Source organism: Rhodococcus baikonurensis (assembly GCF_040489275.1).
In the GTDB taxonomy this organism is placed as follows: domain Bacteria; phylum Actinomycetota; class Actinomycetes; order Mycobacteriales; family Mycobacteriaceae; genus Rhodococcus_F; species Rhodococcus_F baikonurensis.
On record NZ_JBEUOQ010000005.1, the window covers coordinates 227,585 to 342,272 of the forward strand.

The 114,688-nt window shown below is 62.6% G+C and carries 113 protein-coding genes, 1 pseudogene and 2 riboswitches (2 of these 116 cut by a window edge); of the genes and pseudogenes, 57 read left to right on the top strand and 57 right to left on the bottom strand.

All coding sequences use genetic code 11. The features are described 5' to 3' along the window. Nucleotides 1-29: the 3' end of a gamma-glutamylcyclotransferase family protein gene (locus ABWI03_RS14410; protein ID WP_003940753.1), read on the top strand. Its footprint begins 442 nt before the window's first position; only the last 29 of its 471 coding nucleotides appear in the window; its start codon lies off the left edge, out of view; its stop codon occupies nt 27-29. A gap of 13 nt (nt 30-42) precedes the next feature. Here ABWI03_RS14410 and ABWI03_RS14415 read toward each other — a convergent pair whose 3' ends face one another. Genes ABWI03_RS14415 through ABWI03_RS14430 form a run of 4 tightly spaced genes read right to left on the bottom strand, consistent with a single transcriptional unit; the run spans nt 43 to nt 4,191 of the window. Next, nucleotides 43-1,119 (bottom strand): hypothetical protein, encoded by a 1,077-nt coding sequence (locus ABWI03_RS14415; RefSeq protein WP_200315601.1) that lies wholly within the window; start codon nt 1,117-1,119, stop codon nt 43-45. Nucleotides 1,120-1,174: 55 nt separating this feature from the next. After that, nucleotides 1,175-2,323 carry a M20 family metallopeptidase gene (locus ABWI03_RS14420; protein ID WP_298778327.1) on the bottom strand — a complete coding sequence of 383 codons (1,149 nt, stop codon included), beginning with the start codon at nt 2,321-2,323 and terminating at the stop codon, nt 1,175-1,177. Continuing rightward, entirely contained in the window at nt 2,320-3,480 is a 1,161-nt protein-coding gene (locus tag ABWI03_RS14425; protein ID WP_124566457.1) for a M20 family metallopeptidase, read from the bottom strand. Before ABWI03_RS14425 ends, ABWI03_RS14420 begins: the two co-directional genes overlap by 4 nt. 12 nt (nt 3,481-3,492) lie before the next feature. Then, nucleotides 3,493-4,191, bottom strand: a complete 699-nt coding sequence (locus ABWI03_RS14430; protein WP_095969025.1) for an enoyl-CoA hydratase-related protein — start codon at nt 4,189-4,191, stop codon at nt 3,493-3,495. Nucleotides 4,192-4,258: 67 nt separating this feature from the next. Here ABWI03_RS14430 and ABWI03_RS14435 point away from each other — a divergent pair, with 67 nt between their 5' ends. Continuing rightward, the gene (locus ABWI03_RS14435) at nt 4,259-5,056 is read left to right on the top strand and encodes a purine-nucleoside phosphorylase (protein WP_200315605.1); all 798 of its coding nucleotides are present in this window, start codon (nt 4,259-4,261) and stop codon (nt 5,054-5,056) included. Further along, nucleotides 5,053-6,645 carry a phospho-sugar mutase gene (locus ABWI03_RS14440; RefSeq protein ID WP_166811045.1) on the top strand — a complete coding sequence of 531 codons (1,593 nt, stop codon included), beginning with the start codon at nt 5,053-5,055 and terminating at the stop codon, nt 6,643-6,645. The genes ABWI03_RS14435 and ABWI03_RS14440 overlap by 4 nt, the downstream gene beginning before the upstream one ends. Here the strand turns inward: ABWI03_RS14440 and upp are convergent. Beyond that, a complete protein-coding gene (upp, locus tag ABWI03_RS14445; protein WP_007727319.1) occupies nt 6,642-7,265 on the bottom strand; it encodes a uracil phosphoribosyltransferase in 624 nt (207 codons plus the stop codon). The genes ABWI03_RS14440 and upp overlap by 4 nt on opposite strands. Before the next feature lie 81 nt (nt 7,266-7,346). On the opposite strand from upp, the gene ABWI03_RS14450 reads away from it, so the two are divergent. The 5 genes from ABWI03_RS14450 to ABWI03_RS14470 are packed head-to-tail and all read left to right on the top strand — an operon-like array spanning nt 7,347 to nt 10,582. Continuing rightward, nucleotides 7,347-7,661, top strand: coding sequence for a type VII secretion target (locus ABWI03_RS14450; RefSeq protein ID WP_095969022.1), 315 nt, complete (start codon nt 7,347-7,349; stop codon nt 7,659-7,661). Then, the gene (locus ABWI03_RS14455) at nt 7,658-8,650 is read left to right on the top strand and encodes a C40 family peptidase (RefSeq protein WP_298778334.1); all 993 of its coding nucleotides are present in this window, start codon (nt 7,658-7,660) and stop codon (nt 8,648-8,650) included. Before ABWI03_RS14450 ends, ABWI03_RS14455 begins: the two co-directional genes overlap by 4 nt. After that, entirely contained in the window at nt 8,647-9,000 is a 354-nt protein-coding gene (locus tag ABWI03_RS14460) for a hypothetical protein (RefSeq protein WP_387412440.1), read from the top strand. The genes ABWI03_RS14455 and ABWI03_RS14460 overlap by 4 nt, the downstream gene beginning before the upstream one ends. 5 nt (nt 9,001-9,005) lie before the next feature. After that, nucleotides 9,006-9,296, top strand: a complete 291-nt coding sequence (locus ABWI03_RS14465) for a YbaB/EbfC family nucleoid-associated protein (RefSeq protein ID WP_353798749.1) — start codon at nt 9,006-9,008, stop codon at nt 9,294-9,296. 47 nt (nt 9,297-9,343) lie between these two features. Continuing rightward, entirely contained in the window at nt 9,344-10,582 is a 1,239-nt protein-coding gene (locus ABWI03_RS14470) for a SatS C-terminal domain-containing protein (protein ID WP_200315613.1), read from the top strand. A 15-nt stretch (nt 10,583-10,597) separates the two neighbouring features. Here the strand turns inward: ABWI03_RS14470 and ABWI03_RS14475 are convergent, their stop codons facing one another. Genes ABWI03_RS14475 through ABWI03_RS14485 form a run of 3 tightly spaced genes read right to left on the bottom strand, consistent with a single transcriptional unit; the run spans nt 10,598 to nt 13,385 of the window. Beyond that, nucleotides 10,598-11,683: an adenosine deaminase gene (locus ABWI03_RS14475; protein WP_095969018.1), complete on the bottom strand. Its 1,086-nt coding sequence runs from the start codon at nt 11,681-11,683 to the stop codon at nt 10,598-10,600. 9 nt (nt 11,684-11,692) lie between these two features. Beyond that, a complete protein-coding gene (locus tag ABWI03_RS14480) occupies nt 11,693-12,988 on the bottom strand; it encodes a thymidine phosphorylase (RefSeq protein ID WP_298778347.1) in 1,296 nt (431 codons plus the stop codon). Beyond that, on the bottom strand, nt 12,981-13,385 hold the full coding sequence (locus tag ABWI03_RS14485; protein WP_095969016.1) for a cytidine deaminase: 405 nt from the start codon (nt 13,383-13,385) through the stop codon (nt 12,981-12,983). The genes ABWI03_RS14480 and ABWI03_RS14485 overlap by 8 nt, the downstream gene beginning before the upstream one ends. Nucleotides 13,386-13,638: 253 nt before the next feature. Here ABWI03_RS14485 and sdhC point away from each other — a divergent pair, with 253 nt between their 5' ends. From sdhC to ABWI03_RS14505, 4 genes are read left to right on the top strand one after another with little or no spacing between them, the layout of a single operon-like run. Further along, nucleotides 13,639-14,043: a succinate dehydrogenase, cytochrome b556 subunit gene (gene sdhC / locus ABWI03_RS14490; protein ID WP_185564407.1), complete on the top strand. Its 405-nt coding sequence runs from the start codon at nt 13,639-13,641 to the stop codon at nt 14,041-14,043. Between the two features lies 1 nt (nt 14,044). Then, nucleotides 14,045-14,500, top strand: coding sequence for a succinate dehydrogenase hydrophobic membrane anchor subunit (locus tag ABWI03_RS14495; RefSeq protein ID WP_003940699.1), 456 nt, complete (start codon nt 14,045-14,047; stop codon nt 14,498-14,500). A 15-nt stretch (nt 14,501-14,515) separates the two neighbouring features. Further along, complete coding sequence (sdhA, locus tag ABWI03_RS14500) at nt 14,516-16,267, top strand: succinate dehydrogenase flavoprotein subunit (protein ID WP_003941011.1); 1,752 nt, start codon at nt 14,516-14,518, stop codon at nt 16,265-16,267. Further along, entirely contained in the window at nt 16,267-17,034 is a 768-nt protein-coding gene (locus ABWI03_RS14505) for a succinate dehydrogenase iron-sulfur subunit (protein ID WP_003940925.1), read from the top strand. Before sdhA ends, ABWI03_RS14505 begins: the two co-directional genes overlap by 1 nt. 58 nt (nt 17,035-17,092) lie before the next feature. On the opposite strand, the gene ABWI03_RS14510 is transcribed toward ABWI03_RS14505, so the two are convergent. Beyond that, a complete protein-coding gene (locus ABWI03_RS14510; protein ID WP_124566465.1) occupies nt 17,093-18,115 on the bottom strand; it encodes a LacI family DNA-binding transcriptional regulator in 1,023 nt (340 codons plus the stop codon). 75 nt (nt 18,116-18,190) lie between these two features. Here ABWI03_RS14510 and ABWI03_RS14515 point away from each other — a divergent pair, with 75 nt between their 5' ends. The 4 genes from ABWI03_RS14515 to ABWI03_RS14530 are packed head-to-tail and all read left to right on the top strand — an operon-like array spanning nt 18,191 to nt 21,883. After that, nucleotides 18,191-18,982 carry an SDR family oxidoreductase gene (locus ABWI03_RS14515; RefSeq protein WP_298778354.1) on the top strand — a complete coding sequence of 264 codons (792 nt, stop codon included), beginning with the start codon at nt 18,191-18,193 and terminating at the stop codon, nt 18,980-18,982. Continuing rightward, entirely contained in the window at nt 18,982-20,022 is a 1,041-nt protein-coding gene (locus ABWI03_RS14520; protein ID WP_298778356.1) for a Gfo/Idh/MocA family protein, read from the top strand. Before ABWI03_RS14515 ends, ABWI03_RS14520 begins: the two co-directional genes overlap by 1 nt. Continuing rightward, nucleotides 20,019-20,885: a TIM barrel protein gene (locus ABWI03_RS14525; protein WP_298778359.1), complete on the top strand. Its 867-nt coding sequence runs from the start codon at nt 20,019-20,021 to the stop codon at nt 20,883-20,885. Before ABWI03_RS14520 ends, ABWI03_RS14525 begins: the two co-directional genes overlap by 4 nt. Then, a complete protein-coding gene (locus ABWI03_RS14530; protein ID WP_298778362.1) occupies nt 20,882-21,883 on the top strand; it encodes a Gfo/Idh/MocA family protein in 1,002 nt (333 codons plus the stop codon). The genes ABWI03_RS14525 and ABWI03_RS14530 overlap by 4 nt, the downstream gene beginning before the upstream one ends. 58 nt (nt 21,884-21,941) lie before the next feature. Here ABWI03_RS14530 and ABWI03_RS14535 read toward each other — a convergent pair whose 3' ends face one another. The 4 genes from ABWI03_RS14535 to ABWI03_RS14550 form a co-directional block, all read right to left on the bottom strand. Continuing rightward, entirely contained in the window at nt 21,942-22,754 is an 813-nt protein-coding gene (locus tag ABWI03_RS14535) for an ATP-binding cassette domain-containing protein (protein ID WP_007727336.1), read from the bottom strand. 3 nt (nt 22,755-22,757) lie between these two features. Further along, complete coding sequence (locus ABWI03_RS14540) at nt 22,758-23,816, bottom strand: ABC transporter permease (RefSeq protein ID WP_298778366.1); 1,059 nt, start codon at nt 23,814-23,816, stop codon at nt 22,758-22,760. 64 nt (nt 23,817-23,880) lie between these two features. Next, nucleotides 23,881-24,882, bottom strand: coding sequence for a substrate-binding domain-containing protein (locus tag ABWI03_RS14545; RefSeq protein WP_007727338.1), 1,002 nt, complete (start codon nt 24,880-24,882; stop codon nt 23,881-23,883). 160 nt (nt 24,883-25,042) lie between these two features. Beyond that, nucleotides 25,043-26,044, bottom strand: coding sequence for a LacI family DNA-binding transcriptional regulator (locus tag ABWI03_RS14550; protein ID WP_298778370.1), 1,002 nt, complete (start codon nt 26,042-26,044; stop codon nt 25,043-25,045). A 115-nt stretch (nt 26,045-26,159) separates the two neighbouring features. On the opposite strand from ABWI03_RS14550, the gene ABWI03_RS14555 reads away from it, so the two are divergent. The 4 genes from ABWI03_RS14555 (at nt 26,160) to ABWI03_RS14570 (ending at nt 29,694) form a co-directional block, all read left to right on the top strand. Beyond that, nucleotides 26,160-27,185, top strand: a complete 1,026-nt coding sequence (locus tag ABWI03_RS14555) for a Gfo/Idh/MocA family oxidoreductase (RefSeq protein ID WP_298778372.1) — start codon at nt 26,160-26,162, stop codon at nt 27,183-27,185. Continuing rightward, on the top strand, nt 27,182-27,958 hold the full coding sequence (locus ABWI03_RS14560) for a TIM barrel protein (RefSeq protein WP_283376962.1): 777 nt from the start codon (nt 27,182-27,184) through the stop codon (nt 27,956-27,958). Before ABWI03_RS14555 ends, ABWI03_RS14560 begins: the two co-directional genes overlap by 4 nt. Before the next feature lie 172 nt (nt 27,959-28,130). Further along, nucleotides 28,131-29,315: a phytanoyl-CoA dioxygenase family protein gene (locus ABWI03_RS14565; RefSeq protein ID WP_298778376.1), complete on the top strand. Its 1,185-nt coding sequence runs from the start codon at nt 28,131-28,133 to the stop codon at nt 29,313-29,315. Between the two features lie 61 nt (nt 29,316-29,376). Continuing rightward, complete coding sequence (locus ABWI03_RS14570) at nt 29,377-29,694, top strand: hypothetical protein (protein WP_298778379.1); 318 nt, start codon at nt 29,377-29,379, stop codon at nt 29,692-29,694. A 39-nt stretch (nt 29,695-29,733) separates the two neighbouring features. Here ABWI03_RS14570 and ABWI03_RS14575 read toward each other — a convergent pair whose 3' ends face one another. From ABWI03_RS14575 to ABWI03_RS14595, 5 genes are all read right to left on the bottom strand, one after another. Next, nucleotides 29,734-30,159, bottom strand: coding sequence for a hypothetical protein (locus ABWI03_RS14575; RefSeq protein WP_298778382.1), 426 nt, complete (start codon nt 30,157-30,159; stop codon nt 29,734-29,736). Nucleotides 30,160-30,164: 5 nt separating this feature from the next. Continuing rightward, nucleotides 30,165-31,655: a rifampin monooxygenase Iri gene (gene iri / locus ABWI03_RS14580; RefSeq protein WP_298778385.1), complete on the bottom strand. Its 1,491-nt coding sequence runs from the start codon at nt 31,653-31,655 to the stop codon at nt 30,165-30,167. A gap of 120 nt (nt 31,656-31,775) precedes the next feature. After that, nucleotides 31,776-33,161 (bottom strand): MFS transporter, encoded by a 1,386-nt coding sequence (locus tag ABWI03_RS14585; RefSeq protein WP_298778388.1) that lies wholly within the window; start codon nt 33,159-33,161, stop codon nt 31,776-31,778. Between the two features lie 30 nt (nt 33,162-33,191). Then, nucleotides 33,192-34,340, bottom strand: coding sequence for a Gfo/Idh/MocA family protein (locus ABWI03_RS14590; RefSeq protein WP_298778391.1), 1,149 nt, complete (start codon nt 34,338-34,340; stop codon nt 33,192-33,194). Nucleotides 34,341-34,446: 106 nt separating this feature from the next. Then, complete coding sequence (locus ABWI03_RS14595) at nt 34,447-35,184, bottom strand: GntR family transcriptional regulator (RefSeq protein WP_003941006.1); 738 nt, start codon at nt 35,182-35,184, stop codon at nt 34,447-34,449. 199 nt (nt 35,185-35,383) lie between these two features. Between ABWI03_RS14595 and iolC the strand changes: the two genes are divergently transcribed. The 8 genes from iolC to ABWI03_RS14635 are packed head-to-tail and all read left to right on the top strand — an operon-like array spanning nt 35,384 to nt 44,571. Then, nucleotides 35,384-36,388 (top strand): 5-dehydro-2-deoxygluconokinase, encoded by a 1,005-nt coding sequence (gene iolC / locus ABWI03_RS14600; RefSeq protein WP_172436487.1) that lies wholly within the window; start codon nt 35,384-35,386, stop codon nt 36,386-36,388. Continuing rightward, entirely contained in the window at nt 36,381-37,280 is a 900-nt protein-coding gene (locus tag ABWI03_RS14605; protein WP_020969139.1) for a Cgl0159 family (beta/alpha)8-fold protein, read from the top strand. Before iolC ends, ABWI03_RS14605 begins: the two co-directional genes overlap by 8 nt. 21 nt (nt 37,281-37,301) lie before the next feature. Beyond that, nucleotides 37,302-38,174 (top strand): 5-deoxy-glucuronate isomerase, encoded by an 873-nt coding sequence (gene iolB, locus ABWI03_RS14610; RefSeq protein WP_298778399.1) that lies wholly within the window; start codon nt 37,302-37,304, stop codon nt 38,172-38,174. A gap of 14 nt (nt 38,175-38,188) precedes the next feature. Continuing rightward, nucleotides 38,189-40,144: a 3D-(3,5/4)-trihydroxycyclohexane-1,2-dione acylhydrolase (decyclizing) gene (iolD, locus tag ABWI03_RS14615; protein WP_298778402.1), complete on the top strand. Its 1,956-nt coding sequence runs from the start codon at nt 38,189-38,191 to the stop codon at nt 40,142-40,144. Between the two features lie 37 nt (nt 40,145-40,181). Next, on the top strand, nt 40,182-41,087 hold the full coding sequence (locus ABWI03_RS14620) for a sugar phosphate isomerase/epimerase family protein (protein ID WP_298778406.1): 906 nt from the start codon (nt 40,182-40,184) through the stop codon (nt 41,085-41,087). A 26-nt stretch (nt 41,088-41,113) separates the two neighbouring features. Next, nucleotides 41,114-42,160, top strand: coding sequence for a Gfo/Idh/MocA family protein (locus ABWI03_RS14625; protein ID WP_298778409.1), 1,047 nt, complete (start codon nt 41,114-41,116; stop codon nt 42,158-42,160). Next, the gene (locus ABWI03_RS14630; protein ID WP_095968998.1) at nt 42,157-43,041 is read left to right on the top strand and encodes a sugar phosphate isomerase/epimerase family protein; all 885 of its coding nucleotides are present in this window, start codon (nt 42,157-42,159) and stop codon (nt 43,039-43,041) included. The genes ABWI03_RS14625 and ABWI03_RS14630 overlap by 4 nt, the downstream gene beginning before the upstream one ends. A gap of 24 nt (nt 43,042-43,065) precedes the next feature. Continuing rightward, a complete protein-coding gene (locus ABWI03_RS14635) occupies nt 43,066-44,571 on the top strand; it encodes a CoA-acylating methylmalonate-semialdehyde dehydrogenase (protein WP_298778416.1) in 1,506 nt (501 codons plus the stop codon). A 62-nt stretch (nt 44,572-44,633) separates the two neighbouring features. Here ABWI03_RS14635 and ABWI03_RS14640 read toward each other — a convergent pair whose 3' ends face one another. After that, nucleotides 44,634-45,206, bottom strand: coding sequence for a dihydrofolate reductase family protein (locus ABWI03_RS14640; RefSeq protein WP_095968996.1), 573 nt, complete (start codon nt 45,204-45,206; stop codon nt 44,634-44,636). Between the two features lie 119 nt (nt 45,207-45,325). Continuing rightward, the gene (locus ABWI03_RS14645; RefSeq protein ID WP_298778420.1) at nt 45,326-45,724 is read right to left on the bottom strand and encodes an Rv0361 family membrane protein; all 399 of its coding nucleotides are present in this window, start codon (nt 45,722-45,724) and stop codon (nt 45,326-45,328) included. A 103-nt stretch (nt 45,725-45,827) separates the two neighbouring features. Here ABWI03_RS14645 and ABWI03_RS14650 point away from each other — a divergent pair, with 103 nt between their 5' ends. Further along, complete coding sequence (locus ABWI03_RS14650; RefSeq protein WP_298778423.1) at nt 45,828-47,138, top strand: D-alanyl-D-alanine carboxypeptidase family protein; 1,311 nt, start codon at nt 45,828-45,830, stop codon at nt 47,136-47,138. Here the strand turns inward: ABWI03_RS14650 and yhjD are convergent. The 7 genes from yhjD to ABWI03_RS14685 form a co-directional block, all read right to left on the bottom strand. Next, nucleotides 47,135-48,169 (bottom strand): inner membrane protein YhjD, encoded by a 1,035-nt coding sequence (gene yhjD / locus ABWI03_RS14655; protein WP_166810992.1) that lies wholly within the window; start codon nt 48,167-48,169, stop codon nt 47,135-47,137. The two genes, ABWI03_RS14650 and yhjD, sit on opposite strands and share 4 nt — an antisense overlap. A gap of 51 nt (nt 48,170-48,220) precedes the next feature. Next, nucleotides 48,221-49,255, bottom strand: coding sequence for a tryptophan--tRNA ligase (gene trpS, locus ABWI03_RS14660; protein WP_003941025.1), 1,035 nt, complete (start codon nt 49,253-49,255; stop codon nt 48,221-48,223). A gap of 26 nt (nt 49,256-49,281) precedes the next feature. After that, nucleotides 49,282-49,776 (bottom strand): barstar family protein, encoded by a 495-nt coding sequence (locus ABWI03_RS14665; protein WP_124566483.1) that lies wholly within the window; start codon nt 49,774-49,776, stop codon nt 49,282-49,284. Next, nucleotides 49,776-50,324 carry a guanyl-specific ribonuclease gene (locus ABWI03_RS14670; RefSeq protein WP_353798743.1) on the bottom strand — a complete coding sequence of 183 codons (549 nt, stop codon included), beginning with the start codon at nt 50,322-50,324 and terminating at the stop codon, nt 49,776-49,778. Before ABWI03_RS14670 ends, ABWI03_RS14665 begins: the two co-directional genes overlap by 1 nt. 26 nt (nt 50,325-50,350) lie before the next feature. Beyond that, the gene (locus ABWI03_RS14675; protein ID WP_124566589.1) at nt 50,351-51,196 is read right to left on the bottom strand and encodes an exodeoxyribonuclease III; all 846 of its coding nucleotides are present in this window, start codon (nt 51,194-51,196) and stop codon (nt 50,351-50,353) included. Nucleotides 51,197-51,232: 36 nt separating this feature from the next. Continuing rightward, nucleotides 51,233-52,441: an MFS transporter gene (locus ABWI03_RS14680; RefSeq protein ID WP_387412481.1), complete on the bottom strand. Its 1,209-nt coding sequence runs from the start codon at nt 52,439-52,441 to the stop codon at nt 51,233-51,235. 130 nt (nt 52,442-52,571) lie between these two features. After that, nucleotides 52,572-53,795 carry an NADP-dependent isocitrate dehydrogenase gene (locus ABWI03_RS14685; protein ID WP_003940772.1) on the bottom strand — a complete coding sequence of 408 codons (1,224 nt, stop codon included), beginning with the start codon at nt 53,793-53,795 and terminating at the stop codon, nt 52,572-52,574. 305 nt (nt 53,796-54,100) lie between these two features. After that, nucleotides 54,101-54,241, top strand: a riboswitch (SAM riboswitch). A gap of 143 nt (nt 54,242-54,384) precedes the next feature. Between ABWI03_RS14685 and ABWI03_RS14690 the strand changes: the two genes are divergently transcribed. From ABWI03_RS14690 to ABWI03_RS14705, 4 genes are all read left to right on the top strand, one after another. Next, the gene (locus ABWI03_RS14690; RefSeq protein ID WP_124566484.1) at nt 54,385-55,710 is read left to right on the top strand and encodes a bifunctional o-acetylhomoserine/o-acetylserine sulfhydrylase; all 1,326 of its coding nucleotides are present in this window, start codon (nt 54,385-54,387) and stop codon (nt 55,708-55,710) included. After that, nucleotides 55,707-56,843, top strand: coding sequence for a homoserine O-acetyltransferase MetX (gene metX / locus ABWI03_RS14695; protein ID WP_124566485.1), 1,137 nt, complete (start codon nt 55,707-55,709; stop codon nt 56,841-56,843). The genes ABWI03_RS14690 and metX overlap by 4 nt, the downstream gene beginning before the upstream one ends. Nucleotides 56,844-56,961: 118 nt before the next feature. Next, complete coding sequence (locus ABWI03_RS14700; protein WP_298778436.1) at nt 56,962-58,791, top strand: DEAD/DEAH box helicase; 1,830 nt, start codon at nt 56,962-56,964, stop codon at nt 58,789-58,791. Further along, entirely contained in the window at nt 58,791-59,366 is a 576-nt protein-coding gene (locus ABWI03_RS14705) for a hypothetical protein (RefSeq protein ID WP_298778437.1), read from the top strand. The genes ABWI03_RS14700 and ABWI03_RS14705 overlap by 1 nt, the downstream gene beginning before the upstream one ends. Nucleotides 59,367-59,371: 5 nt before the next feature. Here ABWI03_RS14705 and ABWI03_RS14710 read toward each other — a convergent pair whose 3' ends face one another. Next, complete coding sequence (locus ABWI03_RS14710; RefSeq protein WP_003940740.1) at nt 59,372-59,656, bottom strand: DUF3017 domain-containing protein; 285 nt, start codon at nt 59,654-59,656, stop codon at nt 59,372-59,374. Between the two features lie 5 nt (nt 59,657-59,661). Continuing rightward, nucleotides 59,662-60,519, bottom strand: coding sequence for a bifunctional methylenetetrahydrofolate dehydrogenase/methenyltetrahydrofolate cyclohydrolase (locus tag ABWI03_RS14715; protein WP_298778440.1), 858 nt, complete (start codon nt 60,517-60,519; stop codon nt 59,662-59,664). 31 nt (nt 60,520-60,550) lie between these two features. On the opposite strand from ABWI03_RS14715, the gene ABWI03_RS14720 reads away from it, so the two are divergent. Both ABWI03_RS14720 and ABWI03_RS14725 read left to right on the top strand, forming a co-directional pair. Then, a complete protein-coding gene (locus ABWI03_RS14720) occupies nt 60,551-61,063 on the top strand; it encodes a GNAT family N-acetyltransferase (RefSeq protein WP_234036789.1) in 513 nt (170 codons plus the stop codon). A 32-nt stretch (nt 61,064-61,095) separates the two neighbouring features. Then, nucleotides 61,096-61,371, top strand: a complete 276-nt coding sequence (locus ABWI03_RS14725) for a DUF1905 domain-containing protein (RefSeq protein ID WP_298778445.1) — start codon at nt 61,096-61,098, stop codon at nt 61,369-61,371. Nucleotides 61,372-61,377: 6 nt separating this feature from the next. Here ABWI03_RS14725 and ABWI03_RS14730 read toward each other — a convergent pair whose 3' ends face one another. After that, complete coding sequence (locus ABWI03_RS14730) at nt 61,378-61,998, bottom strand: pentapeptide repeat-containing protein (protein ID WP_095968982.1); 621 nt, start codon at nt 61,996-61,998, stop codon at nt 61,378-61,380. 223 nt (nt 61,999-62,221) lie between these two features. On the opposite strand from ABWI03_RS14730, the gene ABWI03_RS14735 reads away from it, so the two are divergent. Then, nucleotides 62,222-62,623 (top strand): hypothetical protein, encoded by a 402-nt coding sequence (locus ABWI03_RS14735; protein ID WP_298778787.1) that lies wholly within the window; start codon nt 62,222-62,224, stop codon nt 62,621-62,623. A gap of 17 nt (nt 62,624-62,640) precedes the next feature. Here ABWI03_RS14735 and ABWI03_RS14740 read toward each other — a convergent pair. Further along, nucleotides 62,641-62,736, bottom strand: a pseudogene (locus ABWI03_RS14740) (DUF2510 domain-containing protein); the annotation flags it as partial. Nucleotides 62,737-62,871: 135 nt separating this feature from the next. Here ABWI03_RS14740 and ABWI03_RS14745 point away from each other — a divergent pair. Then, a complete protein-coding gene (locus tag ABWI03_RS14745; protein WP_095968980.1) occupies nt 62,872-63,336 on the top strand; it encodes a tRNA (cytidine(34)-2'-O)-methyltransferase in 465 nt (154 codons plus the stop codon). Nucleotides 63,337-63,342: 6 nt separating this feature from the next. On the opposite strand, the gene ABWI03_RS14750 is transcribed toward ABWI03_RS14745, so the two are convergent. The 3 genes from ABWI03_RS14750 to ABWI03_RS14760 form a co-directional block, all read right to left on the bottom strand. Further along, nucleotides 63,343-67,527 (bottom strand): bifunctional nitrate reductase/sulfite reductase flavoprotein subunit alpha, encoded by a 4,185-nt coding sequence (locus ABWI03_RS14750; RefSeq protein ID WP_298778450.1) that lies wholly within the window; start codon nt 67,525-67,527, stop codon nt 63,343-63,345. Nucleotides 67,528-67,707: 180 nt separating this feature from the next. Further along, nucleotides 67,708-68,541, bottom strand: coding sequence for a DUF3626 domain-containing protein (locus tag ABWI03_RS14755; protein ID WP_298778455.1), 834 nt, complete (start codon nt 68,539-68,541; stop codon nt 67,708-67,710). Nucleotides 68,542-68,548: 7 nt separating this feature from the next. After that, a complete protein-coding gene (locus ABWI03_RS14760; RefSeq protein WP_298778458.1) occupies nt 68,549-69,712 on the bottom strand; it encodes an FAD-dependent oxidoreductase in 1,164 nt (387 codons plus the stop codon). Nucleotides 69,713-69,783: 71 nt separating this feature from the next. On the opposite strand from ABWI03_RS14760, the gene ABWI03_RS14765 reads away from it, so the two are divergent. Next, nucleotides 69,784-70,464 (top strand): TetR/AcrR family transcriptional regulator, encoded by a 681-nt coding sequence (locus ABWI03_RS14765; RefSeq protein ID WP_298778461.1) that lies wholly within the window; start codon nt 69,784-69,786, stop codon nt 70,462-70,464. A 25-nt stretch (nt 70,465-70,489) separates the two neighbouring features. Here the strand turns inward: ABWI03_RS14765 and ABWI03_RS14770 are convergent, their stop codons facing one another. Next, on the bottom strand, nt 70,490-71,401 hold the full coding sequence (locus ABWI03_RS14770) for a LysR family transcriptional regulator (protein ID WP_019747644.1): 912 nt from the start codon (nt 71,399-71,401) through the stop codon (nt 70,490-70,492). A 90-nt stretch (nt 71,402-71,491) separates the two neighbouring features. Between ABWI03_RS14770 and ABWI03_RS14775 the strand changes: the two genes are divergently transcribed. Next, nucleotides 71,492-72,577 (top strand): TDT family transporter, encoded by a 1,086-nt coding sequence (locus ABWI03_RS14775; protein WP_206029478.1) that lies wholly within the window; start codon nt 71,492-71,494, stop codon nt 72,575-72,577. 74 nt (nt 72,578-72,651) lie between these two features. Next, a complete protein-coding gene (locus ABWI03_RS14780; RefSeq protein ID WP_166810974.1) occupies nt 72,652-73,293 on the top strand; it encodes a dihydrofolate reductase family protein in 642 nt (213 codons plus the stop codon). A 46-nt stretch (nt 73,294-73,339) separates the two neighbouring features. On the opposite strand, the gene ABWI03_RS14785 is transcribed toward ABWI03_RS14780, so the two are convergent. Further along, nucleotides 73,340-73,648 (bottom strand): rhodanese-like domain-containing protein, encoded by a 309-nt coding sequence (locus tag ABWI03_RS14785; RefSeq protein ID WP_095968974.1) that lies wholly within the window; start codon nt 73,646-73,648, stop codon nt 73,340-73,342. Between the two features lie 84 nt (nt 73,649-73,732). On the opposite strand from ABWI03_RS14785, the gene ABWI03_RS14790 reads away from it, so the two are divergent. Both ABWI03_RS14790 and ABWI03_RS14795 read left to right on the top strand, forming a co-directional pair. Continuing rightward, a complete protein-coding gene (locus tag ABWI03_RS14790; protein ID WP_124566494.1) occupies nt 73,733-74,572 on the top strand; it encodes a CPBP family intramembrane glutamic endopeptidase in 840 nt (279 codons plus the stop codon). A 31-nt stretch (nt 74,573-74,603) separates the two neighbouring features. After that, on the top strand, nt 74,604-75,494 hold the full coding sequence (locus tag ABWI03_RS14795; RefSeq protein ID WP_298778470.1) for a dienelactone hydrolase family protein: 891 nt from the start codon (nt 74,604-74,606) through the stop codon (nt 75,492-75,494). Here ABWI03_RS14795 and ABWI03_RS14800 read toward each other — a convergent pair. From ABWI03_RS14800 to ABWI03_RS14815, 4 genes are all read right to left on the bottom strand, one after another. Next, on the bottom strand, nt 75,481-76,488 hold the full coding sequence (locus ABWI03_RS14800) for a zinc-dependent alcohol dehydrogenase family protein (protein WP_095968971.1): 1,008 nt from the start codon (nt 76,486-76,488) through the stop codon (nt 75,481-75,483). The two genes, ABWI03_RS14795 and ABWI03_RS14800, sit on opposite strands and share 14 nt — an antisense overlap. A gap of 57 nt (nt 76,489-76,545) precedes the next feature. Beyond that, the gene (locus ABWI03_RS14805; RefSeq protein WP_298778478.1) at nt 76,546-77,316 is read right to left on the bottom strand and encodes a glucose 1-dehydrogenase; all 771 of its coding nucleotides are present in this window, start codon (nt 77,314-77,316) and stop codon (nt 76,546-76,548) included. Nucleotides 77,317-77,330: 14 nt separating this feature from the next. Continuing rightward, complete coding sequence (locus ABWI03_RS14810; RefSeq protein WP_095969264.1) at nt 77,331-77,678, bottom strand: hypothetical protein; 348 nt, start codon at nt 77,676-77,678, stop codon at nt 77,331-77,333. A 236-nt stretch (nt 77,679-77,914) separates the two neighbouring features. Further along, entirely contained in the window at nt 77,915-81,202 is a 3,288-nt protein-coding gene (locus tag ABWI03_RS14815; protein ID WP_298778481.1) for an error-prone DNA polymerase, read from the bottom strand. 268 nt (nt 81,203-81,470) lie between these two features. On the opposite strand from ABWI03_RS14815, the gene phoA reads away from it, so the two are divergent. Continuing rightward, nucleotides 81,471-83,003: an alkaline phosphatase gene (gene phoA / locus ABWI03_RS14820; protein WP_124566500.1), complete on the top strand. Its 1,533-nt coding sequence runs from the start codon at nt 81,471-81,473 to the stop codon at nt 83,001-83,003. A 31-nt stretch (nt 83,004-83,034) separates the two neighbouring features. Here the strand turns inward: phoA and ABWI03_RS14825 are convergent, their stop codons facing one another. Genes ABWI03_RS14825 through ABWI03_RS14840 form a run of 4 tightly spaced genes read right to left on the bottom strand, consistent with a single transcriptional unit; the run spans nt 83,035 to nt 86,682 of the window. Then, a complete protein-coding gene (locus tag ABWI03_RS14825; protein WP_298778487.1) occupies nt 83,035-83,805 on the bottom strand; it encodes a (2Fe-2S)-binding protein in 771 nt (256 codons plus the stop codon). Further along, nucleotides 83,802-84,635, bottom strand: coding sequence for an ABC transporter ATP-binding protein (locus ABWI03_RS14830; protein WP_298778777.1), 834 nt, complete (start codon nt 84,633-84,635; stop codon nt 83,802-83,804). Before ABWI03_RS14830 ends, ABWI03_RS14825 begins: the two co-directional genes overlap by 4 nt. Nucleotides 84,636-84,649: 14 nt before the next feature. Beyond that, the gene (locus ABWI03_RS14835) at nt 84,650-85,690 is read right to left on the bottom strand and encodes a FecCD family ABC transporter permease (RefSeq protein ID WP_298778490.1); all 1,041 of its coding nucleotides are present in this window, start codon (nt 85,688-85,690) and stop codon (nt 84,650-84,652) included. After that, nucleotides 85,687-86,682 (bottom strand): ABC transporter substrate-binding protein, encoded by a 996-nt coding sequence (locus ABWI03_RS14840; RefSeq protein ID WP_298778780.1) that lies wholly within the window; start codon nt 86,680-86,682, stop codon nt 85,687-85,689. Before ABWI03_RS14840 ends, ABWI03_RS14835 begins: the two co-directional genes overlap by 4 nt. Nucleotides 86,683-86,798: 116 nt before the next feature. Further along, a riboswitch (cobalamin riboswitch) is annotated at nt 86,799-86,946 on the bottom strand. A 69-nt stretch (nt 86,947-87,015) separates the two neighbouring features. Between ABWI03_RS14840 and ABWI03_RS14845 the strand changes: the two genes are divergently transcribed. The 4 genes from ABWI03_RS14845 (at nt 87,016) to ABWI03_RS14860 (ending at nt 92,119) form a co-directional block, all read left to right on the top strand. Beyond that, on the top strand, nt 87,016-89,136 hold the full coding sequence (locus tag ABWI03_RS14845; protein ID WP_298778494.1) for an MMPL family transporter: 2,121 nt from the start codon (nt 87,016-87,018) through the stop codon (nt 89,134-89,136). A 190-nt stretch (nt 89,137-89,326) separates the two neighbouring features. Then, on the top strand, nt 89,327-89,671 hold the full coding sequence (locus ABWI03_RS14850) for a hypothetical protein (protein WP_298778497.1): 345 nt from the start codon (nt 89,327-89,329) through the stop codon (nt 89,669-89,671). 280 nt (nt 89,672-89,951) lie between these two features. Next, on the top strand, nt 89,952-90,074 hold the full coding sequence (locus ABWI03_RS14855) for a hypothetical protein (protein ID WP_019747629.1): 123 nt from the start codon (nt 89,952-89,954) through the stop codon (nt 90,072-90,074). Nucleotides 90,075-90,124: 50 nt separating this feature from the next. Then, a complete protein-coding gene (locus ABWI03_RS14860; protein WP_298778506.1) occupies nt 90,125-92,119 on the top strand; it encodes an SDR family oxidoreductase in 1,995 nt (664 codons plus the stop codon). A 96-nt stretch (nt 92,120-92,215) separates the two neighbouring features. Here ABWI03_RS14860 and ABWI03_RS14865 read toward each other — a convergent pair whose 3' ends face one another. Continuing rightward, a complete protein-coding gene (locus ABWI03_RS14865; protein WP_206029477.1) occupies nt 92,216-92,899 on the bottom strand; it encodes a response regulator transcription factor in 684 nt (227 codons plus the stop codon). A gap of 41 nt (nt 92,900-92,940) precedes the next feature. Continuing rightward, nucleotides 92,941-94,113, bottom strand: a complete 1,173-nt coding sequence (locus ABWI03_RS14870; protein WP_244993285.1) for a sensor histidine kinase — start codon at nt 94,111-94,113, stop codon at nt 92,941-92,943. 298 nt (nt 94,114-94,411) lie between these two features. Here ABWI03_RS14870 and ABWI03_RS14875 point away from each other — a divergent pair, with 298 nt between their 5' ends. From ABWI03_RS14875 to ABWI03_RS14890, 4 genes are all read left to right on the top strand, one after another. Further along, nucleotides 94,412-95,497: a serine hydrolase domain-containing protein gene (locus ABWI03_RS14875; RefSeq protein WP_298778527.1), complete on the top strand. Its 1,086-nt coding sequence runs from the start codon at nt 94,412-94,414 to the stop codon at nt 95,495-95,497. A gap of 228 nt (nt 95,498-95,725) precedes the next feature. Beyond that, nucleotides 95,726-96,910: a serine hydrolase domain-containing protein gene (locus tag ABWI03_RS14880; protein WP_298778529.1), complete on the top strand. Its 1,185-nt coding sequence runs from the start codon at nt 95,726-95,728 to the stop codon at nt 96,908-96,910. Between the two features lie 100 nt (nt 96,911-97,010). Beyond that, the gene (locus ABWI03_RS14885) at nt 97,011-98,207 is read left to right on the top strand and encodes a serine hydrolase domain-containing protein (protein ID WP_298778531.1); all 1,197 of its coding nucleotides are present in this window, start codon (nt 97,011-97,013) and stop codon (nt 98,205-98,207) included. A 286-nt stretch (nt 98,208-98,493) separates the two neighbouring features. Further along, on the top strand, nt 98,494-99,645 hold the full coding sequence (locus tag ABWI03_RS14890) for an MFS transporter (RefSeq protein WP_223304655.1): 1,152 nt from the start codon (nt 98,494-98,496) through the stop codon (nt 99,643-99,645). Nucleotides 99,646-99,738: 93 nt separating this feature from the next. Here the strand turns inward: ABWI03_RS14890 and ABWI03_RS14895 are convergent, their stop codons facing one another. After that, entirely contained in the window at nt 99,739-101,364 is a 1,626-nt protein-coding gene (locus ABWI03_RS14895; RefSeq protein ID WP_298778536.1) for an N-acyl-D-amino-acid deacylase family protein, read from the bottom strand. A gap of 154 nt (nt 101,365-101,518) precedes the next feature. After that, nucleotides 101,519-102,508 (bottom strand): threonine ammonia-lyase, encoded by a 990-nt coding sequence (locus ABWI03_RS14900; RefSeq protein WP_298778538.1) that lies wholly within the window; start codon nt 102,506-102,508, stop codon nt 101,519-101,521. An 81-nt stretch (nt 102,509-102,589) separates the two neighbouring features. On the opposite strand from ABWI03_RS14900, the gene ABWI03_RS14905 reads away from it, so the two are divergent. Continuing rightward, nucleotides 102,590-103,504, top strand: a complete 915-nt coding sequence (locus tag ABWI03_RS14905; protein WP_298778541.1) for a LysR family transcriptional regulator — start codon at nt 102,590-102,592, stop codon at nt 103,502-103,504. 24 nt (nt 103,505-103,528) lie between these two features. On the opposite strand, the gene ABWI03_RS14910 is transcribed toward ABWI03_RS14905, so the two are convergent. Then, on the bottom strand, nt 103,529-104,113 hold the full coding sequence (locus ABWI03_RS14910) for a TetR/AcrR family transcriptional regulator (RefSeq protein WP_296552816.1): 585 nt from the start codon (nt 104,111-104,113) through the stop codon (nt 103,529-103,531). Nucleotides 104,114-104,190: 77 nt separating this feature from the next. Between ABWI03_RS14910 and ABWI03_RS14915 the strand changes: the two genes are divergently transcribed. Next, nucleotides 104,191-104,805, top strand: coding sequence for an NAD(P)H-dependent oxidoreductase (locus ABWI03_RS14915; RefSeq protein WP_298778545.1), 615 nt, complete (start codon nt 104,191-104,193; stop codon nt 104,803-104,805). 14 nt (nt 104,806-104,819) lie between these two features. Here ABWI03_RS14915 and ABWI03_RS14920 read toward each other — a convergent pair whose 3' ends face one another. Further along, nucleotides 104,820-105,332, bottom strand: coding sequence for a GNAT family N-acetyltransferase (locus ABWI03_RS14920; protein WP_298778548.1), 513 nt, complete (start codon nt 105,330-105,332; stop codon nt 104,820-104,822). Nucleotides 105,333-105,467: 135 nt separating this feature from the next. On the opposite strand from ABWI03_RS14920, the gene ABWI03_RS14925 reads away from it, so the two are divergent. Together ABWI03_RS14925 and ABWI03_RS14930 are read left to right on the top strand one after the other, a co-directional pair. After that, nucleotides 105,468-106,451 (top strand): hypothetical protein, encoded by a 984-nt coding sequence (locus tag ABWI03_RS14925; protein WP_298778551.1) that lies wholly within the window; start codon nt 105,468-105,470, stop codon nt 106,449-106,451. Between the two features lie 175 nt (nt 106,452-106,626). After that, nucleotides 106,627-107,160 (top strand): GNAT family N-acetyltransferase, encoded by a 534-nt coding sequence (locus ABWI03_RS14930; RefSeq protein WP_298778554.1) that lies wholly within the window; start codon nt 106,627-106,629, stop codon nt 107,158-107,160. A 14-nt stretch (nt 107,161-107,174) separates the two neighbouring features. Here the strand turns inward: ABWI03_RS14930 and ABWI03_RS14935 are convergent, their stop codons facing one another. From ABWI03_RS14935 to ABWI03_RS14945, 3 genes are read right to left on the bottom strand one after another with little or no spacing between them, the layout of a single operon-like run. Next, nucleotides 107,175-108,077 carry a ferredoxin family protein gene (locus tag ABWI03_RS14935; RefSeq protein WP_435054135.1) on the bottom strand — a complete coding sequence of 301 codons (903 nt, stop codon included), beginning with the start codon at nt 108,075-108,077 and terminating at the stop codon, nt 107,175-107,177. A 30-nt stretch (nt 108,078-108,107) separates the two neighbouring features. Then, the gene (locus tag ABWI03_RS14940; protein WP_095968953.1) at nt 108,108-108,680 is read right to left on the bottom strand and encodes a YdeI/OmpD-associated family protein; all 573 of its coding nucleotides are present in this window, start codon (nt 108,678-108,680) and stop codon (nt 108,108-108,110) included. A 9-nt stretch (nt 108,681-108,689) separates the two neighbouring features. After that, on the bottom strand, nt 108,690-109,193 hold the full coding sequence (locus ABWI03_RS14945; protein WP_298778557.1) for a hypothetical protein: 504 nt from the start codon (nt 109,191-109,193) through the stop codon (nt 108,690-108,692). A 128-nt stretch (nt 109,194-109,321) separates the two neighbouring features. Between ABWI03_RS14945 and ABWI03_RS14950 the strand changes: the two genes are divergently transcribed. Then, nucleotides 109,322-110,155: an alpha/beta hydrolase gene (locus ABWI03_RS14950; RefSeq protein WP_095968952.1), complete on the top strand. Its 834-nt coding sequence runs from the start codon at nt 109,322-109,324 to the stop codon at nt 110,153-110,155. Here the strand turns inward: ABWI03_RS14950 and ABWI03_RS14955 are convergent. Next, the gene (locus ABWI03_RS14955) at nt 110,152-111,108 is read right to left on the bottom strand and encodes a GlxA family transcriptional regulator (RefSeq protein WP_124566514.1); all 957 of its coding nucleotides are present in this window, start codon (nt 111,106-111,108) and stop codon (nt 110,152-110,154) included. The genes ABWI03_RS14950 and ABWI03_RS14955 overlap by 4 nt on opposite strands. Before the next feature lie 125 nt (nt 111,109-111,233). Between ABWI03_RS14955 and ABWI03_RS14960 the strand changes: the two genes are divergently transcribed. Further along, the gene (locus ABWI03_RS14960) at nt 111,234-111,872 is read left to right on the top strand and encodes an HD domain-containing protein (RefSeq protein WP_298778560.1); all 639 of its coding nucleotides are present in this window, start codon (nt 111,234-111,236) and stop codon (nt 111,870-111,872) included. Between the two features lie 9 nt (nt 111,873-111,881). On the opposite strand, the gene ABWI03_RS14965 is transcribed toward ABWI03_RS14960, so the two are convergent. From ABWI03_RS14965 to ABWI03_RS14975, 3 genes are all read right to left on the bottom strand, one after another. Next, the gene (locus ABWI03_RS14965; protein ID WP_095968950.1) at nt 111,882-112,838 is read right to left on the bottom strand and encodes a R2-like ligand-binding oxidase; all 957 of its coding nucleotides are present in this window, start codon (nt 112,836-112,838) and stop codon (nt 111,882-111,884) included. Nucleotides 112,839-112,925: 87 nt separating this feature from the next. Next, on the bottom strand, nt 112,926-114,563 hold the full coding sequence (locus ABWI03_RS14970) for a sulfatase family protein (RefSeq protein WP_298778564.1): 1,638 nt from the start codon (nt 114,561-114,563) through the stop codon (nt 112,926-112,928). Nucleotides 114,564-114,608: 45 nt separating this feature from the next. Further along, nucleotides 114,609-114,688, bottom strand: partial view of a DUF6292 family protein gene (locus ABWI03_RS14975; protein WP_095968948.1) — the 3' end only. Its footprint extends 262 nt past the window's final position; only the last 80 of its 342 coding nucleotides appear in the window; the start codon falls outside the window, past its right edge; its stop codon occupies nt 114,609-114,611.

A 114,688-nucleotide genomic window follows, 5' to 3' on the forward strand; every position in this document is an offset into this window, starting at 1 on the left:
TCGGTCCGGGTAACGGAGTGACCGACTAGAGCGCTCGCCTGCTCACAGCAGCAGGAAATACGCGAGTACTGCCAGTGCTGCGAGTACGACCACAATCGTCAGGCCGACGAGAATACGCTTCGAACCGCGCGACTCCGATTCGCCTGAGACAACTGCAGTTTCCGGCTCGGCTGTTGCCACCCCGGCTACGGTTTCAGCCGCCACCTTCTCGCGTCCCAGGGTGTCGAACACCTCGGTGACGTCGTGTGAAGGCGGCAATCCGATCGGCACGATCGTGTGCGACGTCGAGGTGAATCCGGCAGCGAGGATCGCGGCCCCCAGCGCGGCGGACTGCTCGGGTCCTGGACCGAGTTCACATCGGACACCGAGCTTTTCGGCGATACCGGCAGCTATGGACATCATGGCTGCTTTGTCTGTCGCCGGCTCCCCGTCACCGGTGACGACGACGGCGTCCAGGTTCTCCGGCATCCAACCGAATGCACCCAGTGCCGTCGCGAGGCGTGAACTCGGCGAACTCCCGTCGCCCGCAAAGCCGAACGCGCGGCCGGCCGCGACACCAGAACGCACCAGCGTAACTGCTGCCCCGGTGTCGTCTACGTGATAAATGCCGATGAGCGTGCCGGCGAGCGCTGCGATTTCCGACTCGAACCACGCCGACACAGCCTCGGCATCCGAGACGAGTGTGACCCGTTCGAGGCCCGCGTAGACCAGGGAGTCCTTCATGAGGGCAGCAGTGGACGAGTCCCAGCGCGACGGGTACGTGGCGACGATGTCGGGGGCTCCCCCGCTCCGCCCACCACGATCGGGCAGCGGTTCGCATTCCTGCAACAGACAGCGAATCGAGGTCGCCACCAAATCCTCGGCGCGGTAACGAGTATCGGCCGTTCCAGCGACGCCGCTCGGGTCCCCGACGCGGCCGACAAAGCCTGACCAACTCTCGGCGAACTCACGGCCGGCGCCCAGTTGCTCGGTGCCGCCGAGCACCGTCGTTCCATCCTTGCGTTGATTGAGGATCGTGTCCCTGACCAATACCACCGGATCGGCCGACCCCGGATCGTTCGACGCAACGACAGCCGTCGACACCAATGTGCCGATTCGCACTCCCACACCTATGGACATGCCCGTACCTTCACTCGAACGACACGAAAAACGGTACCCCCGACGGGAACCGGAACTATCCCAGAACCAGGCTCGTCAAAACCTTCACACCGACGCCGAGTGCACGCTCGTCGAGATCGAAAGTCGGTTGGTGGATGTCGAGCTGATCGCCTTCACCAGACCACACACCGAGCCGCGCCATGGCACCCGGCACAGTCTCGAGATACCACGAAAAGTCTTCGCCACCACCGGATTGCGGGGTGTCGGCCAAAGCATCCTGTCCGACGGTCGCGATGGCGTCCTCGAACATCCGAGTGGACACCTCGTCGTTGACGACCGGTGGCACTCCGCGACGATAGTTGAGTTGGTAGCGAACTCCGGTGGGTGCGAGCAGTCCGTGGACGATTTCTTCCACGAGCGGTTCGAGCAACTCCCACGTGTCGTGATCGCCGGTACGGACCGTGCCCGTCATCATGCCGGTCTGCGGAATCGCGTTGGGCGCCTGACCTGCACTGACCGCGCCCCACACCATGACGGTGCCGGTGCGCGGATCGATACGGCGGCTGAGCATTCCCGGCAGCCCGGTCACGACTGTGCCGAGTGCGTAGATGAGATCCGTGGTCAGGTGCGGCCTCGACGTGTGCCCACCCGGAGAATCGAGGACGACCTCGATCGTGTCGGCAGCCGAGGTGATCGCGCCCAGACGCATACCTACCTGGCCTGCCTCCAGTCGCGGATCGCAGTGCAGAGCAAAGATTCTGGATACGCCGTCGAGCGCACCCGCGGCAATGACGTCGAGTGCGCCGCCCGGCATGACTTCCTCGGCGGGCTGAAAGATCAGCCGAACCCCGACGGGAAGTTCGGGCAACGTGGCCAGAGCCAATCCGGCGCCGAGCAGGATGGTGGTGTGGGCGTCGTGGCCGCAGGCATGGGACACACCGGGGACCGTGGACGAGTACGTCGCTCCGGTCGCCTCCTGCATAGGCAGTGCGTCCATGTCGGCGCGAAGTCCGATTCGTGGACCATCCGGTCCGATGTCGCACGTGAGACCGGTGCCACCGGGAAGGATCTTCGGTGACAGCCCAGCGGCAGTGAGGCGGGTGGCGACGAATTCGGTGGTCGCGTACTCGCGGCGAGCCAACTCCGGGTTGGCATGGATGTGTCGACGCCACGCGACGAGGTCGTCGGTGTGCGCGTGAATCCACGTATCGATTGCCGCGTTCACCGGCGATCTACCCCTTCCAACAGACGGGCGCGTTGTTCTGGATCGGACGCTACCCGGACAGCAGTGCGGGCCAACGCAATTGCACCGTCGACTACCGCTCGATCTGCGGAGGAGGTGATACACGCAGCCGCGAACTCCGGCTGATGTGTCACTGCCCCCGATGAATCCAAGCCTATGACCGGGTGAATTCCCGGAATCACATTGGTCACATTACCCATATCCGTACTACCCAGTGGACGGGAGCGCTCCCATTCCGCTGCCAGTGGCACCCGTCCGAGATCGACGATCTGTTCACGGTACGCCGCAGCCAGCCACGGGTCGGGGGTCAACTCGGTGTAAGTAGGCGATACCGTGCGGATTTCGTGGGTGCACCCGGTGCCGAGCGCTCCAGATGCGAAGCAGGCGTCGGCACGCTCGGACAGATTGGCCAACGACGCGGCCGTTTCGGCACGCAGGTAGTAGAGCAATTCGGACCGAGCCGGAACGATGTTGGGAGCCGTGCCGCCGTCACTGACGATTCCGTGAATCTGCTGACCTGGCTGCAGGTGCTGACGCAACAGACCGACCGCCACCTGCGCGAGCGTCGCCGCATCGGCGGCATTGCGACCGAATTCCGGCGCAGCAGACGCGTGCGCCTCGCGACCGTGATAGCTCACGGCGATGTCCGCCAAGGCCAGCGAGGTGGCACCGATGATGTCGATCGGTCCGGGGTGAACCATCATGGCCGCGCCGACGCCGTCGAATGCACCACGCTCGAGCATCAAGACCTTGCCGCCACCGGTTTCCTCCGCCGGAGTACCGATCACTCGGACGGTGATCCCCAGTTCATCGGCGACGGTAGCCAACGCGATGCCGGCCCCGACCGCGGCGGCGGCAATGATGTTGTGCCCACAGGCATGACCGATCTCGGGCAGCGCGTCGTACTCGGCGCAGATCGCGATGACCAGTTCTCCGCTGCCGTAGGTGGCATCGAAGGCCGTCGGCAGGTCGACGATCCCGTCGGTGACCGCGAAACCGTGCTGCGCCAGCAGGTCCGACACTTTGGCAGCGCTGCGGAACTCCTCGAAGGCGAGTTCCGGGTCGCTGTGAATCGAATGCGACAGCGCAATCAGATCGGCCTCTACGGACCTGACTGCGCTGTCGACATTCTGGTTCACGCGATCATTGTCTCACCCGAAGGAGAAGTTGCTCTTGTCAGTCACCTGAGCGAGGTCCGCAAGAGCATCGCGGTGGATGCCTGCCTTGATTCCCGCCAAGTTCTTGCCGTGAGTCGACGTCAGTGCGGACGCCTTGGCCACTGCTGCGGCGAGTACTCCCTCGCCGTCGACCGTTTCCTGCACGATGCCGGCAGCAAGCGCGTCGGCACCGCCGAAGCGACGCCCTGTCGTCATGGCGTCGACTGCCGTCTGCTTGGGCAGACGACTGTTCAACAGCGCGGACATCCCGACTGTGAACGGCATGTTCAGTCCGACCTCGGGGAGGCAGTAGAAGCCGCGGTCCGCGCGCATGATCTGGAAGTCGTGCGAGGAGGCGAGCATCGCACCGGCGCCGAATGCGTGCCCCTGCACGGCCGCGACCGTGGCCATCGGGAAGGTCAGCAAACGGCTGTAGATGGTGTGGACCTTGTCGAGGTAACCGGGCAGACCGTCGAGATTGCCGAAGATCCACGTCGTGTCCAGGCCGTTCGTGTAGAACTTGCCCGTCGCCGTCGTTACCAGGGCCGCCGGCCCCTCGTGCGCTTCGACCTCGTCCAACTTGCTGTGAACAGCGTCGATCCACTCGGGACCGAAGCGGTTCTCGTTGTCCGTTTCGCCCTCGTTGCCGAGGTACAGGATGAATACGTCGCCGTCGCGTTCGAGATAAGGCATGGATGGGAGAGTAACGCCCGCCAACTCACCCGGCGAACCGACCCGACTCCTCAGTAGGGTTGCTCACATGGGAACGATCGCCGAGGCCGCCGCCGCTGCTCTGTCCGCCATGACTGGCTCTTCGTCACCGTCAGTCGCCATCGTGCTCGGGTCGGGGTGGACCGATGCCGCAGACGTCTTCGGTGACGCCGGTGCGGACGTGACAGCTGAAGTCTCGATGGCGGATCTGCCTGGCTTCGCCCCACCGTCCGCCCTCGGCCATGCGGGCACCATTCGTTCGGTGCGCGTCGCAAACACAGAAGTCCTGCTGCTGCTCGGGCGCGCGCATGCGTACGAGGGTCACGATCTCGCCACCGTCGTCCACCCGGTGCGGACAGCCATTGCTGCCGGCGCCGACACGGTCATTCTCACCAATGCGGCCGGCGGTATCCGCGAGGACTACGCAGTGGGGCAACCGGTGCTGATCAGTGACCACCTGAATCTGACGGCCCGCTCCCCCCTCGTCGGCGCGGAGTTCGTCGACCTGGTCGACGCCTACTCGCCCGAGCTGCGCGCGCTGGCTCGCTCGATCGACCCGGGCCTTGCCGAGGGCGTCTACGCCGGCCTTCCCGGACCGCACTACGAGACTCCGGCCGAGATTCGAATGCTTCGTACGCTCGGCGCCGATCTGGTCGGCATGTCGACGGTTCACGAGACCATCGCGGCCCGCGCGCTCGGCGCCCGGGTGCTCGGCATCTCGATGGTCACCAATCTGGCCGCCGGAATCACGGGCGCCCCGCTCGATCACCAGGAAGTGCTGGCGGCAGGCAAAGCATCGGCGGCCCGGATGGGAGTGCTGCTGCGCCAACTGGTCGAACAGCTGTGACACCACAGAACGTCACCGAGTGGATCGACGCCGATCCGGACCCCGTCACTCGCGCAGAACTAGCAGCACTCTCGGAACATGAACTGGCCGAACGATTTTCCGCACCACTGGCGTTCGGCACTGCTGGCCTCCGCGGGCCAGTGCGCGGCGGCCCCAACGGCATGAACCTCGCGGTCGTCATCCGAACCACGGCCGGTCTGGCGGCCTGGCTGACAGCTCGCTGCCAGGGCGGGTCCCGCATCGTCGTCGGCCGCGACGCCCGGCGCGGTTCCGAGGAATTCGCTCTCGCTGCCGCCGAGGTCATGGCGGCGGCCGGGTTCGAGGTGACCCTGCTCCCCCGCCCACTGCCGACGCCCCTTGTGGCGTTCGCGGTGCGCAGGCTCGGGGCAGCGGCAGGTATCCAGATCACCGCCTCCCACAATCCTGCCGCCGACAACGGCTACAAGGTGTACCTGTCGGGTGGGGCGCAACTCGTCTCCCCCGCCGATCGTGAAATCGAGAGCGAGATCGCCCGCGTCGGTGGTGCTGCCGACGTCCCTCGAGTCTCGGTGATTCCAGCTGACGAATCGCTGGTCGAGGCATACATCGCCCGCGTCGCGACCCTTCCCCACGGTAGCTCCCGCTCGGCCCGAATTGCGCTCACGGCGATGCATGGCGTCGGCGGCGAAACTGCGATATCAGCTCTGCGAGCAGCAGGATTCGAGGACCTGCACGTCGTGGCGGAGCAGTTCGATCCCGACCCCACGTTCCCGACCGTCGACTTCCCCAACCCCGAAGAGCCCGGCGCGGCCGACCGCCTGCTCGCACTGGCCCGAAGAGTCGACGCTGATCTGGCGATCGCACTCGACCCGGATGCCGACCGCTGCGCCGTCGGAGTTCGCGACGGTGATCAGTGGCGCATGTTGCGCGGCGACGAGACCGGGGTGCTCCTGGCCGACCACGTGCTGAGCACGGCGCCCGAAGATTCGTTGGTGGCGACGACGATCGTCTCCTCGACTCTGCTCTCGAAGTTGGCGAAAGCTCGCGGAGCGAGGTTTGCGCAGACACTCACCGGGTTCAAGTGGCTCACGCGCGCCGGCGACGGACTGGTTTACGCCTACGAGGAAGCGATCGGGCACTGCGTCGATCCGGATGTGGTGCGAGACAAGGACGGAATCTCGGCTGCCGTACTGGTGGCCGACTTGGCTGCCACCCTCACGGACAGCAACCGAACCCTGTTGGACGTGCTGGACGACTATGCCGTCGAATTCGGACTGCATCGCGGGGACCAAGTGTCCCGCCGCGTCGAGGATTCGAGCGACATCGCGGACATGATGAAACGACTGCGCGCCGATCCGCCTGGCCGACTCGCGGGCGAGCCGGTCACGATCGAGGACTTGGCCGAAGTTCGCGGCGGTATGCGCACCGACGCAGTGATGTTCGACGGACCGTCGATCCGCGTGGTCGTTCGACCGTCCGGAACCGAGCCCAAGCTCAAGTGTTATCTCGAAGTTGTCGTCCCGGTCGCGAACCGCGGCGACCTCGCGACCGCCCACGAGGCGGCGAAGGCCCGGCTGGCCGAACTCCGAACCTTCGCCCTTTCGCTCTAGCGGGGTCCGAACTGCCGATCGCCGGCGTCACCGAGACCGGGGACGATGAAAGCGTTCTCGTCGAGTCCGTCGTCGATGCTCGCGATGACCAGACGAACCGGGTGGCCGGACGCTGCCAACGCATCGACACCGGCCGGAGCGGCCACAACGCACACTGCCGTGACATCGGTCGCGCCACGCGCAACCAGCAAGTCGATGGTGTGCACCATCGAACCACCGGTGGCGAGCATCGGATCGAGCACGAACACGGGGATACCGGACAGATCCGCCGGCAAGGATTCGAGGTACGGAACCGGCTGATGCGTCTCTTCGTCTCGTGCCATTCCGACGAAGCCGACGCCGGCCGACGGAATCAGCGCACTCGCCTGTTCGACCATCCCCAGACCGGCCCGCAGCACGGGGACGAGCAACGGCGGCTTCGCGAGCCGGATGCCCGTCGTCGCAGCTACCGGGGTGTCGACCGGGAACTCCTCGACCTCCGCGTCACGCATGGCCTCGTAGACCAGCATGTGCGTGAGCCTGCGAAGTGCGGAACGAAAAGTCGCGTTCTCACTGCGTGCGTCACGCATTGTGGTCAAGAGGGCCGCCGCGAGCGGATGGTCGACTACGTGCGTTTGCATGACCATCAGAATAGTTCCTCGGGAACCGGGGCACCCCGCGCGGCGTCCAAGAAGGAGTAAGCGCAACGGGGGGAAGACAAGTTGACAAATCTGGATCTGGACACCGAAAGCATCGCGGAGTTCGCTGCGCGGTTGGGCACTGTGGCCGACAACGTCGCCCAAGCGCGACAGGACGCGGCGGGCGGCGATCACCTGGCTCTGGCCGCTGTTCTGGGGCTGATCGGCAGCGACTTCATCGGTGTCGCGGGCCGGGCACAACAAGCGCACATCGACGACATCGATCGACTGTCCGCTGTGATTTCCAGTGTCCAGTCGGCCACCCGCGACGCCCACGCCACCTATCTCGACTCCGAGGAATCGGTACGAACGACTCTCGCTGAGGCTGGACGCTCATGATCGACGTCGACGCTCTCGCACGACCGATCATCGATTTGGTCGACACCGTCGGGACCGGTGTTCCCAGCGCCGGTGGACCCGACGCCGGTATCCGAATCGCTTCGGACGTCCTCGAGATCGCATACCGATTGGGAAGCGCTGCTCTGAGCGAACTCGCGTCCTCGCAGAGTTCGTCGACTGCACTCACTGCGGCGGTGACCACAACCGAGCAGACGCAGGCGTCGACGCGAAATCTCGCCGATCGTGGGAGCGACATCGCCGGTGTCGTGGACGAAGCGACAACATCGGTGTCCGCGGGAATGACCGAACTCGGTGAGATTCTTCAGTCCTTTCTTTCCCTCGCGATCAAGGCCGGACCGACGCTCATGACGCCGACAGGGCAATTGATGTTGCTGTCGGCCGCGTTGGAGCACCTCGGACGCGCGGTATCGGTAATCGAGCGGGTACGCGGTGAGCTGTCCGGGTCGACCGAGAAGATGTCCGCGCTGATCCCACCCGTCCCGATACCCGAACCCGCGCCTGGCGCATCCGGTTCTGCGAGTGGTTCCGGTGCCACAGGTGTTTCCGGTGCCACAGGTGGCTCCGGTTCCACAGGCGGAGTAGAGGTTGAACTTCCCGACGGATCGACAGCCACCGCACCGAACGCCGAGGCCGCTGCCGCCGTACGCAACGCACTCACTCAACAGGGTGTCCCCTACGCCTGGGGAGGGACGACACCCGGAGTCGGCCTGGACTGCAGCGGGTTGACGCAATGGGCGTACGGCCAGGCCGGAGTCGACATTCCGAGGTTGGCACAGGAACAGGGAATCGGGAACCAGATCGATCAGAACAATCTGATGCCGGGCGACCTCGCGGTCTGGGACGGCCACGTCGCGATGGTGATCGGCGGCGGCCAGATGATCGAGGCCGGCGATCCCGTCGAGGTAAGCGCCATCCGAACCACGAACAGCGGCATGGGCTTTCACGGCTTCTACCGTCCGACGGAATGACAGGAAACATGTCCGAGAACATGCGTGAATCACCGCCGATCATCACAGCCGTCGCCGTCAACCGATCTGGAACCATCGCAGTCCGCGCCACCGAGCACGCCGTTCCCGTGGACCTGCGGATCAGCCAGGACGAACTGCGGTACGGCGGGGAACGGTTGGCGCAACAGATACTCACGCTGTGCTCGAAAGCGGCCGTCGAAGCCGGCGCCCTCCATCGTGTGGAGCTCGAGGCGACCGGCGTTCCGGCGGCGATTCTCGATCGACTCGGTCTCGCGACCCGAGACGAACTGGCCGATGTCGACGCCGCCGAGGATCAGAGCCTTCCGTCGAGCTGGATGCGTTCGCTGTGAACGAGATGGATCGAATCATGGAGCTGGCGAAACACCGGACCGGACTCTTGCAGGACGCCGTCGACGGGGTCAACGCTCTGCGGGTAGTCGTCTCGAGCGAGGGTGGGATAGTCACGGCAACTGTCGACGGGCTGGGCGCTCTGGTCGACCTACGGGTAACCGACGCAATCACCGCGATGAATTCTCGCACGGTGGCCGCATTGACGGTGGCAACCATTCACCAGGCAGTTCAACAGTCAAACGACGAACGAGAGCGACTGGTCAGTGAGCTCCGAGTGGCACTGAAACAAACGTGACGAACCCCCGCTATGCCTTTCGCTCTGCGGTGGATAGGCTTCCGCCCATGGCTGGAGACATCGTCCCTATCGAAATCGGACTCACCGACGGAGACCTCGTCACTTTGTGGGCTCCCCGCTGGCGCGAGGGCGACGACGAGTGGGAAGCGTTTCTCGGCCATGAGGAAGACCTGTACGGGTTCTCCTCCGTCGCAGAACTCGCGGCCTTCATCCGAACGGATTCCGACAACGATCTGGTCGAGCATCCGGCGTGGGCCGTCGTTTCCGGACTGTCGGCAGCCGAGCTCGAACCGGAGGAGAACTTCACCTTCGACTTCGTCGGCGTGCCCGAACTGGCCGCAGGCGACCCTGAGGCACTGGTGGTCTCGGAACTCGAAGACACCCTGAACATGGCTCGCAACATCGGTGAGGTGTGCGAACTCGACGCAGTCATCCGCTTCTTCAGCGGCCATCCGGTACTCGGAGCACTTGCCACCGGAGCCGGCACCTTCGAAGGCCGCGAAGGCCTCGAGCTGTGGGATCAGGTCGGCGCTGCGATCGTCAAGGACTGGGACGCCGTGCTCGACGCCATCGACAAGGTGGTCACCTCCCCGAAGGTCGATGCAGCTGCCGTGGCGGTCGCCGAAGCCGAACTGCTCGCTGCCGCCGAGAACACCGTCGATGCAGACGATGTCGCCGAAGAGGGCGAGGACGAGGAATTCGACGAAGACGACCTCGACGAGGACGAAGACGACGTCGAGACTTTCTGGGGCGAGGTCGGCGTCGACCCGATCCGCATCATCACCTCGGCCGAGACGTTCTACACTCTGCGCTGCTACATGGGTGATCAGGCGATCTTCCTCGGCAAGGACGGACTGATCACCGTCTTCCGTAGCGAGCGCGCACTCGCTCGGTACCTCGCCGACAACCACGAACACGATCTCTCGCAGGTCAGCACGTACGGCGAAATTCAGAATGCTGCCGTCGACGGTTCTCTCGAAATCGAAGTCACGGACGAGAACGTCTACGTCCTGCCCGGCATCGCCGACGATCTCGCCCAGGGCCCCGACGTCGTCGACGCCGAGCAACTGGAACTCGCCGTCGAATTGTTCACCGATGCAGCTGATTTCGCCGACGACGACTCCACCGAGGAAATTCTGTCCGCATCGAACGAGCTGGGCTGGTACGTCTCGTACCTCCTCAACCCCGATCCGTCGCGGATGGCTCCGAGCGCACCGTTCACGAAGGAATCCGAGACCTGGCGCGAACTCGAGCGTGAGTTCGAGGCTCGGCTGCGGCCCGAGTAGACCGGTGACCGGCCTCTAGCCGATGAGCACGGCGTAGCCCGGCTTGATCACGTCGTCGATCAACGCTAGGCGCTCGTCGAACGGGATGAAGGCCGACTTCATCGCGTTGATGGTGAAACGTTCCAGATCGGTCCAGCCGTAACCGAAGGTCTCGACCAGCGCTGCCATTTCCCGACTCATGGTGGTATCGCTCATCAGTCTGTTGTCGGTGTTGACGGTCACGCGGAAGCGCAAGTCCGCCAACAGTCCGAACGGATGGTCGGCCAGCGCAGCCACGGCTCCGGTCTGCACGTTCGAACTCGGGCACAGTTCGAGGGGAATGCGCATGTCACGGACGTAGTTCGCGAGTCGACCCAACTCTGCCCCATCTCGGCCGTTCACGTCGATGTCGTCGACGATCCGCACGCCGTGCCCCAACCGGTCCGCTCCGCAGAAGGCGATGGCTTCGTGGATCGACGGCAATCCGAAGGCCTCGCCCGCGTGGATCGTGAAGTGAGCGTTTGCATCACGCATGTATTCGAATGCGTCGAGGTGCCGGCTCGGCGGGTTTCCGGCCTCGGCACCGGCGATGTCGAAACCGACCACCCCGCGGTCCCGGAATCGTACGGCGAGTTCGGCGATCTCTCGTGACCGGGCGGCATGCCTCATCGCCGTCAGGAGACACCCGATTCGGATCTCCCGTCCCGCGACCCTGGCCGCGGATTCGCCGGCTCGGAAACCTTCGAGCACGTGCTCGACGACCTCGTCCAAGGTCAGGCCCTGTTCCAGGTGCTGCTCGGGCGCAAATCGGATTTCGGCGTAGACGACGTTGTCGTCGGCCAGGTCCTCGGCACACTCACGCGCTACCCGTGCGAGCCCTTCCGGGGTCTGCATCACGGCGACGGTGTGCGCGAAAGTCTCGAGGTAGAGCTCGAGCGATCCACTGTCGGCGGCAGTCCGGAACCATTGCGCCAGTTCGGATGCCGAATTCGCCGGAAGTCCGTCGTATCCACACTGCTCGGCCAGTTCGAGAACGGTCTCGGGCCGGAGTCCTCCGTCAAGGTGGTCGTGGAGTAGAACTTTGGGCGCGCTGCGGATCGTGGTCAACTCCGGTGCGTTCATTCGCCAACGCTAACGCGAATCACCCACAATTCGCTCGATGAGCAGCGGGCGCGCAACGGTGTCGGATTCCGTCCCGATCGACCAGCCACCGCCGAGGCTTCGACGCGCAGCGTCGAATCTCTCAGGTGTGTCGGTATGCAGTGTCATCAGCTTCTGTCCGGCGCGGACCGCGTCGCCAGGCTTTGCGTGCAGCTCGACGCCGGCACCGGCCTGCACGGCTTCACCCTGCCGTTCGCGTCCGGCTCCCAGTTTCCAGGCTGCGACGCCCACCGCCATGGCGTCGAGTCGAGTCAGGATGCCGTCTCGGTCCGCGGTGACGACGTCGCTGTGCCTGGCCACCGGCAGTGCTGCGTGCGGGTCCCCACCTTGGGCGGCGATCATCGCGCGCCACCGGTCCATGGCCGTGCCGTCGGCCAGTTTGTCTGCTGGGTCGATCCCGTCGATCCCAGCCGCGGACAGCATCTCCCGAGCCAGGACCAGGGTCAGCTCGACGACGTCCGAGGGCCCGCCGCCGGCCAGCACCTCGACGGATTCACGTACCTCGAGAGCGTTGCCCGCTGTCAATCCCAGCGGGGTGTCCATCCCGGTGATGAGAGCACTGGTACGCACGCCGGCGTCGTTGCCCAGCTCGACCATCGTGCGTGCCAACTCTCGCGCGTCGCCGAGGTCTTTCATGAACGCTCCGGAACCGACTTTGACGTCGAGCACCAGGGCGCCGGTTCCCTCGGCAATCTTCTTGCTCATGATCGAACTTGCGATCAGCGGAATGGATTCCACCGTTCCCGTCACGTCGCGCAGCGCGTAGAGCTTCTTGTCGGCGGGGGCCAGGTTCGCTCCGGCAGCACAGATCACGGCGCCGATTTTCGGGTCCGCGAGAATGTCGACCATCTCCGTCGCCGTGAGGTCGGCTCGCCAACCCGGAATGGACTCGAGCTTGTCGAGAGTTCCACCGGTATGACCGAGTCCGCGTCCCGACAACTGCGGGACTGCAAGACCACACGCAGCGACGAGGGGCGCGAGCGGAAGGGTGATCTTGTCCCCCACGCCACCGGTCGAATGCTTGTCGACGGTGGGCAGCGGCAAGTCCGAAAAGTCCATCCTCCCGCCGGATTCGATCATCGCCTCGGTCCATCGACCGGTCTCCGCCCGCGACATTCCGCGGAAATAGATCGCCATCGCGAGCGCCGACATCTGTTCGTCGCCGACGACCCCCTGCGTGAACGCCTGAACTATCCAGTCGATCTCGGTTCCCGACAGCTCGCGACCGTCACGCTTGGCGCCGATGATGGAAACTGCGTCAAACATGGCGGAGCCCTTCTGCTTGTTCCGGCCCGAAAGCATCGGGCAACAGTTCGCTCAGCGGCCTGAAACCACTGCTCGTGTCGACCAGCATCTCACCCCCGCCGTGTTCGAGAAGAAGCTGTCTACACCGGCCGCAGGGCATCAGAATCGACCCCTTCGCGTCGCAGCACGTGAAGGCCACCAGCCGCCCACCCCCGGAGGCCGCCAAGTTACCGACGAGTCCACACTCGGCACACAGGCTCAAACCGTATGAGACATTTTCCACATTGCATCCTGAGACGATTCGGCCATCGTCTACCAGGGCAGCTGCACCCACCGCATATCCCGAGTACGGCGCGTATGCCCTCCGCATGACCACTTGCGCGTTGTGCCGCAACAACTTCCAGTCGATGTCACCCATGGTTCGATATCCAATCACGCTGACTGAATGGATGCAGAAACCACGCCGTAACCGTCTCGCAGAGATTGGAAAGGCAAACCTTACAAAGAGTTTGGTACGCGTACGAATCCCGCATCTGATTAGTTCCCGGTTTCACATAGGTTTAGAGTCTGAGTCAAGTCGGTTCAGGATCCCGTCGAGCCCGGGCTGAGGTACATCGAAGCTCTCTGCAGGCTCGACGCGTCCACCAATGACGTTGGAGGCACAGCACTCGATGAGTACTACGACTGAAGCCGCTCCTCAGAAGGAGCGCACGAGGTCGCTTTACCGGGGCGACCCCGGAATGTGGTCCTGGGTTCTACACCGGATCACAGGCGTCGCTACTTTCTTCTTCCTATTCGTACACGTTCTCGATACGGCACTCGTCCGGGTCAATCCCGATACGTACGACGCCGTCATCGACACGTACAAGAACCCCGTCGTCGGCCTCATGGAGATCGGCCTCGTCGGCGTAGTCCTCTACCACGCCCTCAACGGCGTGCGCGTGATGTTGGTGGACTTCTGGTCGAAGGGCCCGAAGTACCAGCGCGTCATGCTCTGGACCATTCTGACGATCTGGTTCCTGGTGATGATCCCGGGCGCCGGACGCATCCTCATCAACATGTTTGCGGAGCACTGACATGGCGACTACTCACGGACCCGAAGCCAAGAGCTTGGGCACCTCATACGACCGTCCCGCAAGCCTGGACAACCCGCGGTCCCCGCGCGCGAAGGCTCGGAACAACTTCGAGTTGTACGCATGGCTGTTCATGCGCTTCTCCGGCGTCGCCCTGATCGTTCTGGTCCTGGGCCACATGTTCATCATGCTGATGCTCGACGGTGGCGTTCACCGTTTGAACTTCGCATTCGTCGCAGGTCGCTGGTCCAGCCCGTTCTGGCAGTTCTGGGATCTGACGATGTTGTGGCTGGCACAGCTGCACGGCGGTAACGGTCTGCGCACGGTCATCGCGGACTACTCCCGCAAGGACTCCACGCGCTTCTGGCTGACCACGATCCTCGTTCTCTCGATGATCCTGATCATGGGCCTGGGCACGTACGTCATCTTCACCTTCGACCCCAATATCTCGGCGAGCTAGGGGAGCACAGACTTCATGCAGGAACATCGTTATGACGTGGTCATCGTCGGCGCCGGTGGCGCAGGCATGCGTGCGGCGATCGAAGCCGGCCCCCGTGCCCGCACGGCCGTACTGACCAAGCTCTACCCCACCCGCAGCCACACCGGCGCGGCCCAGGGCGGCATGTGTGCCGCACTGGCGAACGTGGAGGAAGACAACTGGGAGTGGCACACCTTCGACACCGTCAAGGGCGGCGACTACCTCGCCGACCAGGACGCCGTCGAGATCATGGCCAAAGAGGCCATCGATGCGGTGCTCGACCTCGAGAAGATGGGTCTGCCGTTCAACCGCACGCCCGAAGGCAAGATCGACCAGCGTCGATTCGGTGGCCACACCCGTGACCACGGCAAGGCACCCGTCCGCCGTGCGTGTTACGCAGCCGACCGCACCGGTCACATGATCCTGCAGACGCTCTACCAGAACTGCGTCAAGCACGACGTCGAGTTCTTCAACGAGTTCTACGCGCTCGACATCGCCATCACCGAGACCGAGGACGGCCCGGTTGCCACCGGCGTCATCTGCTACGAGCTCTCGACCGGCGAGCTGCACATCTTCCACGCCAAGTCGATCGTCTTCGCGACCGGCGGCTCGGGACGCATGTACAAGACGACGTCCAACGCGCACACTCTCACCGGTGACGGCATGGGCATCATCTTCCGCAAGGGCCTGCCCCTCGAGGACATGGAGTTCCACCAGTTCCACCCGACAGGACTCGCCGGCCTCGGCATCCTGATCTCGGAAGCCGTCCGTGGTGAAGGTGGCATTCTCCGTAATGCCGACGGTGAACGCTTCATGGAGCGTTACGCCCCCACCATCAAGGACCTCGCTCCCCGTGACATCGTGGCGCGCTCGATGGTCCTCGAGGTTCTCGAAGGCCGCGGCGCCGGCCCGAACAAGGACTACGTCTACATCGACGTGACCCACATCCCCGAGGAAGTTCTCGACGAGAAGCTCCCCGACATCATGGAGTTCTCGCGCACCTACCTCGGCGTGGACCCCGTCAAGGAGCCCGTGCCCGTCTACCCGACGTGCCACTACGTCATGGGCGGTATCCCCACCAAGATCAACGGTGAGGTGCTGCGCAACAACGACGAGATCGTCAAGGGCTTGTACGCCGCCGGCGAATGCGCCTGCGTCTCCGTACACGGTGCAAACCGTCTCGGTACCAACTCGCTCCTCGACATCAACGTGTTCGGTCGTCGCGCCGGCATCGCTGCCGCCGAGTACGCGAACTCCACCGAGTTCGTCGACATGCCGGAAACCCCGGCTGCAATGGTCGAAGACTGGGTCGGCGTCATCCTGTCCGATCACGGCCACGAGCGCGTTGCGGACATCCGGACCGAGCTGCAGCAGTCGATGGACAACAACGCTTCCGTCTTCCGCACCGAAGAGCGCCTCACCCAGGCACTCAAGGATGTGCGTGCTCTCAAGGAGCGCTACAACCACATCACGGTCCAGGACAAGGGCAAGCGCTACAACAGCGACCTGCTCGAGGCCATCGAGCTGGGCTTCCTCCTCGAAATGGCAGAGGTCACCGTCGTCGGCGCCCTCAACCGCAAGGAATCGCGCGGCGGCCACGCTCGCGAGGACTTCCCGGATCGCAACGACGCCGAGTACATGAAGCACACGATGGCGTACAAGGAGGGTGACGGCCTGCTCTCCGACATCCGTCTGGACTACAAGCCGGTGATCCAGACCCGCTACGAGCCGATGGAGCGTAAGTACTGATGTCTGCGCCTGCTGTAGATGCACCCAAACTCCCCGCTGTTCCCGAGGGGGCCGTCATGGTCACTCTCAAGATCGCGCGGATGAACCCTGAATCGGGCGAGGGCCAGCACTGGGACAGTTTCCAGGTCCCGGCACTGCCCACCGACCGTCTGCTCAACCTGCTGCTGTACGTGAAGGGCTACCTCGACGGCACCCTCACGTTCCGTCGCAGCTGCGCACACGGTGTCTGTGGATCGGACGCGATGCGGATCAACGGTGTGAACCGTCTGGCCTGCAAGCTGCTGATGAAGGACATGCTGCCCAAGGACGGCAAGCCGGTCACCATCACGGTCGAGCCCATCAAGGGCCTGCCCGTCGAGAAGGACCTGGTTGTCGACATGGAGCCCTTCTTCGACGCATTCCGCGCCGTGAAGCCGTTCCTCATCACCAGTGGCAACGAGCCCACTCGTGAGCGCATCCAGAGCCAGCACGACCGTGCTCGTTTCGACGACACGACGAAGTGCATCCTCTGCGCATGCTGCACCACATCGTGCCCCGTGTACTGGAGCGACGGCAGCTACTTCGGTCCCGCTGCCATCGTGAACGCACACCGGTTCATCTTCGACAGCCGTGACGAGGCCGCTTCCGAGCGTCTCGACATCCTGAACGACAAGGACGGCGTGTGGCGTTGCCGCACCACGTTCAACTGCACCGACGCGTGCCCCCGTGGCATCCAGGTGACGAAGGCAATTCAGGAAGTCAAGCGAGCGCTGCTCTTCGCTCGGTAGTCGGGCCTTCGGCCCTGTGCGCGGTTAGGGAGTCTCCGGACTCCTTAACCGCGCACAGCTATGTCGGGGGCATGTTGAGCGGTGTCACGACCTGAACCGGTGACGTCGTAAAGCCGAAGTGAGCGCCCATGGCGCCGTGTTCGTTCATGACCACCTGACAGGCAGTGCGAACATCCGCCCGCAGATCGTGGTGGAGCACCGCCGATATTCGCCTCTCCCCCAGCAGCTTTCGGTTGTCTCCGTCGAGATCGTGGGCGACGAAGACACTGCACTCCCGGTTCAGTTCTTCGAACGCGTCGACCGTGGCCACGTTGCCGCCACCGATCGAATAGACGGCCCGGATCTGTGGATCGGATTCGAGTGCCGCTCGCACCAGTTTCCTACTCGTCTGATCCAGTCCGTCGCTGTTCGGAATGTCGATCAGCCGTCGATGCGGAGCCGAGACGCGCATGGCGGAGCGGAATCCCATCTCCCGTTCTTCCTCCCCGCGAAAGAATCCGCTACTCATGCTCACCAGCACGTTGCCGTCCCGATCCCCCAGCCACTGATCTATCAAGTACGCGGCGGTGGCTCCGGCGGCCCGGTTGTCGATGCCGATGTAGGCGGCTCGCCTGCTGCCGGCAACGTCGGTCACCAACGTGACGACCGGAATCTTTGCCGCCACCAACCGGTCGATCGCCGCCACGACTTCCGGAGTGTCGGGAGCCTTGACGATGACTCCGTGGGAGCCGCGCCGGCGAATCTTGTCGAGCGTCGACGTCATCGCTTCTACCGAACCGGTTTCACGAAAGTGGAACCGAGACCGCACCACTGCGGGCGCAAGGGTCGGCAGTTCGGCCTCGAGCGCGTCACGGACGGCGTCGGAAAACCGTGCGGGAGTTTGCAACACGACGTCGACGATGAACGTGCGGCCGACCAATTTCAATTGCGAGCGTTGGCGTTCCAGGTCCGTGATCGCCTGGCGAACCTCCGATCGTGTGCCCTCACGAACTCCAGGACGGTCGTTGAGCACCCGGTCGACGGTGGCCTCACTCAGGCCAGACTGCTGGGCAATCTCCCGCACTTTGAATCGATGCGCCACAACTACCTCACAATGATGGATATTTGATGGTTTTTCGCTGTTGCTCGAGGTCTTCGTCACAGCCAGACTAAACCCATGACTTCACCGCCGGGCGTAACCAGGCCCGCACTCCTGACCGACACCGTCCTGCTGGTCAGTGGCGGCTCCCAAGGCGTCGGTGCCGGCGTCGTGCGCGCCGCAGTCCGTGAGGGCGCTCAGGTGGCTTTCACCGGCCGACGCCCGGACGTCGGAACAGCGCTCGAGGCAGAACTACCGGGAACCCACTTCATCGAAGCCGATGTGGCACAGACGGATTCCGCACTCGCCAGCGTGGCCGAGACGATCTCTCACTTCGGCCGTGTGGATGCTCTGGTCAATTCCGCCGGGCTCACCTCCCGCGGAACTCTGCTCGACACCACCGAGGAACTCTTCGACCAGCACATCGCGGTGAACCTTCGCGGTCCGTTCTTCACGATGCAGGCCGCCGTCAAGGACATGCGTGAGCGTGCGGTTGCGGGGTCCATCGTCAACATCATCTCCACGTCCGAACTCGGCGGCCAGCCGTATCTCGCGCCGTACGTGGCAGCGAAGGCCGGGCTGGCGGGACTGACGCGCAACGCCGCCCACGCGCATCGCTGGGATCGGATCCGGATCAACGGTCTCGACATCGGGTGGACACAGACCGAGGGAGAAGACCTCACACAGAGGGCTTTTCACGACGCGGGCGACGACTGGCAGGAACGCGCGGGCAGCACCCTTCCCATGGGCAAGCTCGGCCAGGTCGACGAAATCGCCGACTTCGTCTTGTTCCTGCTCTCCGATCGGAGCGGAGTCGTGACGGGTTCGATCATCGACTGGGACCAGAACGTCTTCGGAGGGCTGGACTGATGGGCGCTCGCATCGGAGTCGTCGGACTCGGAAGAATCGGCAGCTACCACGCCCGAAACTTGCTCGCGATGGACGGCGTCGACTCAATGGTTGTCACGGACGTCGACGCACGTCGAACCTCGGACGTGGCAACCGAACTCGATGTGGAGTCCGCTGCCGATCCCGACGCGCTTTTCGCCTCGGGAGTCGACGGCATACTGGTGGCCGCGTCGTCGAGTTCGCACGCCGAGCTGATCGAAGCCGCTGTTCGCCGTGGAATCCCGACGTTCTGCGAAAAGCCCGTCGCCGATTCCATCGAATCTTCTGTTCGTGTACTCGAAGCCGTCGAGCTGACGTCGGTACCGGTCCAGATCGGATTTCAGCGCCGGTTCGACCCGTCATTCGTGGCGGCGTACGACGCAGTTCGATCCGGCGAACTCGGTTGGATACACACTCTCCGATCGACGACCCTCGATCCCGCTCCCCCGCCGATCTCGTACATCGAACACTCCGGCGGCATCTTCCGCGACTGCTCGATCCACGATTTCGACATCGTCCGGTGGGTCAGCGGCCGCGAAGTCACCACGGTTTTTGCGACTGGTTCGAATCAGGGCGACCGGGCGATCGCCGAGACCGGTGACGTCGATACCGCCGCAACGGTTCTCACTTTCGAAGGCGGAACCATCGCGGTCGTGTCGAACACCCGCTACAACGGTCGCGGGCACGACTGCCGGCTCGAAGTCCTCGGCTCGAGAGACTCCGTCGCTGCGGGACTCGACGACCGTTTGCCACTCCGCTCGCTCGACCCCGGAATCTCGTTTCCCGCGAAGGCGCCGTACACGTTCTTCATGGACCGCTTCACCTCCGCCTACCGTGCGGAACTCGAAGCATTCCTCGACGTAATCGCCGGGCGTCGGGAATCACCCTGTACCCCCGCGGATGCAGTCGAGTCGGCCTGGATCTCCGAAGCTGCAACGCACTCTCTGCGCGAGGGTCGGCCCGTCACGATCACCGAAGTCAAAGATCTGTTCCTTCACGACAAGAATGAGGCACACACATGAACACTCCCCGCATCGCCGGCGCACCGATCTCCTGGGGTGTGTGCGAAGTCCCGGGCTGGGGCTACCAACTCGACCCAGCGCAGGTTCTCCGCGAAATGCGCGAAGTCGGTCTGGCGGCAACGGAAATCGGACCGGAGGGCTTTCTGCCGACAGCACCCGCCGAGATGGCCAGAGTTCTCGCGGATCACGATCTGAGCGCAGTCGGCGGGTTTGCACCGGTTCTACTGCATGATCACGAACATGATCCGGTGCCCGGCATCTCCCCCATCCTCGACGGTTTTGTCGCCTCAGGCGCCGAAGTTCTGGTCCTGGCTGCCGCGACGGGCTCCGACGGCTACGATTCACGTCCGGAACTAGGCGAGCAGAGTTGGAAAACCCTGCTGCACAATCTCGATCGCCTCGCTGACGCCGCGGCCGAGCGTGGCATTCGGGCGGTCGTCCACCCTCACGTCGGAACGATGATCGAGCAACGCGACGAGGTCCTTCGAGTACTCGACGGCTCGGCCATCCCACTGTGCCTCGACACCGGCCATCTGTTGATCGGCGGCACCGATCCCGTCGACCTGGCACGTCAGGCTCCCGAGCGCGTCACCCACGTACATCTCAAGGACGTCGACGATGCCCTCGCATCACGCGTTCGCAGCGGTGAGCTCACCTACACCGACGGAGTCAAGGCGGGAATGTACCGCCCGCTCGGTGGCGGCGACGTCGACATCGCCGGTGTCACAGCCATATTGCAGCGCCACGGTTTCGACGGGTGGTACGTGCTCGAGCAGGACACCATTTTGACCGAGGCCCCGTCCGACGAGGGACCGGTGCGCGATGTGCGAGCCAGCGTCGAGTATCTGCGGTCGGTTCTGTGACGGTCACTCCGCTGCGAATCGGCATTCTGGGAGCGTCACGCATCGCCGAGAACGCGATGATCAAACCTGCAACGGCCACTGGGCACCGCCTGGTGGCCGTTGCCGCACGCAGCCCCGAGCGGGCCGAAGCCTATGCGGAACAACATGGAATCGAACGGGTTGTCGGTTCGTACGCCGAGCTGATCTCGGATCCGGAGGTGGACATCGTCTACAACGCGCTGCCCAACAGCCTGCACGGGCCGTGGAATCTCGCCGCCGTTCAGGCCGGCAAGCACGTGCTGACGGAGAAACCGTTTTCGAGCAACGCGGTGGAAGCGCGTGCTGTAGCCGACGCAGCATGCGTGAGCGGAGTGACGCTGCTCGAGGGGTTCCACTACCTCTTTCATCCGGTGAACCGGCGCCTGTTGGATGTGGTTCGGAGCGGCACAGTCGGCGCGGTCACTCGGGTGGAAACCGTACTGCGGATGCCCAAACCATCCGAGAACGACCCGCGGTGGGAGCTCGCCTTGGCAGGCGGGTCACTGATGGACTTGGGCTGCTACGGATTACATGCATCCCGAACGCTGGGTGACGCATGCGGCGGTGCACCGAGTGTCACCGAGACGCGCCACGAGGAACATGCTCCGGGGGTCGATTCGTGGTTCGACATCGAACTCGAGTATCCCGGCGGCGCCACGGCATCCGTTGTGACAACGATGTTGGACGAGCAGTACCACTTCACCTTCCGGGTCTTCGGAACCAACGGAGACGTCCTGGTGCACAACTTCCTCCAACCGGACGTCGACGACCGTGTCTCTGTCACGGCGAGTGGGCGCACGAGCGTCGAGCATCTGGGTACGAAGTCGTCGTACACCTACCAACTCGAGGCGTTGGCCGATCATCTGTCCGGGGTCTCAACGCTACCCATCGGGCCGGCCGACGCCGTAGCCAATATGACGTTGATCGACGAGGCGTACGTGCATTCCGGCCTCGGGGCTCGGCCGACAACCATCATCTGACGAAACGACTGCGGCCTCGGTTCGAGTCGAACCGAGGCTGCAGTCGTAAGGTTTCGATCTAGCGGCGAAGCTCGTGGGTCAGTGTCTCGAGCTCGTCACCGCCCGCCATCTCCTTGGTGAGTTCTTCGAGCGAGATGTCGTCGTATTTGGCGTCGAGTTTCTGACGTCCTCGGTTGAGGAGTACGAAGTGATCTCCGACCATGTAGGCGTGGTGCGGATTGTGCGTGATGAAGATGACGCCGAATCCCTGTTCCTTGGCAGCGGTGATGTAGCGCAACACCATTCCTGACTGCTTGACGCCGAGCGCTGCGGTCGGCTCGTCGAGAATCAGCACACGCGCGCCGAAGAAGATGGCGCGGGCGATGGCAACGCACTGACGCTGTCCGCCCGAGAGGCTGCCGATCGGTGCGTCGACGTCGGGCAGTTCGATGCCCATCTTCGACAGTTCCGAGAGCGTCGTCGCGCGCATGGCGTTGGCGTCGAGTGACTTGATGAGGCCGCCCTTACGAAGTTCCTGGCCGAGGAAGAAGTTGCGCCACACCGGCATCAGCGCGACGACGGCGAGATCCTGATAGACCGTCGCAATGCCTTTGCCGAGGGCTTCTTTCGGAGAGTGGAACGTGGTCGGTTCGCCGTCGACGAGCAGTTCACCTTCGCTCTGCTGGTGCAGTCCGGCGATGATCTTGATCAGCGTGGACTTGCCGGCACCGTTGTCACCGAGCACGCCGGTCACTTCACCCGCGCCGACGCGCAGGTTGATGCCCTTGAGCGCGATGATGTTTCCGTATTGCTTACCGACGTCCTTGAGTTCGATCAGTGGCACGTTGCCGCCCGAGTTCGAGAGAGCGGGAACTTCAGCTGTGGTACTCATGTGTCACCTTTTCGCAGCGTAGTTGCGGAATGCGTTGTTGGCGATGACCGCGAACAGCAGCATGGCGCCGAGGAAGAACTTGAACCAGTCCGGGTTCCAGCCTGCGTAGACGATGCCCTGGTTGGTCATACCGAAGATGAATGCACCGATCGCAGCGCCGATCGCGGTTCCGTAACCACCGGTGAGCAAGCAACCGCCGATGACTGCGGCAATGATGTACAGGAACTCGTTACCGACGCCCTGTCCGGACTGAACGGTGTTGAACGAGAACAGCAGATGCATGCCGACGAACCAGGCGGCAAAACCGACGGTCATGAACAGACCGATCTTGACTGCGGTCACCGGGACACCGATCGCGCGTGCGCTGTCCTGATTGCCGCCGACCGCGAAGATCCAGTTGCCGATCTTGGTCTTGAACAAAACAAACGTGGCGATGGCGGTGAACAGCAGCCACCACACCACCGTGATCCTGACCGACACCCCGAAAACCGAGAACGACGATGCGAATACCTTTTTGGCGGAATCGAATCCGGCCATGTCGGAGACGCTGGGTGTTGCAACCTGACCACTCACGAGCTTGGTAACGGCCAGGTTGATACCGGTCAACATCAAGAACGAACTCAAGGTGATGAGGAAGCTGGGAATCTTCGTCTTCATGACGAGGTAGCCGTTGAAGAATCCGACCGCGAGCGAGACGACCAGCGCCAGAATCGCGCCCACCCACAGATTGAGGTGCAGGTTGTAGGCGATCATCGACGCGGCGAGTGAGGACGTGGTGACTGCGACGCCGGCGGAGAGGTCGAACTCGCCGCCGATCATGAGCAGGGCGACGGCACAAGCCATGATACCGATCGTAGAGCTGGAGTAGAGCACTGTCGCAAGCGCTTCCGGCGTACGGAACGGTGCCGCGACGATACAGAAGAAGATGAAGATGGCGATGGCGCCGACAAGTGAACCCATCTCCGGGCGGAGCAACAGACGCTGAATGCGCTTCTGCTCCTTCACCCGTTCATCGGTGACGACCTTGTGGGCGGCAAGGTCGAGATCTGCCTGAGTGGACATGATTTCCCTTCCGTGCTGGACAGGCGCACGGAGGGGTGGTGTCTCAGCCCTCCGTGCGCCCGGATCAGCGAGTTCCGTTCTTGGCGTACTCGGCGACCGAGTCGATGTTGGTGTTGTCGATGAACGCGGGTCCGGTCAGGGTCGGCAAGCCGCCACCGATCACGTTGCCGTTGTTGAGGTAAAGCCACAGCGAATCGATGGCGAGATAGCCCTGCAGGAAGGGTTGCTGGTCCACTGCCCACTGCACGTCACCCGATTTGATGGCGTCGACGAGCGCCGCGTTGGTGTCGAAGGTGACGACCTTCGCCTTGCTGCCCGCGTTGCCGACCGACGTCACGGACGTCAAGGCAAACGGCGCACCGAGCGCGAGAACTCGATCGATTGCCGGGTCCTGTTGAAGTTTCGCGGTGATCGTCGACTCCACCGACGGCATGTCCTTGCCGTTGACGTTGAGAATCTCCGTCGTTCCCTTGAACGACTTCTTCACACCGGCACAACGTGATTCGAGGCTCACGTTGCCTTGCTCCTGAATGACGCACAGCACCTTGGTGGCGCCTTCGGTGTTGAGTCGTTCGCCGGCAGCTTCACCGGCAATCGACTCGTCCTGACCGAAGTACTCCTTGACGCCCATGTCCTTCCAGGTTTCGAGGCCCGAATTGAGGGCGACCACCGGAATGCCTGCGGCAGTCGCACTTTGGACCGCAGCAACCATGGCGTCAGGCTTCGCGAGGGTGACGGCGATCCCGTCGACCTTGCTGTCGATCGCGCTCTGAACCAGGTTCGCCTGGTTCGGCGCCTCTGGATCGGCAGAGTACCGAAGTTCGATGTTGTCCTTCGCCGCTGCGGTTTCGGCGCCCTTGCGCACCAGATCCCAGAATGTGTCACCGGGAACTTCGTGGGTGATCATCGCGATGGTGGCGCGGGGCGTGTCCGCCGTACCCGCACCCATTCCGGATCCTGAGGAATCCGGCTTTCCACCGGTACTCGAACAGGCGGCCAGACCCAAGACCACGACTGAGGCTCCGGCCAGTACGGCAACGCTCTTGCGTCCCGTGAGAAACGACATGTGAACTCCCTCTCGACATCAACCAACGGCCCGCGAACGGATGGTGCTCGGTTGTATGTGAAAGATGTAATACCCGTCACAGTCGAATGTCAATAGTTTGTTCTGACATTAGGACTGCTTATCAAAGGCCGAACAAACTGGTTGGAGTCTAAACAGCTGGTCAACGCCTCGCAGGTCCAGTTGAACCTCGAACCACAAGTTGCGGCTGCACGACAATGTCCTTTCCCAATGGCCCACTTCCGCCGTCGAGACGTTCGGAGATCCGCTCGACCGCAGCGCCACCCAGAAACGCCGTGTCCTGCCCGACGCTGGTCAGATCGATGTGCGCCAAACCGGCCAATGCGCTGTTGTCGAATCCGATCACGGACACCTCGCCCGGCACCGAGATTCCGGCTCGCAGAAAGACGTCGAGAACTCCGAGTGCGCAGCGATCGTTGAAAGCGAAGACCGCCCCGGGTAGTCCCCCCTCGACCATCGACTGCGCGGCAGCTGCGCCGAACTCCTCCGTGAGACCGCCCGGAAGAATCCTCGACTCCAGACCTGCCGCCCGCATGGCCTTGCGATAGCCCTGACGCCTCTCCTGAGCGCCGGGACCGCGTCCACCGTCGACGTGGACGATCGAGCAGTGCCCGAGTTCGACGAGATGATTCACGGCCATCACGGCGCCCGCCTCGTCGTCCGTGCGGACAACGTCCACACGTGCTGAGGGCATCTTCCGGGCGAGCACGACGACGGGAACCTTGGCGGCCAGGTCGACGATCTCCGATTCCGGTGCCTGTGAACCCAACAGCAAGATCGCCTCGCATCGGTCGTCGAGAAGGGTGCGCACGGCGCGCGAGCCAGGCCTGCGATCCGAGACGGCACTGAGGACGACGTCGTAGCGCAATCTTTCCGCCGCGTCGTAGATCTCGTCGAGCAGCTCCGCGTGAAATGTCTGCGCTGCAACGTAGCTCACGCCGATCAAGCGACTGCGATGTTGACGCAACAGTCGCGCCGCGGTATCGGGTCGATAGCCGAGTTGATCAGCAGCCGCCTTGACCCGAACGCGCGTCGCATCGCTGGCACCCGGGACGTCACGAATGACGATGGACACCAGTGCGCGTGACACACCGGCCAGGTCTGCTACGTCTTGCAAGGTGGGACGTCGACTGTTCACCTCCACAGACTAGATCGTTCCAGCAAGAATGCGCCGAAACGTTGACGCGAGGACCAACCGGCGCTTTACTGACAGCACTAGAACGATCTAGTTCATCATTCTCACTCCGAACGGAGCCCCAATGTCTGCCTCTGTTGCAGTCGGTCTCATCGGCGCCGGATGGATCGGCCGTTTCCACGGCGAATCCGTCGCTCTGCGCATCCCTGGCACGCGTCTGGTCGCCGTCGCCGACCCGGTGCCCGGCGCTGCGGCGTCATTGATCGAGCGCGTCAGTCCCGACGCTCGCGCGCACACCGATGCCCTCGCGTTGATTGCCGATCCGAACGTCGAGGCGGTGCTCATCAGCACGCCCGCCCCGACACATACCGATCTCGTGGTCGCGGCTGCGGAGGCCGGCAAACATGTCTTCTGCGAGAAGCCGATGGCTTTGACACTCGCGGACGCCGATCGAGCAATCGACGCGTGCGCCACGAACAACGTCGCGCTGCAAGTCGGTTTCAATCGCCGTTTCGCCGCCGATTTCGCGGCGGCCCACGACGTGATCACCTCCGGCGGAATCGGAACCCCACAGCTACTGCGTTCCCTGACGCGTGATCCTGGCATCACTGCCGACGTCGCCGCCCGGGTCAAACCGTGGACCATCTTCAACGAGACACTGATTCACGACTTCGACGCTCTGCTCTGGCTCAACCCCGGCGCACGCGTCGTCGAGGTGTTCGCACAGGCCGATGCTCTCATCCACCCGCAGTACAAGGAACAGGGTTACCTCGATACGTCGATGGTTCAGTTGCGCTTCGACAACGGCGCCCTCGCGTCGGCCGAGGCCAACTTCCAGGCCACCTACGGTTACGACGTGCGCGGCGAGGTTTTCGGTTCCGGTGGAATGGTCAGCGCAGGCGAGGTCACGCGGACCGCGATGCGCCATTACAGCTCACCGGGCATTCTGGCCGACACACCTCGGGTGAACATCGAACTGTTCCATGACGCATATGTCGCCCAGCTGGCACATTTCGCCGACTGCATCCGCTCCGGTGCTGCGCCGTCAGTCGACGGTCTCGATGCCCGCAATGCGCTGGAAATCGCCCTGGCGGCAAAAGAATCCGTGGAGACCGGACTGCCCGTTTCGCTGCTGTCGGTGCGGCGATGAGCCCCTTCGACCTGGCGGTCTCCGCCGAGATGACGTTCACCGAACTCGCCTTCGTCGAGCGTGTCCAGCGGATCTCGGAGGCGGGATTTGCAGTCGAGATCTGGAGTTGGCAAGACAAGGACCTCGATGCTCTGGTCGCCACCGGGGCTCGGTTCTCCTCGATGACCGGCTACCTCCACGGCGATTTGTTCGACGAAGCGGGCAGCGCCGAACTGGTCCGCACGGCGCAGCTGTGCCTCGCTCCAGCAGCGAAACTCGGTGTTCCCCGGCTGAACTTCCATACCGGCGAGCTGGTCGACGGACAGGCTGCGCGCCCGCAATATCGAACTACGGGAGCGATGTGGCTGACGGCCCAACGCGCTCTGGAGAAGATCGCGCAACTGGGCGAAGACGCCGGAGTCGTCTTCTGTCTCGAAAACCTCAATACGATCGTCGATCACCCCGGAGTACCGATGGCCCGCGCCAAAGACACTCTGGCACTGGTGGAATCCGTCTCACATCCAAACCTCAGGATGATGCTCGACCTCTACCACGCTCAGATCGGCGAAGGAAATCTCATCGAACTCGTGCGGCGCTGTGGTGACAACATCGGCGAGATTCAAGTGGCAGACGTTCCGGGGCGCTGTGAACCCGGCACGGGCGAGATCAACTACCCCGCTATCGCACGCGTTCTCGCCGAGCAGGGATACACCGGCACAATCGGTTTGGAGGGGTGGGCATCGGGAGACAGTGACACCGCACTCGATGCTTTCCGGAAGGCCTTCACTCTCTAGCTCTCACCCGGGAACGTGATCCCGTCGCAGCGCGCGGATCTTCCGTCACCGGTCCAGTCCACGGGGCCGCTTGCTGAGGGCTTTTTGATGGATTTCAGGGGTAGTTTCGATGGCTTCACCTTGGCAGTCTTTGAGGACCAGCTCATCGTGAACACCGCAGGAAAGGTCCCGAATGACTCCCCCACTGACCGACCACACCGTGCCGTTCGCGGGTAGGTTGCACCGAAAAGACTGCAACATCGACGCCTTCGCGGCTCTGGTCACGCACGAGACAGACCTTGCCGATTACCCGTACGCCGATTCGGTGGCCGACGGCGTTCTTCTGTACCGCTCGGACTCACTGGTCGAGCAATCGGCGAATTCTGACATCCGTGCCGAGATCCAGGACGAGATCGCCCGGGCGTTACTCACAGGCCCCGGCATCACAGTCTTTCAAGGCGCGTTCGACGCGGAGATACTGGATCGCGCCAGCGCGGTTTTTCGTGAACTCATTGCGCGCCAACACGAATCCGGCGCAGCGTCCGGAGATCACTTCGCCAAGCCTGGCGCCAACGATCGGATCTGGGGTGCACAACTGAAGTTGGCGCTGGAAGATCCCCGGACCTACGTGGACTACTACGCGAACAGCATCGTCGATTTGGTTTCGGAAGCCTGGCTGGGCCCCATGTATCAGGTGACGTCGGACGTCAACGTCGTCAATCCCGGTGGCGCCGAGCAGAACCCACATCGCGACTACCACCTCGGTTTCATGTCGAGCGACGTAGCCGCGAAGTTTCGGGCGCATGTTCACCGCTTGACCCCTGCCCTCACCTTGCAAGGTGCCGTCGCCCATGTGGACATGCCGGCCGAGACGGGGCCGACGAAGTATCTGCCGTACTCTCAGCAATTCGAATCCGGATACCTCGCGTTCGAGCGTCCCGAGTTCAAGGAGTTCTTCGAAGCCAACTACGTCCAATTACCTTTGAAGAAGGGAGATGCCGCCTTCTTCAACCCTGCACTGTTCCACGCCGCCGGCCACAACAAATCCGCCGACGTCCTGCGTATGGCAAATCTTCTCCAGGTGTCGTCGGCCTTCGGTCGAGCCCTCGGAACCATCGACCGGGAAGCACTCGTCAACGCGATCTACCCGGCACTGCTCGCCCTCGGCGAGGCGGGGTCCGACGACGCAGTTCGGTGCGCCGTCGCAGCCTCTGCCGAGGGCTACGCCTTCCCGACCAATCTGGACCGAGACCAACCGATCGAGGGCCTCGCGCCTCAGACGCAGGCCGAACTCGTGACGGAGGCGGTTCGTGAGCGGATCTCACCTGATCGACTGGCCGATCTACTGAAGGCACAGTCCGAGAGACGAATGAGCTGAGGGACGGCAGCGCTGAACAGACTTGGACCGCTTAATGCCGGTCAGTCGGTACGCTCGGAGCATGGGGTGGGACTTGTTAGTGCTGTTCGCCATGGTCGGCCCGTTGGCGGTGTTCGGGTGGGCGGCTGTCCGGGCGAAGCGCCGCGGACTCGGGGGCTCGTTCGTGGGGCCGTTTCAGGAGATGTTCGATCCCGGTGCTGCGCGAGCACAGACGGTCGTCGAACAGATCGCGGAACTACCGGATCCTGCGGACTCCGGCGACCCGGACAACGACGACGATGTGCCGTACACAGTCGCCTACGAGGGTGTTCGGCTCCACATCAACCCAGGTAGGGCTCGACAGCGTGGGGGCGACGGGACCGCCAAGCGAGCCGAGTGACAGTTGGACCGGATACAACGCGAGGGAGAACTGGTTCGGTCAGGACCCGCGCAGTTGATAGGTGACACCGTTCTCCAACTCATCTGAGCTGAAGGACTCCGGAGAGAAGTGGCCCAAGCTCACCTCGTAGTTTCTCTGGTTTGCGGGGACGGCATCAAAGTGTGCGGTGTAGGAGCACGTGCTCGTTCCGTCGGGAAGCTGATCGATTGCCTCGACCTCGAGCGTCGACCTTGTGGATCCCGCGCCGCTGCCCCCGAAAATGTCGATTTGGTCGTTCGGAGCAACACGGATCATGTCGATCACGCACGCTCCGGAGCCCGTCTCGGCCTGCTCTGCCTGACCGGTCACCGTTATCGTGGCGGCAAAGGTTTTCGGCACATCGACATTGGTTGCGCAGCTTGTCAGCATCAGCGCTCCCACAGAGCCCGCCGCCGCAGCCGCAACCTGTGCTGACCTTCGCCTCATAGTCGTCAACGGTAGTGCGTCCGAGACGTCTCGGGGTCTCGGTTGTCGAAATCGAAGGGTCGCGCGCGGTCCCTCGCCGGCCGACCGAACCACGTGGACAGCTGAGTGTCCAACTCCGCCTGCGTATCCCCCAGCCACACCACATGACCGTCCGGTCGAAGCAGGACGGCCGGAGCGTCCAGTTCAGCGCTGGTGTCGATGACGTGATCGACGCGGTCATTCCAACCATCGACCGACAGTTTGCCGCCCTGGTCGAGCAGAAGTCCACGGCCGGAGCGCATCAGGTCGTACAGGTTGCCGCGCGTCAGGGCGATGTCCCTCAGCCTCCGACCGAGTAGGTCGTCGCCTGCGCCGAAGTCGTAGCGAATCGAGATCGCAGTGATCTTCTCGGTCAGATAGCGCTTGACGTCTTCGAATTCCATCAACTCGGAGACCAAGCGACGGACCGCTTGCGGACCGGCCGCGGTGGAGATCAACTCGGCCTGCGCACGCGTGTTGTCCAGTACGTCGGCAGCGACCGGACGCCGTTCCGATTCGTACGTGTCGAGCAGACCATCCGGTGCCCAGCCGTTGATCTCGGCCGCGAGCTTCCAGCCGAGGTTGAAGGCATCCTGGACACCGAGATTGAGGCCTTGACCGCCCATCGGCGGGTGGATGTGGGCGGCATCGCCGGCGAGAAAGATCCGGTCACGCCGGTAGTGCTCAGCCAGACGGGTGGCGTCACCGAAGCGCGAGAGCCACCGCGGCGAGTGCACACCGAAGTCGGTGCCCGCGATGGCCAGTAGCTGTTGCTTGATGTCGTCGAGGGTGGTGGGAACCGCGCGACCGTCGGCAACTTCGGCCGCGGGTACCACGACGCGAAAAGCGCCGTTGCCGGCGGGACCGACTCCGAAGCGTTTGTGCGTTTCGCGAATTTCGGCGACAACTGCTGCCAGTTCGTCAGCCGGCATGGTCACGTCCATTTCGCCGATCAGGGTGTCGGCGCTCGACGGCTCGCCGGGAAACCCGACGTCGATCAGCTTCCGAACAGTGCTGCGGCCGCCGTCGCAGCCCACGAGGTAACGCGCGTGAAGTGTTGTGCCGTCCGACAATTCCGCTGTGGCCTTGTCGGCGTCTTGACGGATTGCGACGAGACGCTTCCCTCGCTGAATGTCCGCGCCGACGTCGGTGGCGTGTTCGGCAAGAATCCTGTCGATCTCTGGCTGAGGTATCCCCAGTACGTATCCGTGAGCAGTATCGAGGTGAGCGGGTGCTGGTTTGCTGATCCCCGCGAAGAATCCACCGAGCGGGTACTTGCGGCCGTGCGCGAGGAACGTGTCCAGCAACCCGCGCTGCTCCATGATTTCGATGCTGCGCACATGGATACCGAGGGCACGGACGAACTGAGTCGGCTCCTCGTCCTTGTCCACGACGACGACATCGACGCCCTGTAGCCGGAGCTCACCTGCCAACATCAATCCAGTTGGTCCAGCACCGACAATGATGACGTCACTCATGCGATCCCCTCCTTCGGGCAAGGCATTTGCTTGCTCGCAGCAGACGAGTGTGCACCATCACCCGGGCCTTGCCGCAAGCCCCGGGTCCCGCGTTATGATGAAGGTGGCAGGAAGCACTTCTCATCGGCACGCCAACACCACAGCACCTGTATCGCGTGGGAGCCGCCAACTTTCGACCACCGTCGGCACCAGCAAGATTCCGAGGACACCCAGAGTCAGCGAAAACGGCGCTCCGTCGCCGACATCGCCCGACTCCGACAACGGTGTGCAGAGCGTGATCACCAACGCGGACAGCGCAATACCCAGACCGGACGCCAACTCTTGCAGAGTTGCATGCAGGGTGTTGGCATCGGTCAGTTCCCCCGAGTCGACTTCGGCGAACGCCGCGCTGTTGTACGCGGTGAACCCGATGGATCGCAGCGCGCCACTGACAAACAGTGCGACGGCTATGACGACGTCCGGTGTCGTCGAAGAAATCAGAGCCAGCGCACCGAAGCACACCACCGACAGAACTCCGTTTCCCACCAGAACTCGTCTGATCCCGAACCTGCGCATGAGCGGCGTGGTGAGCGGTTTGATCGCGATATTGCCCGCAAACAGGGCCATCACCAACAGACCGGCCTTGAACGCCGACATTCCGAATCCCACTTGGAACAACAGTGGCAGCACAAACGGCACACCCGTGATCACGAGCCGGTACAGCGAGCCGCTCGACGCGACGATCCGAAACGATCGGAGCCGGAGGACCCCGAGCGCAATGAGCGGGTGATCCGACCGGAGGAGGTGAATGACGGCCAAGGTCAACAAGATCAGAGACACAACGATCCCGAGGCCCACTCGAATCCAATCGGTCCCGGAACTGTGCACGCTGTCGAGTGCCACAACGAGCACGGCGACGCCTGCTCCGATCACCACCAGGCCCAGCCAGTCGAGGCTTCGTTTCTGCACTTTCCGAAGATCGGGCACCATGCGCAATGCAAGGAGAAACCCGACGATCCCGATCGGGACGTTGATCAGGAAGATCCAACGCCACGACGCGATCGACACGACGGCTCCGCCCACAGCGGGCGCGAGGACCGGCGCTGTGAGCGCCGGCCACGTCAGGTATGCGATAGCCCGTACGAGTTCCGCCTTCGATGTCACTCGCAATACCGCGAGCCGCCCTACCGGCACCATCATGGCGCCGCCTACCCCTTGAAGTGCGCGCATTCCCACCAGCATCGGCAGGGACGTGCTCAGTGCACATCCCACCGACGCCACCGTGAAAACGGCTATGGCAGAGATGAAGACACGTCGCGTTCCGAATCTGTCGGCCATCCATCCGCTCGCCGGGATCAGGACGGCCAACACCAGGAGGTACGAAGAAACGGCGACATTGACGTCGACGGCGTCAACTCCGAAAGATTGGGCGATCGACGGCAGTGCCGTTGCGAGAATCGTCGCGTCCAGCATCTCCATGAACAGCGCTGCTGCCACGAGCAGCGCCAGTCCGCGGGGAAATGTCACTGCACCAGAGCCTTTCGGAGGAGCTGTCGATCAGCCGAGAGAAATCCAGCTGCCGGAGGTCACCGAGGTGACCATCGCGTCCAGAGCCTGTGCGGACGCGACTGCATCAGCGATGGTCGCGCCCTGCGGCGCTCCGTCCACGATCGAGGCGATGAAATTGCGAGCCTCGATCACTTTCAGGTCGTCGTAGCCCATCGCGTTGGCCGCGCCAGGCTGGAAGCGGCCGAACTCACCCGACTCGGGGCCGACCAGAACCGTCGTGACGGATTGGTCCTGGTACTTCGAGCCGAGGCTGGTGCCCAGTTCACCCATCCGGCGGTAGTCCCAGTACACGGCACCTTTCGTGCCGTGAATCTCGAATCCGTAATTGTTCTGCTCTCCCACGGCGACGCGGCACGCTTCGAGGGTGCAGCGGCCACCCGAACCGAGGCGCAGCAGTGCGCTGACGAAGTCCTCGTTCTCGACAGCCCCCATCTCTCCGCCACTGGCGCGGGCATGTCCACTGGTTGCGGCGGACGGACGCGCACGCTCCGGGATGAAGATCGCAGTATCCGCAACGAGAGCGTCGACGTCACCGAGAAGATGACGAATCAGATCGATGCCGTGCGAGGCCAAGTCGCCCAGGACGCCGGCGCCGCCGCGCTCACGCTCGTATCGCCAACTCAAAGCACCTTCAGGGTGGGCCGCATAGTCGCTGAGGAAACGAAAACGCGAGTGCGTGATCGTGCCCAACTCCCCTGAGTCGATCAGGCTCTTTGCCAGGGCCACAGCCGGCGCGTTTCGGTAGTTGAAGCCGACGGTCGACTGCACACCGGCCTTCGAGACTGCTACGGCAACAGCTTTGGCGTCTTCCGTGGACAAGCCGACGGGCTTCTCGATCCAGATGTGTTTGCCGACTTCTGCCATTGCGACGCCGATTTCACGGTGCAAGAAGTTCGGGGCCGTGATGCTCACCGCGTCGATGGCCGGATCGGCTGCGATATCGCGCCAATCCTGGGTGAAAGCTTCGAAACCGAATTGGTCCGCTGCTTCCTCCCCTCTGCCAGGCACCTCGTCGGCGACGGCGGCCAGGCGGATCACGGGAAGCTGGGGATAGTGTTGCCGCAGACGCAGATACGCCTGCGTGTGGACGCGGCCCATCCATCCGAATCCGGCAACTGCTACTGAAATGCCTGTCATGAGGCTCCGTTCGGGTCAAATGATCGAAGGATCGCAGAAATGTCGGGACCACAAATCACCCCCACTGACTCGGTCAGGCGGGTACTCGTGTCACCGGGATCGAGATCTAGCGGTCGACCACGGTGGTGTCGAAGTAGTAACGCGACGCTCGGTAGCAGTGGCTGCCGTACTCGACGGCGCTACCTGAATCGTCAAATGCAGTGCGGCTCATGGTCAAGAGGGCAGCACCCACTTTCTCGTCGAGCAATCCTGCTTCTTCGCGAGTCGCCGCCCGAGCGCCGATTCGCTGCCGCGCCACACGGATGTGAACGCCGCGAGTTCGCAAGGTTTGGTACAGCCCCTGCGTCTCCAACTCCTCGGGATCGGGTGCGATGTCCACCGGAATGTAGTTGGTCATCACGGCAAGCGGTTCGCCGTTGGTGCTGCGCAGACGCCTGATGGTGGCCACTTCGGCGTCGGGTTCGAGGTTGAGTTCCGCGGCAACGTCCTCGGCGGGAACTCCCACCGTGAACTCGAGCAGCTTGGTCGTCGGCGCCTGGCCTGCCCTCGCGAGGTCGTCGAACAGGCTGGTGAGCTCGACCGGGCGGTGCACCGGACTCTGCACCACCTGAGTTCCGACTCCCCGCTTACGAACTAGTAGGCCCTTGTCCACCAGTTCCTGGATCGCGCGTCGCGTGGTCGGACGCGAGAGATTGAGCCGTTTGGCCAACGCCAGTTCGTTCTCGAAGCGATCACCTGGGGCAAGTTCGCCACCGAGAATAGCTCCCTCGATTGCCTGGGCCAGCTGAAAATACAGTGGCACCGGGCTCGAGCGGTCCAACTCGACGGCGAGTGCTGCGACCACGGTCAACTCCGATCTGTCTTGGGAAGGCGCCGTATAGACGCTACTTCTCTCGGCAGTGTATGCGAACACTAACATTCACTTGACCGCAAGTCATAATGTCCAGACAAACTATTGACAATCGCTGTGTCGCGGCGCACAGTTTCAGTCATACATCGGTGCCCTGCGTGGGCAGCCCACCACGAACTCTCGGGAGTCAGTCTTGACAAGCATCAACACTCACCAGAGCGGGTCACACATCCCTGACGCACCATTCGACGTGCTTGCCATCGGCCGATCGGGGGTGGACATCTACCCACTTCAGACCGGTGTCGGGCTCGAAGACGTCGAGACGTTCGGCAAATTCCTCGGCGGCAGCGCCGCCAATGTGTCGGTAGCGGCCGCCCGCCTCGGACGACGAGCAGCGTTGATCTCCGGGGTAGGAAACGATCCCTTCGGAAAGTTCGTCACACGCGAGTTGGCACGTCTGGGTGTCGACAACAGGTTTGTCGTCACCAATTCCGAGTACCCGACACCCGTGACGTTCTGCGAGATCTTCCCCCCTGACGACTTCCCGCTGTACTTCTACCGCAAGCCGCATGCGCCCGATCTTCGGATCACCCCGCAAGACATCGACCTCGACGCCGTTCGAACAGCATCGCTCTACTGGTCGACGGTGACTGGGCTGTCCGAAGAACCGAGTCGCAGCGCACACTTCGCCGCCTGGGAAGCCCGTGAACGCCGCCCGCTGACGGTTCTCGATCTCGACTACCGCCCGATGTTCTGGTCGACGCCCCAGGAAGCGACCGCTCAGGTGCAGCGAGCCCTCGCACACGTGACGGTAGCCGTGGGAAACCGTGAAGAGTGCGAGATCGCGGTCGGTGAGACCAACCCCAACAAGGCCGCCGATGCGCTTCTCGACCTCGGAGTCGAACTCGCCATCGTGAAGCAGGGCCCGAAGGGCGTACTCGGCAAAACGCGAAAGCAGTCGATCACTGTGCCGCCCAACGCCGTCGACGTGGTCAACGGGTTGGGCGCGGGCGACAGCTTCGGCGGATCACTCTGCCACGGACTGTTGGCCGGGTGGCCGCTGGAGAAGATACTGCGCTACGCCAACGCGGCCGGTGCGATAGTCGCATCTCGGCTCGAATGCTCCACGGCGATGCCGACCGCCGAAGAAGTCCACGACCTCGCCGAAGCCACAGCCACGGAGGCAGTCAATGTCTGACAAGCTCGCCGCCCGCCCCCTCGCCACCACCTACGCCGACGTGACGGAACTGCGTGCGAGCGATCCGCAGATCATCGAAAAGGCCTGGGCTGCAAGAACTCCTCGCGCCACTGTTCGAGGCAACGGCCGGCTCATGATCGTCGCTGCCGATCATCCGGCGCGTGGGGCACTGTCTGTCGGCGGCAAGCCGACAGCGATGAACAGTCGTACCGATCTGCTGGACCGCTTGCGCACTGCTCTCGACAATCCCGGAGTCGACGGCGTTCTCGGTACCGCGGACATTCTCGACGATCTGCTCCTCCTCGGCGCCCTCGAGGACAAGGTCGTCTTCTCGTCGATGAATCGCGGCGGCCTGGCGGGCGCGAGCTTCGAACTCGACGACCGCATGACCGGATACACCGCGGCCGGCACCGCAAAGTTCGGCATGAACGGCGGAAAGATGCTGCTGCGCATCGCCCTCGACGACGCAGGCACCCTGCCCACGATGACGGCATGTGCCGAAGCCGTGGACGAACTGGCCGCAGCCGGACTGATCGCGATGCTCGAGCCGTTCCTCTCCAGCCGCGTCAACGGCAAGGTCGTCAACGATCTCAGCCCCGACGCCGTCATCAAATCAATCCACATCTCCCAAGGTCTCGGCTCCACCTCGGCGTACACGTGGATGAAACTGCCGGTAGTCGACGAGATGGAACGGGTCATGGATGCGACCACCCTGCCGACGCTCCTCTTGGGCGGCGATCCGCAGATCGCGCCGGAAGAGACGTATGCGAAGTGGGACGCTGCCCTTCAGCTGCCGTCCGTGCGCGGATTGATAGTCGGGCGCGCGCTGCTCTACCCACCCGACGGCGACGTGACGGCTGCCGTCGACACCGCCGTCAAGCTCGTCCACTAGAACCGACCTGGCAGGAGCAAGATGTTCAGCAAGTACTACGTCCCCGCCAGCTCTTCCGCCGACGGTGATTTCACGACAGTGGTCACACCGGAGTCCGCCGGGTGGACCGAATCCAGCTTGTGGACACTCGAACTCGCCCCTGGCGCTGACGTCCACCTGCAGTCCGGTGAGAACGAGATAATCGTCGTTCCACTGGCGGGTTCAGCCGCGGTTGTTGCCGAGGGGACGGAGATTCCCCTGACCGGCCGCGCATCGGTTTTCGACGGTCCGAGCGATTTCGCGTACATAGGACGCGACGCCGACTACTCGGTCAGCAGCACGGGCGGAGGCCGCTTCGCCCTGTGCGGAGCGCGCGCCGGCGCCAGGCTTCCCCATCGATACGGTCCCGCGTCCGGAGTCGCGGTCGAACTTCGCGGCGCCGGAAACTGCAGCCGACAGGTTCACAACTTCGCCACCGCAGACACTTTCGAGGCAGACTCCATCATCGCGTGTGAGGTCATCACCCCCGGCGGGAACTGGTCGTCCTATCCCAGCCACAAGCACGACGAGAACAGCGACGTCGAATCGGCTCTGGAAGAGATCTACTACTTCGAGATCGACCGAAGCCCCACCGGCACCGAGGGGTTCGGCTACCACCGCGTGTACGGAACCGCCGAGCGACCAATCGAGGTGCTCGAGGAAGTTCGCTCCGGCGACGTCGTCCTCGTACCGCACGGCTATCACGGCCCGTCCATCGCAGCGCCGGGCCACCACATGTACTACCTCAACGTCATGGCAGGTTCGGGCGAGATCCGGGCGTGGAACATCTGTGACGATCCGCAACACACCTGGCTGCGTGGAAGCTGGGATCACCAGGACATCGACCCTCGACTGCCGTTGCAGTCCCACAACTGACGGAAGTGAAAGCTGTGGCACCCACCGACAACGCAACCGGCAATCGTCTACCTCGCGACGAGCCGACCGTACACCTCACCGTTTCTCAAGCTGTCGTACGCTTCCTTGCCAACCAGTACACCGAACGCGACGGCCAGCGCACCAAACTGTTTGCCGGATGCTTCGGGATCTTCGGGCACGGCAACGTCGCCGGGTTGGGGCAGGCACTTCTGCAGGCCGAGATCCAAGATCTCGACGCCGGCCGTGAGCCGACGCTCCCCTACGTGCTCGGCCGCAACGAACAGGCGATGGTGCACTCGGCGGTCGCCCACGCCCGCATGAAGGACCGCCTGCAGACGTGGGCGGTCTCGTCCAGCGTCGGCCCGGGCGCCACCAACATGATCACCGGCGCTGCCCTGGCCACCATCAATCGTCTCCCTGTATTACTTCTGCCCGCAGACACTTTCGCGACCCGAGCCAGTGCCCCGGTCTTGCAGGAACTCGAACTCCCGTCGAGCGGTGACGTCACAGTCAACGACGCTTTCAAACCGGTCTCACGATACTTCGATCGAGTATGGCGCCCGGAACAGTTGCCGAGCGCTCTACTGGCCGGCATGCGCGTTCTCACCGACCCCGTCGAAACCGGCGCAGTCACCATCGCCATCCCGCAGGACGTACAGGCCGAGGCTTTCGACTGGCCCGAGTCGTTCTTCGCCGAACGAGTCTGGCACGTGGCCCGCCCGCTCCCCGAGCGATCGGTGATCGAACGCGCCGCCGCGATCATCCGTTCGGCTCGCAAGCCGCTGATCGTCGCCGGCGGCGGCGTGATCTACAGCCAGGCCACGGCCTCACTGGCAGCGTTCTGCGCGCAGACCGGAATCCCCGTTGGGCAGAGCCAGGCCGGCAAGGGTTCGTTGGTCTACGACCATCCACAATCCGTCGGGGCGGTAGGGTCCACCGGCACCACGGCTGCAAACGCGTTGGCCACCGAGGCGGACGTCGTCATCGGAATCGGCACGCGGTACAGCGATTTCACGAGCGCGTCCCGCACCGCATTCACCAATCCCGACGTTCGCTTCGTCAACATCAACGTCGCTTCACTGGACTCCGTGAAGCAGGGCGGAGTCAGTGTTGTCGCCGACGCACGTGAGGCACTCGACGCGCTCGCACTTGCACTGAACGACTACCGGGTGGAGGACGAGTACGCGGCCAGGATCGGCTACCTCGCCCGCGATTGGGATGCGATCGTCGAATCCGTCTACAACCCAGCCGAACCCGCTGCCGACGGCTCACTGAATCAGAATCAGGTCATCGGCCTGGTCAACACGTTGTCCGATGCACGGGACGTCGTGGTGTGCGCTGCCGGGTCCATGCCGGGTGACCTCCACAAGCTGTGGCGAACCCGTGACGCCAAGGGGTATCACGTCGAATACGGCTACTCCTGCATGGGATACGAAGTTGCCGGTGGTCTGGGCGTCCGGATGGCGTGCCCCGATCGCGACGTATTCGTGATGGTCGGCGACGGTTCCTATCTGATGATGGCCACCGAATTGGTCACCGCCGTGCAGGAACGCCTCAAGGTCATCGTCGTCCTGGTGCAGAACCACGGATTCGCCTCCATCGGTTCACTGTCCGAGTCGCTCGGTTCCCAGCGCTTCGGCACGCAGTATCGCTACCGCTCGAATGACGGACGACTCGACGGAGGGGTGCTCCCGGTCGATCTGGCCGCGAACGCCGCCAGCCTCGGCGTCGACGTCATCCGCGCCAACACCGCTGCCGAGTTCGCCGATGCGATCAAGGTCGCGAAAGCCAGTGAAACCAGCACTGTCATCCACGTCGAAACCGATCCGCTGATCGGCGCCCCCGACAGCGAATCCTGGTGGGATGTACCGGTATCGGCCACCTCCGAACTGGAATCGACCAAGAATGCCCGGACAACCTACGAGTCCTGGAAGAAGATTCAGCGACCGTATCTACGTCCATCCGACTGACCACACCCCAGACTTTGCCCGCGAAAGGAATCTAGACATGAGCGCGATTCGCGTCGGATCAGCCCCCGACTCCTGGGGTGTGTGGTTTCCGGACGACCCTCAGCAGACCCCGTACACGCGATTCCTCGACGAGGTGTCCGCGTCGGGATACGAATGGATCGAACTCGGTCCGTTCGGATACCTTCCGACCGATCCAGCCAAGCTGACTGACGAACTCGGAGCACGCGGCCTCAAGCTCTCGGCCGGTACCGTCTTCGAACACCTGCACCAGGACGATTCCTGGGATGCCGTCTGGAATCAGATCAAGGACGTCGCCAAATTGACCGCAACCGTCGGCGGCAAGCACGTAGTGGTCATCCCCGAGATGTGGCGCGATCCTTCCACCGGAGCGGTACTCGAAGATCGAAATCTGACTCCCGAGCAGTGGCGCAAGAAGACCGACGGCATGAATGCTCTCGGCAAGGCAATGCTCGAGGAGTACGGCGTCATGGCGCAGTACCACCCTCATGCCGACAGCCATGTCGACATCGAGGACAGCGTCTACAAGTTCCTCGAAGGTACCGACGAGCGTTTCGTGAACCTGTGCCTCGATACCGGCCACATCAGCTACTGCGGCGGCGACAACCTCGCCATCATCAACAAGCATCCGGAGCGCATCGGGTACCTGCACCTCAAGCAGGTGGATCCGGCGATTGTCGCCAAGGTGGACGCGGAGGACCTGCCGTTCGGCGAAGCCGTCAAACTCGGCGCGATGATCGAACCACCGCGCGGAATACCGGACATGCCGCCGCTTCTGGAGGCCATCGAGAAGCTCGGCATCGACGTGTTCGCGATCGTCGAGCAGGACATGTATCCCTGCCATCCCGACACACCGCTGCCCATCGCACAGCGCACTCAGAAGTACCTGTCCACCTGTGGCGTCCCCGCCGTCCGTTTCAGCTGAGCAACACAATCGAGGAGTACCACCGCATGTCTGACAACCAGGATCTTCGGATCGCAGTGCTCGGCGTCGGCATCATGGGGGCCGATCACGTCGACCGCATCACCAACAAGATCGGAGGTGCCCGAGTCACCGTCGTCAACGACTACTCGCTGGCACGCGCCGAGGAAATCGCAGCCCTGACGCCGGGGTCACGCGTCGTCGTCGATCCGTTCGATGCCATCGCAGCCGAGGACGTCGACGCCGTTGTTCTCGCAACCCCGGGTCCCACTCATGAGAAGCAGGTACTCGCCTGTCTCGAAGCAGGCAAGCCGGTGCTCTGCGAGAAGCCGCTGACCACCGACGCGGACAGTTCGCTGGCGATCGTCAAAGCCGAAGCAGCGCTGGGAAAGAAACTGATCCAGGTCGGTTTCATGCGCCGATTCGATCACGAATACACCCAGCTCAAGGATTTGATCGACAGCGGCGATCTCGGTCGCCCTCTCGTTGTGCACTGCGCGCACCGCAATCCTGCAGTTCCGAACGGCTTCGACAGCGCGATGATCGTCAAGGACTCACTCGTCCACGAGGTCGACGTGACGCGATTCCTGCTCGACGAAGAGATCACCTCGGTGCAGATAATTCGGCCGTCTGCGAATTCGCTTGCTCCCGAGGGCATTCAAGACCCACAGATCGCGATATTCGAGACCGAGTCCGGTAGACACGTCGACGCCGAGGTGTTTGTCACCACCGGAGTTGCCTACGAGGTGCGCACCGAAGTTGTCGGCGAACTCGGAAGCGCGATGATCGGACTCGACGTGGGACTGATCCGAAAGACCAAGCCCGGAAACTGGGGTGGGCAGATCACCCCAGGATTCCGCGAACGCTTCGGGCAGGCATACGACACCGAGTTCGCCCGGTGGATCAAGGCAGTGAAGACGGGCGCCGGCACCGGCAACTACATCGACGGACCTGGCGCCTGGGACGGGTACGCCGCAGCCGCTGTCTGCGCCGCTGGTGTGAAGTCTCTGGAGACGGGTCAGTGCGTCGCCGTGGACATGGTTGCGCGCGACTCTGTGGCCGGAACTCAGCGATGAAGGTCGCACTCGATCCCACACCTTTCCATCACGATTACTCACTGCTGGAGCTTCCCCGAGTTGTTGCCGATCTCGGGTACGAGTACCTGCAACTCACACCGCACGTCGACATGATCCCGTTCTTCCATCACCCGAAGGCCGACGACGCGCTCGTCGCCGAGTTCCGGAAGGCTTGCGCGAGTGCGGGAGTCGGCATCGCGTCGGTGCTCCCGGTCCTTCGGTGGTCCGGCCCGGACGAGGACGCTCGCGAAGCAGCAGTGCGTTACTGGAAGCGGGCCATCCAGATCACGGTCGACCTCGGCGTCAACGTCATGAACACCGAATTCTCCGGCCGTCCCGAGAAAGCCGAAGAGTCCGAGCGTGCGTTCTATCGTTCGATGGAGGAACTGCTTCCGATCATCGAACGCGAGGGGATCGACGTCCTGATCGACCCCCACCCGGACGATTTCGTCGAAGACGGACTAGCCGCGATCCGCACGATCCGTGGTGTGAACTCCAAGAACCTCGGCATGGTGATCGTGGCGTGCCACCAATTCCACATGGGTGGGGACCTTCCCGCCATCATGGAGGCCGCCGGCGACATGGTCCGACTCGTTCACGTGGCGGACACCATGGATCATCACCGTTCCCACGGACTGCGCTACATCACCAATCCGCCAGGCAATGCCGTTCGAGTGCATCAGCATCTCAAAATCGGTGACGGAGACGTCAACTGGGACGAATTCTTCGGCGGTCTCGGCAAACTCGGCTTCTACGATCGCGACAACACCGTGATGGTGTCGAGCGTCTTCGCCGAGAACGAAAACGCGCACGAGGTTTCCCGGTACCAGCGCGAGACGATGAACGACTACGTCGCCAAGTACACCTCCCCGAACTCCTGAGCCACCAGACCACTAGGAAATACCATGACCAGCACTGATACTCGTGTCATCGCACACTGGCTGGACGGCAAGTCGTTCGCCGGAACATCCGAGAACACCGCCCCCGTCACCAACCCCGCCACCGGACAGATCACCGGCCGACTCGCCCTGGCGAACCTCGAGGACGCCCGCGCTGTCATCGACGCTGCTGCGGCGGCCTTCCCCGCCTGGCGTGATACCTCCCTGGCCCGGCGCACACAGATACTGTTCAACTTCCGCGAACTTCTCAACGCTCGCAAAGGCGAACTCGCCGCGATCATCACAGCCGAGCACGGCAAGGTCCTCTCCGACGCTCTCGGCGAAATCAGCCGCGGGCAGGAGGTGGTCGAATTCGCCTGCGGAATACCGCATCTCCTCAAGGGCGGATACACCGAGAATGCATCGACCAAGGTCGACGTCTACTCCATCCGCCAACCCCTCGGCCCCGTCGGCATCATCTCCCCCTTCAACTTTCCCGCGATGGTCCCCATGTGGTTCTTCCCGGTCGCCATCGCCGCCGGGAACACCGTGGTTCTCAAGCCCTCGGAGAAGGACCCCACCGCGGCGATCTGGCTCGCCGAACTCTGGGCCGAAGCCGGTCTGCCTCCCGGCGTCTTCAACGTCCTCCAAGGTGACAAGCTCGCCGTCGACGAACTCCTGGAAAACAAAGCAGTCAAAGCGATTTCGTTTGTCGGATCCACCCCCATCGCCCAGTACGTCTATGCCACCGGCACCGCCAACGGCAAACGAGTGCAAGCACTCGGCGGCGCCAAGAATCACGCCATCGTTCTGCCGGACGCCGACCTCGACCTTGCCGCCGACGCAATGGTCAACGCCGGATTCGGCTCCGCGGGCGAACGGTGCATGGCGATCTCCGCCCTGGTCGCAGTCGGCGACATCGCCGACGAACTGGTCGCCAAGATCGTCGAGCGCACCACTCCCCTCGTCACCGGTGACGGCACCAAGAACTCCGACATGGGTCCGCTCGTCACCAAGGCCCACCGCGACAAGGTCGCCTCCTACGTCGATGCCGGCGAGAAGGACGGCGCCACCATCGTGGTCGACGGACGCACAGTCCAGGCCGATGGTGGACCGGACGGCTTCTGGCTGGGGCCCACCCTCATCGACAATGTCACTACCGACATGTCGATCTACACCGACGAAATCTTCGGACCTGTCCTCTCCGTCGTGCGCGTCGATACCTACGACCAAGCCCTCGAACTGATCAACGACAACCCGTACGGCAACGGCACCGCCATCTTCACCAACGACGGCGGCGCTGCCAGACGCTTCCAGAACGAGGTGGAGGTCGGCATGATCGGCATCAATGTCCCCATCCCGGTTCCCATGGCCTACTACAGCTTCGGCGGCTGGAAGAACAGCCTCTTCGGTGACACCCACGCTCACGGGACCGAAGGTGTTCATTTCTTCACGCGAGGTAAAGCCGTCACCAGTCGCTGGCTCGACCCCAGCCACGGCGGTATCAACCTCGGCTTCCCCGAGAACAGCTAACCGGCAAGACATCTGTGGCCGAGACTCTCGAAGAGTCTCGGCCACAGATGTTTTCGAGAGGTCTACGCGACCGTGGGGTGGTACGTCAGTACCTGAACTCCGGATTCGTACCGACGATCGTCCTTCAACTCGAGGACGATCTTGTCGGCCGATTCGGGGAACACTCTCCCGCCGGACCCGAGAATGACCGGAAAGACCATCAGTCGCAACTCGTCGACCAGACCGGCCAGCAACAACGCGTGGACGAGCGTCCGACTTCCCGCCACCAGAATCTCGCCGTCGATCTGCTCCTTGAGCTTCGGGACAGATTCCTCGATGGGACCGTCGAGCGCCGTCGAGTTGTTCCACTCGAGTGGCTCCGTCGAACTCGTGACGACGTACTTGGGCATCTCGTTCATCTTGTCCGCGAAGCCTTGGTCGTCCTCGCGGTCAGGCCAGGCACCGGCAAAGCTCTCGTAGGTCCGCCGACCGAGTAGAAGCACGTCCGCGGCGAGGGTTTCGTCGAGTTTGAACTTCATCTGATCGCCCTCCTGGTACGGAAAGACCCATCCAGAATGCGCATAGCCCGGTTCACCACCGGGCGCTTCCATGACCATGTCCAAAGACACGAATTCCGTCACCACGATCTTGCCCATACCGATCCCCTGTCGTCAGTGTTCCTGCACCGTGCGAGTAGTCGACTACCCCACTGTTACAGACTCTGGTTGGTCGGGGAACTCATCGACGGCAATCGGCAGCGTCAGCACCCGAAGAGTCAGCACACAACCCAGGCGCCGTTCTCTTTGATCAACGTGATGTCCTCGCGCATCATCCGGGACGGATCCTCGGTGCTGTAATGGCGAGTGTCGGCCGTCGCCGAATCCCCGTTCACCACGATGTTCTCCACACCGTCCAGCCTCAGACTGGCAAGTGTGTCGTCGAATGGCGACTCGTCGCCCCGCGGACTCTCGCTGCGCATCGAACTGCACTGAGTGCTGTCCACTGCCTCCCAGTCCCTTGCCGCCATGAATTCGAAACTCTTACCGACGACTGCCGAAATTTGACTCTCGGCCGACGGCTCCGACTCGCCGGAGCACCCCACCGCAGCTACCAACGCTCCAAGAAGCGTCATTGCCGCGAGCGTCCGGCGTCCGCGTATACCTGCGAGGTTCATCCGTCCACTATGCCCGATCTACAAACCGAATCGTCTGTTTTCGATCTCCGCGCTAGCGTGGCGATTCGGACGTTCCCTCCGGTTCGCATACCCTCGTATATCGATGATGTGGCGTCGAAAGTGTGCAGTGGCAGTTGCCGGAACAGTGCTCTCAGGAAGCATTGTGTTCACCGGTGTCGTAGGGACCTCGGGAATCGCCGGCGCCCAACCGGCCCCGCCGCCGCCCACCACCACCGAGGCTCCGTTCACCACACCCAACACCGACAGCTGCCCGTTCACCAGTCTCCCGGCGCCGGCGATCGATCTCTCCGAAGCACCCGCGCCCGGATCCACGGCACCCACCGCTGTCCCGATTCCGGAAAGCCCCGTCGGTGGAGACAAACTCGGCGAGTGCGGCGTCGTACTTCCAGACGGCGCTCCCCCGCTCCCGGCCGATATCGCGGCATCCGGATGGGTACTCGCGGACGCCGAGACCGGTGAAGTCCTCGCCGCCAAAGATCCGCACGGTCGCTACCGACCGGCCAGCACCATCAAGATGCTGTTGGCTCTCGTCGCACTCGACGAACTCGATCTCGACACCGAAATCACTGCAACCGCCGAAGACGCGGACGCTGAAGGTAGCGCTGTCGGCATCGGCAAGGGCGGCAAGTACACCAACCGGCAACTGATGCAGGGTCTGGTCATGGCGTCGGGAAACGATGCCGCACATGCTCTTGCCCGCCAACTCGGCGGCGACGCTGCGGCCGTGTCGAAGATGAACGCCCTCGCCGCCGACCTCGGCGCCCTCGACACCCGCACGGCAACTCCATCCGGACTCGACGGCCCGGGCATGAGCAGCTCGCCGTACGACCTGGCCGTGATCTTCCATACCGCCCTGCAGAATCCGACGTTTGCCGGTCTGATCCATACCGAAACCGTCGAGTTTCCCGGCTTCCCCAAGGATCCGACGATTCCTGACGATCAGGACCGCCCTGGATTCACACTGGCGAACGACAACCAGTTGCTCTACAACTACGACGGCGCTTTGGGCGGCAAGACCGGCTTCACCGACGACGCCCGCCACACGTACGTGGGTGCTGCGGAGCGCAACGGCCGGAAACTACTGGTGACATTGATGGGCGGCGAAGCCAAGCCGATCCGTCCGTGGGAACAGGCTGCCCGTCTTCTCGATTACGGCTATGCGCTCCCCGCGAGCACAACCGTCGGCTCGTTGACGGACCGATCCACCGACGACGCCACGCCCGACGTCACTCGCACACCGTCTGCCGCCGCACCAGGATCGATCTCGGCAGCACCCACCGCTACCGACGCCGAGTCGGACACCACTGACCGCATCCTCGTCGGTGCTGTCGGCGCAGTAGTGGTGATCGCGTTGGTGGCGGGAGCAGTTGCTCTCAACCGTCGAAGGCGCTAGCGCGGCCGACGACGCATGAAGCCCGAAAGTCCCAGACCTGCAACCGCACCCGTGGCGATCAACGCAGCCACGCGCGATGGTGAAGCCCCGTCACTGACAACGATTCGGGGCGAGATCACGGCTGGGTCCGGCGGTGGAACGAACGCCAGAGCCATGCTTTCCTTGGTCGTCGCCGCCCACGCCGTGCAGAACAGCAGCATCCTCGACGCCGTGAAGACGAACACGAGCAAACCGATGATCGGGCCGAATGCCACGCCCGCCGGGCCGCTGGTGACGGCCGCGAGGTAGATCGCACCTACCTGCTTGAAGATCTCGAACACGACCGCGGCGATAAGCGCTGCCTGCGCGGCGCTACGCAGCGTGACAGGCTCGCGCGGTAGCCGGGCAATCACCCACAGGAACACCGCCCACGTCGCCAGGAGTGAGAGCACCAGTGAAACGACTCTGAGCCCGACTCCGACACCGGTGATGTTCTCGAGGTTGAGCCATTTGAGGATCTGAGTCGCAACCGGCCCGCTACTCAAGGCCGACATGCCCAGCGAGACGACCATGGCGAGAGCCAGACCGATCAGGGCACCAGCGTCACCGAGCTTGGTACGCAGGAAACCCTTCGGCTCGCGCTTGCTCTCCCACATCGCCGTCAGTGCGTCACGAACATTGGCCATCCAACCGAGACCCGCGTACGCGGCACCCAGGAGACCGAAGATTCCGACGCTCGCGCGCGAGTCGATGGCCGAATCGATCAGCGTGTTGATGGTGTCACCCAAGCTGCCCGGAATGCTCTTGGTGATCTGCTCCTGAATCGACTCCAAGTACTCGGGATGCCCGGCCAATACGAAGCCGGCCACGGCAAACGCGACCATCATGATCGGAATCAGTGCGAGAACACTGAAGTACGTGATTCCTGCAGCGTAGTAATCGCCTTTTTGCTCTTGGAACCGTCCAGCCGCGCGAACCAGATGATCGAGCCATGGTCGCGCTGCCCGTTGCTTCTCGAGAAAGCTCGGTGCGTCGTCGTCCGTGTCAGCCATTGCCGTCCCCCTCATGTTCGGTCAGGCGTCGTGAGTCCGAATTCGCGTCGGTCAGCCCTTCGGTGCCAGGAATCCGACCTTGTCATAGACAGCAGCGAGAGTGCGTGAAGACACCTCACGGGCGCGGTGCGCTCCGGCCGCGATGATGCGATCCAGCTCCGCCTCGTCGGCAAGGTAACCGTCGACCTTCGCCTTGAGCGGGGTGACGAACTCGGTCAGCACATCAGCGGTATCGGTCTTGAGGTCGCCGTACCCCTTGCCCTCGTAGCCGGCCACCAGAGTCTCGATCGGTACTCCCGAGAGAGCCGACTGAATGGTGAGCAGGTTGCTCACGCCCGGTTTGGCCTGCGGATCGAAGCGAATCTCGCGCTCGTTGTCGGTGACCGCCGACTTGATCTTCTTCGCCGACACCTTGGGATCGTCGAGCAGATTGATCAGTCCGGCTGCACTGGCAGCGGACTTGCTCATCTTCGCGGTCGGATCCTGCAGGTCGTAGATCTTTGCCGTGCCCTTGATGATCTGCGGTTCGGGAACAACGAACGCCTTGCCGTAGCGGGTATTGAACCGGCCGGCCAGATCGCGTGCGAGTTCGAGGTGCTGACGCTGATCCTCACCGACCGGAACTCGCTGCGGGCGGTACAGAAGAATGTCCGCGGCCATCAGAACCGGATACGTGAACAAACCGACACTGGCGTTGTCGCTGCCTTGTTTGGCGGACTTGTCCTTGAACTGCGTCATACGGCTGGCTTCACCGAAACCGGTGATGCAGTTCAGGACCCACGCCAACTGCGCATGCTCGGGAACCTGACTCTGCACGAACAGCGTCGCCCGATCGGGATCGATACCCACTGCAAGCAACTGAGCGACCGCCACCTTGGTGCGACGACGCAGTTCCTTCGGGTCCTGCGTCACCGTGATGGCGTGAAGATCCGGAATGAAGTAGAAAGCGTCGAAATCGTCCTGCAACGGAACCCACTGCTGCAGCGCGCCCAGGTAGTTGCCGAGGTGGAAAGAATCCGACGTCGGCTGGATGCCGGAAAGCACGCGAGGCTTTGCGGTGGGCTTCTGTTCTGCAGGGGTCGACATGGTTCCGATCTTTTCACGAGTGGAAATCAGTGCAGTGGCGTGGTGCCCGGGTAGGTGAGTTCGACGAGGTCGTCACCGCGGGCAGTGAGGTCGTCCGCGCCGAATTGGTAGACGGTCCGGAAAACGACGGGTTCCCATTCTTCGGCGTAGAAGTCCATCGTTTCGCGGAACCACTCCAACTGATCCTGTTGCTCGGACAGTAGAGAACCCGCACCGCGGACCACAACTACATATCCGGCGCCGAGTCCGAGTACGTCGTCGAGATCGCGCATGACATCGTCGAAAGCGTCTTTGTTGCGCCCGAAGTGGGACGGAAACTGGAAGGCCGCCGCGAACTCGTCGAAGAGCTGCGCCGTTGTTCGCATGTTCTCTCCGCGAACCACCCGAACGACAAAATTCTCGCCACGGAGTTCCCGTGCAAGATCATCCGCAACGGCCGGGTCGCCCTGCAGCGCCACCGAAGCCACATCCGAAGACGGATCCAGCCACTGCACCACGCTGACCGTGGACGAGTCGGACATCAGCGAATCCTCACAAACGTGTCGTAGTGATCGAGGGTGTACCACGCCGAACCGTCGTTGCCGGTGACGATCCGCTCGGCATCGCGACCTTGGCCGTTCTTCTTCGCGTTGACGTCCCATTCCTGGTAGACGACACGTCCGCCACCAGCACCGACCGCGGGTAGACGCCCTTCGCTGTTGCGGAAGGTGATGCCGCCCTTCGTGCCCGGCGCATTGGCGGAATCCGGCCACCGCCCGGCGTCGATCTCCACCAGCGTGGCGAGAACCCGCGCCGGCGCATCGCTGCTTGCCTGCTGCGTTGACTTGGCAGCGGAACTCGACGGCTCGGAACTCGACGGCTCGGAACTCGACGGCGCAGCCTTGGTAGTTGCACCCGGTTTGGCTCGAGCACTCGAAGGCTGGACACTCGCGGACTTCGTAACCGACGACGATGACGCCGAAGATGCCGAACTGTCGGAGTCCCGCGAAGACAGGGTGACCGCCAGCACGAGTGCCACCACCGCCACGACAACCGTGATGATGGCGTTGCGCGTCTTTGCGCTCGGCATTTTCAGACCTTCAGGCATGCGCGTCCCTACCGGTACGAGACGGTGACAGGTGCGTGATCCGACCATCGGAGGTCGTAGGACTCAGCGCGTTCGACGACCGCGACCTTGGCCCGCTCGGCGTATCCGCGGGTGGCAACCTGGTAGTCGATACGCCAACCCGAATCGTTGTCGAAGGCCTTGCCGCGGTACGACCACCACGAGTACGGACCGTCGACACCCGGATGGAGGGTGCGGAAGACATCGACCCACGCGGAATCTTCGGCGAACAGCAGATCCATCCAGGCGCGCTCCTCGGGAAGGAATCCCGAAGACTTCTTGTTGGTCTTCCAGTTCTTGAGGTCGAGTTCGGTGTGCGCGATGTTCCAATCGCCACTGACCACCACGTGACGATCGGCAGCCTCGGCCGCCGCAGCGGTGGTAGCGAGGTGAACTGCGAAGGACGCCATGAACCGCTCCTTCTCCTCCTGCTTCGGCGTGAGCGCCTCACCGGACGGCAGGTACAGGCTCGCGACGGTCAGATCCGCGAAGTCGGCTTCGATGTATCGGCCGGCGTCGAGAAACTCGTCGTCCCCGTGGCCGATCCGCACCGCGTCAGGCTCGGTACGTGAGAGCACCGCGACTCCGTTTCGTCCCTTCGCAGACGGCTCGGCGGAGACCAGGAACCATCCGTTGCCGAGCGCTGGTTCGAGAGTCTCGCGAAGCTGATCGTCCGACGCACGCGTTTCCTGAAGGCAGATGAAATCCGCCGACGTCTTCTCCAGCCAGTCGAGCATGCCCTTGCGGGCCGCTGCTCGAACGCCGTTGACGTTCACGGACGTGATGGTGTGGGGCGCAAGAATGTGGGAGTCAGCAGTTTGTGGCACGGCAAGCACCGTAGCCGATTCCACCGACGCGGATGGGCTCCCAGGTCAGCGCACGGCCCTACGCTGCAGAATCACCGCAACCGCCAGCACGACGAGACCTGCGACGGCCAGCAACGACCCAACTGCCGCCGGCGCGGTGTACCCGTAACCAGCCGCGATGACGACGCCGCCGATCCACGCTCCGAAGGCATTGGCGATGTTCAGCGCGGCGTGATTGAGAGAGGCAGCCAAGGTCTGAGCGTCCTCGGCGACATCCATCAACCGTGTCTGGAGGCCGGGAACCATCGAGGACCCGGCGAGCCCGATGAGGAAGACGAAGACAAGCGCCGTGTACGGATTGCGCACGGCGATCACGAAGACCGCGAGAATCACCACGAGGGATCCCATCGACAGGAACAAACCCTTCATCAGTGCGCGATCCGCGAGGTATCCGCCGACGAAGTTGCCGGCCACCATGCCCAGTCCGTACAGCATGAGTGCGAGGGGAATGAACGAAGCGCCGAGCCCGGACACGTCGGTGAGAGTCGTACTGATGTAGGTGTAAACGGCAAACATGCCGCCGAATCCGACCATGCCCACGATCAAGGTCATCCACACCTGAACGCGGCCGAGCGCTCCGAGTTCGGTGATCGGATTCGTCACCGGCATACCGTCCAAACGCGGTATCCAGACGAACAGCGAAGCAACCGTTGCCACCCCGATTACGGCGACCAAGGCGAAGGCGCTGCGCCAGCCGAGTGCCTGGCCGATCCAGGCCGCGACCGGCACCCCGATCACGTTGGCCACGGAAAGGCCCATCATCACCATGGCCACGGCCTTCGCGCGTTTTCCCGGTTCGGCCAGGTGAGCTGCGACCAGTGCGGCGACTCCGAAGTAGGCGCCGTGCGGCAATCCGGCGACGAAGCGAGCCATCATCAGCGTCGTGTAGGAGGGCGCGAAAACCGAAGCGGCATTGCCGACGGTGAAAGCGACCATGAGTGCGATCAACAGCGTGCGGCGCGGTACTCGTGCGGTGAGTGCGGCGATCAGCGGAGCGCCGACGACAACGCCGAGCGCGTATGCGGAGATCACGTGGCCCGCGACGGGTTCCGAGACGCCGAGCCCGGATGCCATTTCCGGGAGCAATCCCATGGCGACGAACTCGGTGGTGCCGATACCGAAACCGCCGAGGGCGAGAGCGAGCATCGCCGGACCTCTGGTGGAACGAACCCCGGGAGTCGAGGTGTCAGAACGGGAGAGGGTAGACGAAGTCACTGATCAATTGTGGTCTCACATCTGGTTGAACTTCCAAGTGAGAGCGGGTGAGTTCACTCACGTGAGACCACGAACACAAATGGGACGCCCGGTTTCCCGGACGTCCCATCTGAAAGGTGAAGCGGTGAATCTACTTCGCGGCCATGGCCTTCTGCAGGTTCACGTCGAGTGCGCCGAGGAACTCCTCGGTGGTCAGGTAGCCCTGATCGCCGCCGACCAGCATCGAGAGGTCCTTGGTCATCTGGCCGCTTTCGACGGTCTTGATGACAACGTCTTCGAGCGCCTGCGCGAAGCCGATGACCTCAGGGGTGCTGTCGAGCTTGCCACGATGCTCGAGCCCGCGGGTCCACGCGAAGATGGACGCGATCGGGTTGGTCGAGGTGGGCTTGCCCTGCTGGTGCTGACGGTAGTGACGCGTCACGGTGCCGTGAGCAGCCTCTGCCTCACAGGTCTTTCCGTCCGGTGTCAGCAGAACCGACGTCATGAGGCCGAGCGAGCCGAAGCCCTGGGCCACGGTGTCGGACTGGACGTCGCCGTCGTAGTTCTTGCATGCCCAGACGTAGCCGCCCTCCCACTTGAGTGCGGAAGCGACCATGTCGTCGATGAGGCGGTGCTCGTAGGTCAGACCTGCGGCATCGAACTCAGCCTTGAACTCGGTCTCGTAGACGTGCTGGAAGATGTCCTTGAAGGCACCGTCGTACGCCTTGAGAATGGTGTTCTTGGTGGACAGGTACACCGGGTAGTTCTGCTGCAGTCCGTAGGTGAGCGACGCGCGAGCGAAGTCACGGATGGACGTGGTGAAGTTGTACTGCCCCTGGACGACGCCGCCCTCTTCGGGGAAGTTGACCAGTTCGTGCTCGATCGGTGCGCTGCCGTCCTCAGGCGTGTAGGTGATCATCACCTTGCCGGGGCCGGGGACCTTGAAGTCTGTGGCGCGGTACTGGTCGCCGAATGCGTGACGGCCGATGATGATCGGCTTGGTCCAGCCCGGAACGAGTCGCGGAACGTTGGAGATGATGATCGGTGCGCGGAAGATCGTGCCGCCGAGAATGTTGCGGATCGTTCCGTTCGGGGAACGCCACATCTTCTTGAGACCGAATTCCTCGACACGTGCCTCGTCCGGCGTGATCGTGGCGCATTTGACGCCGACGCCGTGCTTCTGGATCGCGTGCGCTGCGTCGATGGTGACCTGGTCGTCGGTCTCGTCGCGGTACTCGATACCGAGGTCGTAGTACTCGAGGTTCACATCGAGATACGGATGGATCAACTTGTCTTTGATGAACTGCCAGATAATGCGCGTCATCTCATCGCCGTCGAGTTCGACGACGGTGCCCTCAACCTTGATTTTGGACATGGGTGCTTCGCGTCCTCCTAGGAAGTTTCCCTGGTTACACGGTTGCGGTCACACTTTGTGAGTGGGTCCGCGAACGGTTCGATTATCAAACCTAGACGGTGTGGACTGATCTCGGGAGATGAGTCCCAAACAAGACAAGCGTACTGCTAACCCGTGAGGCTGCAACCGGCAGGTCCACCCACCGGTCTCTACTCGCGAGTAACTTTTGCCTGCTAGTGGGCTGCGTCGCTCTGTCTCGCGTGCGGTCGCGGCTCACATTTCGCCCCGTGTCAGGACTGCGCTCACTTCCCGGTAGAATCCGACTTGGTCATGAGTGCCAGCGTCAAGCCCCGGCTCGCTGGACGGCAACCCTCCAACCGCGGTGGGGTGCCCCGGGTGATGACCAGGTTTCCCGACGTGGATCTGCTCACGCAGTTCCACCGCAATTCGGGTGACAAGCGCGGGTCCGACAGGGACGGACCCCAGACCGGGCCGAGCCCCACGGAGGTAACTCAGTATGTGTCGCACTTGTAGATAGACCCCAGCACGGGGCGGCGATCCTTCGCCCCCGTCCGACATCTATCCGTCAGACCACTGGAGTGAACAAATCATGACCGACAACACAGCCGACGCCGCAGCAACTTCTGATCCGACCGCCAACTGGTCGTTCGAGACAAAGCAGGTGCACGCCGGGCAAACAGCGGACACCGCCACCAATGCGCGCGCTCTGCCGATCTACCAGACCACCAGCTACGTCTTCGACAGCACCGATCACGCTGCGGCACTGTTCGGCCTCGCCGAGCCGGGCAACATCTACACGCGGATCATGAATCCCACACAGGACGCCGTCGAGCAGCGCATCGCCGCCCTCGAAGGCGGAGTCGCCGCACTCCTGCTGTCCTCGGGTCAGGCTGCCGAGACCATCGCGATCCTCAACATTGCCGAGGCCGGCGACCACATCGTCTCCAGCCCGTACCTGTACGGCGGCACGTACAACCTCCTGCATTACACGCTTCGCAAGCTGGGCATCGAAGTCACGTTCGTCGAGGATCCCGACGATCTCGAGCAATGGCGCGACGCCATTCGCCCGAACACGAAGGCCTTCTACGGCGAGACGATCGCCAATCCCAAGAACCACATCCTCGATCTCCCAGGAATCTCGTCGTTGGCCCACGAGAACGGTCTCCCGTTGATCGTGGACAACACCGTTGCGACGCCGTACCTGCTCCGCCCACTCGAGCACGGCGCCGACATCGTCGTTCACTCCGCCACCAAATACCTTGGCGGACACGGCACAGCAATCGCCGGCGTCATCGTCGACGGTGGCACCTTCGACTGGACGCAGGGTCGCCACACGAACTTCACGACGCCTGATCCCAGCTACCACGGCGTCACCTTCGCAGACCTCGGCGCGCCGGCATTTGCACTCAAGGCGCGCGTCCAGCTGCTGCGTGATCTCGGCTCCGCCGTGGCGCCCTTCAACGCGTTCCTCATCGCGCAGGGCATCGAAACCTTGAGCCTGCGCATCGAGCGTCACGTGTCCAATGCACAAAAGGTCGCCGAATTCCTCGACGGCCACGGCGAGGTGGCCTCCGTTTCCTACGCGGGACTCCCGTCCTCACCATGGTTCGAACGCGGAAAGCAGCTGACGCCCAAGGGAACCGGCGCCATCGTCACCTTCGAACTGCCCGGCGGTATCGATGCGGGCAAGACGTTCGTCAACGCCCTGACGCTGCACAGCCACGTCGCCAACATCGGTGACGTTCGCTCACTCGTCATCCACCCTGCCTCGACGACGCATTCGCAGCTCACCCCCGAAGAGCAGCTAGCCTCCGGTGTCACACCCGGGCTCGTCCGCCTCGCGGTCGGAATCGAAGGAATCGACGACATCCTCGCCGATCTCACCGTCGGCCTGGCTGCGGTGGCAAACTCGTGACCGTGAACGAATTGGAGCCCAGGATCGACCTCCTCCCCCCGCCCGACGGCCAGGTGGGGTTCGTCGACATCGGTGCCTTGGAACTCGAGAGCGGCGCGGTACTCCCATCGGTTTCGCTCGCCGTTCAGCGGTGGGGTGAGCTGTCCCCGAACCGCGACAACGTCGTACTCGTCGAGCACGCACTGACCGGAGACTCACACGTCACCGGACCGATCTCCGCAAATCAGCCCTCCCCCGGCTGGTGGAACGGAATGGTCGGCGCCGGCGAACCGATCGACACGGGCGAATGGTGCGTCATCGCAACCAATGTCCTCGGTGGTTGTCGCGGCACGACCGGTCCCAGTTCGCTGGCCGACGACGGCAAGCCGTGGGGCAGCAGGTTCCCGGAGATTTCCATCCGGGATCAGATCGCAGCGGAGAAGAAGCTCGTCGATCTTCTCGGGATCGACCAGTTGGCCTCGGTAGTCGGCGGATCCATGGGCGGCATGCGCACGCTCGAATGGGCAGTAACCTACCCGGACAGCATTCGCTCCGCGTTGGTGCTCGCAACCGGTTCACGGGCCACTGCGGATCAGATCGGCACCCAGACGACGCAGATCGCTGCCATCGTGTCCGACCCGGACTGGCAGGGCGGTGACTACCACGGAACGGGGCGGGTACCTCGCGCCGGACTCGGCATCGCCCGTCGCATCGCGCACCTGACGTACCGCACCGAGTCCGAACTGGACGCGCGCTTCGAGAACTCTGCTCAGAACGACGAAAACCCTTGGAACGGTGGACGATACGCCGTCCAGAGCTACCTGGAACATCAGGCAGACAAGCTCGTCGACCGCTTCGACCCGAGCACGTACGTCCTCCTGACCGAGGCCATGAACCGGCACGACATCGGTCGTGGACGCGGCGGCGTTGCGGCGGCGTTGGCATCGATCACAGCGCCGGTCGTCGTGGGCGGCGTGGACTCGGATCGGCTGTATCCCCTTCGTTTGCAGGAGGAGATCGCCGACGGCATTTCCACGTGCTCCGGCCTCGAGATCCTCAAGTCCAAGGACGGCCACGACGGCTTCCTGACGGAGGCGGACGCTGTCGCCGGACTGCTGCGCCGAACGATGGAGTTCGCACGCACGGCCCGCTGATCCGGCACAGAGCCACATTTTCAGGATCCGTCAATGTCGGGAAAACCACAGCTGATCTGCAGGTTTTCCCGACATTTTCATTGGCGTACCCGAGCTGGCGCGGCTAGCATCGGCGAACGTGAATCAGCCATGCTCGACGCGCCTGCAGGCTACGTACATTCCCGAGCACATGTCGTTCGCGTTCTGGGGTGATGCAGACCCGGAAGCGCGACTGGCGGAGCTGGGGATGCCGACCGGGTCGCCGGGCATCTGCCGCCTCGCGATCCCGGTCGACGAGTCGATCGCAGCAACCGACGTCGAAGCGCAACTGCTCGACCTCGCCACCGCGATCGACGCCCTGCACACCCTCGATGCACGTCGCGACGACCTCGGACCGTCGTTGCTCGCATGGAAGCGCGTCGTCGACACCGGCGCACATGACATTCCGACCGCAGCGCATGCCGCGATCGAGCGCGACGACACGAAAATCAGAAGCGCCCGGTCCACGGTGCGATTATTCACGCAAGCGCGCGTGGCAATCGAGAGTCTTCGCCGAGCACAGATTCAGGCGACATTGCGCCCGTATCAAGTGCACGGAGTTGCCTGGTTGACTGCGCTGTCGGGTTCGGGCGGTGGAATTCTCGCCGACGAGATGGGTTTGGGCAAGACACTGCAAGCGATTTCGATGATCGCGATCCGCGCGGACGACGGTCCGCATCTGGTCGTGTGTCCCACCTCGGTGATAGGAAACTGGCGCCGCGAGATCGAGCGATTCGCTCCGCATCTGCCACTGCACGTTCATCACGGAACCGCTCGCGCACTTCCCACTCGTATCCCCGCCGGCACCACGGTTCTGACCAGCTACAGCGTCTTGCGTTCCGACACAGCCCAATTGGCCCCGATCCAGTGGAGTTCGGCGACCTTCGACGAGGCGCAACAGATCAAGAACCCCGCTTCCCTCGCTGCGAAAGCAGCAATGCAGTTGTCGGCCGACGTCAAGGTGGCGATGACGGGCACGCCGGTGGAGAACCGCCTCGAAGAATTGTGGTCGCTCTTTCGCGTCGCCAATCCCGAAGTCCTCGGAACTCGCGCACGTTTTCGCCAACGGTTTGCCGTACCGATCGAATCCGGTCGATCCGCCACCGCGGCGACCAGGCTTGCCGCGGTCATCGATCCTTTCATTCTGCGCAGAACCAAAGACACAGTGGCCAAGGATCTTCCGCCCAAGCAATTCTCCACCGTCTCGTGCACTCTGACGTCGGAACAAGCGCGCATCTATCGGTCTGCTGTAGTAGATGCTTTCGACACCGGTTTGGGTACGGGAATTGCCCGGCGCGGCAACATCCTTGCGCTTCTGACCACCCTCAAGCAGGTATGCAATCACCCGGCGCAGGTCACCGGCGATACGGACGACCTCTACGGAAGATCCGGAAAGCTCGACCGCGCAACGGAAATGATCGCCGAGATCGTCGATGACGGCGATCGCGCGCTGATATTCACGCAGTACCGGACGATGGGCGAGATGCTCTCGCGGCATCTGGGATCCGAGTTGGGAATCGGCGCAATCCCCTTCCTCCATGGCGGCCTGAACACCGACAAGCGAGACGGGATGGTCGACGCCTTCCAGAACGACGCGGATTCCCCGCCGGTTCTGATTCTGAGCCTGCGAGCCGCAGGCTTCGGCCTCAACCTCACGCGTGCGAGTCACGTCGTGCACTACGACCGGTGGTGGAATCCGGCCGTCGAAGATCAGGCAACCGACCGGGCACACCGCATCGGCCAGAAGCGCACCGTCAACGTCCACACCTTGGTGACCGGCGGAACCGTGGAGGATCACATCGCAGCGATGCACGAGTCCAAACGAGCTGTGGCCGACGCTGTTTCCGGGAACGTCGAGGCCGCCCTGGCCGATCTCCCCGACACCGAACTGCGTGAACTTCTCGAACTGGACGGCGCGGTGATCATCTGATGGCCAACGAATTCGGCGTCACCGCTTGGGGTCGAGCGTGGCTGCGGACGGTGGAGCGGACGGCGGCATCAGGTCCGAACCCGTCCCTGCCGACAGCCCGTACCCTGGCACGCAACGGTTCCGTGGAGTTCACCGTCGTCTCATCGGGGACCGTCGTAGCCGAGGTGAGCACCAAAGCAAAAACTTCGTCGGTGACGATTGGTGTCCCGCTCTGGACCACATCCGAGATCGCTGCAGTGAAGAACCTTCTCCGCTCGGCGGGAAAGGCCAACAGATCCGTCTCCACCGGCGAACTGCCGGACAGCATCGTCACCGAACTGCAGGCTCGAAATATCGCAGTCGCCGTTGATCTTTCGGAGTGCACTGCCAACTGCGACTGCTCAGGTCGACGCTCGCCGTGCGTTCACCATCTCGCCGCGATCTACGCCCTCGCCGGGCGAATCGACGAGGAACCTGCACTCGCGGTGACGCTGCGAAGTGCGCCGGTCAAGGCTGGAAAGAAGTCGACATCCACACATCCGCCGGAGTGGATCCCTCTGAGTGATATCGACATTCGCTCGTTTTACGGGGACTGATCTTCTCAGTCGGTGCCGAGCGGATCGATGGTCAGGGCGAGCGTCGCGATCAACACACCCATGACGCCCATCGCCGCGGTGTCGAAGACCCTTCCACGCACCGCGAGCAACCCCACACGATTCTCGGGAACGAACCACCGAGCAGCAGCACCGATGATGACGGCAACACCGAATACGAGGGCGCCGCGACGCCACCGGTCGGCCAGCACGAGAACGACGGCTGCCGCGATCACGGCGAGGACCGCGAGCATGGGCAGATTCTTCTTCGCGAGGCCGACCAGTGAGGACATCGGACTCAGGCTCCGGCCAGAACCCGCTCGGCGCGCTCGACCACGTTGGTGATCAGGAACGCGCGGGTCAGCGGTCCGACACCACCGGGGTTGGGTGAGACGAATCCGGCGACCTCGTTGACGTCGGCTGCGACGTCACCGCGCAGGCCGTCGTCGGTGCGGCTGACGCCGACGTCGAGGGCCGCTGCTCCGGGCTTGACCATGTCCGCGGTGATGAGGCCGGGAACGCCGGCGGCGGCGACGATGATGTCGGCGCGGCGAACCTCGGCTGCGAGATCGCGGGTACCGGTGTGGCAGAGCGTGACCGTCGCGTTCTCGCTACGACGCGTCAGCAGCAATCCGATCGGACGACCGACCGTGACGCCGCGTCCGACAACCACCACGTGTGCACCGGCAATCGGGACCTCGTAGCGACGCAGAAGATGGAGGATTCCACGTGGGGTGCACGGCAGCGGGGCTTCCTTGCCCAACACCAGTCGACCGAGGTTGACCGGATGCAAGCCGTCGGCATCCTTGTCGGGGTCGATACGCTCGAGGGCCGCGTTCTCGTCGAGGTGCTTGGGGAGCGGCAACTGCACGATGTAGCCGGTGCACTCGGGATTGGCATTGAGTTCGTCGATCGTCGCGTTGAGCTGTTCCTGCGTGATGTCGGCAGGCAGGTCACGTCGCAAGGAATTGATACCGACCTTGGCGCAGTCGTTGTGCTTGCCGCGCACGTAAGCCGCGGATCCGGGGTCGTCGCCCACCAGGATGGTGCCCAAGCCGGGTGTGATGCCCTCTGCCTTCAGAGCGCTCACCCGCACCTTCAGGTCTTCGAAGATTTCGTCGCGGGTAGCTTTGCCGTCGAGGATCGTTGCAGTCACGGCGACCATTGTTCCAGGTTAGGGTCGATGAGTGACAACGGCTCCGGAACTACGCGGCCCGAGGGTGCTCCTCTCCCCCGTCTCGCCCGACCATCACGCTCGTCTGCGGGCAATTCACCTGCACCCGGACGTCGTGCAGTGGTGGCAGAATCCCGACGACGACTGGCCTGCGGCGCCGGAGGCCGGCACCACGCGCTACAGCATCTTCTACGACGACCACTTGATCGGCTTCATCCAGTGGTACGAAGCGGAAGACAACCCCGACTTCCGCCACGCCGGTCTCGACTTGTTCCTCGATCCCGACTTTCACAGCAAAGGGTTCGGCCGCGAATCGATACGGGTGCTGTGTGCCCATCTGATCGACGACCTCGCATTTCACCGTCTTGTCATCGACCCGGAAGTCGACAACTCCGTCGCCATCGCTTGCTACCGATCAGTGGGCTTCAAGGACGTCGGGGTGATGCGCGAGTACTCGCGAGATCGCCACGGTAAGTGGAAGGACGGCCTGCTGATGGATCTGCTCGCACGGGAATTCATCCGCTGATCGACAGGCCCCGGCCCGAGAGGACAGACATCATGTTGCTGGACAAGGAATTCACGGCCCCCTTGCAGAAGAGTGACGCCAAGGGTGGGTGGACCTACGTCATCTGGCCGGAGTCCGCCGAGTTCTTCGGCACCCGCGGCCTGGTCAAGGTTCGCGGGACGATCGACGGACATCCGTTCCAGAGTTCGTTCATGGCCTTGGGAGACGGCAACCACAAGCTGCCGGTCAAAGCCGATCTCCGCAAAGCCATCGGCAAGGAGGCGGGCGAACTGGTGACCGTGCACCTCGAGGAGCGCGTGCAGAGCTAGGCGCTACTACTTCATGTCGACGACAAGACCGTGCGCCGACGCATAAGCCACGGCCTGCATCAACTCGATCTGCGCGTTTCCGACAGACGCGGACGTCCACAGACTCGGGTCGATCCGCGCACCGCGCAGGTCTGCACCTTCGAGTTTGAGTCCACCCGTGCGAGCACCGGACAGATCCGCCGACGCCAGAACCGCGCCCCGCATGTCGGCCCGAACCAAGTTCGCTTCACGGAAGCGGCACGAGGTGAAGTCGATCTTCCTCAAGTCCGCCCCGCCCAGTGAGGTCAACGAGAAGTCGACTTCATCGAGCGTCAACGGCCGGATACGGCAACCGTCGAACGTCGAACCGAGCAGACTGCAGTTTCGGAACGTGCTGTGCCACAGGCTGGTCCGAGCAAAATTGCACGAGCGGAACGCTGTTCCCGTGTGCACGGACTCCCCCAGATCGGTGCCGGTGAAATCACAGTCCGTGAACACCACCGACTCCGTCGTGAGTCCGGTGAGGTCGGCGTCTCGGAAATTGCAGTTGGTGAAAGTGCGCTGACGCCACTTCTGCCCGGCCAGCCGCGCGTCTGAATAGTCTTCGCCGACGACGTCGTCGGATTCTTCGGGGAGCATGACGTCCATACTGCCCCGCCACACCGACACCGGTTCAGCGCCCCTGATGGCAGCGGACAATCAGCCGGCCGACACCCAGCGATCTCGTCCGTCGCTACCAATCCCACATACCATCGCTCTGCCCTTTGTCGTCACGCCTGTTGCTCCAGGTGTCGAACAGAATGATCCCGGATTTACCGTTCCTCCCGACGGTTTCGGAGGAACGTAGGCGGGTTCCGTTGTCTTCGGCGGCGTGTACGCCGGGGCGGGCGGAACGTACGGCGTAGTCGTGGTCTCCGGGACCTGCGGAACCAGCGGCACGATCGCCACGGTGGTTGTCGTCGTCGGCGGCACGATCGTTGTCGTCGTCGGCACGGGGGACGAAGTCGTGGTCTTCGTCGTCGACGGGACAGTGCTCTTGGTTGTCGTCGCAGCAGTTGTCGTCGCAGCAACTGTCGTCGAAGAGGTCACAGCAGGCGTCGTTGATTCTTCCGACTTGCCCGCTCCCGTTGCCGCGGCGATGGCAACCAACCCCACGACTGCTGCGCCGGCGATCCACGGCCACTTACGCCGCGTCTTGCCTTCCTCGGCGTTTGCGTCCGGCACTGCCGATCCGGGTGCACCGAAGACCTGCGTGGGAGTGCCGAAAGCCTGAGTGGGTGCGTCGACGCCCTTGGGCCGTGTCTGCGCGGTCCACTGCTGACCGTCCCAGTAACGGTCGATCGTGGGGTCGAAGGGGTCGGGGTTCCAACCGGCGGGAGGGTTCATCAAAAGTCCGTTCTGCGAAGAGTGCCGGAAATAGGTTCGCACGGACTGGCCGGTTTGTTACCAATTCGCCCACACACCTCGACTGCCCTTCTCACGGACGCGGGCACCGCTGGGCCGCCCGGTACAGTTCCTCGAGTGTTCCGAGTGATGTTCCACGAGCCCCGCATCCCACCCAACACCGGAAACGCGATCCGCATGGTCGCGGGCACCGGTTGCGAACTGCACCTGGTCGGCCCTCTCGGGTTCGACCTGTCGGAGCCGAAGCTCAAGCGCGCAGGCTTGGATTACCACGATCTGGCTACTGTCACGGTCCACGAGAACCTGGCCGCTGCCTGGGACGCCGTCACTCCCGCTCGCGTGTTCGCCTTCACCGCGCACGCGACCACGTCGTATGCCGATATCGCCTACCAACCCGGCGACGTCCTGCTGTTCGGGCCCGAGCCCACCGGACTGTCCGAAGAGGTATTGGCGGACGAACACGTCACCGAGCGCCTGCGTATCCCGATGCTTCCCGGACGCCGGTCCCTCAACCTGTCCAACGCTGCCGCCCTCGTGACGTACGAGGCGTGGCGTCAGCACGGGTTCAAGGGCGCCGTCTGATCGACGTCAGTAGACGTCTCGGACGTACCGCTTCTCGGCCGAGAGAGCCTTCACGTACGCCTCCGCACTACGAGGTGCCAGTTTTCCGTGTTGAGCGACCACCCCGTTGAGGGCACTGTCGACGTCCTTAGCCATCCGGTTGGCATCGCCGCAGACGTAGAAGTGCGCTCCCTTCTGCAACCACTCCCACAGCAGCGCACCCCGCTCACGCATCCGGTCCTGCACGTAGACCTTGTCGGCTTGATCCCGGGAAAATGCGAGGTCGAGTTCGGTGAGGAATCCGTCTTTCCGCAATTCTTCGATTTCTTCGCGGTAGTAGAAGTCGGTAGCGGCGTGCTGTTCCCCGAAGAACAGCCAGTTCGGACCCGTGTGCCCCAATGCCCGCCGCTCATGCAGGAAGGCACGGAACGGCGCGATGCCGGTCCCCGGTCCGACCATGATCATCGGGGTCTCGGGATCGGAAGGTGGCCGGAAATGGGTCGACTTTTGCACGTAGATACCGATGTCGTCATCGCGGGCGTGGTCGGCGAGGTAAGTCGAGCACACCCCACGCCGTGGGACACCCGCAATGTTGTATCGCACCGCGGACACCGTCAACTGCACTTCGCGTGGGTTCTCCTTCGGACTGGAAGAGATCGAATACAGCCGCGGCTGAAGCGGTTTGAGTAGCGAGAGCCATTCGTCCGTCGAGGCACGAACGGGCGACTGCGCGAGAATGTCGACGGACTGTCGTCCCCACGACCAGTCTTTGAGCGTGGAGACGTTCTCCGGCTTCAACAACTCGGCCAGGTCCGAATCGCGGGTTCGTTGATGCACGAACCGAATCATGTCGCTCGAGATTCGAGTGATCTCCAAGCGCTCGGTGAGCGCGGTACGCAAAGTCATGGAACCGTGCTGCCCCAAGTCGACGGTCTCCTCACCGTCGAGGCCGGTAAGGGTGAGCCACTCGTCGACGAACGGGGAACTGTTCCGCGGCCAGACTCCGAGAGCGTCTCCGGCTTCGTAACTGACAGTGTCGTCCGGAAGGTGAAAGCCCAACTGCCGCACGTCTTTGGAAGAGCCTGGCCGGTTGAGCACGATATTGCGCGTCAAGGCTGTGGCCAACGGCGCCTTCTTGTTGTATTGCAGCGGCGCCGACATCGCCGGTGAAATCGGCGCGGCCGCAACGGTTGTCCCAGAATTGTTCTTTGCAACGAGGACGTCGGTCGTCGCGCCAGCCTCCGAGCGCTGAAGTTCAGCCGTGACCGCGTCCAGCCATCCAGCAGCGGTGTCCTCGAAATCGGGCTCACAGTCGGCGCGATCGACGATACGACTGGCGCCCAGTTCGGCAAGGCGGGCGTCGAGCTTTCGTCCGTGTCCACAGAAGTCGGCATAGTTCGAGTCACCGAAAGCGATGACTGCATAACGTGTCTCGGCCATGCCGGGCACCGTGTCAGCAGACAATGCGTCCCAGAAACCGCTGCCGTTGTCCGGGGATTCGCCGTCACCGGAGGTACTGGTGATCAGCAGGACCTCTCTGGTAACTGCCAGGTCGGCGGCCGGGAACTCGTCCATCGCGTGCATCACCACGGGCAAGCCAACTTCCCCGAGACGAGCAGCGCAGGCTGCGGCAAACTCCTCCGCGTTTCCGGTCTGCGATGCCCAGAGCACCACGATCGGCGCGCGTTCCGGCGCAATGCCCGCACTCGATGGCAACGCAGGCCCATCCGCGTCTGGGAGTAAGGTCCGCGAGTACAGGCCGGCCAATACGCCGTCGACCCACATCCTCTTTTCGGTCTCGAACGGCGCAGTCGACGGCAAGGTCGGCACACCGGCCGTACGATCACCGTCCGCACGCAACGCCGCGAGAAGGCCGGCCAGGTAGCTCTGTTGCAGCGCATCGAATACCACTGCAGGTGTTCCTGTTTGACCGATGACCCCGGCCAGGACATCGGTTCGCGACAAAACCCGATCGTCCGGCGCAGGAGCCTCCCGCGGCGACTCGGCGAGCACTGTCTCGGGTGTGTTCACGGCGACCTTCGTCATAGTGACAGCACAGGCTTTGAACTCCGGTTGCTGCGAGGCAGGGTCAATCGCGTCGTTGGTGACGGCGTTGATGGACAGGTACTCACCGAAGGCGTCGTTCCAGTGAAACGGTGCGAAGCAGTTTCCCGGACGCACTCGGTCGGTGACAACCGCCGGGAGCACAGCGCGGCCGCGGCGTGAGGCAACCTCGATCGCATCCTTGTCGACGACGCCGAGCCTGGCGGCGTCGTCGGGATGGATCTCGACGAAGGGACCTGGGTTGAGTTTGTTCAGCTTGGCGACCTTGCCGGTCTTGGTCATGGTGTGCCACTGGTGCGCGAGACGACCGGTGTTGAGCAGGAATGGATAGTCGTCGTCGGGCATTTCGGCGGGAAGCATGTGCGGCCGTGCGAAGAACATCGCACGGCCAGTGGCGGTGGGAAATGCGAGCCGCGGAGTGCTGCCGTCCTCGCGGATCAGGAGCCTTTGACTGTCACCGTCATTGACGTATCGGATGGGATGACGGTCCTGATCACTGTCTGGCGGGCACGGCCACTGGATTGACGTCTTGCGGAGGCGCTCGTAGGTGACGCCGCGTAAGTCGTAGCCGGTCTTCGGATTCCAGAACTGCTTGATCTCCTCGAACACCTCTTCGGCGCAGGTATAGGTGAACGCCTCGCCATACCCCATCTCGCAGGCGATGCGGGCGATGATCTGCCAATCAGGCAGCGCCTGCCCGACCGGATCCAGCGCCTGCTGAAAGAGCGTCAGGTTGCGCTCGGAATTGATCATCACTCCGTCCGACTCTGTCCACAGTGACGCGGGTAGCAGAACATCGGCGTATTCGTTGGTCTCGGTACCCAGGAACGCATCCTGGGTGATGACGAGGTCAGCCTTCTCCAAGCCGTCGATGACGGTCTTGCGGTTGGCTACTGTTGCAACAGGATTGGTGCAGATGATCCAGCACGCCTTGATCTCCCCCGCCGCCATGCGGGAGAACAGGTCGATGGTCCCGCCGCCGATGTCGGTGCGCAGAGAACCCGCCGGGATCCCCCAACGCTCCTCGACGAATTCGCGATCGGCGTCGACCGTCACGGCACGCTGGCCGGGCAAACCTGGCCCCATGTAGCCCATTTCACGCCCGCCCATCGCGTTCGGCTGCCCGGTCAGCGAGAACGGACCGCTGCCGGGCTTGCAGATTGCTCCAGTCGCAAGGTGAAGGTTGCAGATGGCATTGGTGTTCCACGTGCCGTGGGTGCTCTGGTTCAACCCCATAGTCCAACAGCTCATCCAGTTGGCAGCCTCACCGATCCACTGCGCTGCAGTGCGGATGTCGGCTTCGGGGATACCCGTGATCTCACTGACCTTCTCCGGGGTGTACTCCGCGAGGAAACCGGGCATCACCTCCCAGCCTTCGGTGAAGTCGGCGATGAAGTCGGGATCGGTGTGGCCGTTCACGACGAGCAGGTGGAGGAGCCCGTTGAGTAGCGCAAGATCTGTGCCGGGAGCGATCTGCAGGAACAAGTTCGCCTTGTCCGCGGTGGCGCTGCGTCGAGGATCGACGACGATCAACTTCGCGCCTGCCTTGATCCGCTCCTGCATCCGCAGAAAGAGGATCGGATGGCAGTCCGCCATGTTCGCGCCCGTCACGAAGAACACGTCGGCGTGTTCGAAGTCCTGATAGGAACCGGGCGGTCCGTCGGCCCCGAGAGACTGCTTGTAGCCGGTGCCTGCACTCGCCATGCACAACCGGGAATTCGATTCGATCTGATTGGTTCCGATAAAGCCCTTGGCCAGTTTGTTCGACAAGTACTGGGCTTCGAGAGACATCTGCCCGGACACGTACAACGCAAACGCGTCGGGGCCGTGCTCGTCGATGATCCCACGGAGGCGGTGGGCGGTTTCGGTGATGACGGCACCGATGTCGGCCGATTCGATCGCATCACCTCGGTGTGGACGGCGATATGCAGATTCCATACGCCCCGGACCTGCGAGCATGTCTGCTGTCGTGGTCCCTTTGGTGCACAGACGCCCGAAGTTGGTGGGATGTGTCTTCAGACCGGAAGACTTCGCAGCCTTCCGACGACCCGTCTCCGGATCGGTGATGATGTCGAGGACGAGACCACAGCCGACCCCGCAGTACGCGCAGAGTGTGTCGACACTGGTGGTAGTGAGTTGAGCGCCCATCGATTCATGCATCCCTTCGACCGAGGATCAAGGTCGACTTCCATCTTCGGATGCAGTTGTTTCGGGAGTTCATGCCCGATGTTGCGTAACAATCACTCTTTCCTCACCGCCCCCTTCTGACCGATGTGCGGTCCCGGAACCAGCGGTCGTCGACGGGCGGCGACACGCGAATGCCCAGTTCTAACCCCTGCCGCCGAATCGAGCGATGTAGTGCCAGACCTTCTTGACGCCCTGCGCATCGAAGGACGCACCCCGGGCGAACCCCAGGACGGCAGGCGTCAGTCGCCCGTCGATTGCGATCTCTCGCGCGAGGTCGACGACGGCCGCTCCCCGATATTCGGGATGTTCGGCGACTTCCTCGACGTCGACCGCGTAACCGTCGTGCCACAGCACCGGGCATGGGAGCGAGTGGGCGATCTCTTCGATGCGTGAGCCCCGGTAGCTCGGGTCCAGAACGAGTGCCTCGACGTCGGTTCCGATGACGACGGCGCCGTGGACGTGCGCCTCGATGTAGTGGTCGAGCGGATCGTCGAACTCGGCGGCTCCTGCGGCGTCGACCAGGCTCATCGCGTCCGCCGTTCCGAAGAGATCAGGCTCGAAGACACTGTCGGGAAAGCAGAAAGTGGTGCGGTCGAGTGTGTGCTCGGCAAGCCGGAAGTAGGACGAGCCGAACCGAGGAGATGCCCCGTACGGATCGGCGGAAAAGTTCAACGATCCGTACTTCGGCCGTTCCGACGGCTCTCTCTCGTCGTAAGCCCCGCCGAATATCCGACTCTCCCAACGCCAACGATCGCCTCCGTGATGCGCCGTCAGTCCGCCGTTGCTGGTTCGAGTCTCGAACTGTGTCACGTAGGTGCCTCGACGTGCGATCGAGGCCAGTGTCAGACCACGTTCAGACGGGAGGTCCGGATGAAAGTGCAACGTCACCCGGTGATTTCGATCCAACGGGGCGCCCTTCGAGAGGCCGCTCACGTGCACAATCGCGGCAGACGAGGGAGTGGAATCAACAGGCATTCGCCCATTATCCGGATACGGAAGCAGCACCGGTGAAGAAGTCGACCAGTGAATACGGTGCGCCTTCACCGAGGCAGAGATCAAGGATCACGTGCGAGTCCGCGGCCTCGGATGCACTGCGTACAAACATCGCTTCCTCGTAGCCGCTCAGTGCCGCTTCGATGTCGTCGGGGTGCGCGGCGATCGCCCTTCCCAGTTCGGCGCCGTCGAACATGGCCAAGTTCGCGCCCTCACCGGATGGAGCCATCAGGTGTGCCGCATCACCGAGGAGCGTGACCCCGGGCACACGATCCCATCGATGCTCGTCGGGAAGGGCATGGATCGCCCGCGGAATCGGAGCGGTTTCGCCGTCTGTGATCAGTGCAGTGAGTTCCGGTGCCCAACCGTCGAACTCGGCCGCGACCCGCGCTGTCGCAGCGGCAGCGTCGGTGAAATCGATACCGGCAAACCACTCCGCCGTACGGTTCAGCTGGACGTAGGTGTGCACGATGTCCCCCGCCTCTCGATGCGCGGCGATCGCTTGTCCTGGTGCGGGCGCGTACATCGCCCCGTCACCGACGGCCTCGGCTGCAGCCGAATGCTTCTCGTCGACGTCGTACAGATACGTCTCGACGAACGTGGTGCCGACGTATTCGGGCTTCGCATCGGAGAGCAAGGGGCGGATCTTCGACCAGGCACCGTCGGCGCCGACGAGGAGGCCGGTAGTCACCGTCGAACCGTCGGCAAAGGTCAGTTCGTGTCGGCCGTCAGCGCACTCGTCGGCTGTGTTCGGTGAGCCGAGCGAGCGGACACTGTCGACCTTGCGTCCCCATTCGATCGTGTCGTCCGGAAGGGATTCGATCAGGATCCGACGGAGGTCTCCGCGCAGCACTTCGGGACGTGCTCCCGTGCCGTCGTCGGGTTCGTCGAGGAGCACGGTGGCGTGTTGATCGAGTACGCGCGACGCGGCGCCGCCCGCGTGGATGATCGCGCGGAACTCGTCGATGAGGCCGGCAGCCTGGAGCGCCGCCTGGCCATTGTGTTCGTGGATGTCGAGTTGTCCGCCCTGGGTACGGGCTTCTGCCGACGGTTCAGCTTCGTAGATTTTCGCGGGAATGCGGTGAATGTGGAGGACGCGCGCGAGGGTCAGGCCGCCTAGGCCCGCCCCGATGATCGAGATCGGCGTGTTCATGTTGAGTCCTTTCGATGGATTGGAACGATGTTCCAACTACAATCTTGGAACGACGTTCCAGATATGTCAAGATGGTTCGCATGGCGACCAGGAATCAGCGGACCGAACGACGTACGGACGCGCTCTCGAAGGAGCGAATCGTCGAGGCTGCGATCGAGATCCTCGACGACGAGGGCGAAACTGCGCTGACATTTCGCGCACTCTCCGCACGCCTGGCAACAGGAAGCGGGGCGATTTACTGGCACGTCGCCAACAAGAGCGAACTGCTCGCCGCGGCGACCGACGACGTCATCGCCCGCGTGACAACCGAAGGAACCGAAAGCGCAACTCCACGCGAGGCGATCCGGATCATCACCCTCGGTGTGTTCGACGCGATCGACGCTCACCCGTGGGTCGGCACCCAACTCTCGCGCGAGCCGTGGCAATCAGCAGTGATGCAGATCTTCGAAAGTCTCGGCACACAGCTCCAGGCCCTGGGCGTTCCCGAATCGGCACAGTTCGACTGCGCGTCCGCACTCCTGAATTACGTACTCGGCCTCGCCGGCCAGTACGCCGCGGGCGCCCGCCTCCTCCCCCGCGAGACAGACCGATCCGCTTTCCTTTCGACCGTCGCTACACGATGGGAAGAACTCGACCCTGCGAAGTACCCGTTCCTCAATCAGGTGTCGACACAACTGCGCGACCACGACGACCGCGAGCAGTTTTTGGCAGGTATCAATCTCATCCTCGCGGGGATCGACACCGCCAGATAGCAGCCGTTCCCGTCAGCTGCAGCCGTCAGCGCGAATGAACAGCAGTGTTGGAACCGAGCGCGATGTCGAGGAAATCCCTTGCTGCACCGCGTAATCCGCGATCTGGATCCCAGACGGCCTGGAGCCGCCTCGGCATCCGCAAGCCGTCGACGTTGACCGCGACCAGTCGCCCGTCCGTCAGATCTGCAGCCACGGCCAGCGACGAGAGAACGGCGGGCGCATTGCCGGCCACTACCGCAGCTTTGACGGCCGTGCACGAAGTGAGCTCGAGCAACGGCGGCACACAATCGGGAACGGCATTCTCGAGCGTCAACCGCGTACCGGACCCTGACTCGCGCTGAATGAGCGGTGTGCGTGCGAGGTCCGCAACCGGAACGGGCACACCATTGGCCCAGTCGTGTCCTGGCGGCACAACTACGACGAGGTGATCACGTGCCACCTCGCACGACGCGAGCGCCGACGGCACATCCGGCCCTTCGACAAATCCGATGTCGGCCTGGCCTGCCTGCACTTGAGCAGAGACGTCCGAGGAATTGTGCAAGCTCACCGACGCCACGACATTGGGGAACTTGTGCCGCATCGCGACCGTCCATCCGGGAACCAGATACTCGGCGATGGTCATGCTGGCCGCGACGGTGACGGCAGCGTCGCGTTCACCGCGAAGTGCCGCAACTCCCGATGCCATTTCCTCGGCACTGACGAGGATGTGACTTGCCCACTCGAGAATCAGACCGCCCTCGGCGGTGGGACGAACACCGGTCGCCGCTCGATCGAAAACCTTGATGCCGAGCTGACGTTCGACCGAACGCACACGGGCGCTGACTGCCTGCTGACTGAGTCCGTGCTCCCGGCCGGCAGCACCCATGCTGCCCAGACGCCCTACGGAAAGCAGGACGTCGAGGGCACTGAGCTCCGGCACCCGAGGGGACAACGACATAGACCAAGATTAGACCCACAAGGCGAATTTGTGGGCATTCAAGGACAACCGGTCTACCGGTACGAACCGGATGAGACGACAGTGAAATACATGACCACCACCACGAGTCCCACCTTCGCCCACATCACCCCGAACTGGTTCGCGGCAGCGATGGGAACGGGAATCGTCTCGGTGGCCGCCGCTTCGCTCGAACCGGAGATCGAGGGCTTGAAACTGGTCTCCGAGATCTTCTGGGTTCTGGCGGTTCTCGTACTGTGCGCCTTGATCGGAGCATTTGCCACCCATTGGTCACAACATCGATGTCAGGCCCTCGCCTACCTGCACAGCCCCGCGATGTTCCCCTTCTACGGCGCCGTCGCAATGGCACTTCTGACCGTGGGATCCGCAACCGGCATCACCGGCCCGGACTTCCTCGGCCACGACGTGGCGATCACCGTGTCGCTGACACTGTGGACACTCGGCACGGCACTCGGCCTGGTCACCTACGTCGTGATGATGATTCGACTCGTTCGAGATGCCGGGATGGCGACGGCAATGCCGTTCTGGCTCATGCCCGTCGTACCCCCGATGGTCTCGGCCACCACCGGCGCTGCCGTCAGCACCCACATGCCCGAAGGCGCTCCGCGCGTCGCGGTACTGGTCTTCTGCTACATCCTGTTCGCTCTGGCGCTGACCGCCGCCATCGGCATTCTGGTAGCCGTCGCCAGGCAGTTCGCACGCAACCACTCGGCGGGCGTCGACGTGATCCCGTTCAATGCCATTCCCTCACTGTGGATTCCGTTGGGCGTGATCGGACAGTCGATCGCAGCATCCAACCTGTTGGCCGCCGCCTCACGGCATGCACTCGGTACCGAGCACGCCGACACCCTGCACGAATTCGGAATCGCATACGGAACCGTCGTCGGAATCATCGGCGTGATCGCGTTTGTCACCGTCACCGTCGTCACCATCCACGCACTGCGCCGCGGCTTGGACTTCTCACTCGGCTGGTGGAGCTTCACTTTTCCCATCGGAGCATGTGCCGTCGGCGCGAATGCATTCGGAGTCGCCACCGGTTCGACGCTGATTCTGGGAATCGCACTTGCCCTGCTGACCGTGCTGATCCCCATCTGGGCAACCGTCGCGGTACGGACCGTCCGCTCGATCCGCAGCGGCGCACTTCCCGCAGCCGCCTGAAATCGCACCGATGAGTTTCGGCTCGCCGTACGGTCTGTACTCACGTAGACCATTGTCGAGAGCGGGAGTACACGGTGAGTCAGTTGCTACGAGTGCAGAATTTCAACGTTTCCAGCGACGGAATAGCATGCGGTCCGGACCAGAGTTTCGAGAGCCCGTTCGGCCTCGACCACGGTGAAATGTTTGCGTGGGCGGGAGCTACGGCCAGCTGGCCCAACCGCACCGATCCCGGCGGCAGCCGCGGCCTCGACGACTATTTCACCCGAGACTTCTCCAACAACATCGGTGCCGAAATCATGGGCCGCAACAAATTCGCTCCCTACCGCGGCCCTTGGGAGAATCTCGAGTGGCAGGGCTGGTGGGGCGACGAGCCACCGTTCCACACCCCGGTATTCGTCTTGACCCACCACGTGCGGCCGTCGTTCACACTCTCGGACACGACATTCCACTTCGTCGACGCCGACCCGGCGACGGCCCTCGAGCAGGCACGTGAGGCGGCGCAGGGCAAGGACGTTCGACTTGGCGGCGGAGTCAGCACTATCCGTGAATTCCTCGACGCCGATCTGGTCGACACGATGCACGTCGCTGTCTCCCCGATCGAATTCGGATCCGGTCTACGCCTGTGGGAGACACCCGACGAATTACGTGATCGCTTCAACCTCGAAATCGTGCCGAGCCCGAGCGGCGTGACGCATCACCTGTTCTGGCGAAAGTGACCTGTTGGGGCAGCGCCGAATGCGGGGCTGCCCCAACAGCTACGCCCTATTCCCCGGTCTCGACCTGACGACCCGACTGGTACCACGCCATCGTTCCACCGGCCACCGAAACGGCATTGATGCCGCGGGCCTGGAGATATTCAGCGGCTTGCAAGCTCCGTCCCCCGACGGCGCAGATGATGTACACCGTTTCTGCGTCCGGGATCTCGCCGACGCGAGCGACGAACTCGCTGAGCGGAATGAGCGACGCACCCGGAACGCGCACCTGAGCGAACTCGTCGGCCTCACGGACGTCGATCAACGGCTCACCCGCCGCCAGCGCCGCGTCCAGTGCATTCAAGTCGACTTCCAACATTTTTCTGCGTCCTGCCTTCGTGTTCGCTGCTGTCCGAATAGACGGTACCGCGTGTTTTCCTGCGGCTCCCTTTACGATCTGACAATGACCAATACCGTTCCCGAAAAGTCGGGTTTTTGGAGTCGCCCGTCCTTGTGGAAGTTGCTCTCGGTGATCGTCGCCTATTTGGCCTTCTACCTCGCCGTCGGGCAGGTTACCTCGCGGGTTTTTGCCGACCAGATCGACACGGACAACGTTGTCGCAAGCGCTTCCAGCATCATCTTCGGCGTCGCATTGCCTATCGCGATCGGCGCAATCGCACTGCTGATCTTCGCGACCAAGCTGGGCTGGCTGCGCGACATCTTCGGACCACAACCCATACGCGGGCGCGGGTGGATGTGGATCGGCCCGATTATCGTGGTCGCCGCCATCGCTGCACACCTGGTCGGAACGGATTGGAGCGAGTGGTCGACCGGGGAGATCGTTTCCCTGATCGCTCTCGGTGTGTGCGTAGGGCTCGCGGAAGAACTGCTCACCCGAGGTATCGCCGTGAAGATGCTCCGCGACGCCGGCCACCGCGAACGGTTCGTCGCGGTCGTATCGTCCTTGTTGTTCGCGCTCATGCACACCGTGAACTTCATTGCGGGGATGGAACTGGCAACCGTTCTCGGCACAGTCGTCTATACGTTCGGATTCGGCATGTGCATGTACCTGACCATGCGAGTGACGGGGACGATCTGGGCCGCAATCGTGTTGCACGGCCTCACCGATCCGACGACGATCCTCTCGAGCGGCGGGTTGGACACGTCCGTGACTACAGAGGTGAGTGGCGCCGCCGCGATCGCGTCCCTCCTGACGGTCCTGTTGATCGCTTTCGGTGTAGTCGCCATATTCCTCATTCGAGGCCGAGTCGGCGAAGACCAGCCCACACACGTCACGGCCTGACGGCTCGAGACGTTCGGACATACTTGTACCCATGCCTTCTCGGACCACACATTCGATCGCCGTCGTGACCGCATCTTTTGTTCTGGCACTATCGGGTGCCGTCACACACGCCAGTGCGGGGGTTCCGGCCGCTCCCGAAGCCGCGACTACCGAATCCATCGCATCGGAGTCGATCAGCGATCTGTACGCAGCCCAGGGTGCGCACGAGGTGGCTGCCGATTCCGTTCCCGGGTACCAACTGTTTTACCCAGCCGACTTGTCCGCTGACGGCAATCGGCTTCCCGTCGTCACCTTCGGCAACGGCAGTTACGCGACTTACGAGGAGTACGAAGCCCTCCTACGTCACCTCGCGTCGTGGGGTTTCGTCGTCGTGGTAGCCGACAGCAGCGTCACCGGAGACGGTACCGAGATCTTGGCTGCCGCCCAGTACATCGTGGATCAGGACACCAACGCGGAAACCATCTTTCACCAGCGGATCGACACCGACAACATAGCCTCGGTGGGGCACTCGCAGGGTGCAGGCGGCGCGATCAACGCGGCAACTCGGTCGGCGAATCTGATCACCGCCACGGCGGTGCTCGATTTGCCGGACCCGTGGTGGGCCTCGCGACCCGTCGACGTGATCGACGTGGCGAAGTTGACCGGGCCGACGTTCTTCATGACCGGCGCCGACGACCCTGTCTCCACCGCCGATCCGCAAGCGGAGTACTTCGACAAAACCGCCGGGCCGGCCGTCCGCGGCAGACTGCTTGGCGTCGGCCACAATTGGGCCGTCGACGGCGAAGGATTCCGGGGTTACCTGACAGCGTGGCTGAGGTTCACCCTCAGCGGCGACCAGACTGCCGCACGTGCGTTTGTCGGCGACTCGGCGGAAATCCTCACCGATCCCCATTGGGACCGGCAAGCAGTCAAGGGTTTGTGATGACGATCTTGCCGTAGGCCCGCCCGGACTTCTGCTGCTCGAAAGCGTCAGCGAGGCGGTCGAGGCTGTAGGAGGAATCTATGACGGGGCGAAGCGCCAGACTTTCCAGACCTGCAACCATCTGCTCCTGATGTGTACGACTGCCCACCAGAACACCTTCGATGGTGACCTGTTTGGTCAGGAGCGAAGTCAGGTCGATCGACGACGAGGGGCCGTTCATGATGCCCAGCGCGCAGATCCGCCCGCCGGGTCGGACTGCCGCGAGAGATTGACCGAGGGTGGACGGCCCGCCGACGTCGAGGACAAGATCGATTCCGCCGCTGAGCCGCATCGCCTCCGCTCCCCAGTCCGGGCGCTCGCGGTAGTTGACCACGTGATCGGCACCGAGCTCGGTCAATCGAGCCATCTTGTCGGCGGCCGACGAGGTTGCGATCACCTGAGCTCCAACCGCTTTGGCCAGCTGCACGGCAAACAGCGCTACCGTGCTGGTCCCGGGGATCAACACCGTCGAACCTGGGATGATCGGAACGCCGGCAAACAGTGCGCGCCACGCTGACAATCCCGCGGTGGGCAAGGTAGCGGCTTCCTCGTAGGTGTAGTTTCGCGGCATCACTGTCACAGCAGATACCGGCACGGTGACGGTGTCGCGGGCGAACCCGTCGGCACCGTCACCCGGTGAATTTCCGAATCCGTCGAAATCCGGTGCGCCGCTCCGCCAATGCGGCAGATAGGTGCTCATCACGCGATCTCCGACGCTGAACTGCGTTACGCCGTCTCCGACCGCAACGACCTCCCCGGCAGCATCGGACAACAGGATCCGCGGACCGTCGGTGGCTATCTCGCCGGTCGCCACGAGGTAGTCGTGGTGGTTGAGCGAATTCGCGTGGATCGCGATCGTCACTTCGCCCGCGTCCGGCCCTGGCGTCTCGATGGTCCTCGATTCGAGGTTGTTCAATCCTCCGGGCGGAAGTACGTACACGGCGCGGTTGGTCATGGTGTGGATCCTCGCACGAATGATGATTTCGGGTGATGTTCGGAAGGGTGCTGCGGCTCAGAGAAGAGAAGCGGTGAACCCTCCGTCGAGAACCAGACTGCTGCCGTTGCACCACGACGACTGGTCACTGGCAAAGAACACGGCCGCGGCGGCAACTTCCTCGGTCCGGCCGTAGCGCGTCTGCTTCGTGACCATCAAATCGTCGAAGCCGCCGGATTCGAGGCCGAGGGCGTTCTCGAAATTCTGCTGGTGACTCTTGACCAGGTCGGTATCGATGAATCCGGGCAGCAAAGCGTTCGCGCGGATTCCGTGAAAGCGAAGTTCGGCCGAGAGAGTTTCGGTGAGATTGCGAACCGCAGCCTTGGCGGCGGCGTAGCTGCCGATCAACGGCGACCCTGTTGTCGACGAGATCGACGAGATGTTCACGATCGAACCGCCACCGGATGCGACGAGCGCGGGTAACGAATGACGGACGGTCAAGAACACTCCGTCGAGATTGACGGACATGACTTTTCGCCAGTCCTCGAACGAGGTCTCGATCAGTGGAGTTGTGGTGGCGATGCCGGCGTTGGGTACTACGACGTTCAGTCCGCCGAACTCGTCGACCGCTCTGGCGACGAGATCCTTGACCTGCTGTTCGTCGGTAACGTCGGAGGTGACAGCGATCGCCCCGTCGATCGAGTCCGCCACTGCCTGTGCTGCGTCACCGTTGATGTCGGAGACTACGACGCGGGCACCTTCCGCCCCGAATGCCCGGGCGATTGCCGCACCGATGCCTGCGCCTGCGCCGGTGACTATCGCAACTTTGTTCGCGAGAAGATCGGACATGTCAGCGTTCCCCTTCAGCTCTCGGCCGGGACGTAGAAGAGCAATTCGGGACCGGTCTCACCGGTGGTCGCGATGGCCTCGGACATGTCGAGAGTTCCGTCGCCCAAAGCACTTCCCAATGCCTGGGCGGTGCCTGCGAGATCTTCCGTGTCGAGTTGATAGATGCTCAGGTAGCGACGCGCGGGCAATGCCGCCTCGGGCAGCAACTGCACATCCGCGAGAGAGAATCGAGAGGCGGAGACAACCCCGGGCACTCGCTCGACGACCTGCGGAATATGTACGTCGTCGTACCAGCGGTTGAATGCTTCCTCCGAAGACGGATCCGCGGGGTGTACGTGTGCGACGAGAATCGCTGTGCTCATGAAGTTCCTCTTCGACTCGAAGTGCTTTGGATTCAGCATGTTTGGAAGGCGACGATATTCACCAGCGAGGCCACAGGCCGTAGCCGTGCCAGGTGATTCGATCGCCGCTCAAGCGACAACCCTAGGGAGCGATTGTGACCCGCGCCATATGCTCGGAGGTCAGAGTTGAGCTCCGCCTTTGTCCTCTCGGCACAAAACTGTGCCCTCGACACAAAACGGTGGGGCAGAATCGGACATCAGCGAAAGTCTCGCGACTTGGCTGTGACTCGCAGATCCATCAGCTGCATCCGGTCTGCCACGACGGTGACAGCGCCTTCTGCATTTTGCACCTTCCCTCGAATAAGCAACGCCGGCGCCGTATTTGCCAGTTTTCGGTACTTTGCCCACAACCCCACCGAACACACGACATTGACCATGCCGGTTTCGTCTTCGAGGTTGATGAACGTGACGCCCGCAGCTGTTGCCGGGCGCTGCCGGTGTGTGACTGCTCCCCCCACCAGCACACGGTCACCGTCCGGGATGTCGAGAAGTCTCGACGCCGGCACCACGCCAAGCGCGTCGAGCTGTGGGCGGAGAAACTGTGTCGGGTAGGTGTCGGGAGATACTCCTGTCGCCCAGACATCCGCTGCCGCCAATTCGACGTCGCTCATTCCGGGCAGGGTGGGAGCTGTGACCGATGCACCGATACCCGGCAAGCGGTCGGGGCGCTCCCCTGCCGCAGCGCCCGCTGCCCACAGCGCTTCTCTACGCGAGATGCCGAAGCTGGCGAGCGCACCGGCGGTCGCCAACGATTCAGCCTGTGCGGTAGTCAGTTCCACCCGGCCGGTCAGATCGAGAAACGACGTGAACGGTCCACCGAGGTCGCGCTGTTCGACGATCTTCTCGGCCAGTGCATCGCCGATGTTGCGCACCTCCCCCAATCCCAGCCGAACCTCGAATCCACTTGCCTCGACGGTGGCGTGCGCAAGGCTGACATTGATGTCTGCACCGTGTACCTGCACTCCGTGCCGGCGCGCATCGGCAACCAAGGACTGCGGCGAGTAGAAACCCATGGGCTGCGCGCGCAGAAGTCCGGCACAGAACGCAGCGGGATGATGAAGTTTGAACCACGAGGAGTAGAAGACCAGCGCGGCAAAACTCTGTGAATGGCTTTCCGGGAAACCGAAATTTGCAAACGCATACAGCTTTTCGTAGATCCGGTCGGCAACCTCGTCGCCGATGCCGTGTAGGTCTCGCATGCCCTGATAGAACCTCGCGCGCAGTTGTTCCATCTTCTCGGTGGAGCGTTTCGATCCCATTGCCCGACGCAATTGATCGGCCTCGGACGGCGTGAAGCCCGCAACGTCGACGGCCATCTGCATCAACTGTTCCTGGAACAGCGGAACCCCCAACGTGCGTTCGAGTGCCTTCTCGAGCGACGGATGGTCGTAGGACACAGGTTCGAGTTTGTTGCGCCGACGAATGTACGGATGCACTGATCCGCCTTGAATCGGCCCCGGACGGATGAGCGCGACCTCGACCACCAGGTCGTAGAAGTTTCGAGGCTTCAGACGCGGCAGTGTCGCCATCTGCGCACGTGATTCCACTTGGAACACCCCCACCGAATCTGCCCGCTGCAGCATCTCGTACACCGCCGTTTCCGACAGATCGAGTTGCGCCAGATCGACTGTGATGCCTTTGTGTTCGGCCACCAGATCCATCATGTAATGCAATGCAGAGAGCATGCCGAGGCCGAGCAGGTCGAACTTGACCAGCCCAGCGGCAGCACAGTCGTCCTTGTCCCACTGCAGGACACTACGATTGGCCATTCGCGCCCACTCCACCGGACAGACGTCGGCGATAGGACGATCGCAGATGACCATGCCGCCCGAGTGGATACCGAGGTGCCGCGGATAGCCTTCGATCTGCGCCGCCAGTTCGAGTACCGGACGCGGAATATCTGTATCCGCATTCTTGTCGATACCACCCCACCGGCCGACCTGCTTACTCCACGCATCTTGCTGGCCCTGCGAAAAGCCCAGTGCCCGAGCCATGTCCCGCACCGACGACTTTCCTCGATAGGTGATGACATTGGCGACCTGCGCGGCATACGTACGCCCGTACTTCGCGTACACGTGCTGGATCGCCTCCTCCCTTCGGTCGGACTCGATGTCCACGTCGATGTCGGGCGGGCCGTCACGTTCGGGCGCAAGAAACCTCTCGAACAACAATTTGTTGCGAACCGGATCGACATTGGTGATGCCGATCGCGTAACACACCGCCGAGTTCGCAGCGGAACCTCTTCCCTGACAGAGGATGTCGTTGTTCTTGCAGAACGACACGATGTCATGCACCACCAGGAAGTATCCGGGAAAGTTCAATCCCTCGATGATGGCAAGTTCATGTTCGAGCTGTTTGTATGCCTTCGGTGCACCTTCCGGCGGTCCGTAGCGTTCCAGCGCCCCCACCATGGTGAGCTCACGCAACCACGACGCCTCGGTATGCCCGGCGGGCACGTCGAACGGTGGCAATTTGGGCGCGATGAGCTTGAGATCGAAAGCGCACTCACGACCAAGATCGGCGGCACCACTGACAGCCTCGGGATAGAGCGAGAACAGTGCCGCCATCTCCGCGCCCGACCGCAGGTGCGCTCCGCCGGTAGGGGCCAACCATCCTGCTGCCTCGTCCAAGCTTTGACGCGACCGCACAGCCGCCATTGCCATGGCGAGGCGTCGACGCGGAGGAGCGGCGAAGTGCGCGGCGGTGGTCGCCACCGTACGTAGTCCATGCTCTCTCGCCAATTCGGCCAGAACGGCATTGCGCTCGTCGTCCTCCGCCAACCCATGATGGGTGAGTTCCACCGACACTCGCTCCGCCCCGAATCGCTCGACCAGATCCCCCAAGGCATCCGCCGCTGCTTCGCGACCACCCGACGTCAAGGCTTGCCGCACATGACCTTTCCGGCACCCGGTCAGGATCTGCCAGTGGCCACCGGCCGCTTCGGTCAGCACGTCGTAGTCGTACTGCAGTTTGCCCTTCTCGCCGCCCGCCAGATGCGCGGCAGCGATCTCCCGCGAAAGCCGGCGATACCCTTCCTGCCCACGGGCAAGCACCAGGAGGTGTGTTCCACCGGGATCTGCCGTGCCGGTTCTGGGTACCGAGTCCAGAGAAAGCTCAGCTCCGAAGACTGTGCGCATTCCCCATTCACGTGCGGCTTCCGCAAACCTCACCACGCCGTAGAAGCCGTCGTGATCGGTGACGGCGATAGCTTCGAGCCCGAGACGCACTGCTTCCTCGACCAGCTCTTCCGGCGGCGATGCGCCGTCGAGGAAACTGAAGGCCGAGTGAGCGTGCAGTTCTGCGTAAGGAACTACACCGGCACCACGGGTGAGCTCGCCCGCGTGGTACTCGCCGCGCTTTCTTGACCAGGCGGGGCTGTCACTTCCATCGCCCGGAAACAAATCCTCATGTTCCACACGGCCGGGTCGTCCGGAAAGCACCCGTTCCATCTCGGACCACGTCGGCGGCCCATTTCCCCAACCCACACTGACCTCGCACCTGATCGAGTCGGCCGTCAGGGACGACCGACTGCTCGAGGATGCCGAAAGGGAAGACGCACCACATGCATCGAACTTATGTTCGATTCGGATTCAGTCTGCCAGGTCACTCACCCACAGTCAACAGAGCGAATCTCAACCCTCACCGTCTCGTCACATTCAGATGTACGCATGTCTGCACTCCGTTCACTTTGGCCCCAGATCATTAGCGGCGTTCATAATCTCCATCCATACTGTTTCCAGGAGTACTACTCGTATGTCGTTCTCGCGCAACACACGTAGGTTGACGGCCGTCGCCGGCGCCGTCGCCGTTCTGGCCGCTGCCGGCTGCAGCAGCAGCGCCGACGAGGCCACAGGCTCGAACGGCGCGACCGTCGATCGCGCCGCGACCGGCGAATTGTCCTCGAACGGTGGCGCTCGTCGCATCGACGGTGATCAGTCGGCCGCAGTGCGCGACGCCGTCAATGCCTCCGGCGCGAAGAACGTCATCCTCCTGATCGGGGACGGCATGGGCGACTCGGAGATCACAGCCGCACGCAACTACGCCGAAGGCGCTGCGGGCAGCTTCCCCGGCCTCGACGCCCTGCCGATCACCGGCCAGTACACGCACTACGCGTTGACCAAGGACGGCAAGCCCGACTACGTCACCGACTCCGCTGCCAGTGGATCGGCATGGTCCACCGGCACCAAGACCTACAACGGCGCGATTTCCGTCGACATCAAGGGTCAGGCCCAGTCGACCGTCCTCGAGATCGCCAAGGCGAACGGCAAGGCCACCGGCAACGTCTCCACTGCCGAGGTGCAGGACGCCACCCCCGCAGTGCAGGTCGCACACGTCAGTGGCCGCAAGTGCTACGGGCCGGAGGCAACGTCCAAGTCCTGCCCGGAGAACGCCATCGAGAACGGCGGCAAGGGGTCGATCAGCGAACAGCTCCTCGACACCCGAGCCGACGTCACCTTTGCCGGCGGCGCCAAGTCCTTCGCTGAGACCGCGAAAGCCGGTGACTGGCAGGGCAAGACACTCAACGAGCAAGCTGCCGCTCGCGGCTACCAGCTGGTGAAGAATGCCGCCGAGATGAACGAGGTCGGCAAGGCAGATCAGGATGCACCCGTGCTCGGCTTGTTCGCCGACGGCAACATGCCCGTCCGCTGGGAAGGCTCTGTCGCCACCCGTGACGGTTACCTGCAACCCGCCGAAACCTGCGTCGACAACCCCAAGCGAACCTCCGATGTACCCAAGCTCGCGGACATGACGCAGAAGGCGATCGACCTACTGAAGGTCAACGACAACGGATTCTTCCTCCAGGTCGAAGGTGCCTCGATCGACAAGCAGGATCACGCAGCCAACGCGTGCGGTCAGATCGGTGAAACCGTCGACCTCGACGAAGCTGTGCAGAAGGCACTCGAATTCGCGAAGACCGACGGAGAAACCCTGGTCATCGTTACCGCCGACCACGCTCACACCAGCCAGATCGTCACCAACGTCAGCGCGGACGACATCGCCACCATCGCCAAGGACCAGAACATTCCGGTCGAGCGCGCCCAGGAAATCGTCTACCCCGGACTGACCCGCAAGCTGACCACCAAGGACGGCTCGGAGATGACGATCAGCTACGGAACGTCCGAGGACCCGGCCGTCGAGTCCGAAGGACACACCGGAACTCAGTTGCGTGTAGCAGCTTTCGGCCCGCACGCCGCCAATGTCAGTGGCCTCACTGACCAGACCGATCTGTTCTTCACGATGACCGACGCGCTGGGTCTCGACCGTTCCAAGGTCGCAGCTCACTGATCCGACAACACCTGAATCAGCTCACCCACAGTCACACCAGAGCGGCCAAGGCGCGCACCCGATCTTCGGGTGCGCGCTTCGGGCAACTGGTGCACTTACCTTCACCGGGCACCTCGTAGATCAGGCAGCACGACGCCCGCTGCGTGAATCTGCGTCGCCCTGACGCCACCGGTGTCAATGGATTGGAAACGCGCACAACACTTTCATGACGGTCGACGTCGACGAAACGCGGAACCGGAATGCCCGGGTTCTCGCCCCGGAGAACATCGATCAGACCGGCCGCAAATGCACTTCCACGCTCCCTCGCGCTACCGGCTGCGTCAAGGCTCCGATTGGCGATGGAATCCGTCGTGATCGCCCACAGCGCCTGCTGCCGAACGCCGGACACCTCGGCGAGTACTTCGATCACGGGGCTGAGCGAGCGGAACATCGCGTAACCCAACTCCGCCACACTCCGCGAGATCGGAATGACCGATCCGGCAGCAAACCCGCCCAGATAGCCGTTGTCACGCAAGAAGATCCGCCCACCGTCCAACGATGGATCGGCCGCGAACCCGGTGACCATCCCGGTTCCGATCGGAATGCCGGTCAGCGTCGAGCTGGCCGAGTACCACCACAACGTGCCGTTCACTCGGCTGTCCGAACTCCCCCACCGCTCGGCCGTATCGGCGACGCGAGCTGCCAACCACTGGGGGTCGGTCATCAACACCGCGGGCACCGTATCCGGATATGCGGTCAGGTCGTCGAAGAACGGCACAGCTACCGCCATACGGGCGTAGATCCCGGCTATCGATTCCGTCATGCCAGCCCCAATATCTCCATCCGCGGGCGTACTCCGCGTTCGACTCGCGCCTTGATGCCGAAAACCTCGGCCAACAGCGGCTCGTCCAACACCTCGACCGTAGACCCACACGCGCGGAGTTCACCTTCGGTGAGCACGGCAAGGTTGTCGCAGTACTCGACTGCCAACCGTAGATCGTGCATCGTGACCACAACTGCGAGCCCCGCCGACGCCAGTTCGGCGAGCAATTCCATCACGATCAACTGGTGACGAAGATCGAGATGATTGGTCGGCTCGTCCAACAACAGAACCTTGGGCTCCTGAGCCAATGCGCGCGCTATCGAGACACGTTGCCGCTCACCGCCCGACAGAGTCGACACGTCCCGTCCGGCAAGCTCGACCAAACCGACCTGCTCGATGCATCGATCCACGATGGTTGTGTCACGATCCGTGCTTCGGTCCAACCAGCTGCGGTGCGGAGTTCGTCCGAGTGCGATCGATTCACGGACCGAAAGTCCTGCCGAGACAGTAGGTTCCTGAACACTTGCCGAGATGGTTCGGGCGATGTCCTTACGCGAGAGCGTCGTCGAGTCGGCTTGATCGATCAGAACTGCGCCACCTGTCGGAGTCAAAGCGTTGTAGCAGCAGCGCAGTGCCGTCGTCTTGCCACTGCCGTTCGGTCCGACCAAGCCCAATATTTCACCGGACGTCACTGCGAAAGTGATGCCGCGCAAGACTTCGCGGTTGCCGAGCCTCGCCCGGGTCTCGACGAGTTCGAGCAGAGGCGCAGCTTCGGCGTCCTTCGGGAGTGTCCCTGTTCTGGCCGGTGTCACTGTTCTGGCCGGTGTCACTGTTCTGATCTGCGTCACTGTTCGAGCCTCCGATACTGCCGGTAGAGCATCCAGACGAAGATCGGCGCACCGACGAGAGCGGTGATCACTCCGACCGGAACTTCAGTGGATTGTGCCACCGAGCGCGCAGCGGTATCCGCGGCAACCATCGCGACGGCGCCCAGCAGGGCTGCAGCAGGGAGCAGTCGAATTGCTCTGGTGCCAACGATGAAACCGGCCAGATGTGGGATCAGCAGACCGATGAATCCGATTCCACCGGCAACGCTGACTGCCGCGCCCGCCAGTACGGAGACCGCAAGCAAGGACAACACACGGAACCGACGGACGTTCATACCGAGTGCAGCAGCCCCGTCGTCACCGGTCTGCAAGACGTCCATCCACCGCGAACTGAACAGAAGCGCTGTGCCGACGACGACCAGCGTGATCGTCGGGAAGATCAGCGTCGACCATCGCGCATCACCGAATCCGCCGGCGAGCCAATGCATAACTCCAGTGATGTGACGCTCGTCCGCAATCACCAAAAGACAAAAGGTGATCAATGCCGAAAATATCTGTCCGAGTGCAACACCCACAAGAACGATCGCAGTCGGCTGCGGATACCGTCCACCAATCAGTAAGGCGAGGAACAACGGAATCATCGCCCCGATGAACGCTGCAACAGGAATCGTGAAAACGCCGAGCATTCCGGTTCCGATCCCCAGAACCGTCACCAAGACCACCATGAATCCTGCGCCCGACGAGACACCGAGCAGATATGGATCGGCAAGCGGATTACGCGTGACCGCCTGAGCGACCGCGCCCGCCATGGCCAACGAAGCACCCACCACCGCCGCGGTGAGTGCGCGGGGTAGGCGGGAGTCGATCACGATCGACTCCCGCGCCGCGGTCCACCACGTCTCGAAAGTCCCCGGCGCCAAACGAGCTCCGACTATCGCCCACACGTCACCGACGGGAATACGAACCGACCCGAAGGACACCGCCAGCCCCATGACCACGGCAAGCGCCACACACAGCGCTGCAAGCAAGGCGGTATAGCTGAAACGAGACCTGGTCACTGTGCCGGAACTACGCCCGGATGCAGACCCGCCGCGATGGTCTGGGCAGAGCGCAGCAGACGAGGGCTCTCGAAGAAGTCGTCGAGAGGAATGACCACAAATCGATTCTGTTGGACGGCTGGAGTGGTGGCCATGACGGGATGTGACTTCAGGAAATCGATCTTCGCTTGAGCGTTCTCAGATCCGTAGTCCAGGACTACGATCGCCTGTGGCGCGCGCTCACCCACGACCTCCCATGTGGTCTTGACATACGGGCGCTCACCCTCGGAGTAGATGTTCGTCGCTCCCGCATAACCAGCGACGAGCTGACCGACGCCCACTCCGCCGATTGTCGTCGGAACATCCTTGCCGCCGTCGTAGAAGAATGTCGGCACCGGCTGAGCATCTCCGACTGCCGCCTTCACCGCGTCGAGCCCTTGCGTTACCTGATCGGTGACCTTGGCTGCTTCGCCTTCGACTCCGAGGATCCTCCCCAACTGCTCGTAGTCGTTTTCCAGCATCGAGATGTCGGGGAATCCCTGGCCGCAGTACTCGGAGAACAGAAACGTGTTGATTCCGCGTTCGGCGAAGAGGTCCCGCGAGCGGCCTTCCTTCTCTTGAAATGCGCTACTCATACCTCCGACGACAAAATCGGGATCGAGATCGAGAATCTGCTCGGCGGTCGGGTATTCCTTGGCGAGGTTGGTGATCTTCGCGAACTGCTCGGCGGTCTCGGGTGTTGGTGTGCTGTCGCCGTACCCCATCCCGACGATGCGGTCACCGACGCCCATCTCGATGAGTACTTCGGTGACGTGATCGTTCATGGTGATGATCCGCTGGGGTGGCGAATCGAACGTCACTGGCCGATCGCAGTTCGTGATGGAAACCGGCTGTGCAAAGGATTCGGTGGTTGAAGAACCACCAGCCGCTTCGCCTTTGGAACAACCTGCCGAAACCAAGGCGACCGCGATGAGAACAGCGGCGGTGCGGGACGGGGAGAACTGAAGTGACACGGGGACCTCGTAAGGGCTCTGAGCCACGAATGAGAATCCGACAGACAACTCCGCCCGCACGCTGATCCTCGGCCAGAGCTCCTGCTGGACTTCCTTTTCGTAGACCACGACGAATGGATGTCGCACACCGCGCGGTGGGTAATCGGGCTTGCCGACGCTCGGTGACTACCGAGAATCGACCTACCGTTGCGGGTCAGCGCCGGATTCGGACCGGCTTCCCCCACACGCGTGGCTTGCAAGTGCTTCGAGCAGTATGCATGACGTTTCCGATTCAAGACCAAACGCCCACTACAGTCGATCTGGCCAGACACCCCCACACACCGGAGTTGATACATGACACGCTGGGCCCAAACCGTCGTCGCCCGGAAATGGTGGGTACTGAGCCTCGCGGTTCTGATTGTTCTCATCAGTGGGGTGTGGGGACTTGGAGTGTTCGGCAAGCTCAGCCAGGGCGGATTCATCGATCCGGGCAGCGACTCCGCGAAGGTCGCCGACATCATCGAAGACAATCTCGGCCCGCAGACCCCGGACATCATCGCGATCTACACGCCCACGGACGGTAAGTCTCTGGACGACATCGGCCCGGCAGTGACGGCCGCCGTCGACCAGTTCAAGACGGAAGTGCCGACGGCATCGGTGAAGTCGTATTGGGGAACGGACGCCGCGGCCAAGGCCAGTCTGCTCTCGAACGACGGTTCCATGGCGGCCGTTGCGATCACGTTGGCACCGGACTCGGGCGTCACACCGGCTACTTTCGCCGATCTCTTGCCGAAGCTCGAAGTCGATGGTGCCGAGGCACAATTCGCGGGTAATACGGTTGTCGGCGTCGCGTTCAACACCAAGCTGGAGAAAGACCTGGTGGTCGCCGAAGCCATCGCCATTCCGATCACTCTGGTACTGCTGGTCTTCATCTTCGGCGGCGTCGTCGCTGCTGCGGTTCCGGTGTTCGTGGGTGTTCTCAGTGTCCTGAGCGCGTTGGCGGTTCTGCGGATCCTCACGTTGATCACCGATGTGTCCTCGTTCTCGATCAACGTCGCTTCTCTTCTCGGGTTGGGACTGGCCATCGACTACGGACTGTTCGTTGTCGGCCGGTTCCGTGAAGAACTGAATTCGGGCTCGGACCCGGGAGCGGCTGCTCAGCGGACAGTTCTGACCGCGGGTCGCACCGTCATGTTCTCGGGTCTACTGCTGATCTGCGCGTTCAGCGGCATGCTTGTTTTCCCGCAGGCCGTCATCCGGTCTCTGGGCTTCGGTGCGATCGCTGCAGTACTGAGCGCGGCAGTCCTGTCGCTGACCGCTGTGCCTGCGCTGCTTGCCATTCTGGGGCATCGCATCAACGCCCTGACGTGGCGCAAGGATGCGGCGCAACGCGGCGAGGAACGCTCGCGCAAGTTCTGGGGCCGCGTCGTCACGTGGGTGATGAAGCGTCCGGTCGCGGTCTCGGTGACGATCGTGGCCGTGCTGCTCGTGATGGCCTCGCCCCTGCTCGGCGCCCGTTTGGGAGAACTCTCGTACACCGCACTGCCGGACAACGACCCCGCTCGCGTCGCAATGGACACGTTGGTCAACGACTTCCCGCAGACCGGAAACGGCGCGACGATGATCCTTCAGGCCGAGGACGGGAACACTCTCACCCCGGCCGAAGGTGCAGCGATCGCCGAGTCCGCCGGTCAGGTCGAGGGCATCGGTCAGGCGACCGTCGTCGCGAGCACCAATCAACTGATCGCGGTTCAGGCTCTCTACAGCGAGGGCTCTACACCCCAATCACAGAGCGCCGCAGTGACAGATTTGCGCGAGATCTCCGCTCCCGACGGAACGGTGCTGCTTGTCGGCGGTGGTCAAGCCATGGTCGACGACGGCAACAACGCCGTCCTGCACTGGTTGCCGGTGATGATCCTCATCATGGTCGGATCCACCTTGATCCTGTTGTTCCTCGCGTTCGGTTCGGTGGTGCTACCCATCAAGGCGGTGCTGATGGCCGCACTGAGCCTCGCGACCACCTTCGGTGTTCTCACCTTCGTCTTCCAGGACGGTCACGGCGTCGAACTCCTCGGGGTCAGTCAAACTCCGCTGGAAGCGACGTTCGTCGTGCTCATCCTGGCGGTGGTCTTCGGATTGTCCACGGACTACGAGGTTTTCCTGATGTCACGGATGGTCGAGGCCAAGAACGCGGGAGCGACGACGGAGGAAGCAGTCAAGTTCGGAACCGAACGCACCGGCCGCATCGTGACGGCCGCCGCCCTCCTCCTGATCGTGGTGACGGGGGCCTTCGCGATGTCCGGGTTGTCGGTGATGAAGTTCCTGGGCGTCGGCATGATCGTCGCGCTGATAGTCGACGCGACCATCATCCGCATGTTGCTCGTGCCCTCACTCGTGAAGTTGATGGGCGAAGCGAATTGGTGGGCTCCCGCGTGGATGAAAAAGGTCCACGCGAAGGTCGGCATCGGCCACTGACCGTGACTGGGCCATGTCGCTGGAGAGTGCCTGGGATCCTGCGGAGAGTCGTGTTTGACTAGGGGTCGTGGATGACTTACCCGAGAGTGTTGTGGTCGGCTCAGCAGCGTTTTCGCGAGTCGACTCGGACGATTCGTTGGCGTGCTGGACATCTATCATCGATGTCCAGGGGGTCGGTGACTCCAGGCCGGTGAGTCTGGTTATCGAGCCGGCCACCGTGCCGGAGTCGGCGGTGCGTGAGCTCGCTGCGACCGTGATCGCCCGGTTCGGTGAATTTGCCGAAGTCGCCGCCGATTACCTGCGTCAACAGCTGCGTGAGCCACAGTTCGGCCTCGCCCACTCCGAACTTGTGGAGTTGGACGTCACGGAGTCACTGTTCGGCGAACCTGAGGCGGTGATCTGGGCTGACGGAACCTGGCTGCTGCGGTTCGCTGAGTCAAGGCTCGAGATGGCCGATCCTTTCGGGATCGGTGTTCTGTTCGCGGGAACGACCCCGTATGCGGTCGAGGACTTGTCTGGCGCTGAACCGGTCTAGGTTTGCCGGCCTGGCCACGCCATCGCCTCGACGATGGTGCGCCGGTCTACTGGCGGCCGGCCCGTGGCCTTCACCCCCTCGGACCAACAGCCGCCGCATCTCATCCGAAATCACGTAACGCGATGCAAGGAGGGCACACCCCACTGCGCCCGAAACTCTTCAGCAACAGGACATAGTGGATTTCCCTGATTGGGCAGTCGTCCTCGAGGATGACTGCCCGATCGCCTAAATCGCTCCGCAGGGCGATGTTCTCCGAAGCTGATTTCGTCAGACTTGGAGCATGACAATTTTCGAATGGATCCTTGCAATCCCCGCCCTTGCACTTGCCGTCGCGTTCTTGTTCTCCGGAATCATCACCGCGGGCATCGACTTCGACACCGAGGACGGTGTCATGACGCACTGATGGTCGTTTCCCTCTAGCCGTCGATCTTACTTTGGAGTAAGTTACCGACTATGGCCACTTACATCGTCACAGGCGGTACCGGATTCCTCGGACGAGCCGTACTGCCGCTCCTGCTCGAGCGTGATGAAACCGCCCAGATCCACGTGCTGGTCAGAGCCGGTTCCGTCGCCAAACTCGAAGAACAGGTGTCGGCGATTCCCGACGGCGATCGGGTGCATCCACTCATCGGAGATCTCACCGAGCCCGAGCTGGGGATCGACTCTCCCCCGCTTGCCGACCACGTCCTTCACCTCGGGGCGATCTACGACATCACAGCCGGAGACGAGCAGGCTTCGACAAATGTCGAGGGCACACGCTCCGTGGTCGAACTTGCCGCGAAACTGGGAGCCACACTTCATCACGTGTCATCGGTCGCAGTCGCGGGCGACTATCCGGGCACCTTCAGCGAGACCGATTTCGATTGCGGCCAAGGCTTTCCGACGCCATACCACCGAACCAAGTTCGAGGCCGAGAAGCTCGTTCGAGAACGAGAAGGCCTCACCTGGCGCGTCTATCGACCGTCTGCCGTTGTCGGCAACTCCGTCACCGGAGAGATGGACAAGATCGACGGTCCGTATTACTTGTTCCCCGGCCTGGCGCTACTCGCGAAACTACCTGCAGCACTACCTGTCCCGATCCCCAACCTCGGCGCAACCAACGTGGTGCCGGTCGATTACGTGGCCACTGCCCTCGTCGAGTTGATGCATGTGCCCGGCCGTGACGGCGAAGCGTTCCATCTCGTCAATCCGAAACCTCAACCGGTACGCGAAATCTATGCCGGCCTCGCCAAGGCGGCAGGAGCGCCGCGGCCCGCACTCAGCCTGCCGGGCGTGATCGCCAAACCCTTTGTCTCGCCATTGCCGATCGACTCGGCAGAATCGGCACGAAAGGTCTTCCTCGATCGCATCGGCATGCCTGCAGCATTGCTCGACAACATGACGATGGCGCCGACCTTCACCTCCGAGAGAACCGTTGCCGCCCTCGCCGGATCAGGCCTGACGGTCCCCGAGTTCGGGTCGTACTCGACCGTGCTGTGGAAGTACTGGCGCGCAAACCTCGATCCCAATCGCGCACGTCGCAACCATCCCGAAGGACCACTTGTCGGTCGGATGGTTTTGATCACCGGCGGCTCGTCCGGAATCGGCAAGGCCTCTGCCATCGCCGCCGCCCAGAAAGGCGCCACAGTTCTCCTCATCGCACGCCGCACCGACGAACTCGAGGCCGCGGTACAGGAGATTCGATCAACCGGAGGCAAGGCGTTCGGTTATCCCTGCGACATCACCGACGACGAGTCGGTCCAGCACACGATCAAAAGCATTCTGGCAGAACATGATCACGTGGACATGTTGGTCAACAACGCCGGCCGATCCATACGGCGCGGCATTTATCATTCCACCGATCGTTTCCACGACTACGAACGAACGATGGCCGTGAACTACTTCGGCGCTGTGCGATTGGTGCTCGCATTGTTGCCTACCATGCGTTCTCGCCGCTTCGGCCACATCGTGAACATCAGCAGCGCGGGAGTCCAGGCGGCAACGCCTAGATTCTCTGCCTACGTGGCGAGCAAAGCCGCCCTCGACGGCTTCTCCGACGTGGCTGCCTCCGAAACCCTGGCAGACGGAATCACTTTCACGACCATCCACATGCCGCTGGTCGAAACGCCGATGATCGCTCCGACCGGCGAATACAACAACGGCCCGATCACCAGCCCGGAGAAGGCTGCGGCAATGGTGATCCGCGCGCTGATCGAACGCCCCAAGCGCATCGATGTGCCGTTGGGAACTCTGGGTGATCTGGGAACCCTGTTCGCACCGCACACCAAGGACCGGATTCTCAACCAGATGTACCAGGCCTTCCCCGATTCTCCGGCGGCAAAGGGTCAGGTAGACAAGGAAACCCCGTCAGACGTTCCGGCAACACCGTCGCGTCAGCGCCATTCACGCTCGCGCATCCGCAAACTCGGCCGTCGTGCTGCCCGACTCGTGCCCGGTACGCACTGGTGACCGGTGGTGTGACTTCGTCTCGGAGCGTTTCGGCAAGAGGAACGGATCTGTAGGTTCAGTCGGCGAATCCTCACCGGGTCACGCTGACAAAAGCAATCAACCGCCAGTTGCACAGGGTTCCGTATCGGTGCCTGCCCCCGGGACCACCAGACCAGACTCGTAGGCGATGACGACAGCGTGCGTCCGATTCTGAGCACCGAGCTTTGCCAGCACGTTCCCGACATGCGTTTTCACTGTCTCCAGGCTCACAACCAGAACCTGAGCAATATCCGAGTTGGACAGCCCGGTGGCCATCAACCGCAATACCTCTTCCTCCTTTGCTGTCAGCGCTGCATTCGGGAACGCCTCAGCGGAGACCAACGGGCGGGGCGTAACCATCCGGCGTAGCGCGGCAGGGAACAGGATCACTTCGCCCGCCGCCACCACACGTACTGCCGCTGCGATCTGCGGGACTGGGAGCCGCTTCAGCACGAAGCCACTCGCGCCCGCACTGAGTGCGGCCGTGACGTAGCCATCGTTTTCGAAAGTGGTGATTACCAAGACTTTCGGCGGTTCGGTGCACTCGGCCTGGAGGTGCCGAGTTGCCTCTATTCCGTTGCGCAGCGGCATCCGCACGTCCATCAGCACCACATCCGGACGAAGTTGCCGCGAAAGCTCCACTGCTTCGATACCGTCGGAAGCCTCGCCGACGACCACAATCCCGGGCTGAGCTGCGAGCAGCATACGCAGGCCGCTGCGGGTAACGTCGTCGTCATCCGCAATCAGCAGGGTGACTGGCATGCTTGCAGGGTTGGAGGCGTCCTCACTCCAATTGGCTTCGGTCATCGTGCCACGCGTACCGGCAACTGAACACTCAATCGCCAGCCCTGGGCTCCGTCCGGTCCAGCCTTGAACTCACCGTTCAAGAGTCGCACGCGCTCGGCCAAACCTGCCAGGCCGCGCCCTGATCTTCGAACTACGTCTGCCTTTCCCCCGGTCACTGCCCCGATGCTGTTGACCACTCTGAGCTCGACGCTCTCCGAGCCGACTGCCACCGTGATTTCGATCGGCCCGCTGTCCCCGTGCCGCAGAGCATTGGTCGTCCCCTCTTGCAGGATCCGGTACGCCGCGCGAGAGAGTGTCCCCTGGATCTGTGAAAGGTCACCCGACAGGTTCACCTCCACAACCGCCCCCGCATGCCGCAACCGATCAATTAACGCAGGCAAGTCCGACAGCGTCCGAGAAGGTACAGCCCCAGGCCTCTCCTCGCGAAGTACACCCAGTACGTAGTCCAGGTCCTCGAGCGCTGCCCGTGTCGACTCCTCGATGCTACGCATGGCGGCCCTCGCGGCGGCAGGATCGGAGGCAAGCACCTCGCCGGCCACCGCCGCCTGGATCGTGGCGGCGGTGAGCGTGTGTCCGATCGAGTCGTGCAACTCGTGAGCGACCCGATTACGTTCGGCCAGTTGCAGTTCACGTTCTTCCGCCAGCGCGAGCCGTTCAGCCGTGGACGGCCCCAACAGTCGTGGCGCCAGCCATCTCAGCAGTGTTGCCACCAGGACACAAATTCCTACCGCAAGCAGGAGGCAGCCGGCCGCCACGACCCAGGTCCATCCACCCGTCACGTCAACCGACGTATCGAACAGACTGATTCGCGCCGTGCCGCCGAGCCAGTTCCCCGGGAGCGAAATCCCCATGATGAAAAGGACGCTGGTCGCGAGCGCCGCCAGCCAACCCACCATGACATGCAGGACAATCCAGAGCGGGGCCCGCCAGCGATCAATGTCCGAGAGGTTGGGAGTACGGTGTCCGAGCGCTGGACTCGGCAGCGACACCTGCAGCAGTCGGCGGGCAGAAACAATGAGCGCGCGTCGCACAGGATGCACCAGGCCGAGTGCTCCTACCAAAGTCACCCATATGAGCAGGACCGAAAGCACCCGGACGAACTCGGGTGCGGATTGCCACGCGAGAGCAGGCAACATCGCTACCACCAGAAGTGGCAGGCTTGCCAACACACCACAAAAGGCGAAAAGCACAGCTGAGTATGTAGAGCCCCGCATCAGCGGTCTTAGTCCTGTGATCATGATTCGACAAGTATGACTGGGCCGCTCGGCGATGGCCTCCCCCGATCGAGGGAGATGGTTTTCCCGCGTCGGAGCGATGCGCGACCAATCCTCCAGCAGACAGGATCGTGTCCAGACCTATCAATCTCTCCAAGGAGTTCTACTGATGCGCCGCCACAGTCGACAGGGCCAACCTCCCTCACCCCAAAGACACAGCCGGAAACGGCACCGCGCCCTCTGTTCCGTCGCAATGACTCTCAGCGTGGTCACCCTCGGTGCGTGCTCGTCGTCCGCCGACACCGCCGCTGCGCGGCACGATGCGGTTCAACGCTCACTCGACGCAATGGTGAGCGAGGACGGACTACCCGCCGCCCTCGCAAGCATCCAAGACCGAAACGGCAACTCCCACAACTACACCGCAGGAGTCGGTGACCTGACCACCGGATCAGAGGTACCGCACAACGGCCAGATACGAATCGGCAGCAACACCAAAACGTTCACCGCAGTAGTGGTCCTGCAACTGGTCGCCGAAGGAAAGATCGAACTCGACACCCCCATCGAAACCTACCTACCCGGACTCGTCCGCGGAGACGGGATCGACGGCCACAACATCACCATCCGCCAACTCCTCCAACACACCAGCGGACTCCCCAACTACAGCAACTACCTGGAAGACGAAGTCCGATATTACGACCCACGCGAACTTCTCGACATCGCGCTCGAACATCCTGCCGACTTCGCCCCCGGAACGAGTTGGAAGTACAGCAACACCAATTACGTCCTCGCCGGCCTAGTCGTACAGAAGATCACTGAAAAACCCCTCGCCGAGGAGATGAACCGGCGAATCTTCGCGCCGATCGATCTGCAGCACACATACTTTCCTGAACCATACGACGAGAAGATCTCGGAACTTCACCCCCGCGGCTACTACCGGGAGTCATCGGACGCGCCTCCCGTCGACATCACAGAGATAGACCCCTCGTGGGGATGGGCCGCAGGGCAATTGATCTCCACCACCTCGGACCTCAACCAGTTTCTCCACGCACTCCTCGACGGACGACTGCTCCCCGCAGCCCAACTCGACCAGATGCGCACTACCGTCCCCGCGGAGGAAACCTTCGGACCCGATGCCCGCTACGGACTTGGATTGGTCAGCCGCCCGCTACCGTGTGGCGGCCTGTCCTGGAGCCACGGCGGCAGTTTCCCTGGATACGAGACACGCGGGGGCGCTACCGACGACGGACGCGAAGCGAACATCGCGGTCAGCATGCAAGTAGTCGACGACGCCACCCGGAGAAAACTCGAACACGCGGTGGATATCGCCCTTTGTCGCTGAGGCCTCCTGTCAATCACCAAAGGCCGCCTACTCCGAAATAGCTCGTCAAACCGACAGTATCGGCCGCGAGACGCCGGACTCCGAGGTGCAGCCAGCTACACCCCGTACGCTCCGGCACGCACCACCGAGAGACTGCACTTCGCACCATGGAGGACGCGTACGCACGTCAATACTGTTCTCTGCATGTGGAACTCACCACGAGATTCGACGAACAGGAGACCACAACCAATGACCACCCTTCGACGTCGCCCCCTGCTCACCGTGCTTCCGGCAGTCACCGCTGCAGCCCTCTTATTGGGCGTGAGCGGATGTGGTGACACCACTGACTCCACTGATTCCACTCGGCAAAGCGACGCTGCCGTGCAACAGGCGCTCGACGGCGTCATCGAGCAGGGGATCCCCGGCGCACAACTCGTGATCTCCGACCCGTCGCGGGGCACTCGCATCATTCGTGCAGGAATGGGAAACACCGCCACCGGCGAGCCTATCCCCGATGATGCGCGGGTCCGAATCGGCAGCAACACAAAGGCCTTCGTCTCGACCGTCGTCATGCAACTCGTCGACGACGGACTGCTCGACCTCGATATGAGCATCGAGCACTACCTGCCCGGAACGGTCGTAGGCAACGGGAACGACGGCAACCGAGTCACCATTCGAGATCTCTTGCAGCACACCAGTGGACTGACGGACTACCTCGCCGCCGGCGGAGCACGGCCGGAAGACATCAAGCCCGGCCAGCTGCTGGTGGGGACAAGCGCACAACCACCGGAGCACTTCTCCCCCACTGAACTGGTCGATATCGCGATGTCTCTTCCACCCGGCCCGGCAGCCAAAGACAAGGCTGTCTATTCGAACACGAACTACATTCTGCTCGGGATGCTCATCGAGAAGGTCACAGGACGCCCTGCTGCGCAGGAGATCACCACCCGCATAATCGATCCGCTCGGACTGATGGACACCTATTTTCCCGCCTCCCGCGAGACACAGATCCGCGGTTCTCATGCACAGGGCTATCACCCGATTGACGGCTTTCAGGTCGATGTCACCGATGGCGACGTGTCGTGGGCCGACACCGCAGGTGCGATGGTCGCAACGGGCGCCGACCTCAACACTTTCTTCACGGCTTTGCTACGCGGCGATCTCGTCTCGAATGACAGGCTCGCCGAGATGAAACACACCGTGCCGTTCGACAGGAGCCCGCAGGACAGCTACGGACTCGGACTAGTCCGCGTGAACAGCTCCTGCGGGAAGGAGATCTGGGGTCACGGCGGCGGAATTCCCGGCTTCGGCACCTCGGGCGGAGTCGATACCACAGGACGCGCTGTGACTCTCACCCTCAATCGCATCCCGATGAGCGAGGACGCCTTCGTAGCAGCACAGCGAGTTGTCGACGCAGCGATGTGCGAGAAGTGAAGGAAACATGTTCGTGCACGACTTCGCACGCAACATCGAACAACAATTCTTCCCGAGCGAACGATGTCCCGAACCCTACCAATCCTCAGGAGTTCTACTGATGCGTAACAATATTCGAAAGGGCTTCCCTTCCTCAGATCGCCGGCAGGACCGCAAACGGCACCGGACCTTTTCGGTCGTTGCCGCGGCGGCCCTCGGTGCCATGACGCTGGCGTCCTGCTCGCCGTCATCCGCCCTCAGTCCCGATACCGTCGGTTCTTCCTCCACCGAGTCCGACGCGGTTCAACGCTCCCTCGACGCGCTGGTGAGCGAGGACGGACTACCCGCCGCCCTCGCAAGCATCCAAGACCGAAACGGCAACTCCCGCAACTACACCGCAGGAGTCGGTGACCTGACCACCGGATCAGAGGTACCGCGCAACGGCCAGATACGGATCGGCAGCAACACCAAAACCTTCACCGCAGTAGTGGTCCTGCAACTGGTCGCCGAAGGAAAGATCGAACTCGACACCCCCATCGAGACCTACCTACCCGGACTCGTCCGCGGAGACGGGATCGACGGCCACAACATCACCATCCGCCAACTCCTCCAACACACCAGCGGACTCCCCGAGTACGGAATACACGTCAATGACGAAGAGATCAGATACCGCTACGCTGACCCCCACGATTTGCTCGACGTCGCGTTCCAACACCCCGCCGACGCACCGCCCGGAACGAGTTGGGGGTACAGCAACACCAACTACATTCTGGCCGGCCTACTCGTACAGAAGGTTACCGGCCGCCCCCTCGCCGAGGAGATGAATCGACGTATCTTCGCGCCGATCGGCCTGCGCGACACCTACTTCCCATCCCCGGGAGACATGACCATCCGGGGTCCCCATCCCAAGGGATACCACCGCACCGCACCAGACAGCCCACTGAGTGACGTCACAGAGATGGACCCGTCGTGGGGATGGGCCGCAGGGCAGCTGATCTCCACCACCTCGGACCTCAACCAGTTCCTCTACGCGCTACTCGACGGACGACTGCTCCCCGCAGCCGAACTCGACCAGATGCGTACCACCGTCCACGTCGGCGGGCCCACTGGACTCGAGTACGGCCTCGGCCTCACCAGCAGGACTCTCTCGTGCGGCGGGGTCTACTGGGGCCATGGCGGCGACATAGTCGGTTACGAGACCCGCGGCGGCATCACCGACAACGGGCGCGCCGTAAACCTTGCGGTGACTGCTCTTCCCTCGACTGCGTCCGCCACGCAACACGTCGTAGACACCGTGGACAGAGCTTTGTGCAGTTAAAGCTCTGGTGACAGCGTCACCCGGAATCTCACCCGAGTGACACTGTACCGCCCGACGAAACATTCGGTCGGTTATTGGCCGAACGGACCAATGCGGCCAACGTGTCCGCTGCCACACTTCATCAGTCCATGCGGCACAACGCAATTCAGGAGACATGATGAAGTCGGAACGCGCCACAGTTGAGGAACCCTCGCATAGCGGCGGCAAGTCGATACAAAACATATTGGACAACAAGTCAATTCGTCGAACAACGACTATGACTGTTGGGCTGCTCAGTACGATCTGGATGATCGACATGATAGATCGCGTGATGATCGGGCTTGCACTGCCGATGATCGGAGACGAATTCTCCCTCAGTAATACGCAATTGGGCGGAGTCGTGTCGATCTTCGCCATCTTTTACATGCTCGGGCAGGTCCCCGGCGGCATGCTGGCCGACCGATTCGGACCCCGACCACTGTTGATCGTTGCGTTGATCCTGTGGTCGGTGTTCACCGCACTGACAGGATTCGCCTGGGGACTCGTCTCGCTGATGGTCATGCGTGCGATGTTCGGGCTCAGCCAGGGTCTCTTCCCAGCAGCGTCGTTCAAAGCTCTGGCTGAGCGAACCCGTCCGAAAACTCGCGCCACGGCCATGGGCTTCATGATCGGTGCAAACAACCTGGGCCCCGGCATCGCACCATTGATCATCGCCCCAGTTCTCATGGCCGTCGGTTGGCGGGACGCATTTTGGCTGGTGGCCATAGTCGGCGCCGTGATCGGCACAGTCGTCTGGTTGGTGCTCCCGGCGCCGTTGGACACAGAGATCACGGAAGATCCGGAGGCCGCACTGCAACCGCTCGCCAGTGAACACTCACGCGCCGCGGTATTCAAGTCCGTTTCGGTCTGGAAGTTCGCACTTCTGTTCTGCCTGGCCAACATGGCCGGATATGGGCTGTTGACCTGGGTGCCGAGCTACCTCCTCAACGAAAAGGGGCTCTCGCTGATCGATACGGGAATCTTCGCGGCGATCCCGTTCATCGTCACGGCATTGGCCATCGTCGTCGGTGGACGTCTGGTGGACAAGTACTTTCACGACAGCGCGCGCATTCTGCTCGTTCCGTGCATGGCCACCTCCGCCATTCTGCTGTTCTTGATGACTACCACCGATACCGTCGCGATGTTCACGTTCTATCAAACCCTCGCGATGGGCGTCAGCGGACTGTGCTCGATGTCGATCTTCGCCCTCCCGTTGCGGGCATTGCCTGCCGAATTCCTCGGTTCCGGAATGGGTTTGATCAACGGTTGTGGACAGCTTGCCGGTTTCATCACCCCCCTCGTGATGGGATGGATGGTGGACCAGTTCTCGTACATGGCCGCGTTCGGAGTCCTGGTCGGCGCGACGGCTGCGGCGGCTTTGGTGGCCATGATCGTTCCACAAACCCCGGCGAAATTCTGAGGGCTCTCACGTGGTCCGGCGAAGTGGCCGCTGAAGGGTCGTTCCCGGCAGTGGCCGCTTCGCCGATCCGGAGCTGACCCCGGTGCCAGCTCGTCACCTCACTGCATCGAACCCGTTGCGCGAGCGCCGAAGTGCGCGCCCTGCAAGCTTCCCCGTCGGCACCCCGTCCGACAGTGCCGGTTGCCCATTGACCACAACGTGCCGCATTCCGGTCGCATACACTCTTGGGTTGTCGTATGTCGCGAGATCCTCTACCTGCGAGGGGTCGAAGATCGCCAGATCGGCGTATCCCCCTGGCGCAATGTAGCCCCGCTTCGCCAAACCGAAGTTTTCAGCAGGAAGGCTGGTCATTCGGCGAACGCATTCCTCGACTGATTGCCCGCCAATGCCGTGGGTGTAGCGGCTCAGAATACGGGCGAAAGTTCCGAATGAACGGGGGTGGACGGGTTGCCCCGCGAAAAGGGTCTCCGTGCTTTGAGCATCGGCATCGGAACCAACCGAAACCCAGGGACGCTCGAAGGCAATTCGCGTGTTGTCCTCCGACGCAATGAAATAGGCAGCTTCGGCTGTGGGGAGAGCGTCGAGAACAGCCAGTATGGTGTCTACCGGGTCGTGATGCCCCATCCTCCGAGCAATAGATCCCAGAGCTTCCCCCGCTCGGATCCCGAGTGCCGGTACCTCGGACAAGATCGTCACCCCATCGGCACCTCCGGACGCAGCGTAGAGATTCTCCCAGTCCTCGTCCTCACGATGGATCCTCTCGCGGATCTGGTCTCGGACACCGGTCGAGTTCAGGTGCGTGCGCCCGGCCGTCGTGTCACGACACCGAAACTCCGGTGGCAACGCGGCACTGAGCAGCGTGTTCCCCGCCTCGTACGGATATACGTCCGCGGTGATTCGCACACCGTCCTCGCGAGCCGACTCAACCAATTGCAAGGCATCGGACATTTTGTGCCAGTGCGACTTACCAGCAACCTTGAGGTGATAAATCTCCGCACGCGCTCCTGTCGTGCGAGCGATGTCGATCAGTTCCTCGATGCTTTCGAGGAACCTCTGCCCTTCACTTCGAAGATGGCAGATATGGACGGCATCATGCCTGGCGAGCACCCGCGAAAATGCTCGCAACTCGCCGGTATCCGCATAGCTTCCGGGTGGATAGATCAGAGCCGAACCAACTCCGAGAGCTCCATTTTCAAGCTCCTCGTCGAGCAGGGTGCACGCGTCGGCCAGCTCTTGTTCGCTCAACAGGCGATTTTCCACACCCGCAACCACCATGCGCAGATTCGCTGCGCCGACGAAGCTCGCCACGTTGAAACCGACGCCGTCCGTCTCCAAGGATTCGAGAAAATCGTGCAACCTCGGCCAATGTGATTGCACCCCAGATGGAATCGCACCCAATCCGAGCATCGCCGGAGTCATCGAACCCGCGACCGGTCCGAGAGACACGCCTTCACCGAAGACCTGGGTTGTGACCCCCTGATACAAGTCCGACAATCCTCGCGGGTCTTGCTGCAGCGTGAGGTAGCTATGACTGAGCACATTCACAAAACCGGGAGCCACCATGCAACCGCGAGCATCGATGTCGATCGCCCCCGACACAGCACCGATCGTTCCGACTTCCACGATCGTGTCACCCGCGATCGCAACATCCGCTTTCCTGGGCAGGCTCCCTCTACCATCGAGCACAGTCCCGTCCCGAACGATGATTGTTGGCAGCATCACGTCTCCTCCACGGTGGCCTTGCTGTCGCGAGATGCGACCCTGTTCACTCTGCTCAATCGTGGAAGCGAAATCTTGTTCCAGGCACACATACGCGATGCAAAATTGGTGCCGCCCTACCAAACTGGCAAAATTGTTCCGATCGTGTTATCGATTAGCTGACGACCCTGCGGATCTCGCTCTCAGAGGCATTGGCGCCCGTACAGACGACGGCAACGCACTTGCCCGCGAAGGTGTTCGGATGTGCGTAGACGGCAGCAAGTGCGGCCGCACCGGCGCCTTCGCTCAAAGTGTGAGCGTCGTAGAGCAACGCCCGCTGCGCGAGGGTGATGTCATCGTCCGTGACGAGCAGGAATCCTCCTAGCCGTTCTCGCATGATGCCCTGAGTCAGTGCGAATCCGGCCCCGGTCGCGAGTCCTTCGACACGGGTGGTGTTCGGGCGCTCGACGCACGCGCCGGAACTCCACGAGTCATGTGCGGCTCGTGCGGCCTCAGACTGCACTGCGAACACCTCGAGGTGCGGTGCAAGCGCACTGGCGACGAGACACGCCGCCGCCGCACCGCTGCCGCCACCGACTGGGACCACCACCGCGTCCAGATCAGGTTGTTGTTCGAGGAGTTCGACGTAGGCCGTTGCAACACCGGCGAGGATTGCCGGCTCATTGGCGGCGCTCACGAGACGCAGGCCGTCACGTTCGCTGATGAAATCGGCGTGAGCACGTGCCTCGTCGAAGTTCACACCGTGCTCGATCAGCTCGGCACCGAGCATGCGGACAGCGTGAGCCTTGACTGGATTCGCCCCAACCGGCATGACGATCACACACCGCACGCCCGCACCCGCTGCGGCATACGCCAAGGATTGAGCATGGTTTCCGGTCGAGTAGCCGACAATCCCCCGCGCCCGCGTCGCCTCATCCAGTCCTGCCACCAGATTCAGTCCGCCGCGAACCTTGAACGCACCCGTGGGGTGCACGTTCTCGTGTTTGACGAACAATTGGCTGCACGAGCCCGCACCCAACGTCGGGTGCGATATCAGGGGCGTGACCGGTAGATGCCGTCGGACGACCTGGCTGGCACGCTCGATGTCTGCCCATACGGGTGGATGTAGCTGGTTTGATGCCGTGAGATCAGATGCCGGTGCCATGTGATTCACCCTGACAAAAACTGATTCATAGGTCCAATACGTGTTTTCGTCCAAAGCATCGAATTCTTCTATGATTTTGGCATGCTCGATCTGATTCGACTGAGGGTCCTGGTCGCTGTTGCACAGGAAGGATCGGTGACAGCCGCCGCCGATTCTCTCGGTTACGCGCAGCCCTCCATCAGTCACCACCTTCGACAGCTCGAGTCTGAGGTCGGTGTTCCATTGTTCCAACGAGCCGGCCGTGGTCTGCGACTGACGGACGCCGGCGCAGTCCTGGTTCAGCGAGCCACCGAGATCCTCGGCCACGTCGATGCCGCAGTAGCCGAAGTCCAGACGTACGCAGGACTGAGAGCCGGGCGGCTACGACTTGCCGCATTCCCGTCGGCCTTGGCAAGTGTGATTCCGCAAGCCATGGCAGCGTTCACGTCTCGGCACCCCGAGGTGTCCATCAGCCTCGTCGAGGCAGAACCACCCAAAGCGCTTGCACTGCTTCGTAACAACGATGTCGACGTAGCAGTCGTCTTCGCGCACGAGGACACCGCCGATATCGGGCTCAAGCATGTCACGCAGACGACGTTGCTGGAAGATCCGTTGTACCTGATCACCTCGGCCCGGAATGTAGATGCTGCCAACGAGATCACGGACTACGCCGGTGAGACCTGGATTGCAGGCTGCCCGAGTTGCCGCGCCCACCTCCTGACCGCCTGCGGACGAGCTGGATTCGTACCGCGGATCGAGTTCGAGACCGACGACTACGTCGCGGTCCAAGCGCTGGTCGCCTCCGGAAGCGGAGTCAGCACCCTTCCCGCCCTCGCTCTCCTGGCACATCGGAATCCGGATATCCGCGCGCACCGTATTCCCGACGAGCGACGCACCATCTCCGTCGCGACATACGGGAGACCTCCACGTGCTCCGGCGATCGACGCGTTCGTCCAAACTCTGACAGCAGTCTCGAAATCCATGCGTGAGCGCGTCGAACTGGAGGGACACCCTTAGTCATGAGATCACGGCTACACGGCACTACCCAGTCGGTGATGGCCTGCCGACTACCGCGACGATCAGCGCGGCAAGTTCACCTTTAGCGTCCTCGGGTGAGAGCACTCCGATTACCGCCGAGTGCGAGAGGGCCTCTGCAGCACCGAATATCGCAGTCATCGATGATTGCGCAGGCCCGTCTGCACTGAAAGGGGTGAGCACCTCGCGACAACGCTCGGAATAGGCGCGTTCCGACTCACGCTTGACCTGCTCCAACTCGGGCGAGCCCTCCAGCGCTGCAAGCACTCCCGTCAGTTCACGACCCTGTGCCAGCGAACATCCGACATAGGAGTTGGCGATGGCATTCGCCCGCCCGCTCAGGGACTCGTCGGCGGCCTCGAGATACTCCGCGAGCATCACAGTCTGACGATCGTCGAATTCCTTGAAGAGGGCAGCCAATAACACGGCACGCGAGGCAAAATGACTGTAGACGACCGGTTTTGCAACGCCGGCACGTTCAGCCAACCGGCCGAGAGTCAGTGCGTCTGCACCCTCCTCTCGCACCAAGGCCCACGCCACCTCCACGAGCTGTTCGTACCTGCCGGCCCGCGACAGTCTCGTACGTGCCATCGGACACCTCCTTGCGCTATATACGAATAGTAACCTACTCTTAGTACATAAGCGCACCATCTACTGAAGGAACGCTCATGACCACACTCGTCGTAGTTTCCCATTCCGATCCACACTCGCTGACCCAGCATGTCGCTCGAACTACCGCCGACGCGATCCGCAATATGGGCGGTGACGTCGACATCGCAGACCTCCACGCCGAAAATTTCGATCCCCGTTTCTCCAAAGACGATTTGAACCTGTTCCGCGGCAACGGGACTCCGCCGACTGATGTTGCAGCCGAACAGGACCGAATCGATCGTGCAGACGATCTGATTCTCGTGTTTCCGATGTACTGGTGGTCGATGCCCGCATTACTCAAAGGTTGGATCGATCGCGTCTTCGTCAGCGGATGGGCGTACGAATTCACCCCTGGAAGCGAATTCGTGAAGAAACTGGACCGACTCACCGTCCATCTGATTCCGGTCGCGGGTGACGATGCAGACAGTTTCGAACGCCACGGCGTGTACGAGGCCTTCCGAACACAGATCGAGCGCGGCATCATCGAATACTGCGGTGCCACAATGGGATCGACAACCTTCGTGCACGAGTCGGATACGAAGAGCCGAGACCTCCTCGCAGCAGAAATCCGAGATCTCAGCGAAAGTATCGCGGCACGTGTCGCCTACCCTGCGACCGCGACTTCCCGTTGACGTGCAGACATCGGTCAACTGACGCGCGACACACCCGTTTCCACCCAGTAGCGAAGCGTGTCTCCCGAATGGCCGAGGTTGCGCGACAACTGATCGGCTGGGCGCACGCTGTCGAGTAGACCACCACACCCTTCGATCGCCTTACGCGAACCCGCATTGGTTTCGTCGCAGGTAATCAGGACTCGACTGAGCCCTACCGGGTCACCGGCATACGCGAGCACTTCCCGCAGAGCCGCCGACGCCAGACCTTTCCGGCGCTCCGACGGCCTGACCCCATAGCCGATATGGCCACCTACATCGGCCAAGAACTCGTTCAGGCTGTGTCGCAACTGGATAGCGCCGAGATACCTGCCGTCTCGAACGATCCACCAGTTGGTTGCCGGGACAACGTCGGGCCCCGGCACTGCCTCAGGCTGCGCCAACAACTCCTGCACCCACTGCCCGAATCCGTCGCGGGATGCGAGATCGAGGTCTAGACGTTGCGCAACGCCCAACGCCGAACCGGGCTGATCCGCCCCACTCGTCACGCGACTCCAACCAGGACGCCCACATGGCCTCGTCAGGCGCAACCAAATCGACAGTCATAGCAGCGATGCTACTTCGCAACCAGCAATGGTCGAGACTCAGCCTCATTCCATCGCATAGGCACATAGTGTTGCTGTATGAGTGGACGTTTCATAGCTGGGGTCTTTGTCGCCGTCGTCAGTGTCGTTGCCGTTGCGTTGGTTTGGGCCGGCATTCGAGACTACGAATCTTTCACTCCCCCGGTCGCGACAGCAGTCGATCGGGCAGACTGCCTGGCCCCCGATATTGCCGCCGCGCTCGTAGCCCCCGAGGCACGTGACAGCAGCATCGCCCTTCGCCCTGAGGGAAGTGGATACCCACCTCCTGATTTCAGCCCCGTCGCAGTTGTTCGATGCGAACGCGGAGAAGCGTCCGACGGCGGGTTGACCATCGACTCCATACGCCTCGAGGGAGACATCCACGCGGTAGAGGATGCGTTCCGCGAACAGTCTCGTCGATTTCCTGCCAACGTCCAGGCCGACTGTGCGTACCGTCTCGTCCCGCCGGCCGGATTGTGGTTGGTGGACGAAACAGGAGCCGCCATACGCCCTACCTGGCCGGCTGCGCCCTGCGGCCTGCAAGAGCAACCACACGCAGCACTGAACCGATTGCAGGAGGTCGGCCGCGAGCAAAGCCTGGTCGACGGCGAAGCAGCCGACGATGCTGGAATCTGCCCGGAGTCGATCGGACAACCGTTCACGACAAGCACTGAAGCCGACAAGAAACGCATGGAAGAACACGAAGACACTCATGCGCGCCCACTGACGGAAACAGCTTTGGCTACACCGATTTCCGACGTCGGCAGACTACGGGTGTGCCGCTATTCCACCGAACCACCGCTTCCGGAGTCCCGAATCCGCTTGTCACGCCAGCAGAGTGCGGATCTGATGGGGGCTGTATCCACCGCACCACTCGCTGGCCCATGTGATCGCAACGCCCAACACATCGCTTCGATCGAAGTACTTCGTCCTGACGGATCGGGCGGCACGCGGATGGCAGTCGAACTCGACGGATGCCAACGCGTAAATCTCCTCGGACAACGTCAACTAACGCCCGGGGTCATTGCGCTGCTGTTGGAGTAATGCTGACCCGCGGCAACGGGTGTCGTCGGCCGGAGCGGTCTGTCTGGCAGCGCTCAGAATGATCACTCGCACTCGTCATGCCCAATCATCGACGGGCTTGTCACGCCGATGTCGAAGTGGTTGAGAGGAGAATTCGGAGTGGTAAATCTTAACCATCGCCCATAAGGTCCCTGGCATGGAAGACTCTCGAGCGCCAGGAAAGAGCATCTCGCTTGAAACCGATCGACTGATCCTCAGGGCGCGCAGAGTGTCCGACGCCGCTGTCCTGCAGGAACTTTGGACCGAGCGCGATCCTCGTGTCCCGCCGCGCCGTCAGATCGATTCCGATGGCCGGCCCACGATCGAAGATATCGAGGACCAGATTCGCAGTAGCTCCCGCGAACTCAATCTGTTGACAGTGGAACGGAAAGTATTCGGCGATGTCATCGGCTACTGCGGACTGATTGACACTGTGCGTGGATCCGACGGAGAGCCTGAACTGGCATTTGAGTTTCTTCGTAGGACATGGAGTCAGGGATACGCGACCGAGGCCTCCTGGGCCGTCCTCCATTGGGCACAGTCATCGGGATATCGACGTCTTTGGGCTACAGTCCGCGACTGGAACGGAGCGTCTCGTCGAGTGATGGCAAAACTCGAGTTCGTCGAGACCACCCGTGTGGAAGCGGACGAAATCCACGGCGACCTGCTGTTCACGACCAAAGAACTGTGACTACAGTCCGAGAATCACAGGTCTCGAATCGACGTGACGACAACTGGCCTCACCGGCTTGGGAGCCGCACCGCAACTCGGTGGACGCGGCGCAAGTTCGGAGACCGCCGTCTCCACCACCCACCGCCGGCCGTCCACATGTGCGACGACGCACGTCCCGTCACTCGCCTGCTCTACGACAGCCAAGTCGTCGATTCCACAGCTGATTTGTTGTCGCACAGCAATTTCCGAAACCTGCCCCGCAGGAGGCCAGCAACTCCGTCCACGCAGGCCTGACAGATGGACCTGATCTCGCGAAGCCACCTCCACGGCCGTGACACTCTCACCAGCAGACAGACGACCGTATGTATTGCCGCTCGGCAGCAAGATCATCGACGGCGCAAATCGGTGTCCGCCAGTATGAGAACACTCCCACACCTGGGGTCCGAAGGACGACATCAGCGCTGCGGCAATCGGCCTGCCGAACACAGCGCAGCATTGGTCACGCTTACCGTGCGCACAAACCAAGACGACTGGCTCGTCCACCGATTCGCCCAATCCTGGTGGAGGGCCGTCGAGTAGCGCGAAATCCATGTCGAGCAGGTCAGCCGGTGAATCGATGCGCAACCTTTCGCACCACGAGTCGCTCGGATCGGAGCGCGCGAGCAAGACCGTGTGTCCATCAGTCAACGGATCGGTGCGGCCTGGTCGCCGAATGAACATGATTCGTACGTCGGCAGCGTCAGCTCGCCGACTCAGCTCGGCGGCAAGCTCCTCCCCCAAGGCTGTTCCGTCCAGCACGTCACGACCCCACGCTGCGTTGAATTCGAGGCACACCCAACCCCGCACGACGGCAGCACTGCCTGCCAGCGGTTCGTCAACAGCAGACAACGCGGAACAGGTCTCGGCTTCGATCACGAGCCCTATTGTGTCAGCCACGTTGAAAGTCGATCAGCCGTCCCAGTCAGCTCAGTAGAACTTCTTGCCCTCGGCAAGCTGGTTCACGAACTTCTCGATCCGCCGGGTTCGCGTCTCCGGACGCTTTGCCTCCTGCAGTCGGTACGCGATGGCGAACCGGTTTGTGGAATTGAGCGTCGCGTAGAACTCGCGAGCCTTCGGGTTTTCTGCAAGAGCATCGAGAAAGTCCTTCGGCACCTCGGCCTTGGCTGCTCCCTCGTACGCGCGATCCCAGCGGCCGTCTGCCTTGGCCTTCTCGATCTCGGCGATGCCGGATGGCTCGAGTAATCCTGCAGCATCAAGACGGGCGACTATCTCGACGTTGCGTTTGGACCACGGACTCCGCGCAGTGCGGCGCGAAAACTTCTGCACGAAAAAATCGTCGTCGATTCGCCGGGACAGGCTGTCGATCCAGCCGAAGCACAGCGCCACGTCCAATGCTTGGTCGTAGTCGATCGAACTGTGTGACGAGTTCTTCTTGGCCATCTTGAGCCAAAGCCCGGGGACTGCCTCATGGTTCTCGGACAGCCATCGACGGAACTCTTCTCCGTCAGAGAAGTATTCGGTACCGAGTTCGACTGCCATCAGTGCTCCTCATTTTCGCGATACCCATACTCTGACAAAACCCTGCGACAAATATCCGAGAGTTCCAAGTGCGAGCACCCATTTGCCAATACTGACCGTCGAAACGGCGCGAACCCTCGAGTCGGTGATGCTGTCGCGGTGATCGAGGAAATGGAGTCCGACCACGTTCTCGACGTAGTCGCCGGCCGCTGACAGCACGGGCGCTACGGCCAGCGCGCGCCGAGTTGAGGGCGACAGGGGCACCCGCTCGCCGAGCCGCGTGCCTGCTGACCGCAAAGCCATCGCGTAGATCGCTGGATGAACGAAGTCGGGGTAGTAGTGACTACGAAATCGCGACGTGGCCTCCGCATCCATGGAGTCCAAGATTTCGATGTACCGACGAGCGGAAAATGCTGTCTGCACGTCCAAGACCTTGGGAGCCACCCGCCCGAGTAAGCGAGCAATATTCGCTTGTGAGACAACAAAAGCGGTGGTCCACAGTGCCATTGCCTTCGCAGATCCAGTTGGTGCCATGTCGTCGATCGTGCCATCTTCGACGAACAGAACGGAACGGCACGACGGAAAACTCGGCGAAATGTGCATGAGGCCGTTATAAAGCGGGCATCCCGTATCGATCATCGGTCCGATAGCGGGGAGCGCGCATGTCGCCCAAGTCCAACCCGACTGTTCTGTTCATCCACGGACTCTGGATGCACCCGACCACGTGGGATCCCTGGGCGCAGCTTTTCAATGCGCAGGGGTACGCCACGATGGCACCCGGATGGCCAGGGGATGCGTCGACGGTGGGTGAGACGCGCGAACATCCGGAGGACATCGCGGGACACGGCATCGAGGACGTGACGGATCATTACGCAAAGGTGATCGCAGATCTCGACGAACCACCGATCGTGATCGGGCACTCGTTCGGAGGCTTGATCGCCCAGAAACTGCTGGGCCAGGAGTTGGCGACTGCGGCAATTGCCATCGACCCCGCTCAGCCCAAAGGTGTGTTGAAACTTCCTCTCGTTCAACTGGGCAGCGTGTTCCCTGTCCTGTCCAACCCCGGCAACTACCGAAAGGCCTACTCACACAACAGAAAATCGTTCCACAAATCCTTCGCCAGCGCCGTGTCCAGGGACGAGTCCGACGCCTTGTTCGAACAGTATGCAATTCCCGCCCCCGGACGACCGTTGTTCGAGGCAGCACTCGCCAACTTCGCGCCCCACAGCCCCGCTGCAGTGGATTTCAACGCCCGCCGCGGGCCACTGCTGATGATCGGCGGCGGTAAGGATCGCACGGTACCGAAAGCCAGTTCGGACAGCTCGTTCAAGAAGTACGCCAAGGCGCCGACGGTCAACGAATACAAGGTCTTCGGCGATCGGGGTCACTCACTGACCATCGACCACGGCTGGCGTGAGATCGCCGACTACAGCCTGGCCTGGCTCGACAAGCAGGGTATGAACCCACCACAGGGAAAGCACGAGAGCCAGTCCTAGCCGAATGCTTGAAAACGACGACGGTACACCTGCGGCGAGATTCCGAGATGCGTCGAAAATGCTCGACGCAAGGATTCCGAGCTGCCGAATCCTGCCAACTGCGCGGCATCGGTCACCGAGTGGCCGGCATCGAGAAGCGCCTTCGCGGAATCGAAACGGATCAACTCGACGTATTTGGCCGGCGTCGTATCGAGCTCCTCACGAAAGAGCCTCGTCAGGTGCCGCGGGCTCAGGTGCGCCAAGGCAGCCAGTTCGTCGACCGAGTACTCCCCCGCCGGATCCGCTGCCACCGCATCGACCACTGCGCGAAGAGCCGGCACTCGTGGCCGCGGCCCGCTCAGCGACGGCGAGAACTGTGACTGCCCACCTGGACGCTGGAGAAAAACCACCAGAAGCTGCGCGACGCGTCGAGCCATTTCTGCACCATGATCACGCTCGAGCAATGCGAGCGCGAGGTCGATCCCGGCGGTCACGCCCGCAGACGAGAACACCGTGCCGTCCTCGATGAAGATGGCGTCGGGAACCACCGTGATCTGAGGATAGGCACGCGCCAACGTCGCCGTGTGCTGCCAATGCGTGGTTGCGCGGCGTCCGTCGAGCAATCCACTGGCTGCAAGGATGAATGTTCCGGTACAAATCGAGGCAACCCGATCCGACCGCCCTGCCAGGTCACTCGCCGCCTCACGCAGTTCCGGACTCACCGGCGTGGACGGGAACACGTCACCACCCATGACCAGCAACGTGTCGAAGGAACCGGAATCTACGACGTCACAGTCGACCGGAATGCGCATCCCGGTCGACGAGTCGACATCGTGCCCACCTACCGAGCAGATCACCAACTCGTAGTTCGCCCCGCCGCGATTGGCCTCTGCGAACACCTCGCTCGGACCTGCGACGTCGAGCAGTTTGACGCCGTCGAACACCAGGACGGCAACTCGATGCCCTGCGGTCACGATGCGCTCTCCTTCGTCCTGATCTGTGGACAGTATGGCCGAGATCAGGGTGCGACCGCGTACGTGCTCGACCGACACTGGGATGGACCGAGAATTCGCAGCAGCGACGAGCAGAGCAGGTACCGATGAACACGATCATTGCCGGTGTGAGAATCCCCGATTCGAAGATGGCTGCCGACGCCACCGACCTGGTACGAGATACGGCATCCGAGTTACTGTTTCACCACTCGCGACGCGTCTTCCTCTTCGGATCACTTCAAGGAACGCGTCTGGGTCTGCACGCCGACCCCGAGTTGCTCTACGTCGGTGCCATGTTCCACGACCTGGGTCTCACCGAGAAATTCCGGGACAGCACGTCACGATTCGAATTGGACGGAGCAGACGAAGCGCGACAATTCCTCACCGGCTACGGAGTCGACGAAACCGACATCCGCACAGTGTGGGAAAGCATCGCTCTGCACACGACGCCAGAGGTACCCTCGCGGCTGGAGCCCGAAATCGCCTTGGTGACAGCGGGCGTGGAGACCGACGTACTCGGAATCGGGTACAAGGAACTCGACCAGGCCGACATCGACGCCGTCACCGCGGCCCACCCCCGTCCGGATTTCAAGAATCAGATTCTGAAAGCCTTCACCGACGGCTTCAAGCACCGCCCCGAGAGCACGTTCGGAACGGTCAACGGTGACGTGCTCGAGCATTTCGTACCAGGATTTCGACACATCGATTTTGTCGAGGTCATCCAGAACTCGGCTTGGCCCCAGTAGAATTCGAGTTCAGCCGGCTGCCTCACTCATCGCAGCGGCATCTTCTTCCCCGAACTTTTCCTCGAGAGTCTCCGGGGAATAGTCGAGGTCGATCTCGGCGACGTCGCGCCCGCGCGCGGACTCGATCGCCGAAAGTCGGCGTTGCGCACGGTCTGCGGCGTACTCGAGGAACTCCTGGTTGTCCAAACCGAACGGCTGCACCTCGAATTGATCGTTGACCCAGTTGATCATTCCCAGTGCCATGGGCATGAGTTCGCCCATCCGCTGCTGGACGACGTCCCAGTTGTGATCGTCGGCGGCGACGTGCCTGCGGCAGGTGAACGTTCCCCACGCCATGTGCCGTCGTTCGTCGTCGCCGATCTTTCGCACCAATTGCTGCATCCCCGGCAGAATCCCGCGTGTCGCACAGACTTTCTGCCAGGCGTAGTAGCCCGTCAACGCCAGACTGCCCTCGATGACATGGTTGTACGTGACGCTGGCACGCACCTGGTTGACCGGGCTGGGGTCTGTCTCCAGAATGCGTAGCGACGACGGCAACTCCTCGTAGAACAGTTGCCGGTAGTACGGATTCTCGGCGACGTAGGAATGCAGGTCACTGGTCAGACCCACTTCGTCCATCCACAGCCGAAAGACCTGGGTGTGCTTGGCTTCCTCGAAACAGAACTGCGTCAAGTACATCTCGTCGCCGAATCGCCCCTCCGTCGACATCGCTTTCATGAACGGTTGAATGTCTTCGGTGACGGCTTCTTCACCGGCGATGAACTGCGCACACAGGAAGGTGGCGCTGCGCTGTTGTTCGCTGGTCAGCTCCTGCCAGTCACGGGCATCCTGCGAAAAATCGAGGTCGGTTGGATTCCAGAATTTGGCATTTCCCTTGGTGAACAATCGGAGTGGGAACGAATCCCAGTTCAACCCTCCCGACCGAAGAGAACTGAAACCTTCTCGCCCCGGCGAGGTGACAGTCATGACATTCCTTCTTCCCGAACCGAAGACAGATGCCCCAACAGCATGCCCGCAGAACTGAAACGTGAATCAGTTTTGACGAAATTCGATCTATTCCTTCAGAGAAACGCCCTTCGTCTCCATCACTGCGAAGAGCTTGGCATTCATCTGTGCCGCCAGATCCGGCCGATACGAGCCGATGTTGAGCGGATTGGCGAGATTGTTCAGTTCCAAGGGGTCGGCTTGTAAGTCGTACAGTTCGTATTGCGGCGCAGCAACTCCCGCAGGATCGAAGTACATCGTGTACTTCCATCGGCTCTCCCGGATGCAGCGGATGTGATTGGGCTGCGTGACGATGTTCTGACCGTCGGGCGTCGCACAGTTCTGATCGTCGTAGGTGAACAGAATTGTGTCCTGAACCTGCGCGCTGGGACCTTGTGGGTAGGCGGCAGCGTCGACGATGACCGGTGTCAGATCGGTACCCAGGAAGTTCCACGATTCACGCGCCGGCGCTTGGGCGAGCGTGGCGAGAGTGGGCATCACGTCGATCAACGATGCCAGGGCGTCGGTCCGAACAGGTTCGGGGAACAGCAGGGGATTGCTGATGACCAGTGGAACGCGCAGTGTTTCCTCGTAGGCGTTGAACACCTTCTGCCGCAAACCTCCGTGGCTCATCCCCATCTCCCCGTGGTCGGACATACGAACGATCACCGTGTCGTCGAGCATCTGCGGGGTGGCTTCGATCGCGTCGAGCACGCTGCCGATGTGTTCGTCGACCACCTTGTGCATGTAGGCGTAGAAGTTGATGTAGTTGCGTGCCTGATCAGGCCCGAGCAGCGGCCCGAGCCCGGCTGCGAGTAGCAATTCCGACTGAACCTGCGCTGTCGGTTTGTGATTGAGTGCCAGGATCTCGTCGAAGGTGGGTGGTAAGTCGATACCCTGCTCGAAGGCGCCGGGCGCGTCCGATCCATAGTTGTCGCACGTTCCGTTCATCGCATTCCAAGTCTGGGGGTACGCGAGTACGTCGTGTGGATTCACGAACGAGACGATCAGCGCCCAAGGCTGCCCGGAGGTGACGGCAGGTCCGGAGAGGAAATCGACTGCCTCCTCGGCAACACGGCGATCATGGTCTGCGCAGCCGCCACCGAAGTGGTCCGGATTGGTGTCCTGACCCGCGTCGGGGGGAATCCACCCTTCGAAGCCGAATCCCGCTACATCGTCACTTGTCGGATCACCACCCTCGACGCCTTTGCTCAGATGCCACTTCCCCCGGTACTGAACGTTGTAGCCCGCCGACGCCAGCAGTTTTGCCATGTTCTGTTCGGAGACCTGCAACTGTGGCTCGGTGGGTGAGACAGTGCCGCCTTCGGTGAGGGTTCTGGTGACCCCGTGCTGCGCGGGATAGGGGCCGGTGAAGAACGTACTGCGACTGGGCGAGCACATCGCGGTATTGCACACTGCCTGGTCGAACGTCAGCCCGTGATCGGCAATCCTCTTGCGGTTGGGCAGATTCTGATCAGCCCAGCCTCGCGGCCAGTACATCGGCCGGCGCTCCTGATCGGTGATGATGACAACGATGTTGGGTTTCTGCGGAAACCGATCGGCGGGCGCTGCTTTCACCGGCGCCGCGCTCGCCGCGCCGGTTGCGACGTCTGCCACTCCGGCGAGGACAAGAGCACCGACGCCACCGAGGAACGTCCGGCGCGGCAATGAATGACAAAGCGGGGCTGGAACGTTCTCTGGGTTCACGGGCGTCGTCCTCTCGGAGCCGTTGTGGCCCCAGAGTTGACCGAATCAGTGTTCGCTACACATGCGCGAGCAAACTGTCTGGGCGCTGATCAGCTCGATAACCCGATCCGCACAGCGCAGCGGAT

Bases quoted from the DNA above. Each gene is read 5' to 3' on its own strand.
- ABWI03_RS14470 (WP_200315613.1), top strand. From the start codon at position 9,344: ATGGCTGGAGACATCGTCCCTATCGAAATCGGACTCACCGACGGAGAC.
- ABWI03_RS14730 (WP_095968982.1), bottom strand. From the start codon at position 61,998: ATGGACGTCATGCTCCCCGAAGAATCCGACGACGTCGTCGGCGAAGAC.
- ABWI03_RS14460 (WP_387412440.1), top strand. From the start codon at position 8,647: ATGACAGGAAACATGTCCGAGAACATGCGTGAATCACCGCCGATCATC.
- ABWI03_RS14515 (WP_298778354.1), top strand. From the start codon at position 18,191: ATGACTTCACCGCCGGGCGTAACCAGGCCCGCACTCCTGACCGACACC.
- ABWI03_RS14925 (WP_298778551.1), top strand. From the start codon at position 105,468: ATGAGTGGACGTTTCATAGCTGGGGTCTTTGTCGCCGTCGTCAGTGTC.
- ABWI03_RS14845 (WP_298778494.1), top strand. From the start codon at position 87,016: ATGACACGCTGGGCCCAAACCGTCGTCGCCCGGAAATGGTGGGTACTG.
- ABWI03_RS14900 (WP_298778538.1), bottom strand. From the start codon at position 102,508: ATGGCACCGGCATCTGATCTCACGGCATCAAACCAGCTACATCCACCC.
- ABWI03_RS14855 (WP_019747629.1), top strand. From the start codon at position 89,952: ATGACAATTTTCGAATGGATCCTTGCAATCCCCGCCCTTGCACTTGCC.
- ABWI03_RS14540 (WP_298778366.1), bottom strand. From the start codon at position 23,816: ATGTCCACTCAGGCAGATCTCGACCTTGCCGCCCACAAGGTCGTCACC.
- yhjD (WP_166810992.1), bottom strand. From the start codon at position 48,169: ATGGCTGACACGGACGACGACGCACCGAGCTTTCTCGAGAAGCAACGG.
- ABWI03_RS14885 (WP_298778531.1), top strand. From the start codon at position 97,011: ATGCGTAACAATATTCGAAAGGGCTTCCCTTCCTCAGATCGCCGGCAG.
- ABWI03_RS14625 (WP_298778409.1), top strand. From the start codon at position 41,114: ATGTCTGACAACCAGGATCTTCGGATCGCAGTGCTCGGCGTCGGCATC.
- ABWI03_RS14865 (WP_206029477.1), bottom strand. From the start codon at position 92,899: ATGCCAGTCACCCTGCTGATTGCGGATGACGACGACGTTACCCGCAGC.
- ABWI03_RS14685 (WP_003940772.1), bottom strand. From the start codon at position 53,795: ATGTCCAAAATCAAGGTTGAGGGCACCGTCGTCGAACTCGACGGCGAT.
- ABWI03_RS14475 (WP_095969018.1), bottom strand. From the start codon at position 11,683: ATGAACGCACCGGAGTTGACCACGATCCGCAGCGCGCCCAAAGTTCTA.
- ABWI03_RS14565 (WP_298778376.1), top strand. From the start codon at position 28,131: ATGACTCCCCCACTGACCGACCACACCGTGCCGTTCGCGGGTAGGTTG.
- ABWI03_RS14725 (WP_298778445.1), top strand. From the start codon at position 61,096: ATGTTGCTGGACAAGGAATTCACGGCCCCCTTGCAGAAGAGTGACGCC.
- ABWI03_RS14705 (WP_298778437.1), top strand. From the start codon at position 58,791: ATGGCCAACGAATTCGGCGTCACCGCTTGGGGTCGAGCGTGGCTGCGG.
- iri (WP_298778385.1), bottom strand. From the start codon at position 31,655: ATGAGTGACGTCATCATTGTCGGTGCTGGACCAACTGGATTGATGTTG.
- ABWI03_RS14650 (WP_298778423.1), top strand. From the start codon at position 45,828: ATGATGTGGCGTCGAAAGTGTGCAGTGGCAGTTGCCGGAACAGTGCTC.
- ABWI03_RS14430 (WP_095969025.1), bottom strand. From the start codon at position 4,191: ATGCCTTATCTCGAACGCGACGGCGACGTATTCATCCTGTACCTCGGC.
- trpS (WP_003941025.1), bottom strand. From the start codon at position 49,255: ATGTCGACCCCTGCAGAACAGAAGCCCACCGCAAAGCCTCGCGTGCTT.
- ABWI03_RS14765 (WP_298778461.1), top strand. From the start codon at position 69,784: ATGGTTCGCATGGCGACCAGGAATCAGCGGACCGAACGACGTACGGAC.
- ABWI03_RS14415 (WP_200315601.1), bottom strand. From the start codon at position 1,119: ATGTCCATAGGTGTGGGAGTGCGAATCGGCACATTGGTGTCGACGGCT.
- ABWI03_RS14465 (WP_353798749.1), top strand. From the start codon at position 9,006: ATGGATCGAATCATGGAGCTGGCGAAACACCGGACCGGACTCTTGCAG.
- ABWI03_RS14620 (WP_298778406.1), top strand. From the start codon at position 40,182: ATGAGCGCGATTCGCGTCGGATCAGCCCCCGACTCCTGGGGTGTGTGG.
- phoA (WP_124566500.1), top strand. From the start codon at position 81,471: ATGTCGTTCTCGCGCAACACACGTAGGTTGACGGCCGTCGCCGGCGCC.
- ABWI03_RS14435 (WP_200315605.1), top strand. From the start codon at position 4,259: ATGGGAACGATCGCCGAGGCCGCCGCCGCTGCTCTGTCCGCCATGACT.
- sdhA (WP_003941011.1), top strand. From the start codon at position 14,516: ATGCAGGAACATCGTTATGACGTGGTCATCGTCGGCGCCGGTGGCGCA.
- ABWI03_RS14520 (WP_298778356.1), top strand. From the start codon at position 18,982: ATGGGCGCTCGCATCGGAGTCGTCGGACTCGGAAGAATCGGCAGCTAC.
- ABWI03_RS14895 (WP_298778536.1), bottom strand. From the start codon at position 101,364: ATGCTGCCAACAATCATCGTTCGGGACGGGACTGTGCTCGATGGTAGA.
- ABWI03_RS14545 (WP_007727338.1), bottom strand. From the start codon at position 24,882: ATGTCGTTTCTCACGGGACGCAAGAGCGTTGCCGTACTGGCCGGAGCC.
- ABWI03_RS14910 (WP_296552816.1), bottom strand. From the start codon at position 104,113: ATGGCACGTACGAGACTGTCGCGGGCCGGCAGGTACGAACAGCTCGTG.
- ABWI03_RS14810 (WP_095969264.1), bottom strand. From the start codon at position 77,678: ATGAGCACAGCGATTCTCGTCGCACACGTACACCCCGCGGATCCGTCT.
- sdhC (WP_185564407.1), top strand. From the start codon at position 13,639: ATGAGTACTACGACTGAAGCCGCTCCTCAGAAGGAGCGCACGAGGTCG.
- ABWI03_RS14965 (WP_095968950.1), bottom strand. From the start codon at position 112,838: ATGACTGTCACCTCGCCGGGGCGAGAAGGTTTCAGTTCTCTTCGGTCG.
- ABWI03_RS14485 (WP_095969016.1), bottom strand. From the start codon at position 13,385: ATGGGTGACATCGACTGGAAGTTGTTGCGGCACAACGCGCAAGTGGTC.
- ABWI03_RS14800 (WP_095968971.1), bottom strand. From the start codon at position 76,488: ATGACCAACCGCGCCGTGTACGTACTTCCGCCCGGAGGATTGAACAAC.
- ABWI03_RS14605 (WP_020969139.1), top strand. From the start codon at position 36,381: ATGTCTGACAAGCTCGCCGCCCGCCCCCTCGCCACCACCTACGCCGAC.
- ABWI03_RS14635 (WP_298778416.1), top strand. From the start codon at position 43,066: ATGACCAGCACTGATACTCGTGTCATCGCACACTGGCTGGACGGCAAG.
- ABWI03_RS14670 (WP_353798743.1), bottom strand. From the start codon at position 50,324: ATGCCGAGCGCAAAGACGCGCAACGCCATCATCACGGTTGTCGTGGCG.
- ABWI03_RS14805 (WP_298778478.1), bottom strand. From the start codon at position 77,316: ATGTCCGATCTTCTCGCGAACAAAGTTGCGATAGTCACCGGCGCAGGC.
- ABWI03_RS14960 (WP_298778560.1), top strand. From the start codon at position 111,234: ATGAACACGATCATTGCCGGTGTGAGAATCCCCGATTCGAAGATGGCT.
- ABWI03_RS14915 (WP_298778545.1), top strand. From the start codon at position 104,191: ATGACCACACTCGTCGTAGTTTCCCATTCCGATCCACACTCGCTGACC.
- ABWI03_RS14525 (WP_298778359.1), top strand. From the start codon at position 20,019: ATGAACACTCCCCGCATCGCCGGCGCACCGATCTCCTGGGGTGTGTGC.
- ABWI03_RS14875 (WP_298778527.1), top strand. From the start codon at position 94,412: ATGACTCTCAGCGTGGTCACCCTCGGTGCGTGCTCGTCGTCCGCCGAC.
- ABWI03_RS14770 (WP_019747644.1), bottom strand. From the start codon at position 71,401: ATGTCGTTGTCCCCTCGGGTGCCGGAGCTCAGTGCCCTCGACGTCCTG.
- ABWI03_RS14575 (WP_298778382.1), bottom strand. From the start codon at position 30,159: ATGAGGCGAAGGTCAGCACAGGTTGCGGCTGCGGCGGCGGGCTCTGTG.
- ABWI03_RS14930 (WP_298778554.1), top strand. From the start codon at position 106,627: ATGGAAGACTCTCGAGCGCCAGGAAAGAGCATCTCGCTTGAAACCGAT.
- ABWI03_RS14905 (WP_298778541.1), top strand. From the start codon at position 102,590: ATGCTCGATCTGATTCGACTGAGGGTCCTGGTCGCTGTTGCACAGGAA.
- ABWI03_RS14455 (WP_298778334.1), top strand. From the start codon at position 7,658: ATGATCGACGTCGACGCTCTCGCACGACCGATCATCGATTTGGTCGAC.
- ABWI03_RS14760 (WP_298778458.1), bottom strand. From the start codon at position 69,712: ATGAACACGCCGATCTCGATCATCGGGGCGGGCCTAGGCGGCCTGACC.
- ABWI03_RS14950 (WP_095968952.1), top strand. From the start codon at position 109,322: ATGTCGCCCAAGTCCAACCCGACTGTTCTGTTCATCCACGGACTCTGG.
- ABWI03_RS14710 (WP_003940740.1), bottom strand. From the start codon at position 59,656: ATGTCCTCACTGGTCGGCCTCGCGAAGAAGAATCTGCCCATGCTCGCG.
- ABWI03_RS14535 (WP_007727336.1), bottom strand. From the start codon at position 22,754: ATGAGTACCACAGCTGAAGTTCCCGCTCTCTCGAACTCGGGCGGCAAC.
- ABWI03_RS14495 (WP_003940699.1), top strand. From the start codon at position 14,045: ATGGCGACTACTCACGGACCCGAAGCCAAGAGCTTGGGCACCTCATAC.
- ABWI03_RS14755 (WP_298778455.1), bottom strand. From the start codon at position 68,541: ATGCCTGTTGATTCCACTCCCTCGTCTGCCGCGATTGTGCACGTGAGC.
- ABWI03_RS14560 (WP_283376962.1), top strand. From the start codon at position 27,182: ATGAGCCCCTTCGACCTGGCGGTCTCCGCCGAGATGACGTTCACCGAA.
- ABWI03_RS14825 (WP_298778487.1), bottom strand. From the start codon at position 83,805: ATGACGGAATCGATAGCCGGGATCTACGCCCGTATGGCGGTAGCTGTG.
- ABWI03_RS14940 (WP_095968953.1), bottom strand. From the start codon at position 108,680: ATGGCAGTCGAACTCGGTACCGAATACTTCTCTGACGGAGAAGAGTTC.
- ABWI03_RS14645 (WP_298778420.1), bottom strand. From the start codon at position 45,724: ATGAACCTCGCAGGTATACGCGGACGCCGGACGCTCGCGGCAATGACG.
- ABWI03_RS14775 (WP_206029478.1), top strand. From the start codon at position 71,492: ATGACCACCACCACGAGTCCCACCTTCGCCCACATCACCCCGAACTGG.
- ABWI03_RS14790 (WP_124566494.1), top strand. From the start codon at position 73,733: ATGACCAATACCGTTCCCGAAAAGTCGGGTTTTTGGAGTCGCCCGTCC.
- ABWI03_RS14630 (WP_095968998.1), top strand. From the start codon at position 42,157: ATGAAGGTCGCACTCGATCCCACACCTTTCCATCACGATTACTCACTG.
- upp (WP_007727319.1), bottom strand. From the start codon at position 7,265: ATGCAAACGCACGTAGTCGACCATCCGCTCGCGGCGGCCCTCTTGACC.
- iolB (WP_298778399.1), top strand. From the start codon at position 37,302: ATGTTCAGCAAGTACTACGTCCCCGCCAGCTCTTCCGCCGACGGTGAT.
- ABWI03_RS14750 (WP_298778450.1), bottom strand. From the start codon at position 67,527: ATGGGCGCTCAACTCACTACCACCAGTGTCGACACACTCTGCGCGTAC.
- ABWI03_RS14665 (WP_124566483.1), bottom strand. From the start codon at position 49,776: ATGTCCGACTCGTCCACGGTCAGCGTGGTGCAGTGGCTGGATCCGTCT.
- ABWI03_RS14555 (WP_298778372.1), top strand. From the start codon at position 26,160: ATGTCTGCCTCTGTTGCAGTCGGTCTCATCGGCGCCGGATGGATCGGC.
- ABWI03_RS14640 (WP_095968996.1), bottom strand. From the start codon at position 45,206: ATGGGCAAGATCGTGGTGACGGAATTCGTGTCTTTGGACATGGTCATG.
- ABWI03_RS14480 (WP_298778347.1), bottom strand. From the start codon at position 12,988: ATGTTTGACGCAGTTTCCATCATCGGCGCCAAGCGTGACGGTCGCGAG.
- ABWI03_RS14795 (WP_298778470.1), top strand. From the start codon at position 74,604: ATGCCTTCTCGGACCACACATTCGATCGCCGTCGTGACCGCATCTTTT.
- ABWI03_RS14690 (WP_124566484.1), top strand. From the start codon at position 54,385: ATGACCGACAACACAGCCGACGCCGCAGCAACTTCTGATCCGACCGCC.
- ABWI03_RS14880 (WP_298778529.1), top strand. From the start codon at position 95,726: ATGACCACCCTTCGACGTCGCCCCCTGCTCACCGTGCTTCCGGCAGTC.
- ABWI03_RS14505 (WP_003940925.1), top strand. From the start codon at position 16,267: ATGTCTGCGCCTGCTGTAGATGCACCCAAACTCCCCGCTGTTCCCGAG.
- ABWI03_RS14590 (WP_298778391.1), bottom strand. From the start codon at position 34,340: ATGACAGGCATTTCAGTAGCAGTTGCCGGATTCGGATGGATGGGCCGC.
- ABWI03_RS14945 (WP_298778557.1), bottom strand. From the start codon at position 109,193: ATGGCACCAACTGGATCTGCGAAGGCAATGGCACTGTGGACCACCGCT.
- ABWI03_RS14860 (WP_298778506.1), top strand. From the start codon at position 90,125: ATGGCCACTTACATCGTCACAGGCGGTACCGGATTCCTCGGACGAGCC.
- ABWI03_RS14785 (WP_095968974.1), bottom strand. From the start codon at position 73,648: ATGTTGGAAGTCGACTTGAATGCACTGGACGCGGCGCTGGCGGCGGGT.
- ABWI03_RS14570 (WP_298778379.1), top strand. From the start codon at position 29,377: ATGGGGTGGGACTTGTTAGTGCTGTTCGCCATGGTCGGCCCGTTGGCG.
- ABWI03_RS14890 (WP_223304655.1), top strand. From the start codon at position 98,494: ATGATCGACATGATAGATCGCGTGATGATCGGGCTTGCACTGCCGATG.